The following is a 115,343-nucleotide window of genomic DNA, read 5'->3' as shown; positions in this document are numbered from 1 at the left end:
CAGGCAACCGGGAACTCCGCCAGAATATTGACCTTCGGCACGACGACTTCGAAGCCCTGGTCCTCATACTGTTTGCGAATATTGTTCACTTCCGATTCAAAGGTAATCAGCACATCGCCGAGTCCACGTTCAACGAAGGTGGTGGTCGCGCCGCGACCGCCGGTATCAAACACCTCGACGTTTTTCAGGAACTGGGTCATGAACTGTTCGGTTTTCGCTTTATCACCGCCGTCGGCTTTATCTGCGGCTCCCCATGCCGCCAGATAGGTATAGCGCGCGTTGCCGGACGTTTTCGGATTCGGGAAAATCAGCTTCACGTCCGGGCGCACCAGATCGCTCCACTCATGAATATTCTTCGGGTTCCCCTTACGCACCAGGAACGCCATGGTGGAGTAGAACGGCGAGCTGTTGTTCGGCAGACGGCTTTGCCAGTCGGCGGGAATCAGATTGCCTTTGTCATGCAGGATCTGTACATCTGTCACCTGGTTATAGGTCACCACATCGGCTTTTAAGCCCTGCAATATAGCAAGCGCCTGTTTAGACGAGCCGGCATGAGATTGTTTGATAGTCAGCTTATCGCCGCCGTTATCTTTCGCCCACTGCTGTTCAAACGGCGGATTAAGGGCAGCAAACAGCTCACGGGAGACATCATAAGAGCTGTTCAGCAGCTCAGTCGCCTGCGCCTGCGCAACCAGCAGCATCGAAGCAGCCAGTGCCAGATATCCTTTGTTCAGTGATTTAACTGCCATTGCGCACCCTTATCAATTTGATGATTTTCTGCTGATCATCATATTTATAACGGCGATGAAAGGAGTAACGGTTTTATATACCGTTTGGCGATTTGGAAGTCGAAAAGAGAATAAGCAGTTGGCAAAGCTTTGCCGAAAGCGACTCACCCCGCTCCTTTCCCGTCCGGGAGAGGCTCAGGGTGAGGGGAAAGGTTACAACGCCTGAATACGATCCAGCGACGGAGCGAAGTAGTAGCCGCCGGTCACCGGTTTGGTAAAGCGCAGCATGGCGTCGCGTTTACCATCGGTATCGCCAAACATGCTCAGCAGCTGCTGTTCAATGTTGTGGATACGCGCGCAGTAAGCGCAGAAATAGAGGCCGTGTGTGCCGCTGGCGGTACCGTAAGGCAGGCTCTGACGTACAATCTTCAGCCCTTTGCCGTCTTCTTTTAAGTCGACGCGGCTCAGGTGCGAGGTTGCCGGGCGGTCGTCGCCATCAATCTCTTCGTTGGCTTCTTTGGTGCGGCCAATCATCATTTCCTGATCCGGCACGCTCATGCGATTCAACTGCCTGAGGTTATGCTCCCAGCGCTGAACGAACACATAGCTGCCGCCGGCATCCACGCCATCTTTGATAATCGCCACGTCACGACGAGTCTCAAGACCGGCCGGGTTTTCCGTGCCGTCGACGAAACCGCTCAGGTCGCGCTCGTCAATCCAGCGGAAACCGTGAACCTCTTCTTGCACTTCAATCACATCGCCAAAGGCCGCCACGGCAGCCTGGGCAACGGAGAAATTCACCTCATGACGCGCGGAGAGGATATGAATCAGGACATCGTACTGGGTGGATGGCGCCAGACCCTTGCCGTATACCGGGAAATCTTTAAGCTCTTCGGCACCGACACCGCCGCTCAGCTGGCGCCAGACGTTATTGCCAAAAGCCACCACGGCGCCCAGCTGCGCATCCGGAAATTGCGTTTGAAAGGTCGCTAATTTATCAATAAAGACTTTGCTGGCTTCGCGCAGGGCGTTGACGTCCCCTTTGACATTGGCTTCAATCCAAATCGCCGCACGGCAATGTTCCGGCAAAATGCCGCTCTGAACCTGAGACATCGCTCCTCCTGAAATGATACAACCACAACACTGTGGCACTTTTATCGCGCTATTGTACCCGTTTTTTCCCTGTGCCGTGTCCCTTCAGATCAAATTAGCCGCGCCAGATAATTTTGCTGATTTTCCAGTTTTTCAGCGTGTCGTCGGAAGGCATCAGCTCTTCCGGACCATTCCAGTGGCCGGTAAAGGCGTAGCTGATATGCTGACTGCCGTCCGCCTTGCACTCCACCACGGTGCCATTATCGCTTGCGCCTTTCTGACAATGGCCAAAGGCTTTGCTGTACAGCTCGCTAAACGGAGTGCCAACCTGAACGCCGCGCTCCGTTTTAATCTCGCTATCCCGCACTTCGATACGGTTGATGGTTCCCCCGTCGCCGTTAATGGTCATCGCGACTTTGTCATCTTTCAGCGCCTCAAAGTAGCGCACGATATTACCGTTGGCCGCTTTCATGCCGCTGCGCAGGCGATAACTCCCGCCAAGCGCATCGCTGATGGCCTGTTCATTGAGCGGCGTTGCCGCCGTCAGTTTACCCACGCCCTGCTCGGTCACTTCCATTGAGGAACCAAACCAGTTCCACGGATAGGCTGCTGACCAGTTAACCGCACTCATCGTGGAGCAGCCGGTTAATGCCAGCGGTAGCGCGCAGAGAAGTAAACGTAGCGATTTCATGACACGATCCTTTCTTGTTTATTTGACGCCTGTTGGAGTGCAGGATCGGCAAAAAGTGCCGTTAAACCCGATCTTCCTGAAAACAGGCTTTGAGCCGACGGCTGGCTAACAGCCACCAGAAGGCATAGAGATCGGCGACCAGCAGGCCGATAGTCAGCATCGATGGCGACTCGCCGCTCAGCCATAGCAGCGGTTGCCAGAGCAGCAGCAGCGTCTGAGAAAGCACCAGCAGCCAGCGCATTAGCGGCCAGAGACGGGGAAAACGCTGCCGCTGCCCGCTGACGATAAACGCCGCTACCGCCGGAATACCCGGCAATAACCCCAGCCAGAAATTATTGTGATCGGGATAGAACAGGTTCAGTAACACATCGCCCTGTTGACGGGAGGCCCCCGCCATAATGAACAGCACCCAGGTCCGCGCCTGCAGCAGCAGGACGCACCAGAACAGAAACGGCAGCCTGAGCCGACCGTGGGCATCAAAATCAGAGGGGATAAACTCAGTATTCTTCATCTTCAATCAAACGTTTACCCAGACTCAGGACATCGGCATATTCGTAACCAAGTCGTTCATACATCCCCTGCACCACCTCATTATCATCGCGAACCATGATGTTAATTTTCGGGCAGCCGCGAGCAATGAGTTTTTTTTCCAGCCGGTTCAGCAGCGCATTGGCGATACCGCGACCGCGGTATTCCGGATGCACGCCCAGGTAGTAGGCGGAACCGCGATGACCGTCATAGCCGCCCATCACCGTGCCAACCACCTCGCCATTCACTTCCGCGACCAGAAACAGGCTGACATCGTGGTTAACCTTACGCTCAATGTCCATTTCCGGGTCATTCCACGGGCGCAGAAGCTCGCAGCGCTCCCACAGCGTAATCACTTCTTCGAAATCTTGCTGGCGAAAAACGCGTATCTCCATGGTATTCCCCATTTTTCAGGCTTAAAAACAGCGATTATGGCGCGATTTCAGCGGATAGCCAATATCAGGCGAAATGAAGTGGAAAAAATGGCATAATACGCACTGTCATGTATTGAAATGAAAAGTAAAACAATTCTTATTTTGAATGGTCGTAACGAGAAACGCGATACGATATAACACCAGGTACCACTTGTTTGCAATTCAGGCCGAATGAGCACTTTTAAACCCTTAAAAATACTTGCTTCGCGCCGCCAGGTGCTGAAAGCAGGACTGGCTGCCATGACCCTTTCCGGGGTTTCATCGCAGGTCATCGCAAAAGAACAACCGCTGACGACGTCCAATGGCCACAGTAAACCGGCGGCGAAAAAGGCGGGCGCAAAACGTATCGTTATGCTCGACCCGGGTCATGGCGGTATTGATACCGGCGCTATCGGTCACAACGGTTCCAAAGAGAAACACGTCGTACTGGCGATTGCTAAAAACGTCCGCAGCATCCTGCGCAGCAACGGCATCGATGCGCGCCTGACGCGTTCCGGCGATACCTTTATCCCGCTGTACGACCGCGTGGAAATTGCCCACCAGCACGGCGCCGATCTCTTTATGTCGATTCACGCCGACGGCTTTACCAATCCCAGCGCCGCTGGCGCGTCGGTATTTGCCCTCTCCAACCGCGGCGCGAGTAGCGCCATGGCGAAATACCTCTCCGACCGCGAAAACCGCGCCGATGAGGTCGCCGGTAAAAAAGCGACGGCGAAGGACCATCTTTTGCAGCAGGTGCTGTTTGACCTGGTGCAGACCGATACCATTAAAAACAGCCTGACGCTGGGCTCGCATGTCCTGAAAAATATTAAGCCGGTGCATAAGCTGCATAGCCGTAACACTGAACAGGCCGCCTTCGTGGTATTGAAGTCGCCGTCAATCCCGTCCGTACTGGTTGAGACCTCATTTATCACCAACCCGGGCGAAGAAAAACTGTTAGGCACCACCGCGTTCCGGCAAAAGATCGCCAGCGCGATCGCTTCCGGCATTATCAGCTACTTCCACTGGTTCGATAACCAGAAGGCCCACTCAAAGAGACGTAAATGAAGCCCGACGCGCAGCAGGTAAAACGCTATCTCCTCCAGCTCCAGGAGACCATTTGCCAGACACTGAGCGCCGTTGACGGCGCGGAATTTGTCGAAGACAGCTGGCAGCGCGAAGGCGGTGGCGGCGGTCGCAGCCGGGTTCTGCGCAATGGCGGCGTGTTTGAGCAGGCGGGCGTGAACTTCTCCCACGTTCACGGCGACGCCATGCCGGCTTCGGCAACGGCGCATCGCCCGGAACTGGCCGGCCGTAGCTTTGAGGCGATGGGCGTTTCTCTGGTGGTGCATCCGTGGAATCCCTATGTGCCGACCAGCCATGCCAACGTGCGTTTTTTCATTGCTGAAAAACCCGGCGCAGAGCCGGTGTGGTGGTTCGGTGGCGGGTTTGACCTGACGCCGTTCTACGGCTTTGAGGAGGATGCGATTCACTGGCATCGCACGGCTCGCGATCTGTGCCAGCCCTTCGGCGAAGAGGTGTACCCGCGCTATAAAAAATGGTGCGATGACTACTTTCACCTTAAACATCGCCACGAGCAGCGCGGAATTGGCGGCCTGTTTTTTGACGATTTGAATACCCCGGATTTTGACCACGCCTTCGCCTTTATGCAGGCGGTGGGTAACGGCTATACGGATGCCTTTCTGCCGATAGTTGAGCGGCGCAAAGCCATGCCATATGGCGAGCGCGAGCGGAATTTTCAGCTCTATCGCCGCGGCCGCTACGTGGAGTTCAATCTGGTGTGGGATCGCGGAACGCTGTTTGGCCTGCAGACCGGCGGGCGCACGGAGTCGATTCTGATGTCGATGCCGCCGCTGGTGCGCTGGGAGTATGACTACCAGCCGGAAGAAGGCAGCCCGGAGGCTGCCCTGAGTGAGTTTATCCAGGTCCGCGAGTGGATTTAAGCCGGGCGGCGCTTCCGCTTGCCCGGCCTACGTTATCCCGCAGAGCGGGCTTGCCCGACTCACGTTATCCTGCTGCTGGCTCACGCAATCCTGCTGCCGGCCCGCACGATCCTGTAGGTCGGGTTAGCGTAGCGCCACCCGACAAATCTCCTACAGCGGCTGAGTCTGCGCCTCGACCACCGCCAGGTTTAATGCCGGGCGGCGCTTTCGCTTGCCCGGCCTACGTTATCCCGCAGAGCGGGCTTGCCCGGCTCACGTTATCCTGCTGCCCGGCCCGCACTATCCTGCTGCTGGCACGCACTATCCTGTAGGTCGGGTTAGCGTAGCGCCACCCGACAAATCTCCTACAGCGGCTGAGTCTGCGCCTCAACCACCGCCAGGTTTAATGCCGGGCGGCGCTTTCGCTTGCCCGGGTCACGTTATCCCGCAAAACGGGCTTGCCCGGCTCACGTTATCCTGCTGCAGGCCCGCACGATCCTGTAGGTCGGGTTAGCGCAGCGCCACCCGACAAATCTCCTACAGCGGCTGAGTCTGCGCCTCAACCACTGCCAGCGCGACCATATTGACGATGCGGCGCACGGAAGCGATCGGCGTCAGAATATGTACCGGCTTCGCCACTCCCATCAGCACCGGTCCGACGGTCACCCCTTCCGAACTGGAGACGCGCAGCAGGTTATAGCTAATGCGCGCGGCCTCCATATTCGGCATCACCAGAATGTTGGCCGAGCCTTTCAGCGGGCTGTCCGGCATTCGCTCATGGCGAATACTTTCTACCAGCGCCGCATCGCCGTGCATTTCACCATCGATCATCAGATCCGGCGCCAGCGCTTTTACGCGCTCCAGCGCTTCGCGCATTTTACTGGCTGACGGGCAGTCAGAAGAGCCGAAGTTGGAGTGCGACAGCAGCGCCACGCGCGGCTCAATACCAAAACGACGCACGCTTTCCGCCGCCATCAGCGTGATTTCCGCCAGCTGCTCCGGCGTTGGATCGTTATTGACGTAGGTATCGGCGATAAAGGTGTTGCCGCTTGGCAGCAGCAGCGCATTCATAGCCCCTGCGGTACTAACGCCGTCACGGTAGCCGAACAGCGGTTGAATGACCCCATAATGCTCATGGTAGTCGCCGATGGTACCGCAGATCATGGCATCCGCCTCGCCACGGTGCACCATGATTGCGCCAATGACCGTCGTATTGGCAATCACCGCTCTCTGCGCCTGTTCCTGAGTCACGCCCCGGCGTTTCATGAGCTGGTAATACTCGCCCCAGTACTCTTTAAAGCGCGGATCGGATTCATTATTGACGATCTCAAAATCCACACCGGCTTTGATCTGCAGCCCCAGCTTCTGGAGGCGCATTTCAATCACGCTCGGACGGCCGATCAGAATCGGTTTTGCCAGCCCCAGCGACACCAGCTCCTGGGTTGCGTGCAGAACGCGCGTCTCTTCGCCTTCCGCCAGCACCACGCGCTTAGGTTCTTTGCGCGCCTGCGAGAAAATCGGCTTCATGAACAGGTTGGTTTTGTAGACAAACTCACTGAGCTTCTCAATATAGGCGTCAAAGTCGGCAATCGGACGCGTGGCTACGCCGGAGTCCATCGCTGCTTTGGCGACCGCCGGGGCGATCTTGACGATCAGCCGCGGATCGAACGGTTTCGGAATGATATATTCCGCGCCAAAGCTCAGATCCTGATCGCCGTAGGCAGAGGCGACCACTTCGCTCTGCTCGGCATGCGCCAGTTCAGCTATCGCGTGGACCGCAGCCAGCTTCATCTCTTCGTTAATCGCCGTAGCGCCAACGTCCAGCGCCCCGCGGAAAATGAACGGGAAGCACAGCACGTTGTTGACCTGGTTCGGGTAGTCAGAGCGCCCGGTGCAGATGATGGCATCTTCGCGGACCTGCTTCGCCAGCGGCGGCAGAATCTCCGGTTCCGGGTTAGCCAGCGCGAGGATCAGCGGCGCGCGGGCCATTTTTTTCACCATCTCCGGCGTCAGCACTTTCGGGCCTGAACAGCCGAGGAAAATATCCGCCCCGTCAATCACATCGTCCAGCGTGCGTTTGCCGTCATCTTCTACCGCGTAGGCTGCCTTGGTCTCTGCCATATGGGGCTCACGGTCTTTATAGATAACGCCTTTGGAGTCGCAGACCACGATATTGTGTTTCTGCATCCCCAGCGCCACCAGCAAATTCATACAGGCAATCGCCGCCGCGCCCGCGCCGGATACCACCATCCGAACGTCGGAAAGATTTTTCTCCACCACTCGCAGGCCGTTAATAATCGCCGCGGTGCTGATAATGGCCGTGCCGTGCTGATCGTCATGGAACACCGGAATGTTCATGCGCTCGCGCAGCTTTTGCTCGATGTAGAAACACTCTGGCGCTTTGATGTCTTCGAGGTTGATGCCGCCGAAGGTGGGCTCCAGCGCCGCCACAACATTGATAAATTTATCCGGGTCCAGCTCATCGACTTCGATATCGAACACATCAATCCCGGCGAATTTTTTAAACAAAACGCCCTTGCCTTCCATCACCGGCTTACCGGCTAGCGCACCGATATTGCCCAGCCCCAGCACCGCGGTACCGTTGGAGACAACGGCTACCAGGTTGCCACGGGCGGTATATTTGTAGGCGGCCAGCGGATCTTTCTCAATTTCCAGACAAGGTGCCGCCACGCCTGGCGAGTAGGCCAGCGCCAGATCGCGCTGGGTGGCCAGAGGCTTGGTAGGGACAACCTGAATTTTCCCGGGGACGGGAAACTCATGGAAATCGAGGGCGCTTTGTTTCAACTGCTCATCCATTTTATTGTTCCTTTCACGTATCGGTCGTAGGGGGTGTGCGTAATGACTATCCTGGTGCCCACCCTAAGGTGGCGCATAGTATCTCGCCTGACGGCTTTTCAAACTTTGAACACCGCCAAACTCTCGCCATCGCAATGGTATATTTGTTATCGATTTATAATATTTATGTAACCTGATTGCGAAAGCAACAAAAGTCCCGTCTGCTATGCTTTTTAGTTATCCACCCCATCAACGCCTCGACCGACAAGCAACAAAAACTCATGCAACATCTTGTTTCAGGAGTCCATTATGTCCCGAAGAGAACTTGCCAACGCCATTCGCGCCCTGAGCATGGACGCCGTACAGAAAGCCAACTCCGGCCACCCCGGCGCCCCAATGGGGATGGCGGATATCGCCGAAGTCCTGTGGAATGATTTTCTTAAACACAATCCCGTGAATCCGCACTGGTACGACCGTGACCGCTTTGTACTCTCTAACGGTCATGCGTCGATGCTGCTGTATAGCCTGCTGCATCTGACCGGCTACGATCTGCCGCTGGCCGAATTGAAAAACTTTCGCCAGCTCCATTCGAAAACGCCCGGCCACCCGGAGCACGGCTATACTCCCGGCGTCGAGACTACCACCGGCCCGCTTGGTCAGGGGCTGGCTAACGCCGTCGGCATGGCGATTGCCGAACGCACCCTGGCGGCGCAGTTTAACCGTCCCGGCCATGACATTGTCGATCACTATACCTGGGTGTTTATGGGCGATGGCTGTCTGATGGAGGGGATTTCCCACGAAGCCAGCTCGCTGGCGGGGACGCTGGGGCTCGGCAAGCTGATCGGTTTCTACGACCATAACGGCATCTCAATCGATGGTAAAACCGACGGCTGGTTCACCGACGATACCGCCGCGCGCTTTCGGGCCTATCACTGGCACGTGATTGGCGATATTGACGGCCACGACCCGCAGGCAGTGAAACAGGCGATTCTCGAGGCGCAAAGCGTCACGGATAAACCTTCGCTGATCATCTGCCGCACCGTGATCGGCTTTGGTTCACCGAATAAAGCCGGTTCGGAAGAGTCCCACGGCGCAGCGCTGGGGGAAAAAGAGGTCGCCTTGACCCGCGAGAAGCTAGGCTGGAAATATCCGCCGTTCGAGATCCCCAAAGAGATTTATCAGCAATGGGACGCCCGGCCGCGCGGCGAGCAGGCAGAACAGAGGTGGAATCAGCGGTTCGCCGCTTATCAGCAGCAGTATCCTGACCTGGCGGCGGAACTGAAACGCAGAATGGACGGCGCGCTGCCGGAGAACTGGGGCGATGCGGCGCACGATTACATCGCGCAACTGCAGGCCGAACCGGCGAAAATTGCCAGCCGTAAAGCGTCGCAAAATGCCCTGAACGCCTATGGCCCGCTTCTGCCGGAGCTGCTGGGCGGATCGGCGGATCTGGCGCCGAGCAACCTCACCATCTGGTCCGGTTCAACATCCATTAAAGAGGACGTCGCGGGCAACTATATTCATTATGGCGTGCGCGAGTTCGGCATGACGGCGATCGGCAACGGCATTGCCCTGCACGGCGGTTTTATCCCCTATACGTCCACCTTCCTGATGTTTGTCGAATATGCGCGTAACGCGGCGCGCATGGCGGCGCTGATGAAGGCCAGACAGATAATGGTCTATACCCATGACTCGATTGGGCTAGGGGAAGATGGCCCCACTCATCAGGCGGTCGAACAGCTGGCCAGCCTGCGGCTGACGCCGAACTTCAGTACCTGGCGCCCCTGCGATCAGGTCGAAACGGCGGTCGCGTGGCAGGCGGCGATTGAACGACAAACCGGTCCCACCGCGCTGATTCTGTCGCGGCAAAATCTGGCGCAAATGGCGCGGACGCCGCAACAGGTGCAGGACATTGCCCGCGGCGGCTACGTGCTGAAAGATGCGGGGGGTAAACCGGATTTAATCCTGATAGCCACCGGTTCCGAAGTGGAGATAACCGTGCTGGCGGCGGAAAAACTGCTCGCCAAAGGGGTTAACGTGCGGGTTGTCTCTCTGCCCTCAACCGATGTTTTCGATGCGCAAGATGAGGCATATCGGGAGTCGGTTCTTCCGGCTAACGTCAGCGCCAGAATTGCCGTTGAGGCCGGTATCGCCGACTACTGGTATAAATATGTCGGGCTGAAGGGCGCCATCGTGGGCATGAGAAGCTACGGTGAATCGGCGCCAGCGGATAAACTCTTCCCGTTCTTTGGCTTCACCGCCGAGCATATCGTCAGTCTTGCGGATGAAATATGTAACGGGTAACCCATAGCGTGGGCCAGGCATCTGGCCCCTGCCAGTTATCGCACTGCGGCTGCTGCGCATAGCGAACCAGGCTAAACCGCTGGCCATCATAGCGCCAGCGGGTCTGAACCCCGCAATCGCCGGGGCCGCGCCCTTTATCCAGCGTCACCAGCTCATGACGTCGCTCATCAATACTGGCATTAATCAGTTCAATATCACGCTCCGCATTGCCCGGCGGCTGGAAGGGCAGCGTCAGACGGACCGGACGGGCCACATACGGCTGCTGGCGCGACACCAGCCAGGCCAGCCAGATGGTGTTGTACGCCCCGGCTTCGCAGCTGACCATCAGTAATACCTTCTCATCCGTCAACGCGGTAAGGCGAATCTCGCGGCGGAGAGGGTCCAGCGAACAGGCGCTGTTGTTCATCCGCTCGTTGCCGTAATCCATCAGGTCATTAAGCTCCTCCCGACTGAGCGGCGATGGCGAAAAGTCGACCTTGCCAACCGCCCGCAGCGCAGGTGCCGGCGGCACGCTAAGCGGCGGCCCTTCGCCCTTCCCCACCCAGGCGGTTTCGCTGCCGACACGCTTTTGATGGCTATCGATAAACAGCAACGCGGCCTTCAGCCCTTGCAGAGAAACACTTTGCAGACCGTTAACCAGGGTTATCGCCCGCCCTTCCTGCACCTGCTGGAGAAAAGCATCGATCGTCACGCTATCCCCGGTGTTGATCAGCTTATCCGCAACCTGCCAGTGTTTATCGGTCAACGCCAGCGGTTTACCGTCAAGCAGAAGACGAGGCGCAATCGGCGCCAGAGCGGCAACCGGATTACCGATACCGCCCAGCTCAATGCGCAGGCTGGCATCGGTAACGGCGCCGGCGCTGCGGCTGAGGGTCATCACCAGCCCATGATGCAGACCAACGTTGCGGGCGACGCAGAAATTCTGATTATTGCAGGTGACCAGCCAGTCACCGAATAGCTGTTGCACCGGCGCCGCCCACGCTCGCGACGTCGGTAGCAAACCGCAAAACAGAAAAAAAAGAACCCGATAAAGCATGCGCGGCACAACCCCAGAGAAGAACGCTCAGAACAGCGGTCATCTTCACCAGCGGCAGCACGTTACTCAATCAGATTTATCAGATAACCCCGCCATCAGTCCCGATGTTTGCAGGTATTGCAGCAGGATCACCGCCTTTCCATCGCGTATCTCGCCGTTGGCAACCATCTGCAACGCCTGGTTGAAAGGCAGCTCCAGCACATCGATATCTTCATCTTCAACGCCGCCGCCGCGCGTTTTACGCTGCGCATCGCTGTACTCGGCGATAAAGAAGTGAACAATTTCGGTCACCCCGCCGGGAGACATATACAGCTCGAACAGCTTATGCGCATCGCCCACTTCGTATCCGGTCTCTTCGATGGCCTCTTTGCGGATACAGGCTTCGGGCTCGTCGTTATCCAACAACCCGGCGCAGGTTTCAATCAGCATTCCGTCCTCGTTACCGTTGACCCAGGTGGCGACACGAAACTGACGGACCAACACGACGGTTTGCTTACGGCGGTTATACAACAGCACCGTAGCGCCGTTGCCGCGATCGTACACCTCGCGCTTATGACGGACCACGCTGCCGTCGCTACGCGTCAGCTCGTAGGTCATATTGCGCAGAATAAAGTAGTTTTCAGAGAGGAGTTTATCTTTGATAACGTTGATGTTGAGTGACATACGGCCCCGCAGCGTGGAATGACGCTGTCATACTACGCTGCGCAGCCGGGTTTGTCGTTAGTGAAGCAGCGCCGATTTTACGCCGAGATAATCCATAATCCCCTGCGCCGCATGACGACCTTCGGCCATCGCCGTCACCACCAGATCGGCGCCGCGCACGGCATCTCCGCCGGCAAAAATTTTGTCGTGCGTGGTCTGATAGCGGTAGCGGCTCTCGACGCTGGCCTTAATCCGCCCCCGGCTATCGAGCTGTACGCCGACGGACTCCAGCCACGGCATCCCGTGGGGATGGAATCCAAAAGCCATGATCACCGCATCGGCCGGCATCACGAACTCGCTGCCCGGCAGCGGCGATGGGCTGCGACGCCCCTGCGCATCCGGTTCGCCCAGTTGGGTGCGCAGAAACCGTACGCCGTTAACCCGGCCGTCGCTATCCCGCTCCAGCGTCACCGGCTGAACGTTAAATTCGAACTCCGCCCCCTCTTCACGCGCGTTTTTCACCTCTTTTTTCGACCCCGGCATATTGGCCTCATCGCGACGATAGGCGCAGGTCACCTTTTTCGCCCCGTGACGTAGCGCGGTGCGCACGCAATCCATCGCCGTATCGCCGCCCCCCAGCACCACGACATTCAGTCCGCGGGTATTGATGTATGGCTCTTCCGGTTTCTCGCTCAGCCCCATAACCTGCTTAGTATTGGCAATCAGGAACGGCAGCGCGTCATAAACGCCCGGGGCCTCTTCATTCGGCAGCCCCGCTTTCATCGAACGATAGGTTCCGGCGCCGATAAATACCGCGTCGTACCCGGCCAGCAAGGTGGTTAACGCCACGTCCTTGCCCACTTCACACTCCAGTTCAAAGCGGATACCCATTTCAGTAAAAATCTCCCGGCGCCGGGCCAGCAGCGACTTTTCCAGCTTGAAGGCCGGAATGCCGAAAGTCAGCAACCCGCCAATTTCCGGATGACGGTCAAAGACCACCGGCTGCACGCCGTTTCGGATCAACCGGTCAGCGCAGGCCAGCCCCGCAGGCCCGGCGCCGATAATGGCGACTTTTTTTCCGCTGTCGACAACCCGGGAGAGATCCGGCCGCCAGCCTTGCGCCAGCGCCTGGTCGGAGATATAGCGCTCGATGTTGCCGATGGTCACCGCGCCATGTTCATCACGCAGCGTACAGGCCCCTTCACACAGGCGATCCTGCGGGCAAACGCGGCCGGTTATCTCCGGCAGGCAGTTGGTCTGATGGGACAGCGCCACGGCGGCGTCGATATCCCCCGCTTGTACCCGTTCAATCCACTGGGGAATATGGTTATGCAGCGGACAGGTCCATTCGCAGATACTGTGTTCACCGCACTGCAGGCAGCGCGCCGAAGCCTGCTGCGCCTGTCCGGCGTTAAAGGGCTGAACTATCTCGGCAAAATCCCTCTTACGGACCGCTGCGGCCCGTTTATCCGCCTCGTTGCGCGATGGCGTTGCCGCCATCTGGCTGACTTTGGTGACAGCTTCCGCTAATGGCATATCGACTGGATGCGCATGCCACGGCTGCGCATCCAGCCGCGCCGTACTCAGGCGCCGCTGTCTGGCCATCGCGGAAAGGGTCGCTTCCGTCGCCAGCTGCAGCGCCTGCGCCGGACAGTGTTGCACGCAGGATGGCCCGCCTTCACGGCCGCTGCACAGATCGCATTTATGCGCGCTGGCTTTCACTTTCCCCGACTCCGCCGGTAACAGCACGATCGTCATGACACCAAACGGACAGGCCACCATGCAGGATTTACAGCCGATGCACTTTTCCTCGTCAACCTGCACGCTGTCATTTATCTGGTGAATGGCATCATTCGGGCAACTACGGGCGCAGGGGGCGCTTTCACAATGGCGACATGTTATTGCGTTACGTTTTTGCTCGTGCTTCATCACGGTTATGCGCGGTAAGAAGCGCTGCGGGGTCAGGACGTGCTGTTCGCCGTTGTGCGCCATCACGCAGGCCACTTCGCAGGCTTTGCAGCCGATGCATTTGCGACTATCGCTGATAATAAAGTGGTTCATGGTATCCTTCGGTCTTCGGTTAATAACCCCTCGATTCGCATGACTATTTATTACCCGACAAAATGGGGCAGGAACAATGTTCATTTGCCCGGAATATTATTTTTCTCGCGATAACCCGTTTTGGATCAAATTCTTTGACTTAAATGAAATTGCGTTTTATTTAACGAAGCAAGCAGAAAAAAGTCTGACCATGACAAGCAGACTCGGGGTATGTTGGGGTTTTGCGCAGAGAGTCGGAAAGTTATTTACAGTGTCGCTAAAGCCACACGATAAATTACACTATCTCCTTAATTTCTCCACGTTTGTCGGTGGAGTTGCCTATAGAGTGTCACAGACTGTGCGGTAATAAAAATGTACACAATGAGGTCTCAATTCTGATGGCGAATTTTTTTATCGATCGCCCCATTTTCGCGTGGGTTCTGGCGATCCTGCTCTGTCTGACCGGCACGCTCGCAATCTTGTCACTTCCCGTTGAGCAGTATCCCGATCTTGCGCCACCTAACGTGCGTATTACCGCCAATTATCCGGGGGCCTCCGCGCAAACGCTGGAAAACACCGTCACCCAGGTTATCGAACAAAACATGACCGGCCTCGATAACCTGATGTATATGTCTTCCCAGAGCAGCTCTTCGGGTCAGGCGTCGATTACGCTGACCTTTACCGCCGGAACGGACCCCAACGAAGCCATGCAGCAGGTACAAAACCAGCTGCAATCGGCAATGAAAAAACTGCCCCAGGATGTGCAAAATCAGGGGGTGACGGTACGTAAAACCGGTGATACCAACATTCTGACTATCGCGTTCGTCTCGACTGACGGCAGCATGGATAAGCAGGATATCGCCGACTATGTGGCCAGTAATGTTCAGGAGCCGCTCAGCCGCGTTAACGGAGTTGGCGACATTACGGCCTACGGCTCGCAATACTCAATGCGCATCTGGCTGGATCCAGCCAAACTCACCAGCGTACAGATGACGGCAAAAGATGTCACCGACGCCATCAAATCGCAGAACGCACAGATTGCGGTCGGCCAGCTTGGCGGGACGCCGTCGGTTAATAATCAGTCGCTCAATGCCACCATTAACGCCCAGTCGCTGCTGCAAACGCCGCAGCAGTTCCGCGATATTACGCTGCGGGTTAATCCGGACGGTTCGCTGGTGACGCTCGGCGATGTGGCGAAAGTCGAGCTGGGCGCGGAAAGCTACGATTACCTCAGCCGCTACAACCGCAACCCGGCCTCCGGCCTGGGCGTGCAACTGGCCTCCGGGGCAAACGAAATGCAGACCGCGGAGCTGGTGCTCAATCGTCTGAATGAGCTGTCGCAGTATTTTCCGCACGGCCTTGAATATAAAATTGCCTACGAAACCACCTCCTTCGTCAAGGCCTCTATCCATGACGTGGTGAAAACGTTGCTGGAAGCTATCGCGCTGGTTTTCCTGGTGATGTACCTGTTCCTGCAAAATATCCGCGCAACGCTCATCCCAACTATTGCCGTACCGGTGGTTCTGATGGGGACCTTCGCCATCCTGTTTGCCTGCGGCTACAGTATCAACACCCTGACGATGTTCGCGATGGTGCTGGCGATAGGCCTGCTGGTGGATGACGCTATCGTGGTGGTCGAGAACGTTGAGCGCATCATGAGCGAAGAGGGTCTTTCGCCGCGTGAAGCGACACGAAAATCCATGGGCCAGATTCAGGGGGCGCTGGTCGGGATCGCCATGGTGCTGTCGGCGGTCTTTATCCCGATGGCCTTCTTCGGCGGCACAACCGGCGCCATTTATCGCCAGTTTTCTATTACCATCGTCTCGGCGATGGTGCTGTCGGTACTCGTGGCCATGATCCTCACCCCGGCACTGTGCGCCACCTTGCTAAAACCGATGAAGAAGGGCGAGGAGCACGGGAAAAAAGGCTTCTTTGGCTGGTTTAACCGTATGTTCAACCGTAACGCCAGCCGCTACGAAACCGCGGTGGGCAAAATTCTTCACCGTTCGCTGCGCTGGATAGCGATCTACGCGCTGCTGTTGGGCGGAATGGTCTTTATGTTCTTACGCCTCCCGACTTCGTTTCTGCCTCAGGAAGACCGCGGCATGTTTCTGACCTCCGTGCAATTGCCGAGCGGCGCAACGCAACAGCAGACCTTAAAAGTCGTGCAAAAAGTTGAGGACTATTTCTTTAGCCACGAACAGGCCAACGTTGCTTCGATTTTCGCTACCGTAGGTTCTGGTCCGGGAGGCAACGGTCAGAACGTCGCGCGCATGTTTATCCGCCTGAAAGACTGGGATGAACGCGATGCGAAAACCGGCACCTCATTTGCGATCATTGAACGCGCGACAAAAGCCTTTAACAACATTAACGAGGCGCGCGTCTTCGCCACTAACCCACCGGCAATCAGCGGGCTGGGCAGTTCCGCCGGTTTTGATATGGAGCTTGAAGACCACGCCGGCAACGGGCACGCGGCACTCATGGCAGCCCGCGACACGCTGCTCGATCTGGCGGCGAAAGATGAGCGGCTGACCCGGGTACGCCATAATGGCCTTGACGACAGCCCGCAACTGCAGATCGATATCGATCAGCGAAAAGCCCAGGCGCTGGGCGTTGCCATTGATGATATCAACAACACCTTGCAGACCGCCTGGGGCTCAAGCTACGTAAACGATTTTATGGACCGCGGTCGGGTAAAGAAAGTCTACGTGCAGTCCGCCGCCCCTTACCGCATGCTGCCTGACGATATTAATCAGTGGTACGTGCGCAATAGCAGCGGCACGATGGTGCCCTTCTCGGCATTTGCCACCTCGCGCTGGCAAACCGGTTCCCCGCGCCTGGAACGCTATAACGGCTACTCGGCGGTGGAAATCATCGGTGAAGCGGCTCCGGGCATCAGTACCGGTACCGCGATGGCTATCATGGAAGATCTGACCAGACAGTTGCCCAACGGCTTTGGGCTCGACTGGACGGCCATGTCCTACCAGGAACGGCTGTCCGGCGCGCAGGCCCCGGCGCTGTACGCCATTTCGCTGCTGGTGGTGTTCTTGTGTCTGGCAGCGCTGTACGAGAGCTGGTCTATCCCCTTCTCGGTCATGCTGGTGGTGCCGCTGGGCGTTATCGGCGCCCTGCTGGCTACCTGGATGCGCGGCCTTGAAAACGACGTGTACTTCCAGGTTGGTCTGCTGACGGTCATCGGCCTGTCGGCGAAAAACGCCATTTTGATCGTTGAGTTTGCGAATGAGCTCAACGAGAAAGGGGAAGATTTACTCGCCGCCACGCTGTCGGCCTGTCGCCAGCGTCTGCGTCCGATCCTGATGACGTCGCTGGCCTTTATTTTTGGGGTCCTGCCGATGGCGACCAGCACCGGCGCCGGTTCTGGTAGTCAGCATGCCGTCGGCACCGGGGTGATGGGCGGGATGATTTCCGCCACCATTCTGGCTATTTTCTTCGTTCCGCTATTCTTCGTACTAGTACGTCGACGCTTTCCGCAAAAAGAGCGCCCGCAATAACCCGGCCGGGCCCTGAGCGCCCCGTTGCTTGCCCGCGAAATAACAAAAAGGCGACCGTAATAGTCGCCTTTTTTATCTGCTTACAGCAGTCGGGCTATTATTTTAGCCGTTCTGTTGCTCTGCTCACATTGAGGATTTTATCTACGCAGCATACCTTCAATAAAATCTTTCCAGTTCCCTAGTTCATGTTCAATCATAATAGCCTCTCTTATTATTATGGGTAATTTTATGCAAATCGGTTTGGGAAAGGAAGCACGTTAAGGTTATCGCTGCGATTGCTGATAACCTCGTCTACGCTACCATCTCTCGGATTTGCTGCTACTATGAGCCTGAGAATGTTAATTTAATGTGATGCATAGCAACATTTCGCAATATCAAGCCTGTTTTCAGAAAAATTCTACTACCGATATCCTGTTCCTTTACCCCCCGCCAGCAGGTGATTTACCGGTTATCGTTAGCCGTCTGGTTAATATTCGCGCAATGCCTATATCGAGGGTAAAAAGGGATATTTATTCACGCGATTGACGTATTATTTTATACCGCCCTGTGTATTCGGAAATTTCTGAGTTAAGCGCTTAAATCAACGAAAAAGAAAAGGTTTCATTATGCTGACGATGTACGGAATCAAAAACTGCGACACCATTAAAAAGGCCCGCCGCTGGCTGGAGGCGAATCAGATTGCCTATCAATTCCATGATTATCGTGCCGATGGCCTGGATCGCGAGTTGTTAAACACCTTTATCGCCGAACTGGGCTGGGAAGCCCTGCTCAACACCCGCGGCACAACCTGGCGCAAACTGGATGAAACCGTGCGTGCCGGTATCAATAACGCCGATGCTGCCGCCGGGTTGATGCTGGAAATGCCGGCAATTATCAAACGCCCATTGCTCTGTGCGCCCGGGCAGCCTATGCTGCTGGGTTTCAGTGAACTCACTTATAAGAAGCTTGTTAACGAGGTATAGTCTATGTCTTGCCCGGTCATTGAGCTGGCTCAGCAGCTTATTCGCCGCCCTTCCCTCAGCCCCGATGATGCGGGATGTCAGGCGTTAATGATTGAACGCCTGCGTGCGATTGGTTTTACCGTCGAACCGATGGATTTCGGCGATACCCAAAACTTCTGGGCCTGGCGCGGACGCGGTGAAACGCTGGCCTTTGCCGGCCATACCGATGTTGTTCCGGCCGGCGATGCCGACCGTTGGATTAACCCGCCCTTCGAACCTACTATTCGCGACGGCATGCTGTTCGGCCGCGGCGCGGCAGATATGAAAGGCTCGCTGGCAGCCATGGTGGTTGCCGCCGAGCGCTTTGTCGCCCAGTATCCGAACCATAAAGGTCGTCTGGCCTTTTTGATCACCTCTGATGAAGAGGCCAGCGCGCACAACGGCACGGTGAAAGTCGTCGAAGCGCTAATGGCCCGTAACGAACGTCTGGACTACTGTCTGGTCGGCGAGCCGTCAAGCACCGAAGTCGTCGGCGACGTGGTCAAAAACGGTCGTCGTGGCTCACTCACCTGCAACCTGACCATTCACGGCGTGCAGGGCCATGTCGCTTACCCGCATCTCGCCGATAACCCGGTGCACCGCGCGGCCCCTATGCTGACGGAGCTGGTGGGGATCGAGTGGGATAAAGGCAATGAATTTTTCCCTCCCACCAGCATGCAGATAGCCAACGTACAGGCGGGTACCGGGAGCAATAACGTGATCCCCGGCGACATGTATGTTCAGTTCAACTTCCGCTTTAGCACCGAACTGACCGACGAAATGATCAAAGCCCGCGTCGTCGAGCTGCTGGATAAATATCAGCTGCGCTATACCCTGGACTGGTGGTTGTCTGGCCAGCCGTTTCTCACCAGCCGTGGCAAACTGGTCGAAGCGGTGGTGAATGCCATTGAGCACTATAATGAGATCAAACCCCAGCTGCTGACCAACGGCGGCACCTCTGACGGCCGCTTTATCGCCCGCATGGGTGCGCAGGTGGTCGAGCTGGGTCCGGTGAATGCGACAATTCACAAAATCAATGAATGTGTTAACGCCGCCGATCTGCAGCTGCTGGCGCGGATGTATCAACGCATCATGGAACAACTGGTCGCCTGACGACCTCGACCTGAAAAGAGGAAGCGCACATGGAATGGCTAATCAACCACTGGTGGATTCTGGTGCTGGTATTTTTGGTGGGCGTCATGATTAACGTGATTAAGGATCTTAATCGCGTTGACCACAAAAAGTTTCTCGCCAATAAGCCGGAGCTGCCGCCCCATCGCGATTGTAACGATAAGTGGGACGATGACGACGACTGGCCGAAGCACGACCAGCCGAAGAAGTAAGACCCCAGTCAATCCCACACCTCCGGGAGTCCCCCGGATAGCGGCGTGATACGCCTTATCCGGGGAGTAGGTTCACGAGATAATATTCGATTAGAGCAATTCGATAATATCGTCGTCTTTCGGCGTACTGCCGCTTAACGCCTCGTCAAAATAGTGCTTCGGCACGGTATAGCGCAGACGTTCAAGGGCAAACTGTATGCTGCTATCGTCAATCGCATGCCCCAGATCCTCGACGATATCCAGCGTCACATCGCCGCCAGCCTGCTGGAGCGCCTCCTGGGCCGAAACCGCCCACGCTAGATCGATAACGCGATCTTCGCCGCCGTGGATCAGATGGATGGTCGTGGCGGTGGTCGCCGACTGCGGAAGCGTCGCATACCGTCCATTAAAGGCGATAACCCGCGATGCCAGTCCCGGCTCGGCTTTGATGCTCTCCAGAGACATAATCGCCCCCTGCGAGAAACCAATCAGCGCCGTCGCCCGCGGGCCGACGCCGCTCTGTTTTTGCCAGTAGCGAACGGTCTCAATAAAAGTCGGCATAATGGCATCAATCCGCGACTGACGATTTTCTTCCGTCACCCCCTGAACCGAGAACCACTGGCGGCCCGGCGGCGGGCCGCAAGGCTCGGCGCCACCGATGCTGACGATCAGCGCATCCGGGAACTGCGGCGCAAACAGACTGCCGATTTGCCCCATTGCAACCGGGTTATCGCCGACGCCATGAAACAGCAACAGCAGCTGTTGGGCAGGTGTCGCAGGGCTTTGCACAATAAAATGGTCGTGTTTCATGGCTGTCTCCTTAGTTTACGTGGGCAGTTTACGCCGCGCGCGGAATATGACCATGACATTTAACTGAATGAGTTAGTTAAAAAAATTGCAGTTGCCCGACCTGCTGGCGCAGCCTCTGCGCCCGCGATGCATCCAGGTCCAGCAGCGCCAGTCCCGCTTCTTCGCGCAGCCTGACCAACAGCGCTTTGCGTCCGGACAGACCCAGCCCGGTACAAATCTCCGCTTCATCCTGGCGCTGCAGACGGGCGCGAAGTGCCGGAAGCGGCAGCCCGGTGTGTAACAGTAGCCGATTCAGGCTGCCAACCACCGCCGGCAGCGGGCGATGGGCAAACGCGAAGCCCGCCACATCCAGCCAGTCGTCTTCCGTAAGCATAGCTGCTGGCGCCTCCGGCCGCGGAAATAACGCTTCCCGCCACTCCCGCAGCCAGAACTCATCGCGCGCCAGGCGCTGCGACTCCCGCAGCACCAGTTCGTGCCCCGCAGAGCTTAACGGATAAAGCGCCATCGCCGTGTAGCACCCGCTGCTTGCCTCGCGATGGGTCCCTAAACGTACCAGCGTAAAACCGCAGCGCTGCCAGAAGCGCCCTAACTCCGGCGTATAGCCAAAGCTGACCGAAAGATAATCGAGGCCGTCGCTTTGCGCGACCGCCCGGGCGACCAGAGCCTGACCAAGCCCCTCGCGCTGGCGGGCCGGGTGCACGGCGATACGGGTGACTCGCTGCGCCAGTAGCGTGGGCGCCAGCGGGCTTCCGCCGTGGGCGGCCAGCGACTGCGCCACCAGATTGCCGCGCGGGCGGCGAAAGCCGGCCCATACCGCCCGGCTCAGGGCGGGATCAAGCCCCCCCTCGTCCACCCGCCATAGCGCCCCGGCCACGCCGTTTTCCGTGCGGGCGCAGGTAAAATGCTGACCCGGCGCATCCATCATCCGCCGCAAATCCAGCGGCGATGTGCGGTAATGCGCGCCGGAGAGCAGTTGATACATAGCCTCGGCGAGCCCGGCATGTTGCCGCCAGCTGTCCTGCTCCACCGCCGCAAACGCGACCTCTCCCGATGGAGTATGGGCAAAAGCTTCGTCGCCAAACAGCAGCAATTCGCTGACCAGCGCTTCCAGCGGGCACCCCGGAGCCCAGCGAACGGGCGTGACCAGATTAAACTGGCGCAAGTGGGGAAAGCTGGCGCAAAATTTGAGCAAAAAGCCGCGCCCGGTGCCTTCATAGCCCTGTACGGTCGTGGTCAGTAAGGTGCGAGGAAAACGGGCGACCAGCTGGCGAAGCAGCGGCGCGGGAATGGCTGCCGCTTCATCGACGACCAGCCATGATGCCTGAGCATTGCTGGCCAGCAATGCATCCGGCGCCATAAAGCGAAAAGCGTCTCCAGCGAACGTCGCCATCACCTCGGTTGCGCCGCGCGCCGGGGCAGTGACGATGGCATCGCCCGCCAGCTGACGAATCAACATTCCCGCCAGCGCGGATTTTCCCCGTCCGCGCTCGGCGGTGACCACGGCAATGCCTGCAGGGAGCGTGCTCAGACTGGCCAGAATAGCGGCCTGTCCGGCCTGAGGATGGCCGTCAGCCGGATGCCAGTGCGGTCGCGGCACGTCGTCCGGTAGCGTCAGCGGTTCATTCTGACGCCAGACGATCGCCTCACGGTTCGCGCAGACCCGCTGACAAAAACGGTGGACAAAATGGGGCGTCGGAATGGGCTCAGGCGCGTCGCTCCAGCGCAGAGAATCCGCATCTGGCCGCGTCGGCCAACAGGTGAAAGGCGGCGTCAGCAGGATAAGCCAGCTTCCCGCTTTCAACGTCCCGCTCAGCGCAGCAAAGGCCGCCGCGTCGAAGCCGCCGCGGGCATCAAAGAAGGCGTGGTGGTATTCACGCCCAAGCAGAGATTTGAGGGCCTCCGGCGAGATACAGGGTTCTTCCATGAGCTGCGGACCCACCCACAAACCATCGCCGGCCAGCCGTTTACGCAACAGTAGCGCCTGCTGCAGGCACCACGCATCGTCGCCGCTGAGCACCAGCAGGCGACGAATCCCCTCTTGCGCCATCTGCGCCGTCAGGCTAAGCAGTTTATCCATGGGCGAACGCGATCAGAGCGCGCGGCCAAAGGTGTTGCACTGCGCCGGATCGCCGCTGTCGAAACCGCGCTTGAACCAGGTGTAGCGCTGTTCAGAGGTGCCATGCGTGAAGCTGTCCGGAACCACGCGTCCCTGACTCCGCTGCTGCAGGCGATCGTCGCCGATGGCTTCTGCGGCATTGAGGGCTTCCTGCAGGTCGCCGGTCTCCAGCACATCCTGTTTCTGCATGTTATGGCCCCAGACCCCGGCAAAACAGTCGGCCTGCAGCTCCATTTTCACCGACAGGCGGTTCACTTCCGTCGGCGACGCATTCTGTTGCAACTGGCGTACTTTCGATTCGATCCCCAGCAGCTTTTGCACGTGGTGGCCGACTTCATGGGCGATAACATAGCCCTGAGCAAAATCGCCATCCGCCCCGAGCTTATTCTTCATTTCGTCATAGAAAGAGAGGTCAATATAGACAGTGCTGTCCGCCGGGCAGTAGAACGGTCCCATGACCGATTGCCCGGTTCCACAGCCGGTCCGCGTAGCGCCGCGATAAAGCACCAGCTTCGGCTGCGGATATTGACGCCCCATCTTTTCAAAAATGGGTCCCCAGGTATCTTCGGTTGTCGCCAGAATAACCGAGGTAAACTTGGCGGCTTCATTGTCTTTCGGGCTGACCGAACGCTGGGTCGTCGTTTGCTGCTGGCCGATCGGTTCTCCCGTCAGCATGCCGGTCAAATCCACGCCGTAATAGCCCGCAACCAGCACGATAATCAGCAGGACGATCCCGCCCTTGCCGCTGGGAAGACGGAAACCACCGCCACCGCCGCCCAGAGGCGAGCCGGAATCATTACGTCGATCTTCTACATTGTCGCTTTCGCGACGTCCTTGCCAGCGCATAGGCACCTCAATCCATCAAGTTCTCGAATATGAGAGATCGTAGGCGCTTAAGAGGAGAATTACCACAGGAAACAACAACAAGAGCGCCAGAAGACGGGATCGTCCTCTGGCGAAGGGAGAGTTAGTCCAGCTTAACACCCAGGCGATGGGCGACTTCTTCATAGGCTTCAATCAGGCCACCCAAGCTCTGACGGAAACGGTCTTTGTCCATTTTGTCGAGGGTATTTTTATCCCACAGACGGCTGCCATCTGGCGAGAACTCATCGCCCAGCACCACTTCGCCCTTGAACAGACCAAACTCCAGCTTGAAGTCGACCAGGATCAGGCCAGCGTCATCAAACAGTTTTTTCAATACGTCGTTGGCTTTGAAAGTCAGTTCCTGCATGCGCGCCAGGTTTTTTTTGCTTACCCAGCCAAAAGTCTCACAGTAAGACTCGTTGACCATCGGATCGTGCATCGCATCATTTTTCAGGAACAGGTCAAACAGCGGCGGATTGAGTTCAATGCCTTCTTCAATACCCAGACGTTTAACCAGAGAACCGGCGGCGCGGTTACGGACCACACACTCCACCGGAACCATCTCCAGCTTTTTCACCAGACATTCGGTATCGGAGAGCAGCGCTTCCATCTGAGTCGGGATGCCAGCTTCTTGCAGTTTGCTCATAATGAAATGGTTAAATTTGTTGTTCACCATGCCTTTACGATCGAACTGCTCAATGCGTGCGCCATCCCCTGCTGAAGTATCGTTACGGAATTCGAGGACCAGCAGATCCGGATTCTCCGTGCTGTAAACGGTTTTCGCTTTACCACGATACAACTCAGCTTGCTTTTTCATCTTTCACCACTCCAGTGATATTAAGTCAAAAAATACGTTTCCGCCCGTACACGAAATCATTCAAAGCGCATCGCGGCGGCGGCTAAGCGAATCCTCAGGAGCTTACATAAGTAAGTGACTGGGATGAACGAAGGCAGCCAACAAAGAGACAATTTGAAGGATGATGTGTATACGCACACGTTTGCGTCACTATACATTAAAAAGGGCCGGATTGCTCCAGCCCTGTTTATTACTTACTGAATGCGGCCTGGAATACGGCTACCAGGGCGTCATTCTGCGACTGCGTCAACGTATGACCTTTCGGGTCGATGAACTGCAGACTGCTGCGGTTATCGAGGTCGCCGACCTGCAGTTTGTAATCACCTGAAACCAGCTGCGGATCGCTGGCGCCCAGCGCCTGCCAGCTGCTGTCAGACAGCGGCTTGTAGGTCAGCGCCATGCTGCCTTGCGAGCGGGTGCTATCCGTTACCTTCATGCCCACTTTTTCCAGTGCGCCCGGCAGACGTTGCCACACCAGGTTGAACGGTGCGCGAACAACCAGCATGGGCAGACCCGTATCGTCGGCAGCGCTCTGCACATCGAAGGTCGCGCCGGCATTTTTCTGCGCCGCGTTCTGCGCGCTGGTGGCGTTCATATCCAGACCTTCGGAAATGACGTTCAGCATCGACGTACTATAGCGTTGCAGAGAAGCCGGATCGGATACCGGTTTCCCGGCCTGCTCAAGGTTCACCAGCTTCACAATAACCGCCTGCTGATAACCCTGCGGTTTCACTGAGATTTGATAGCGACCCCGATACTGCTGGTCTTCATCGAGGCGATTCCACTCAACCCAGTCGGTATTCAGCGTCTGGCTGGCATCGTCGCGTTTGGTGATGACATAGTTCTTAGACTGTACGATGCTGGCGACCTGCGCCCACAGCGAACCGCTACGACCATTCTCGACCATCAGCGTGGCGGTATCACCGTTAAACTGAGTACGAGCGCCGCTCACCAGTGCCAGAGGCTGAGCCGGGGGACGGATGTCCAGAGCTTTGCCCACTGCGCCTGCGCTGGTCGCAACCGGAATATTAAAATCCCCAACCTGAACCGGCAGAATCATGCCCGCAGGCGCGTGCAGTTCACTGAGCGGCGTAGCTTGCAGATAAGTCTCATCGCCTCCCACCTGACGTTTGTAGCGTGAGTCGGAACTACAGGCCGCGAGAAGCAGGACCAGTGAAACACCCGCAACCTTCGTCAGGCGCGACTTCTGTACTGAGTAAGCCATCAAATCTCCCTAAACTTTACAGCAAACCGGCATGCTTCAGCGCTGCGGTAACGGCCTGAGTACCCTGTTCGGTAATCGGCGTCATCGGCAGACGCAGCGTATCGGTTGCCACAAGACCCAACGCCTTACATGCCCATTTCACGGGGATCGGGTTGGGTTCGACAAATAATTTTGTATGCAATGGCATCAGACGTTGGTTAATTGCGCGAGCTTGCGCAAATTGGCCTTCCGCAGCCAGTCGGCACATATCCGCCATTTCGCGAGCCGCCACGTTCGCCGTTACGGAAATCACGCCCTGACCACCGAGCTGCATAAAGTCCATTCCGGTGGCATCATCGCCGCTCAACAGAATAAAGTCATCTGAAACCAGCTCTTTGATCTGATGAACACGACTTAAGTTCCCCGTCGCTTCCTTAATACCAATAATATTTTTTACTTCCGCCAGGCGACCGACGGTTTCCGGCAGCATGTCGCAACCGGTACGGGACGGCACATTATACAGAATTTGCGGCAGGTCGGTGTGTTCGGCGATGGCTTTAAAGTGTTGGAACAGCCCTTCCTGGGTCGGACGATTGTAATAAGGAGTGACCGTCAGGCAGCCGACAACGCCGCTGTTGTTAAAACGTTTGGTCAGGCTAATCGCCTCTGCGGTTGCATTTGCACCAGTACCAGCGATGACCGGGATACGCCCGTCAGCCAGTTCAAGCGTCATCATCACGACAGCGCCATGTTCTTCATGGCTTAAGGTCGCAGATTCTCCGGTAGTCCCTACCGAAACGATCGCCGAGGTTCCGCTGGCGACATGGTAATCAATCAGTTTTTTCAGGCTTGACCGGCAGACATTACCGTTTTCATCCATCGGCGTGACAAGCGCTACAATACTTCCCGTGAACATGGGCCATCCTCAGAGCTGAAGTGCGACAAGATTCTCAATGTTACGTTTGGTGCCGCAATAAAAGCAAGAGACCCGAGGCCATCAGGGATGTTGTATGCCGGTTTTTTTTATGCTTTCCTAATGTTACCTCACCTTTTTGAAGGAAGAACAGGTTTGACCGCCTCATTACAACACTATCTGGTTATTACCGCTTTGGGCGCTGACCGTCCCGGCATCGTGAACACTATCACCCGCCACGTCAGCAGCTGCGGCTGTAATATCGAAGACAGCCGGCTGGCCATGCTTGGTGACGAGTTTACGTTTATCATGCTGCTTTCAGGTTCATGGAACGCGATTACGCTTATCGAATCGACCCTACCGCTGAAAGGAGCTGAGCTGGATTTGCTGATCGTGATGAAGCGGACGACCGCACGACCTCCTCAATCCATGCCAAACACCGTCTGGGTCCAGGTTGAGGTACCGGACTCGCCGCACATTATCGAGCGTTTCACTGCCCTGTTTGACGCGTGGAATATGAACATCGCCGAACTGGTTTCTCGTACCCAGCTCAGCGGTGATGACGATTCAGCGCAGTTGTTTATTCAGATAACCGCACACAGCCCGGCCACACAAAATGCATCAAATATCGAACAAGCGTTCAAAGCCCTATGTACAGAACTGAACGCACAAGGCAGTATTAACATCGTTAATTATTCACAACATGATGAACAGGATGGAGTTTGAGTAATGAATCCACTGAAAGCCGGTGATATTGCACCGAAATTTAGCTTACCGGACCAGGACGGCGAGGAAGTAAATTTGACCGACTTCCAGGGACAGCGTGTTCTGGTTTATTTTTACCCGAAAGCCATGACCCCGGGTTGTACCGTTCAGGCCTGCGGCCTGCGCGATAATATGGATGACTTAAAAAAAGCGGGTGTTGAGGTCCTGGGTATCAGTACCGATAAACCGGAAAAACTCTCCCGTTTCGCCGAAAAAGAGTTGCTGAACTTCACGCTGCTGTCGGATGAAAACCACCAGGTGTGTGAGCAGTTTGGCGTCTGGGGCGAAAAATCGTTTATGGGGAAAACCTACGACGGTATTCACCGCATTAGCTTCCTGATCGATAGCAACGGCAAAGTCGAACACGTATTTGATAACTTTAAAACCAGCAATCACCACGATGTGGTGCTGAACTGGTTGAAAGAAAACGGCTAACGCACGACCTGACGCAGGACGCCGGGTCGTGATTCACTGACCCGGCGTCCGTTTTCATTTCCGCATTTCCAGCCACGGACTATTTCTCGTCTTCCACCGCCAGGCCATCCGGCCACGCGTGCACCACCGCTTTGATAAGGGTTGCCAGCGGAATCGCAAAAAAGACGCCCCAGAATCCCCACAGCCCGCCAAAGATTACCACCGACAGAATAATCACCAGCGGATGCAGGTTGACGGCTTCGGAAAACAGCACCGGTACCAGCAGGTTACCGTCCAGCCCCTGAATAATCAGGTACACCGCAAACAGACTCCAGAACTCCGTGCCTGCGCCAAACTGGAACAGCGCCACGCCGACGACCGGAATGGTCACCACGAAGGCGCCGATGTACGGAATCAGCACCGAGAACCCGACCAGCACCGCCAGCAGCAGCGAATAGTTGAGATCAAACAGGATAAAGCCAATCCACGTTGCCACGCCGACGACAATCATCTCCAGCACCTTACCGCGGATATAGTTGGTGATCTGCTGGTTCATCTCTTTCCATACCTGCCCCGCCAGCCCGCGGTTGCGCGGCAGCACGCGGCGCACGGCATTCAGCATCTGCTCTTTGTCTTTTAGCAGAAAGAACACCATCAGCGGCACCAGCACCAGATAGACCGCCAGAGTCAGTAAACCGACCAGTGAAGCCAGAGAGTATTTGACCACCGAATCGCCGACGGTGAGCACGCGGTTGCGCATATTATCCGCCATGGCGTCGAGAATACCGGCGTCCATCAGCGCCGGGTAACGGCGCGGAACCGTGGCGGCAAAATCGGAAAGCTTATTGAGCATGCCAGGCATATCGCGAATCAGATAGATGCCCTGCTGCCAGGCGACGGGCATCACCACAAACGCCATCAGCAACAACACGCCGACGAACAGAATCAGCACTAACGAAGTTGCCCAGGTTCGCGAAAGCCCTACGCGCTCCAGCCTGACAGTCGGCCATTCCAGCAGATAAGCCAGCACGATGGCGACCAGCAGTGGCGCCAGCAGGCCGCTGAAAAAGAACATGATCCCGAACCCGGCCAGCAGAATAACCAGCAGCGCTATCGCTTCCGGATCGCTAAACCGACGACGGTACCACTGCATTAACATCTCAAGCATAAAACCCTTCCCTGAAGCGCTTAGCGGCAAAAAAACCGAGGGAATTGTATCTAAATGTCACCGGAAAGACTTCGCTTTTATTAGCAAAGCCACAAACATTCCCCCTGGCGTGAATATCATATTTTCAATAGCCTCAACGCCAGCTAAACTCGCATGACGCGCGGAAATGGAACATTACGCCGCCCAACCGGTCAAACTGGCACACCCACATTACAGGACAGAGGTTATGTTCAGGCAGTTAAAGAAAACGCTGGTGGCAACCGTCATAGCGTCGCTGACGCTGGGTTCAATTTTGCCTGCTTTTGCTGACTCCGCAGATACCCTGCCCGATATGGGAACCTCTGCGGGAAGCACGCTCTCTATTGGCCAGGAAATGCAGATGGGGGACTACTATGTGCGTCAGCTACGCGGTAGCGCGCCGCTCATCAACGACCCTCTGCTGGTGCAATATATTAATGGATTAGGTATGCGTCTGGTCGCGCACGCTAACTCTGTTCGTACCCCTTTTCACTTTTATCTGATTAATAACGACCAGATTAACGCCTTTGCTTTCTTTGGCGGCAATGTCGTGCTGCACTCCGCTCTGTTCCGCTATTCCGATACCGAAAGCGAACTGGCGTCGGTCATGGCGCACGAAATCTCCCACGTGACGCAGCGCCACCTCGCGCGGGCGATGGAAGATCAAAAACGCAACGCCCCGCTGACCTGGGTCGGTGCGCTGGGCTCGATTCTGCTGGCGATGGCCAGCCCGCAGGCCGGTATGGCGGCGCTCACCGGTACCCTGGCGGGGACCCAGCAGGGGATGATCAGTTTTACCCGTCAAAACGAAGAAGAGGCTGACCGCATCGGGATTCAGGTGCTGCAGCGCTCCGGCTTTGATCCGCAGGCGATGCCGGCCTTTATGGGGAAACTGCTCGACGAGTCGCGCTACTCGACCCGTCCGCCGGAAATGCTGCTGACTCACCCCCTGCCGGAGAGTCGTCTGTCTGACGCCCGCAACCGCGCGAACCAGATGCGTCCTGTGGTTGTCCAGTCTTCCGCCGATTTTTACCTCGCCAAGGCCAGAACCCTGGGAATGTATAACTCCGGGGAAAATAAGCTTGGCGATGATCTGCTGAACGCGTGGGCGAAAGGCAATATCCGCGAACAGCACGCCTCCCAGTACGGGCGAGCGCTGCTGGCCATGGAAAGCAATAATTACGATCTGGCGCGCAAAACGCTGCAGCCTCTGCTGAGCGCCGATCCGCAGAACGCGTGGTATCTCGACCTGGCAACCGATATCGATCTCGGACAGAAGAAAACGGCCGATGCGATTAACCGCCTGAAAAATGCCCGCGAAATTCGCACCAACCCGGTTCTGCAGCTGAACCTTGCCAACGCATATTTACAGGGCGGGCAAGCGGCGGAAGCGGAGAAAATCCTCAACCGGTATACCTTTAGCTACAAAGATGACAGCAACGGTTGGGATCTGCTGGCGCAGGCTGAAGCCGCGCTCGGCCATCGTGACCAGGAGCTGGCGGCACGCGCAGAAGGTATGGCGCTGGTCGGCCAGCTCGATCAGGCGATTACTCTATTGAGCAGCGCCAGTTCGCAGGTGAAACTGGGCAGTTTGCAGCAGGCGCGCTACGACGCGCGTATCGACCAGCTGCGCCAGCTGCAGGAACGATTCCGCCCGTATCAAAAAATGTAAGGAGACGACATGTCCGACGCGGTAAAAATCTATCACAATCCCCGCTGCTCCAAGAGCCGCGACACCTTAAGCCTGTTGAAAGCTAACGGTATCGATCCTGACGTCGTACTCTATCTGGAGACGCCGCCGGATGCAGACACCCTGCGCCAGCTGTTGAAAATGCTCGGCATGGCCAGCGCCCGCGAACTGATGCGTCAGAAAGAGGAGCTGTATAAAACCCTGCAGCTCGCCGACCCGCAGCTTAGCGAGGACGCGCTGATTCAGGCCATCGTCGATAACCCGAAGCTGATGGAGCGCCCGATCGTCGTCAGCCATGGCCAGGCGCGGATCGGCCGACCGCCGGAGCAGGTTCTGGAAATCGTCAACTGATGCCGATGCGCCATCGCGGTTTGTCGTGATGGCGCAGCGAGTGACCTCTTCACGCGAGGGTCGCGGATTGGGGGCGATAGCAGAGATCCAGCCCGGCTAGAGTTTGAGGATCTCTTTGACGAAAGGAATGGTCAATTTACGCTGCGCGGTGATCGACGCATGATCGAGCTGATCGAGGGTCATAAACAGCGAGCGCATTTCACGATCTAACCGCTTGAGCAAGAAACGACAGACGTCTTCCGGCATCTCAAAACCCCGCAGGCGCGCGCGCAGCTGTAGCGCCTGCAGCTTATCTTCATCCGACAGCGGCTGTAGCTTGTAGATTTGCCCCCAGTCGAGGCGCGACGCCAGATCCGGCAACCCGAGATTCAGCTGGCGCGGCGGACAATCGCCGGTAATCAGCAAACGCGTTTTACCCGATTCGAGGATCCGGTTATAGAGGTTGAAAATGGCCATTTCCCACGGCTCGTCGCCGGCCACGCACTCGATATTGTCAATACAGACCAGCGAAAGCTGCTCCATCCCGTCGAGCACTTCCGGTACAAACCACGTACGCTTATCCAGTGGAACATAGCCCACCGCGTCGCCGCGCTGGGAAAGCTCCGCACAGGCGGCATGTAACAAGTGACTGCGCCCCGCCCCTTCGCGTGACCAGATATAGATGTATCCGCTATGTTCCTGCCGCAACACATTCTGTAAGGCAGCAAGAAGAGAAGGATTATCACCCGGCCAAAAACTTGCGAAAGTTTCATCATCGGGAAGATACAGTGGCAGAGAGAGCTGTGCCGGTGCGTTCAGATGGACCTCATCATAGGCTTACAGAAAAACGCGGAGAGTTTATCACGAAGTATGCCTTGAGAGAACCGGGCGGGATCGCCGCCCGGTTGTCGGATCAATGTTTTACTTCTGTACTGTCGGCCGCATCCAGCACAACCTCTTCCGGGCGCAGGACGCCGATCAGTTTGAAAATCAGGCTCAGGCCCACGCCGACAATTGTCGCCAGCGCCATGCCTTTCAGCTCCGCCGCGCCAATGTGTACTTTCGCGCCGCTGACGCCAATGATCAGGATCACGGAGGTCAGAATCAAATTCTGCGCCTTGTTGTAGTCCACTTTCGATTCGATCAGCACGCGAATCCCGGAGGCACCAATCACGCCGTACAGCAGCAGCGAAACGCCACCCATTACCGGCAGCGGGATTATCTGAATCGCCGCCGCCAGCTTGCCGACGCAGGAGAGCAGAATGGCGATAATCGCCGCCCCGCCGATAACCCAAGTGCTGTAGACGCGGGTGATCGCCATGACGCCGATATTCTCACCGTACGTGGTGTTGGGCGTCGAGCCAAAGAAGCCAGAGATCATCGTCGACAGGCCGTTAGCAAACATCGAACGATGCAGCCCCGGATCGCGGATCAGATCTTTTTTAACGATATTCGCCGTTACCACCAGGTGGCCGACGTGCTCGGCAATCACCACCAGCGCGGCGGGCAGAATGGTGAAAATCGCAAACCACTCAAAGCGCGGCGTGTAGAACGTCGGCAGGGCAAACCAGTGCGCCTCGGCAATCGGCGTGGTGTCGACAACGCCCATCACAAAGGAGAGCGCGTAGCCCACCAGCACGCCAATCAGAATCGGGATAATGGCGAGGAAACCGCGAAACAGCACCGAACCGAAGACCGTCACCGCCAGCGTCACCATCGAAATAATGATGGTTTTGCTATCCGGCGATTGCCCGTCGGCTGGTAGCAAACCGGCCATATTCGCCGCGACGCCCGCCAGTTCGAGACCGATAACCGCGACAATGGCCCCCATGGCCGCCGGCGGGAACATCACGTCCAGCCAGCCGGTGCCGGCTTTTTTGACAATAAAGGAGACGATGCAGAACAGAGCGCCGCACATAATGAAGCCACCCAGCGCCACTTCATACCCCAACGGCAGCAGCAGCAGAACCGGGGAGATAAACGCGAAGCTCGATCCGAGATAGGCCGGGATTTTGCCCTTACAGATGAAAAGGTACAGCAATGTCCCAATGCCGTTAAACAGCAGAACGGTAGCCGGGTTGATATGAAACAGAACGGGCACCAGAACCGTTGCGCCAAACATAGCGAACAGATGCTGCAAACTCAGTGGGATAGTCTGTAAAAGCGGCGGTCTTTCACTCACCCCGATTGCGCGGCGCGTCATAGCGTTTTCCTCTAAGAGTCGTTTATTAGTTGCTGTGAGTTTGTTTTATTCAAAAAAAAGCCGACTCTTAAAGTCGGCTTCTTATTATCGATGCAATCACTTGGTACCAAAAATCTTATCGCCGGCATCGCCGAGCCCCGGAATAATGTATCCGTGCTCGTTGAGGCCCTGGTCAATGGATGCGGTATACATCTCAACATCCGGATGCGCTTTCTCCAGCGCGGCAATCCCTTCCGGCGCCGCCACCAGAACCAGCACCTTAATGCTGGAACAGCCCGCTTTTTTCAGCAGGTCGATGGTGGCGATCATCGAACCACCGGTTGCCAGCATCGGGTCAACCACCAGCGCCATGCGCTCATCGATATTCGACACCAGCTTCTGGAAATAAGGCACCGGCGCCAGCGTCTCTTCGTCACGATAGATCCCCACCACGCTGATACGCGCGCTCGGTACGTGCTCCAGAACCCCTTCCATCATCCCCAGACCGGCGCGCAGAATCGGCACAACGGTGATTTTCTTCCCTTTGATCTGCTCGATTTCTACCGGGCCATTCCAGCCTTCGATGGTGACTTTCTCTGTCTCCAGATCGGCAGTGGCTTCATACGTCAGTAAGCTACCTACCTCAGAGGCAAGTTCACGGAAGCGTTTGGTGCTGATGTCGTGCTCACGCATCAGGCCCAGCTTGTGTTTGACGAGCGGGTGTTTCACTTCCACAATCTTCATTTTCTTTCTCCTCTGAGGGGCAGCCACAAAAAAAATCGCGGGATTATACCGCTTTTTTCCATTTGCGCCATAGCCGATATGTTTGACCGGGATCAACCAAAATGCTTTGCGCTGCCTGAGCCAGTATAAATCAAAATAAAAAAACCCCGCACGGGCGGGGTGGTACGAAGCCTGAGGGGCGTTTTACAACGTTTCGCCGTTGCTGCTGATAACCTGTTGATACCAGGAGAAGGAGCGCTTCCGGCTGCGATCCAGCCCTCCGTTGCCTTCATTATCTTTATCAACGTAGATAAAGCCGTAGCGTTTTTTCATTTCACCGGTACCGGCGGAAACGAGGTCGATACATCCCCATGGGGTATAGCCCATCAGGTCAACGCCGTCCTCAACCACCGCTTTTTTCATCTCGGCAATATGCGCGGAGAGATAATCGATACGGTAGCGATCGTCCACCGTGCCGTCAGCTTCGCGCACGTCGATGGCCCCAAAGCCATTCTCCACAATAAACAGCGGCAGCTGGTAATGATCCCAGAACCAGTTCAGAGAGTAGCGCAGGCCAACCGGGTCAATCTGCCAGCCCCAGTCTGACTTCTGCACGTACGGGTTGGAGACCAGGCTCTTCGTCTCGTCATAATCCAGCAGCGGATTATCATCGGTCGCTTTCGTCGCAAACGACATATAGTAGCTAAAGCCAATATAGTCGACGCAGCCTTCGGTCAGCGCCTGACGGTCTTCTTCAGTGATATCCAACTCGAAACCGCGACGCGCAAAGTAGTTCAGCAGATGCTGCGGGTACTTGCCACGGACGTGAACGTCGGTAAACCAGTAACGGCGATGCATGGCGTTCATTGCCATCATCACATCGTTCGGGGCGCAGGAGAACGGATAAATCGGACACATGGCAATCATGCAACCCACCTGCAGCGAGGGATTAATCTCGCGGGCGGCTTTTACCGCCAGGGCGCTGGCCACCAGCTCATAGTGCGCCGCCTGATACATCACCGGCTCGCGATCTTCATCCGGCAGATACTTCAGACCGGAGTTGGTGAACGGGGCAAAATCTTCGTGGAAGTTAGCCTGGTTATTGATCTCATTAAAGGTCATCCAGTACTTCACTTTGTGCTGATAGCGATCGAACACCACTTTCGCAAAGCGGACGAAGAAGTCGATCAGCTTACGGTTACGCCAGCCGCCATACCCGGTCACCAGATGGTAAGGCATCTCGAAGTGAGAGAGCGTAATCACCGGTTCAATACCGTACTTCAGGCATTCATCAAACAGGTCGTCATAGAACTGGAGCCCCGCTTCATTAGGCTCAGACTCATCACCCAGCGGGAAGATACGTGTCCAGGCAATCGAAGTGCGGAAGCATTTAAAACCCATTTCGGCAAACAGCTGAATGTCTTCTTTATAGCGGTGGTAAAAATCAATCGCCTCATGGTTGGGATAATTTTTCCCCGGCAGTACGCCATGGGTGATTTCACGCGGCACGCCGTGCGCGCCGGCGGTCATCACATCGGCCACGCTGACGCCTTTACCGCCTTCCTGCCAACCGCCTTCCAGCTGATGCGCCGCTACCGCGCCGCCCCACAGAAAACCTTCTTTAAATCCAGACATGTTCTCTTCCTTATGAGCAATCGCCGCTAAGCGATCGATTTTGCTGATTAAAATGGTAAACCGCCCCCAGCAAACCGGCATCGTTGCCGTGACTGACGGCGTCGAGATAGTCGGCGATACCGAACCAGGCAAGATGTTCACGCAACTTCGGCAAAAAGCCCGGTCGTTCGACAATGCCGCCGCCGATGAAAATGGCCTGCGGATCAAAAATGTTCACCAGGTTGTACAGACCGGTACCGAGACCGTTGAAAAAGTCAGCCACCAGCCGCTGGCAGACCGCGTCGCCCGCCTCGTAGCGATCGAAGATCTCTTCGCCGGTTACCGCTTCCGGCGATTTACCGACATGCCCGGCATAGCGGTGCCGCAAGACGCGCATCGTGCTGTTTTCATTCATTGAATAGCGGCGGACATCGCGAGCGCCTGGGCGTTCGGTCTGCATATAGCCAAATTCGCCCGCGCGAAAACGCGCGCCATGCACCAGCTGGTTGTGACAAAAAATCGCGCCGCCAATGCCGGTGCCGATCGTCAGAACCAGAAAGTCGCTCATGTCGGCCGCTTTACCCTGCCAGCGCTCGGCGAGCAGAACGCAGTTCGCATCGTTTTCGATGGCGACGGGTAGCCCGGTCTGTTGCTCCAGCCAGTGTTTAATCGCGAAATTATCGAACTTACGGATTGCGCCGCCCATTTCAATAAAGCCGGTGTGCGGGTTGACATAGCCTGGCGCGCCGATCGCCACACCTTCGCACTCCGGGTGAGCGGCAATCCATGCCAGCATCGCCTGTAGTATCTGGTCGCCGTCGCTGTCACTTATCGACTGCTTATCTTTTTTAAGCAGTTCGCCCGCAGCGGTGCTGACGCCCATTTTTAACGCCGTTCCGCCGATATCAAATGCGGCAATGTTCATCCCGTCTCTTCCCCCTGAATCCCCGCGGAATCTACCTTCGGCTCTCCTGAATAAAAAAAGAAACCGGTTTCATAGGCATGATGGCTATTCCCGATGTCTGAGGCAAGTACAAGAATGTACCCGGTTCCATTTTCGTGAACCGGTTCAAATTTGTTCATATCGCTGCCGATTCACGCCGACTGCAAAGCAGGCTCGCAAACGTTTGCTTTCCCTGTTAGAATTGCGCCGATTTTTCTTGCTACCGCAAATGTGTGGAGATTTCGCAGTGACCGATAAAACCTCTCTCAGCTATAAAGATGCCGGCGTAGATATTGATGCAGGCAACGCGCTCGTCGACCGTATCAAGGGTGTGGTGAAGAAAACCCGCCGCCCGGAAGTGATGGGTGGACTGGGCGGATTCGGCGCACTGTGCGCATTGCCGCAAAAATACCGCGAGCCGGTTCTGGTTTCCGGCACTGACGGCGTCGGCACCAAGCTGCGTCTGGCAATGGACCTGAAACGCCACGATACTATCGGTATTGACCTGGTGGCGATGTGCGTCAACGACCTGGTGGTCCAGGGTGCAGAACCCCTGTTTTTCCTCGACTATTATGCGACCGGTAAACTGGATGTCGATACGGCAGCCAGCGTGATCAGCGGCATCGCCGAAGGCTGCCTGCAGTCCGGGTGCGCGCTGGTTGGCGGCGAAACGGCGGAAATGCCGGGCATGTACCACGGCGAAGACTATGACGTCGCGGGCTTTTGCGTCGGCGTAGTAGAAAAATCAGAAATTATCGATGGCAGCAAAGTTGCCGATGGCGACGTGCTGGTCGCGCTGGCCTCCAGCGGCCCGCATTCCAACGGCTACTCGCTGGTGCGTAAAATTATCGAAGTCAGCGGCGTCGATCCGCAGACGACCGATCTGAACGGTTCGCCACTGGCCGACCATCTGCTGGCGCCGACCCGCATCTACGTTAAGTCGGTGCTGGACCTGATTGCTAACGTTGAAGTTCACGCGATCGCCCACCTGACCGGCGGCGGCTTCTGGGAAAACATTCCGCGCGTGCTGCCGGACAATACCCAGGCAGTCATCGACGAGTCCTCCTGGCAATGGCCGGAAGTCTTCAACTGGTTGCAGCAGGCCGGTAACGTCAGCAGCCATGAAATGTACCGTACCTTTAACTGCGGCGTCGGCATGGTTATCGCCCTGCCGGCAGACGTCGCTGACAGCGCTATGGCGCTGCTGAACGAGAAAGGTGAAAACGCGTGGAAAATCGGCTATATCAAAGCTTCTGATTCCGAACAGCGTGTGGTCATTGAATGAAAAACATAGTGGTGCTGATTTCCGGTAACGGAAGCAATTTGCAGGCGATAATTGATGCCTGCGGCCGAAAGCAGATTAACGGCACCCTGAGAGCGGTATTCAGCAATAAGGCCGACGCGTTCGGCCTTGAACGCGCGCGTGAGGCCGGTATTCCGGCCCATGCGTTGTCGGCCAGCCAGTTCGCCAATCGCGAAGCTTTCGATCGCGAACTGATGCATGAGATCGATGCTTATGCGCCGGATCTGGTGGTGCTGGCAGGCTACATGCGGATCCTTAGCCCGGCGTTTGTCGCCCATTATCAGGGGCGTCTGCTGAATATCCACCCGTCGCTGTTGCCAAAATACCCGGGGCTGCATACCCATCGCCAGGTACTGGAAAACGGTGATGAGGAGCACGGTACATCGGTGCATTTCGTCACCGATGAGCTCGACGGCGGTCCGGTAATTCTGCAGGCCAAGGTGCCGGTTTTTGCCGGGGATAGCGAAGACGAGATTACCGCTCGCGTGCAGACTCAGGAACATGCCATCTACCCGCTGGTGGTGAGCTGGTTTCTGGACGGCCGTCTGCGCATGGAAGGGAATGTGGCCTGGCTTGATAACGTCCCTCTGCCGCCACAGGGCCATGCGGCTGAAGAATAATCATCAGTGCCTCCGGCTCTCCGCCAGAGGCGTATTTTATCGATGCACCGCCTGCCGCTTTCCCCCTATGTTGTTCAAATCAGAGATGATTTTTGCCCCGTTTATATTCAGGAACAGCCTTGTTTTGTACACAAAACCGGCACTCGCTCGCCATCGTTTTTGTTCACAGCATATTGAAAGAAAACTGTCATACTTCTTTGACATAGTTGGACATTCAATGGCAAAGCTCGCCATAATGAAAAAGCAACATCAATCAACCGGAGTGTGAGTTGTAATGGGCCAGGAAAAGCTATATATCGAGAAAGAACTCAGCTGGTTGTCCTTTAACGAACGCGTACTTCAGGAAGCCGCGGATAAAAGTAACCCACTGATTGAGCGCATGCGCTTTTTGGGCATCTACTCCAACAACCTCGATGAATTTTATAAAGTGCGCTTCGCTGAACTTAAGCGCCGCATCATAATTAGCGAAGAACAAGGCAGTACCGCCCATTCTCGCCATTTGTTAGGCAAAATTCAGGCCCGCGTATTGAAGGCCGATCAGGAATTTGACAGCCTGTATAATGAGCTGCTGCTGGAAATGGCGCGTAATCAGATTTTCCTGATTAATGAACGCCAGCTATCCGTCAATCAGCAGTCCTGGCTGCGTAATTACTTTAAGACGTATCTTCGCCAGCACATTACGCCAATCCTGATTAATCGCGAAACGGATCTGGTGCAATTCCTGAAAGATGATTACACCTATCTGGCCGTTGAGATTATCCGCGGTGAAACCATCAATTATTCCCTGCTGGAAATTCCGTCAGATAAAGTTCCGCGTTTTGTTAACCTGCCGCCGGAAGCCCCACGCCGACGCAAGCCAATGATTCTTCTTGATAATATCCTACGCTATTGTCTGGATGATATCTTTAAAGGTTTCTTCGATTACGACGCGCTCAACGCTTATTCGATGAAGATGACCCGTGACGCTGAATATGATTTGGTGCACGAGATGGAATCAAGCCTGATGGAGCTCATGTCCTCCAGTCTGAAACAGCGTCTGACCGCAGAGCCCGTGCGTTTTGTCTATCAGCGCGATATGCCGGATGCGATGGTTGAAATGTTGCGTGATAAGCTCTCTATCTCCAACTATGACTCCATGCTGCCAGGCGGTCGCTACCACAATTTTAAAGACTTTATCGGCTTCCCGAATGTGGGCAAAGCCAATCTGGTCAACAAGCCAATGCCGCGCCTGCGTCACCTGTGGTTTGATAAATTCCGCAACGGATTTGACGCTATTCGCGAACGCGACGTGTTGCTTTACTATCCGTACCATACCTTTGAACACGTGCTGGAATTACTGCGTCAGGCCTCTTTCGACCCGAGCGTGCTGGCTATCAAAATCAATATCTACCGTGTAGCCAAAGATTCGCGCATTATTGACGCCATGATTCATGCCGCCCACAACGGTAAGAAAGTCACCGTCGTTGTGGAACTGCAGGCGCGTTTCGACGAAGAGGCCAACATTCACTGGGCCAAACGTCTGACCGAAGCGGGCGTACACGTTATCTTCTCGGCACCGGGGCTGAAAATTCACGCCAAGCTGTTCCTGATCTCGCGTAAAGAGGGTGAAGAAGTCGTCCGCTACGCGCATATCGGGACCGGTAACTTCAACGAAAAAACCGCCCGTCTGTACACCGACTATTCGCTGCTGACGGCAGATGCGCGTATCACCAATGAAGTGCGCCGCGTCTTTAACTTTATCGAAAACCCATACCGCCCGGTGAGCTTCGATTACCTGCTGGTTTCGCCGCAGAACTCGCGCCGCCTGCTGTATGAGATGATCGACAGAGAAATCGCCAACGCCCAGAATGGCCAGCCTTCCGGCATCACGCTGAAGCTGAATAACCTGGTCGATAAAGGCCTGGTGGACCGGCTGTATGCCGCATCTAGTTCCGGGGTTCCCGTTAACCTGTTGATTCGTGGTATGTGCTCTCTGATTCCTGGGCTGGAAGGGATCAGCGAAAACATTCGCGTCATCAGTATCGTCGACCGTTTCCTTGAGCACGATCGTGTCTATGTTTTCGAAAACGGCGGTGATAAACAGGTTTGGCTCTCCTCTGCTGACTGGATGACGCGCAATATTGACTACCGTATTGAGGTCGCCGTGCCGCTGCTGGATCCACGTTTAAAACAGCGCGTACTGGATATTTTTGATCTCTTATTCAACGATACGGTCAAAGCACGCTATCTTGATAAAGAACTGAGTAATCGCTATGTACCGCGCGGCAATCGCCGTAAAGTGCGTGCACAGCTGGCGATCTACGACTATCTCAAATCACTCGAACAACCCGACTAACCTATGCCAATAAACGAAAAAACCCCTCGTCCGCAGGAGTTCGCTGCGGTCGACCTTGGTTCAAACAGTTTTCATATGGTGATCGCCCGTGTCGTCGACGGAGCCATGCAGATCATCGGTCGCCTGAAACAGCGGGTTCACCTGGCCGATGGACTGGATGAAAATTCCGTGCTCAGCGAAGAGGCGATCGCCCGCGGGCTGAACTGCCTGTCGCTGTTTGCCGAACGCCTGCAGGGTTTTTCTCCCTCCAGCGTCTGCATCGTCGGGACACACACCTTACGCCAGGCCACCAACGCCGCGGAATTTCTTAAGCGCGCGGAACAGGTGATGCCCTATCCGATAGAGATAATCTCCGGTAACGAAGAAGCGCGGCTGATTTTTATGGGCGTCGAGCATACGCAGCCGGAACGGGGCCGTAAGCTGGTCATCGATATCGGCGGGGGGTCGACGGAGCTGGTGATCGGCGAGGATTTCGAACCGCGTCTGGTTGAGAGCCGTCGTATGGGCTGCGTCAGCTTCTCGCAGATCTATTTCCCTGGCGGCACCATCAATAAAGAGAATTTCCAGCGCGCGCGCCTGTCGGCCGTGCAGAAACTGGAAACGCTGGCGTGGCAGTTCCGCATCCAGGGCTGGAATGTGGCGCTGGGCGCATCCGGCACCATTAAAGCGGCACAGGAAGTGCTGATCGCCATGGGTGAGAAAGACGGTTTTATCACTCCGGAGCGCCTGGAAATGCTGGTGAGTGAAGTGTTGAAGTATAAAAACTTTGACGCGCTCAGCCTGCCGGGTCTGTCGGAAGAACGCAAAGCGGTGTTTGCTCCGGGTCTGGCTATCCTCTGCGGCGTTTTCGACGCTCTGGCGATCAAAGAGCTGCGCCTGTCCGATGGCGCGCTGCGCGAAGGCGTGCTGTATGAGATGGAAGGACGTTTTCGCCATCAGGATATTCGCAGCCGCACCGCGCAAAGCCTGGCAAACCAGTACAATATTGACCGCGAGCAGGCGCGTCGGGTGCTGGAAACCACGACCCATATGTTCGAACAGTGGCAGGAACAGAACCCCAAACTGGACAACCCGAACCTGTCGGCATTGCTGAAATGGGCGGTGATGCTCCACGAAGTGGGGCTGAATATTAACCACAGCGGAATGCACCGTCACTCAGCTTATATTCTACAAAACAGCGATTTGCCTGGCTTCAATCAGGAGCAGCAAATGCTGATGGCGACGCTGGTTCGCTATCATCGTAAAGCGATAAAACTGGACGATTTGCCCCGCTTTACGCTGTTTAAGAAAAAGCAGTTCCTGCCGCTCATTCAGCTTTTACGCCTGGGTATTTTGCTGAATAACCAGCGTCAGGCGACCACCACACCGCCAACGCTCAAGCTGAAGACCGAAGCCAGTCACTGGACGCTGGTCTTTCCGCACGACTGGTTCAGCCAAAATGCGCTGGTGCTGCTCGATCTGGAAAAAGAGCAGCAGTACTGGGAAGGCGTTCCTGACTGGCTGTTGAAAATCACCGAAGAAGGGCCGGACAGCAAAAATTAGTCCCGAGGCCGGGTTAACCTCACCCGGCCTGTTTTCTCCCCCGTTAGCTCGCTTTAGCAGTTGCCGCCGTCGCCAGAGACGCCAGTGGAACCGGCAGACCAATTTCATACCCCTGCAGATAATCAATCCCCAATGACAGCGCCGCCTGCCGAATCTCCGGCGTTTCCACGCACTCCGCCACCACCTGCATATTTTTCATCCGCGCCAGATGGCAAATCGATGCCACGACCTGATAATCAAGACTGCTGGAGTGCAGGTTGCGGATAAAGCTGCCGTCAATTTTCAGCAGATCGACATTCAGGCTTTTAAGACGGGCATAGCTGGCGTAGCCGGTACCAAAGTCATCGATAGCCACCCGACACCCCAGCGTCTGCAAATGCGCCAACGTTTGCCGGGCCTGTTCAGGATTGTTGAGCGCATGGTTTTCCGTTAACTCAAACAGTAACTGCCACGGTTCAACATGATACTGCGCCAGCAGCCGTTCCACTTCGCCGGGGAACGGGCTCCTGCTGACGGAGACCGGCGAAAGATTAACCGCCAGCCGCAGCCCGGGTAAAATTTTCCGCTGCTGGTTCATAAAGGCGAGCGTATGCTCCAGCACCCACAGGTCAATACGTGATGACAGGCCAAACTCGTGCGCCAACGGGAGGAACTTATCCGGGTAAATGATCTTCCCGTCATCTCCCGTCATTCGCAGCAGAACTTCATAATAGTTGTCACCGCGAATACCGACGATCGGTTGCGCCATCAGGCAAAAATGGTTTTGCTCCAGCGCCTGCTGGATCTGATTTATCATCACCACTTTATCCCGTAAGCCATGCTGGATATGTATAGCGCCGCGACGCTGCATATTTTCTGGCTGGCCGCTGGTCAGGGACATATCAGCAATATTATTCAGCTCGCCTAAAAGCAAATAGAGATGCTTCACCGGTGAGCGAACGCTGCAGTAACTTATCCCTACCGCAGGCTGCAGAGGCATTCCATCCCAGATAAAGCGAAACTGTCGGATACGTTCATCCAGTGCGGCAATACGCGGCTTATGGTTACTGCTGTTCAGACGGAGTACCAGATCGTGTCCGGCCAGATGATGAACGGCCTCGTCCGGCTGCAGTAAGTCGGCCAGGTGTTCAGCCAGCTTTTGCTTATATTGAATGCGCAGCATAACGCCATAATGGCGCCCCAGCAATTCCAGCTCCGGAATACGCAAAAAGCACAGCACCGACCACCTTGAACCGTCCAGCGACCGGGTCAACGCCCGTAAATTGGGCATATGAACAACCGGATCGAGAAAAGCCATCCGCCGTACCCTGGCATAAATCAGGCGCTGCTGGGTCGCCAGCATGGCCATACAGGCAATAACAAAAGAGAACACCAGATAGCTCGAAGAGGTAATGGCCAGCTGATTGTCATATCCCGGAGCAAAGGGCAAATAACGATAATGAAAGTGAATAATAATGATTAAAACCGGCGTCCAGATTATTGCGATACAGCGATAACCGAAGCGCATCGCCCCCCACAACATAACCGGCATAAGTAATGATAATGTATAGTTTGTGCTAAATATCGTACTCAGACCATTCAGTGGTATTAATAATAATACTAATAATATTAACAATGACAGCGACCATAAAACAAATTCACCCCATTTAATTTTGGGATCAACCTGTAATTTTGTCTGTGAGACAAAACTCCGCAGATAAAAGGGATTGCGTAGCATACGTATCAACAAATAGCACAGCGGAACCCCGGTAAGCCCCCCCACCATCAAGGCCTGAAACGTAATTAGTGAGCGCAAACTTAGCGGATCGATCCCGGTCAGTCCCGTCGTCCGCGGGTGCATGCCAAGATACTCGGCAACCTGAGAAAGCACGAGGAAAATGAGTGAGGGCAGCAGCATTTGCCAGAACAGACGATATGGCATCAGACTCACACTACCGTGGTAAACATGCTGTCGGCGCGGCACAAAAATCCGATAGCCGCCCCAGCATAATACGGCCGGGATAAGAAAGTGGAAAATGACCTCAATCGATTCCCACAGGTTCATTCCCCGGGCCACGGTGCACAGCAGACCAACAATAATGCCGGGCAACGCTGCCACATCAAAAAACAGCATAAGACTCTGGACCAGCGCCAACGGCAAGTAGTAAAGCGAAACTTCATTACCGTTCAGCTCCGCGTAAGTATTTGCGCCTCGTGCCAGAGGCAATAAAAGCAGGGGTAAGATCAGCGGAAGCGCCCACCATTTATCCCGATACTGTCTGTATTGTTTAATTATGTTCATTGATGCTCTACAGATAACCCAAATTCCCGCAGGGTATATTCAGGCAGGCATCCAACCCAACCATCTTAGCCGCATAAGGAATACTTACACGGAACAGGCAAGAGATTTTAGTTATCAGCACACACGGGCTGTTGATATAAATCAACAAACCCTTTAGCTATGATTAATAAAGCTTATTTTTTATGCGTCTGAATGAATGAAAGAAAAAAGATGTGAATGCGATAATTATCTTATATAACATTAAGTAATGTTTGAACGGCGGATTTTTCCATCCTCATCAATTGACCCTGCCGCATTCCTGTGCCTTAATACCCTTATCGCCCCGGTTGTGGGTATATCTCAAGGAACCTTTTGTGAGTCAGGCACCCAGTATGCGTAAACGACATCGATTTAACCGTCGCATGACCCGTATCGTACTGCTTATCAGCTTTATTTTCTTTTTTGGACGCTTTGTCTACTCTTCTATTGGCGCCTGGTATCATCATCAGGACAAGATCGAGTCCCAGCAATCGACGCTCCCGGTTGATACCACGCCGCGGGAATAAGCCAGCACATTACGGTGCCAGCCAGTACGGTACAACATTGCTTTAAACGGTAAACTGCACCTCCCGCAGCAGGCGCAGCATTTCGCCGATCCCTTTGCTGAGAATTTTATCCTGACGCATCACGACCCCCAACTGACGGTGGAGTACTGGCGTCAGCGATTGAACGCGTAACCCTTGCCGATCGTCATGATGCGCCACCGCCATACGTGGAACAATGCTGTATCCCAGCCCGGCACGCACCATGCGCTTGATGGCCTCAATGCTGCCCAACTGCATTATCGGCGAAATATCCCGCCCGCAAGCGCGAAACCAGCCATCAATCAGCTCCCGGGTTCCGCTCCCGGCCTCAAAAGCAATCAGCGGCAGCGCCTGCAGCACCTCCGGCGTCAGTTCCAGCGGCAGCGCATCCTGCCCACAGGCAAAAACAGACACAAACTCCTCCTCCACCAGCGGAGCTATTGCCAGACTGCGCCCATACGCCGGAAGGGTGACCAGTCCGAGATCGAGCCGGTTCTCCTCCACGGCGCGCACAATATCCACCGTATTTCCGGTCGTCACCCCGACCGTCAGCAGCGGATGCGCCTGCCGCAGCTGCTGTAAGACCGGCGGTAAGAGATGGATACAGGCCGTGGCCCCCGTTCCGAGCGTTATCGCGCCGCTGATTTCGCGATTAAACTCGCTCACCGACTGCACCGCCGCGCTGACCGCTCGCTCAATATTGTCACCGTGAGCCAGCAGGGCCATACCGGCCGCCGTCACTTTAATCCCTCGTCCGGTCCGCTCAATCAGCCGGGTCTGCAGAAACTGCTCCAGCTGACGGACCTGCAGACTGACCGCTGGCTGCGATAGCCCCAGGACATCCGCAGCAGCCGAGAAGCTCCCCCGCTGTACCACCAGCCGAAAAGTCGCCAGATTTCCCAGATTAAGCGTCGTCATCTCAAAGTTTCTCTTATAAGGGTCATAAACCAACGAGTCTGCCTGCACAATAGCGCGCAGGTTATGCTGCCGACAACTGCATAACAGACTGAGATACGATGAAAAATATGGAAAACAGACGCGCCGCGTCCAGCATGATGACGCTTGCCGCTGGATGTAATCAGCTGATTAACTGTGGAATTTCATTTTATATGCCAGGCACTTTTGCCCGGGCTATCGAGTACGACACCGGCTGGCCAGCGACGCAAATCTACCTCGGCCTGACGCTCGCCATGTTGATAATGGCGCTGCTCTCCCCGTTTGTCGCCCGCCTGCTGGCCCGATTTGGCGGCCAGCGAGTTGTGGTCAGCGGCACGCTGGCGATCGCCGCAGGATGTTTCATCATGGCGGCTGCACCTACCCTCTCCGGTTGGCTGGGCGCCTGGCTACTTACCGGTATCGGAATGCGTCTGGCGCTGTATGATACGCTGTTCGCCGCGCTGGTGAATCTGTACGGTCAGCAGGCAAGACGCACTATTTCCCGCGTGACGCTGGCTGGTGGCCTGGCTTCCGTTCTGTTCTGGCCACTGGGCGCATTTTTGCTGACGATGATGAGCTGGCGAGAGGCGTTGCTGGTTTATGGCCTGCTGGGCCTGTTCAGCGCGCTGCTGCTCTGGCGAATGCCGAATGCCAGGCGACCCGCGGCGATACGGCCAGAAGCGCACCGGCCCGCTTCCCACCAGCAGAGACACGTTGGTCTGCTGTATGCGGCGCTGATCGCGCTGGTGACATTTGTTTCTAACGGAACCTCCACCCACCTGCCGGAATTTATCGCCCACTACGGTCTGCCGGTGGCGGCGGGGATGCTTTGGGGCATTGGCCAGACTGGCGCCCGCTTTCTGGAGGTCGCCTCGGGTTCGGTGCTCACGCCGCTTCGCCTTACGCTGCTGACCACGTTGCTGATGCCGGTCTGTTTCGCCCTCGGCCTGAGCGGGCCTTATCTCCTCTGGGCAGCCGGCGGATTTGTGCTGGGCTATGGCGCCATCAATGGGTTAACGACGGTGTTTAAGGCCACGCTACCGCTAGAGCTTTTTGCCGCCGAGGAGTACGCCAGGCTCACCGGTATCCTGTTGATCCCCGCCCAGCTGCTGGCTGCCGCCTCGCCGTTTGCCTACGCGTGGTTAAATCAGCAATTTGGAGTTCAGGGGAGCTTAGGTTTTTCCGCTGCGCTGACGCTGGTGGTCGCCGCGCTGGCGCTGGCCATTGCCCGGGGCCAGCCCCGTCGGACACCCGAGGCGATGCCGGCAGCCATTGATTCCTGAGCTTCGTGGCGATACCTGCACGCTCCTTAGCGGGGAGGTATCGCCACGTTTTTCCGACAGACCATCGCGATAAAACGATCGCGGACGGCGTCCGCCATCTGAGGGTTCCAGGCAAGACCGACCTGCCATCGCGCGCCCTCCCCCGTCATGGTAATGAGCTTTATGCCTGCCGGCAGCAGATGACATGCGCCGGCAGGAAGCAGCGCAACACCATTTCCGCCGGCAACCAGCGCCAGCAGCGTATGAATATCATCAGCATCGGCCACGATATCAGCGGTAAGGTGGTTGATTTGCAGGAAAAGCGCCGTTTGCTCTGCCAACCCGCGCCCACGCTTTGGGTTAATTTGCAGCAGCGGGAACTGTCGGAGCACGGAGGCGATATCCGGGAACGCCTCCGTTGCGCCTGCGGGCACAGCAAGCACCAGGTTCTCTTCCATTAGCGCCTGCGCTTCCAGCGCGTCCGGAACTGGCATCCGCACAAACCCGGCATGCAGTTGCCCCTCCAGCAGCATTCGATACTGCTCGTGGGAAGCGATATCGTTGAGGGAGACGTCAACATCGGGAAACTGCTGACGAAAGGCTTTAACTTGCGTCGGGGCCATCTGGAAGGTTGAGATGCCGAACCCCAGCGCCAGTGTGCCGACGTTCCCGCGCCGGACCTGCTCCGTCCAGGCACAAAACTGGTCATGCTGCTCGACAAAATGACAGGCCTGAGAATAGATAGCCTCCCCCGCCGCAGTCAGCTGAGCGCCCTGCCGCCCCCGCTGAAAAAGGGTCATGCCCGTCATATGTTCCAGGGTCTGGATTTGTTTCGTCAACGCTGGTTGGGTCAAACAAAGCCGCTCCGCCGCCGCATGGTAGCGTCGCAGCTGGGCCAGAGTGACGAACGCCCGTATTAATCTGATGTCCATTCCCGTCCCTTATCAAACGCGGAGAAAGCGTGATTATACATCCGGTGTCTCTGCTGGCGTAATGAGCTCAGTTTTTCGCAACGAGAAGAGACCTATGAACAACGAACTCCAGGTGGCTACGGTACAGTTCTGCCACCGCGCTAATGATAAGTCCTATAACCTGGGCATTATGGAACGCTTTATTCATCAGGCAGCCGGCGAAGGGACCCGCATTCTGGCCTTTCCCGAAATGTGCATTACCGGCTACTGGCACGTTATCGATCTCAGTGCCGAGGAGGTAGGCTCGCTGGCCGAGCGCATTGACGACAGCCCTTCCCTGGCGAGAATTGCCCGCCTGGCGCAAAGTTATGAGATGGCGATTGGCGTAGGGCTGATTGAAAGAGCGAGTGACGATCGCCTGTATAACACCTACGTCGTTTGTATGCCGGATGGCCAGAGGCATATTCACCGCAAGCTGCACGCCTTTGAACATCCGGCGATAGACCAGGGGAATAGCTTCACCGTCTTCGATACGCCGTGGGGAGTGAAAGTTGGCGTTCTGATCTGCTGGGACAATAACCTGACGGAAAATGCTCGGGCTACCGCGCTGCTGGGCGCGGATATTCTGCTGGCTCCTCATCAAACCGGCGGCACCAACTCCCGCAGCCCGTTCGGTATGCAGCCCATCCCCGTAGCTCTTTGGGAGAAACGGTATCAGGATCCTGACACGCTGAAAGCCGCATTCCAGGGCCGTAACGGTCGGGAATGGTTGCTCCGCTGGCTGCCCTCAAGAGCGCATGATAACGGGATGTTTATCTTATTCAGCAATGGCGTCGGGCTGGACAACGGGGAGGTGCGTAGCGGAAATGCGATGATTATCGATCCCTATGGCCGCATTATTGCAGAGACCGATGCGTTTGAAGACACCCTGGTCTGCGCCACGCTGGATTTAAGCCTGCTGGCCATGTCCACAGGCCGACGCTGGATCCACGGCAGACGCCCCGACCTCTATGCGATCCTGAGCCAGAATCAGGGTTATGAACGCGATGCCCGCAGCGCGCGTTTCTCCACGGAAGTGCCGCAGTTCAGCGATAAAACTCAGCATTAATCCGGCGGCATAAACGAAAAAGCCCTCTGTAAAAACAGAGGGCTTCGTTTAACAACGCCGGGGAGTTATTCCCACTCGATCGTTGCCGGCGGCTTGCCGCTGATGTCATACACCACGCGGGAGATACCGTTCACTTCGTTGATGATGCGGTTGGAAACGCGGCCAAGGAAGTCATACGGCAGGTGCGCCCAGTGGGCGGTCATAAAGTCGATGGTTTCGACCGCACGCAGGGAGACCACCCAGTCGTACTTACGGCCATCGCCCATCACGCCGACAGAGCGGACCGGCAGGAACACGGTGAACGCCTGACTCACTTTGTTGTACAGATCGGCTTTATGCAGCTCTTCGATGAAGATAGCATCCGCACGACGCAGCAGGTCGCAGTACTCTTTCTTCACTTCGCCCAGTACGCGCACGCCAAGACCCGGTCCCGGGAACGGATGACGGTACAGCATGTCGTACGGCAGACCCAGCTCCAGACCAATCTTACGCACTTCGTCTTTAAACAGCTCACGCAGCGGTTCAACCAGCCCCATCTTCATCTCTTTCGGCAGGCCGCCGACGTTGTGGTGAGATTTGATGACGTGCGCTTTACCGGTTGCGGATGCAGCAGACTCGATCACGTCCGGGTAGATAGTCCCCTGCGCCAGCCATTTAACGTCTTCCAGCTTCAGCGCTTCTTCGTCGAACACTTCGACGAATACACGACCGATGATTTTACGTTTAGCTTCCGGATCGTTCTCGCCCGCCAGCGCGTCCAGGAAGCGTTTCTCGCCTTCCACGTGAACGATGTTCAGACCGAAGTGGTCACCGAACATGTCCATCACCTGCTGGGCTTCGTTCAGACGCAGCAGACCGTTGTCCACGAATACACAGGTCAGGTTTTTACCGATCGCGCGGTGCAGCAGCATCGCGGTCACGGAGGAGTCCACGCCGCCGGACAGGCCGAGGATCACTTTGTCATCGCCAACCTGCTGACGGATACGCTCAACGGCATCGTCGATGATTTTTGCCGGCGTCCACAGGGCTTCGCACTGGCAGATATCACGCACGAAGCGTTCCAGCATACGCATACCCTGACGGGTGTGGGTCACTTCCGGGTGGAACTGCACGCCGTAGAAGCGTTTTTCTTCGTTCGCCATAATGGCAAACGGGCAGCTTTCGGTGCTGGCAACGGTCACGAAGTCAGACGGGATCGCGGTGACTTTGTCGCCGTGGCTCATCCACACATCCAGCAGCGGTTTGCCTTCAGCGGTCAGGGAGTCTTCAATACCACGCACCAGCGCGCTATCGGTAACAACTTCAACCTGCGCATAGCCGAACTCGCGCTCATTAGAGCCTTCTACGTGGCCGCCCAACTGCATTGCCATGGTCTGCATGCCATAGCAAACGCCAAACACCGGTACACCGGCTTCGAAAACATACTGCGGCGCGCGCGGGCTGTTATGTTCAGTGGTGCTTTCCGGGCCGCCTGAAAGAATGATGCCGCTAGGATTGAACTCACGAATCTGAGCTTCCGTAACATCCCAGGCCCACAGCTCGCAATAAACCCCTAATTCACGTACGCGACGCGCAACCAACTGGGTGTACTGAGAACCGAAGTCCAGGATGAGAATGCGATGTTTATGAATGTTATCCGTCATTGACGTTTATTCCAGAGCAGTAGCGATTAAATAAAATCGCCCGGCGCATGACCGGGCGATGAAAATCAGGAGCCCATGCGGTAGTTCGGGGATTCCTTGGTGATCGTCACGTCGTGAACGTGGCTTTCCTGGATGCCCGCGCCGCTGATACGCACGAATTCCGCTTTAGTACGCAGGGTGTCGATGGTACCACAACCGGTCAGCCCCATGCAGGAGCGCAGGCCGCCCATCTGCTGATGGATGATCTCTTTCAGGCGGCCTTTATAAGCAACGCGGCCTTCGATACCTTCCGGCACCAGTTTGTCCGCGGCGTTGTCGCTCTGGAAGTAACGGTCGGAGGAGCCTTTGGACATCGCGCCCAGAGAACCCATACCACGATAGGATTTGTAAGAACGGCCCTGGTAGAGCTCGATTTCACCCGGGGACTCTTCGGTACCCGCCAGCATGGAACCGACCATCACCGCCGCCGCGCCGGCAGCGATCGCTTTGGCGATATCGCCGGAGAAACGGATACCGCCATCGGCGATAACCGGAATGCCGGTGCCTTCCAGCGCTTCCACCGCGTCAGAAACAGCGGTGATCTGCGGAACACCTACGCCGGTAACAATACGGGTAGTACAGATAGAACCCGGGCCGATACCTACTTTCACCGCGCTCACGCCCGCTTCCGCCAGGGCACGTGCGCCAGCGCCGGTCGCCACGTTGCCGCCGATGATTTGCAGGTCAGGATATTTAGCGCGGGTTTCACGAATGCGCTGCAGTACACCTTCGGAATGGCCGTGGGAGGAGTCGATCAGCAGCACGTCAACGCCTGCAGCAACCAGCGCATCAACGCGCTCTTCGTTGCCCGCGCCTGCGCCAACCGCGGCACCGACGCGCAGACGACCCTGCTCATCTTTACACGCATTCGGTTTACGTTCCGCTTTCTGGAAATCTTTAACGGTAATCATGCCGCGCAGATGGAAGCCAGCATCAACAACCAGCGCTTTTTCAACGCGTTTTTCATGCATTTTGGCAAACACTACTTCACGGGCTTCGCCTTCGCGTACGGTGACCAGACGCTCTTTCGGCGTCATATAAACGCTGACAGGCTGGTTCAGGTCGGTCACGAAGCGGACGTCGCGACCGGTGATGATACCGACCAGTTCGTTGTCTTCGGTCACTACCGGATAGCCAGCAAAGCCGTTACGCTCGGTCAGCACTTTTACTTCGCGCAGGGTGGTTGTAGGCAATACGGTCTGCGGGTCGGAAACCACGCCGGACTCATGTTTCTTCACGCGGCGAACTTCTTCCGCCTGGCGCTCGATGGACATGTTTTTGTGAATAAAGCCAATGCCACCTTCCTGTGCCAGGGCAATTGCCAGGCGCGCTTCTGTTACGGTATCCATGGCTGCGGAGAGCATAGGAATATTCAGACGAATGGTTTTCGTCAGCTGGGTGCTGAGATCGGCAGTATTCGGCAGAACGGTAGAATGAGCGGGAACGAGGAGGACGTCGTCAAACGTCAGAGCTTCTTTAGCGATACGTAGCATGGGCAATATCTCGACCAGGGTGGATAAATATTGCCGTGGCATTATACAGAGCGTAACCGATTGCATCTACCCTTTTTTGAAAATAATACTTGCGATTGTCTATCAGCAGGTTACTATCGACTGAATAACCTGCTGATTTAAAATTTGATCTTGCTCACATGTTGCCATCTCAATCCCCTGCAATTTTCACGGTCAGCCGCCTGAATCAGACGGTTCGCCTGCTGCTGGAACAGGAAATGGGCCAGGTCTGGATCAGCGGCGAGATCTCTAACTTCAGCCAGCCGTCTTCCGGCCACTGGTACTTCACCCTCAAAGACGATAACGCCCAGGTGCGCTGCGCGATGTTTCGCAACAGCAACCGGCGGGTCACTTTTCGTCCGCAGCACGGACAGCAGGTACTGGTGCGAGCCAATATCACGCTGTATGAACCGCGCGGCGACTACCAGATTATCGTCGAGAGCATGCAGCCTGCCGGCGAAGGGCTATTGCAGCAAAAATATGAACAGCTAAAAGCGCTGCTGGCGGCGGAAGGCCTTTTCGACCAGCAGCATAAGCAAGCGCTCCCCTCTCCTGCGCGCTGTGTGGGCGTCATCACGTCGAAAAGCGGCGCGGCGCTGCACGACATTTTGCAGGTGCTGAAAAGACGCGATCCGTCGCTGCCGGTGGTTATCTATCCCACGTCGGTTCAGGGCGACGACGCGCCGGGACAAATCGTTCGCGCCATAGAATTAGCCAACCTTCGCGAGGAGTGTGATGTGCTGATCGTGGGCCGCGGCGGCGGTTCGCTGGAAGATCTATGGAGCTTTAACGATGAGCGGGTAGCGCGGGCGATTTTTGCCAGCCGCATTCCGCTGGTCAGTGCCGTCGGCCATGAAACCGACGTCACCATCACCGATTTTGTCTCTGACCTGCGGGCGCCAACGCCTTCAGCCGCTGCGGAGATTGTCAGCCGCAATCAGCAGGAGCTGCTGCGCCAGCTGCAGTCCGGACAACAGCGTCTGGAGATGGCGATGGACTATTTTATCGCCAACCGCCACCGTCGTTTTACCCAGCTGTTCCATCGTCTTCAGCAACAGCATCCGCAGCTGCGGTTAGTGCGCCAGCAAACCGCGCTGGAAAGGCTACGGGAGCGGATGCGCCTTGCACTCGAAACGCAGATGAAACGCGCCGATCAGCGTCAACAGCGCGTCATTCAGCGCCTGAACCTGCAAAATCCGCAGCCGCGCATTCACCGCGCGCAGACGCGTATTCAGCAACTGGAATACCGGCTGGCGGAAAATATTCATACCCGTCTGAGCGAACAGCGCGAACGTTTCGGCAACGCGGTTACTCACCTGGAGGCCGTCAGCCCGCTGGCAACGCTGGCCCGCGGCTATAGCGTGACCTCAGCCAGCGATGGCAAAGTGCTGAAGCAAACCAGACAGGTGAAGGCCGGCGATCTGCTGACCACGCGTTTAAATGATGGCTGGGTCGAAAGCGAAGTCAAAACCATCACCGCGGTGAAAAAAACTCGCGCCCGTAAAAAAGCATAAATTTCCGTCGCGCACTATACTGCTGTCATACCCTTTTAAACGGTTTCATCCGGATAAAGGAGCGCGATATGCAATATTATCATTACCGCTGCGTTGTTCCCCCCTATATTCTGCGGCGCATTGTTGACCACGGTTCCACGACTCAGCAACGCTGCGCACAGCAAACGCTGACCCACGTACAGGCGCTAATGGCCCACGTTCCCGGCCAGCCCACAGCCGCGCATGTCTCCACTCCAGGCCAGCTGGAACGCGATATTTATGATGCGCAACAGACCCAGGATTTGCCCGGTACCCAGGTGCGATTTGAAGGTCAATTATCCAATGGCGATGTGGCCGTTGATGAAGCTTACGATTATCTGGGCATCACTCATGAATTTTTCTGGCGCACCTACCACCGCGACTCGCTGGACAACCGCGGTCTGAAGCTTATCGGCACAGTGCATTACGGCAGAGAGTACCAGAACGCATTCTGGAATGGTCAGCAAATGGTATTCGGCGACGGCGATGGCGAGATCTTTAATCGCTTTACAATAGCGATTGATGTTGTCGCCCACGAACTCAGCCACGGGGTAACCGAAAGCGAGGCCGGGCTTATCTATTTCGCCCAGTCGGGCGCATTGAACGAGTCGCTTTCCGACGTCTTCGGTTCTCTCGTGAAACAGTATCATCATAAGCAAACTGCGGATCGGGCGGACTGGATTATTGGCGCGGGGCTGTTAGCCAGGGGGATCCACGGTAAAGGGTTACGCTCAATGTCACACCCCGGTAGCGCCTATGACGATCCGCTGCTGGGGAAAGACCCGCAGCCTGCCCACATGAAAGATTTTGCCCACACCCGGCAGGATAACGGCGGCGTTCATCTGAATTCAGGTATACCTAATCACGCCTTCTATCTTGCTGCCAGCGCTCTGGGCGGGTTTGCCTGGGAAAAAGCCGGTTACGCCTGGTATGACACCGTCTGCGATCGCGCGCTGAAGCAGGATGCGGATTTTGCGGATTTCGCGCAGTTAACCATCACGCATGGCGAAAAACGCTCAGGCACCGCGACGGCGGCGGCCATCGAGCAGGCGTGGAAAACCGTGGGGGTGCTGTAAATGAAGGTACCGGAACTGGCTGATGATGCCGTCATCGAACTGGCGCGGGAAGGCGGCTTCGCGTTTATTCCTGGGTTAAGCGGAGAGCGCAGAATCACGTTGTCATCCCTGACGCAGGCGCAACGCCAGCGCATCGTGGATATTCTGCAGCAGTCATTTCCGTTCGGCTTGCCGCCCGGGCGAGCCAGTTCTCCAGGCCGCGGCGATCGGCGCTATTTTCGTATTCAGATTCTGCGGGCGCAGCACAATCAGGCGCAGTATACCGATATCATTGTGCTGATCCCGGAAGAGGACGCGCCGCCGTCGCTGGTTGAACTGTGGCAGAAAGGCGAAGGCTGCGTTGGCGATTAAGACGCCAGCGGCACAAACTCGACACGCTTTCTGGAAATCATCCCGTGGCCGTTCTGGCAGAAATAATCGACCGCGCCGCAGGCCTTCAGCACTTGCAGCGGCTTATGGCAATCCGGGCAGCGGGCTTCCAGCGTAAAGTCCATCTGACAACCTTCACAATGCGCACCGCTCTCCGTGCCGGAGAGTGTTTTACCGCAGACCGGGCAGTTGAGTTCCATTATTTTCTCCGGATATCTATGACGGGGATATTCTCCGCCGTTTTCATTGAGTGCAATACACAACAGGGTAAACAGCGACTGATTTTAAATAATTTCTAAATGCATAACATTAACAATATGCTTCGGTTGCGCAAAACGGTTCAGCAGTTAAATACCGACAATCATTGCTTAACGCTGTGCTCAGCATGCAGTCAGTGACTCGCCCTCAGCCCCGGTGGTTCCCCCATTACTCTCAGATAAGACGCCGGTTTAAATGTTCTGGCTGGCAATAAGAATGATTTTTTGTTCTTTTACAGTCCCTTTGCCACTTACTAAGATGCAACCACAATAGACCCGGCAATCACAAAGGAATGCGCGTGAAAGAATATCGCTTTTTAACAAGTCGCTGGTTTCATCCCGGCGCCATCGCGGCATCAGGGTTGACGCTTTTAGTCGCCATGACCACCTCCGCGTGGGCGGTGAACAATGTCAATGACAAACCCGTGGCTGGCGGCATACTGCATGTCGCATTGGGTAGCGATACGCCCACTATCGACCCGTCTACCACCGCCTATTCCGTCGCCGCGCTGGTGACGCGCAATGTGCTTGATTCACTGGTCGGGCAGGCTGAAGATAACCACTTTACGCCCTGGCTGGCGCAACGCTGGGAAGTCAGCAATGATAACAAGCTATACACTTTCCATTTGCGCAAAGATGTGACGTTTAGCGATGGCACCAGACTCGATGCTGCGGCGGTCAAATATAATTTCGACCGTATTCTGGATCCTAAAACCATCTCCCCTTATTCCAAATCGCTGCTCGGGCCGGTAGACAGTATTGAAACGCCGGATGACTCAACCGTCGTCATCCGTTATAAAACCGCCTTTGCGCCATTATTACAAGGACTCAGCCTCCCCTATCTGGGGATTCAGTCGCCGACCTATTTAAAAAATACGCTAAATACCAGCAATACCGTCGTCGGCTCCGGCCCTTTTATTCTGGATTCGTTCGTTAAGGGTAGCGGCAGCCGCCTGAGTAAACGTGCTGATTATCACTGGGGTCCAGGATATGCCACTCATCAGGGCCCGGCCTGGCTTGACGGCATTGAGTTTAAATATCTGCCGGAAACCGCTGTGCGTTTGGGGGCACTGAACAGCGGGCAGGTTCAAGCCATTGATGCTATTCCGCCGGTTAACTACGCTCAGGTGACGAAAAACACCAGGCTACAGGTCATCACGCGCGAAAACCCCGGGGTTAACCGGGTTCTGTATCTTAATATTGCGCAGGGACTGTTCAAAGACGTCAAGGTGCGCCAGGCTTTCCAGAGCTCAGTAAACAGCGAAGCGGCAGTACAAGCCACGTTCTTCGGTACAGTGAAACCGGCACATAATGTGCTGGGTCCCACCACGGTCGACTACGATCCGAGCGTTGCCGCCAGCTGGGGGTTCGATATCAATAAAGCTAACCGCCTGCTTGATGAAGCGGGCTGGAAGAGCAAAGACAGCCAGGGCTATCGCACGCGGGACGGTCATCGTCTCACCGTACGCTTTATCTACGTCCCCGGAAACGTCGAGTCGGCTGATGTGGCGCTGTTTCAGGCGGTACAGTATCAGGTGAAGCAAACCGGTTTCGACCTGCAGCTTGACCCGGTAGATGCGGGGATTTTTGCGAGCCGCACGGCCAGTAACGACTATGACATCGCCTCCAACTTCTTTGTCCGCCCTGAGCCGGATATTTTGCGGACCGTCTTTCATTCCTCTTTCATTCCTCCTCAGGGCAACAACCACGCCCGGGTGAATACGATCGACGATAAGCTGGAACGCGCCGTGGGCGCCGGCGAAGAGGAGCGCAAACGGCTGTACCATGAGATTCAGCATCAGGTCATCGACCAGGCCTATGTCGTCCCGTTGTATATTCCCGCTTTCCAGCTCGGTTTATCCCGAACTGTGCATGGCGTTAACTGGGCCACCAATGCCAAACCGAACTTCTATGATGCCTGGATTAGCCGTTAGTCTTAAGGGAGGCGCTAAGCGCCTTCTGACGATTGTCGCGGTGCTGTGGGGCGCCGCAACACTGACGTTTATCGCCGTGAAGCTCATCCCTGGCGATCCGGTGTCGATTATCATCGGCGGCGGGGATGCGGTTGTCGATCCGGCGTTTCGCGCGGAGTTAATCCGCAAATTTGGTCTCGATCAGCCACTGTGGGTTCAATATCTGCGTTACTGCGGCCAGGCGCTCAGCGGCGATCCCGGTATCAGCTATCAGTTTCGCCAACCGGTAGTGTCAGTGATAGGCGCCGCATTAAAACAAACTCTGCCCCTGGCGCTCAGCGCGCTGGTTCTGGCGTTGACGCTGGCCATCGTTAATGCGCTGGCGACGTCCGGTCGCCAGCACCGGCTACGCGGGCTGCTGTCCGGCGTGGAGCTGATCCTGCTCAGCACACCGGTATACTGGATAGGTATTCTGCTGCTCACTATCTTTAGCTTTAAGCTGCAATGGTTTCCGGTTACCGGCAACGAAGGCATTGCCTCATTGGTACTGCCTGCTCTCACCCTAAGCCTGCCGCTGACGGCCATATTCAGCCAGGTGCTGCGGGATGGTCTGGAAGAGGCGCTGGCGCAACCCTTCGCCTTGACGGTACGCACTCGCGGCGTCAGCGAAACCAGGTTACGCCTGCTGCATGCCTTACGCCACGGCGCGCTGGCCCTCTCGACGCTCACCGGGACATTACTGGCTGGCGTACTGGGGGGATCGATTCTGACAGAGACGGTGTTTGGGCGCGCCGGTATCGGCCAAATCACGCTTCTCGCTATCGAAAACCGCGACATGCCATTGGTTCTTGGGATAGTGATGTTTTCCGCTTTTCTGTTTGTCGTCATTAACCTGATCCTCGACGCGCTGTATTTGCTTATCGACCCGAGGCTAGGCGTCAAGGAGTCTACCGATGAGCAGTAATTCTCTGAAGCTACCGCAATGCCGACGGGCAGCTTATCGCAGCCCCTGGCTGACGCCGGGTACACTGCTTCCCGCGATGATCGTCGTGCTGCTGTTACTGGCGGTATTCTTCCCGGCGTTGTTGACGCCCCATGCGCCAAACGATATAGACTTCGCCGCGGTATTACAGCCTCCCAGCCTTGCGCACTGGTTTGGCACCGACCAACTCGGGCGCGATGTGTTTGCCCGCGTGGTGTATGGCACATCGCTGTCCTTGTCTATCGGCGTCGGTGCCACTCTGCTGGCCTGTGCGGGCGGTATTGTGCTTGGTACGGCCGCTGCGCTGGGGCCACGAATTTCACGCCAGCTGCTGGTACGTTTGCTGGATATTCTGCTCGCCTTTCCTGAGCTTCTGCTGGCATTACTGGCTATTGCCGTATTGGGCCGCGGCCCGGAAAATACGTTGTTTGCCGTCGGCCTGGCCGCTATTGCTGGCTATGCGCGCCTGGTACGCTCTCAGGTATTACAGGTCAAACTGTCCGGCTACGTCCAGCATGCTGTCACCCTGGGAGAATCCCCCCTGACGATCATCGTGCGCCATATTATTCCTAATACCATCCGTCCACTGTTGATTCTGGCGACTATTGGTATCGGACAGGCGGTACTCGCCGCCTCCGCCATGAGCTTTCTGGGTCTCGGGGTGACACCGCCCACCGCGGAATGGGGCGCGCTACTCTCCGAAGGCCGCAACTTTCTGGACAGCGCTCCCTGGGTCAGCCTTTTGCCAGCCAGCGTCATTGCGCTCTCCGTCATCTCCATCACGCTCCTCGGGCGTCGTTTGCAAACTCTTCTGGCCAAAGGCAGCCTGTAAATGGACTATCCATCCGCGCTTTCACCTCTGCTACGCGTAGAGGATCTGCACGTCAGCTTCCCGTCAAAGCAGGGCGTAACGGACGCCGTCAAATCGCTCTCTTTTACCGTCAACGCCGGAGAAATCCTGGCGCTGGTTGGCGAATCGGGTTCCGGCAAATCAGTCACCGCGCGAACGCTGGTCGGGCTACCGGGTACAGGGGCTCAGGTTCAGGCTCATGCCATCGAACTGCTGCGTCATGACGGTGGCGTTGATGATTTACTCACCCGCGACAGCAAAACCTGGCAGCGTATACGAGGGCGGGAGATAGGTTTTGTTCTGCAGGATGCCTTGACGTCGCTCGATCCCTTGCGCCGTATCGGGCAGGAGGTCGCCGAACCGATACTGACCCATCGCCTGTTGCCGCGTGTCAAGGTGGCGGAGCGGGTTCAGACGTTGCTGACTGACGTGGGTATTGCCGATGCAAAAAACCGGGCGGCGCAATATCCGCACCAGCTTTCCGGAGGATTGCGCCAGCGCGCGCTGATTGCCTCCGCGCTGGCAGCCGGTCCTCGCCTGTTAATTGCCGATGAACCGACCACGGCCCTCGACGCGACGGTACAAAAACAGGTGCTGAACATATTCAAAATGCTGGCCGAAGCCGGACACGGCATCCTGCTGATTACCCACGATTTGGCCGTCGTGGCCAATATTGCTGACCGCGTCGTTGTCATGCGCAACGGTAGCCAGATTGAACAAGGAACGACGCGAAACGTCTTGTTCGCACCGCAGCATCCCTATACCCGGCGGCTACTGGCCGCCGTACCCACCGCCGGCACACGGGGACACTGGCTTTCCGGTCAGGACCCGCTCGGCGCAACGCTTCTCCCTGAGCCGTCGACAGCGACAGACGACAGACAAGCGCCTGTGCTGAAGGTTAACGATGTTTCCGTCACCTTCGCTTTACCTGACGGTATGCCGTTACGCGCGGTGAATCGGGTTTCATTAGCGGTGGCCCGCGGTGAAACGTTGGGTATTGTGGGAGAGTCCGGCTCGGGGAAAACAACCCTCGGGAAAATAGTGCTCGCCCTGCAGAGTCCGGACGAGGGAGAGATCCAGCTACTGGGCTCCCCCTGGAGTAAGCTCCCCGAGCGCGAACGACGTCCTCGCAGAGCGCGGATTCAGACAATTGTGCAGGACCCGCTGGGTTCGTTCGATCCTCAGTACAGCGTTGAACAGCTGCTTGAGCAACCGCTGCGGCTACATTTTCGCCTCAGCGCCCGTCAGCGCCAGCAGCGAATCGAGGAGCTGCTCTCTCTGGTCGGACTGAGCCCCGATTTGCTGCCGCGCCGTCCAGTCTCTCTTTCCGGCGGCCAGCGGCAACGCGTATCTATCGCCCAGGCACTGGCAAGCGAGCCCGACCTGCTGGTATGCGACGAACCGGTATCAGCCCTGGACGTAACCACTCAGGCCCAGGTTCTGGATCTATTGAGCTCTTTGCAGCGCAGGCTGCATCTTTCGATGCTGTTTATCTCCCATGATTTGGGCGTGGTGCAGCATATGAGTCACCGGATCGCGGTGATGAAAGCCGGTGAAATTGTCGAAACCGGCACCGTCGAGCAGATATTTCAACAGGCACGTCATCCCTACACCCGATTATTACTGTCATCGGTGATACGTGAGCCTGTCGCCCCCCAGGAAGCCGTGTTCATAACAAAACGCCCCCGACCATCAAGGCCGAGGGCGGTTAAGATGTCAAAAACCCGCTATCCGGTGAAACGCAGTACCGCTCCACTTAAGTGAACGGCATTGCGGCAGATGCGGGCTTTGGTGTTTTCATGCGGGTAGATAGCTTATTTGCTTTTCTTGATGTGAAAAACAAATACCACACCAATGACATTGATTAATATGATTTTTATTTTAGTTATAAACTAATTGTGTACACCCTTGTGTACGTGATTTTGAATGGTGCTTCAACCTTCACGTAAAATACTATCCAGTTTCTGAGCATAGATCAGCAAATGCGTTGGAGACAAATGAGCGTACTTTTTAACCATCTCAATGCTTTCCCATCCTCCCATTTCCTGTAAGGCAGAAAGTGGAACGCCAGCTTGCACAAGCCAGCTTGCCCAAGTGAGCCGGAGGTCGTGAAAACGGAAATCCTCGATGCCCGCTTTTTTTAGCGCGGCGCGCCAGGCGTTATTGTCATCCACCCGCATTTTTCTAACTGCGGGCGTCAGCGTTCCATCCGGTCGATGTTTTGCCGTGGTGTGAACGAACACCCACTGGGAATGTTTTCCCGCCTGCCTTTCAAGGATATCGCAAGCACTTTGATTCAAAGCCACGCCAATTGCTTGACCAGACTTAGACTCTTCAGATGGAACCCATGCGACCCGACGAGAAATGTCAACCTGCTGCCACTTAAGATTAATGATATTTGAACGTCTAAGCCCTGTTGCAAGAGCAAATTCAACAACTGATTTTAATGGTTCACTACAAGCATTTATAAGTTTTTTGGCTTCGTAAGGTTTCAACCAACGTACGCGAGTATTCTTGACAGGATAAAGACGAATGTAAGGCATTTTTTCGAGCCATCTCCATTCAAGCCATGATTTGCGAAGTAGAGCCTTCATAAATGCAAGGTGCGTGTTCTTTGTCGCCATCGAGACGGCTTTTGGAACATACTTTGATGGGGCCAGTGCTGAGGCATTACAAGCCAGATACTTGGCTCTCCAGTTCTGTTCATACTTCTGATTAATCATTGAGTTAACAGCTTGGTAAATCATATCCACTGTTATTTCATCAAGGTATCTTGTCCCAAAGAATGCCTGCCAAAACATAATTCTTTTTTTGTCATCACATAACGTTTTTTTACCCGATTTCTCTTTCAGCCAGCGTATGCATGCCTTTTCAAAAGTCACACGTGGTATGTATCCAAGCCTTGATGAGCACCATGACTCGTACTTAACTTTGTCATACAACTCTGAAGCAAGTTTTTTATCGGTTGTCCCCATAGATTTGCGGACTCTCTTGCCTTCGTAATTTTTATAGTCAACGTACCAAATGTTGCCTCTTTGATAAAATGCCATATCCGCCTCGCGATGGTGTGCTGATCTCCTTCTGTAAGTTTGGTAAAAATTTCTCTATATACATGCAAAATGTGTTGGTTCGGTTGGTTCAGTTGCCTCAAAACGTAAAGACCATTGTTTTGTTTGAGTATTTTTCAAAAAATTGAACCAACACTACCCTATTTTGAACCAACATTTGGCGAGTTGAACCAACATTGTGGATTGGCTCCTCATTCCCATACTCTTTTTATCACGTAACCCATCACTGGTTCGCTAGCGCATCAGCCCAAAACTCATCTTCCATCCAGTTAGATGGTATTCCCATATGGGCCAGGGATACTTGAGAAAATCTCGACAGTAAATCTTTCAGCCTCAGCGCCCATGTTGATGAGGGGCTAATCGTATACAGTAAGCATTGTAAAGCAGCCAGTATAGGATAAAGCCTTTTCTCATATCGAATCTGACGATCGGAAAGTTGGGGGGTATTCTTTAACCAGCGAACTCTATCAGAATTTGGAATTTTGATGCTTAGGCCAAATTCTCTGTTCCAAAGCCGACTATGGTGGGCACAGTGATTTCTAATTGTATTGAAAGACTTCAACCACGACACGAGCAGTTCAGCATTACAGCCCAAGTTTGTCGCTATGACCTTTTGATCTGATACGCGGATCAAGCCTGCATAAAGGTGTGACAAGCTTCCCCATGTTAGCATTTCAACCATCATCCAGCATGGAGGAAGCCTTGGGCTGTCGTATTTGCAAATGTAATGCCTCAGAAAGGTTTCCTTTTGAAGGTTTGCTGTTATGGATGCCTTCTGCTCTGCTGACAGGCCTTTCCTTTTTTCCAGATGCCTCACATCATTTTCATATCGCTTCCGCTCGTCATCTAACTGCTTTTCTAAATCAGATAAAAGCCGCTTGTGACCATACTCTCTTTTAAAATGTGCTTCATCCAGATACCAGAATGGATTGTTGCCGTACGTAACTGCCATGTGATTACATAGGTTGGCACGGACAGCGACTTCAACACGCTCGATCGCATCCATAATTAAGAGGCGCAGCTCTCTATCAAACACATACAGCGCGAGAACATCATCAAAACTGATATTTGTTTTAAATGTATGCTTTTCATCACCAGGAATGCAAAATGGAATAGCGTAAGCTGACAGGCGATAATAGCTAATGAAAGAGAGATACCTTACCGCCCGGTCTTCATCAGGAACGTCCAATCCACGAGCTTTCCACTGCTCCAGATGTTCTTGCAGAGACATAGCGGGCTTACTAAAGGCTCCCATCCTAACCCTCAAATCTAGGACAAAAAAAACCCGCCAATTTGGGCATCGTTGAGAGGCCTGGCGGGTGTGTTAGACTAAATTTATCTTCTAGTGGAAAATTGTCAATAGTGACTATTGTGGTTCAGTACTAAAACAGTACCGTTCACAGTCACATTACACCACATGATGTTGATTCTATTTCATAAAACACAATCTATTGTGTTTATTGTTTTTATCTATCAATAACACTAACGATATACAAATAAATATACTATTAGCGCCCCCATTCAGGTCAAATCCTTCGAAACAGAGTGCAAACCACATAGTAAAAGTCAGATTTAAAATCAATAAGTTATCCACACAAATCATCGTATAACATCGTTATACAGTGGTATACTGTATAGACCGAAAATACTGATATGGCGGCCCCTCATGAGCAAATCCAATCTGGTAGCATTCCGCGTTCCGGCTGAATTGCATGGCGCATTTAATCAGGCTGTAGCGGCGGCGGGCGGTGACAAAACAGCGTGGCTGCTCGATGCCCTGCGCAGCAAACTGAACCAGCCGGAGAGCAACCCACAGCTGCGCATGCTTGAGCTGGTGGAGCGAATGGAAGTGGCGGCTGCTGCGCTGGCGGGTGGTAAGCAGGGGATTCCGCCGACCCTGTACAATGAAGCGGCTGTAATCGGGATTGTTGCTGACACTATCAGGGAAGGGTTCGACAATGGCCGCATTATCGCTGAGCGGCTCAATGAGGCCGGTTATCAGACTAAAGCGGGCAAGGCGTGGGATAAGGACATTTACAGCGCCTGGAAGCGTCAGGGGCGCAACGCTGAGAAGCTCTCAGCGGCGCTACGATAGGGACTCTGGTTTATCTGCGCGGCGCGGCGGGCTTCTTCCACTGGTAGGCTTGTGCGCTCAACCTGCGGCGGTGGCGCTCTTTATCGTGCCGTGATCATGGGGTAAGCGTTAGGGCAATCTTAGCGTGCTCATGGGGTAGCCTTTTTCGATGCCCGTTCAAATGACCGAATTGACGCCTCCGCTTTGTGTATCACCCTGGCAAACCCTTTAGCGTCTCTCGGTTCTTTCAACCGCCAATAAGCTGATTCAGTCTTTAGCAGTCGAGAGCGCTTTTTCTCGAAGGTATCCCATCTCATGCCGGGAGGCTTCGGAAACTTGAGCGGGCTATTTAGCAGGCTGCCCGCGGGTAGGTAATCATCCCCCCATAGATCATGCCTCTGCTTCCACACACTGCGCCGTAAGCGAGCGATCTCATCTTCACTCTGGCTGGCATAGTGAAGGCTCCAGCATTTACGACACCCTATATCCTTCCGGCCAATAAATAATTTCGCAACCCGGCCACCACAATGCGGGCAAATGTACCATCGCCGATAGCCAAAACCTGCCCGGGTGATCGTGATGCCAATAACCCGCATTACTCCGTTGATTGTCGCGCTGTAGCCACCGGAGACCATCGAGAAGTACACCCTTCCGCTCTCGGTATCACAAAAAATCTGTGTTTTTTGGCTCGAATCCACCAGCTTTCTTTGCATATCTGCCAGAAACTGGAGGTTAATCCGTGGTAGCGCAGAGGTGTAAACCCGCGTCTGCTCTCTCATTGACTCAGATCTCTGCTAAAAAAAATCCGCAAATGAATACGAAATTATATGAGTAGTGCACAATTGGTCACTGCGAATACGGCCTAATAATCGTCGCTAGAACCTTAACAATTGTTAACTACTCATTGGGTAAGCAACTGCTGCGCATGTATCGGTTTCGTTTTCTGAACAATCAGCGCTTTGACAACTCCCGTTGGAAAGCCGCCGCCATCTGCGGTTTAGCATCAGCAACACCCTGCTGTAGAAACTCTTTCCTGGCCCTGGGGAGGGTGAATTTCTGCGGGATGTTCGGATCTGCTACATAGATTGCGTAATTTGCTGAATATCCGATGCGTCCAGTGATGCGCGTCCCGTTAGTGATGACCTCTTTAAACTGCGAGTTAATCAGCGTGCTGGTATCAACTGGCGTATAGATTGCGGCTACGAGTCCGGCCTCATGCAAAGCGGCTGTCATTGCGCGAGGTAAGCGCCGCCCAGTAATGTCCCTCACCAGCGCATTCATGTTGCGCCGGATGTTGTTCATGCCCCTGCCTTTAATACCCATTTTTCACCTCTTATCTCTACCAGGTACGCGCAGCAAAAAGCTCCATTCTGCTGCGTACCTTTCTGCGTACAGCGTACCATCAGCGCGAACTTTACTGCGTATTGTCACCCTGGCTGGTGGCCTGCCGCTTTCTCTCCAGCCAGCGGCGGAATCCCTCTAATTGCCGGGCCTTACCCTCTGGCGTCTTTGCGCCGGTGCTCATGCCACCGTGTAACTTGCAGCGCCCAGAAGCGTAGAGCGCCGTCATTTTGCACGGTGTCCCTTTCCTCGTCGTCGCTCCGCACGTCATATCCCTGCAGGCGTCCGGGAAAGGTGTTCCGCCGCCGATATCATCAGCCCACGCACGGTATAGTTTTCGCTTTTCGTCGTTAGTCACGGGATCGCCTTTCGATGTCAACTTTTGTCACCCTCTCATGGGGTAGGTTGTTTACTGGCTGCGTTCACGCGAAAAAAAGTTCTTATTTCCGACGGGTGAAAATGCTCTTAAACTGGCAGTCCTGTAAAGCATGGGGGAGAGGGTTTACCTCCCCCCTTAGGGCACATTAAAAGGCACCCCTTGCCTGCCGTCTAAGCCCGTGCGCACCTGCGATCGCTGTGGACATTGGGCCGCCGGTATCCACGTCATTGAGAAATCCAGTAACTGTTACCACGTCACCTTGCTGGAAAGCGTCAGTGCCAGTAATGTTGTGCTGGTTGCCGGTGGTCTGGTCGATAAGGGTTATGTTGACCTGTATCGGTCGTTCAGTGCGGCTTTCCGCCTGGCTGGATGATGCTGAGGATGCCGGGAGATATTCTTTACCGGTTGACGCTCTCTTGATGCTCGGAGAGCCGCTTGTCACATCCTTGTTGCTGAATACCTTCCCGCCATCACCCGGTATCATGAAAAGGCCTTTGCTGGTCTGCATGAGTTCCGGAAGGTTTCCTTCGCCTACAGGGTAAATATTGCCGGATGATACCGGGCCGCCATTCTTACGGCCGCCAGCAATACCCATAGCCATAACACCGAGTAAAGCACCCAAGCCAATCTTAGCCGCAGTACCCATAGATGCTATCGATGCCATTAGCGCTGCAGGCGTCCATGCAGCAGTTGTTGTAGCGGCTGCGGCAGTAGAAACGCCAACCTGAGTAGCCACGGCAGCATTTTGAACCGCAGAAGTGGCGATAATGGCAGCCTGCTGAGTGGTAGCCCCCATAATGGCGTTTTTAGCCCACTCAACGCCCATCTGGACGAAGGAGTTAATCAGGCTATTCAGCACAGTGCTGGATAAAGATCGCATCGCCTCCTGAGCGCTCATACTCCCCGTTATCACACCGGTAAGGGCGTTAGAAGCATTCCCGGCCAGCGCATCAAACGATGCCGCCAGCGCTTCATTACTCAGGCTTTGATTGCGGTAGATCTCCCACTGCGCGGCGATTCGCTGCTGCTCATACTGTTTATTCGCCGCGTTCATCAGCTCGATGCCGCGCTGGGTTAGCTGGCCCTTCTGTGTCTCGAATTGCTGTATTAACGCGATTTGTTGGGCGTGCTGATTAGCCAGTTGTTGAACTGGGTCTATCTGTCCCTGCGCCTCCTGCGTCGGGCTCACGACCTGTTGTGCGCGGATTTTGGCGAGGTTTACCTGGTGCTGCTCCTCCAACTGCTCTGAGGCGCGGTTGTACTGCTCCTGTGAGATTATCAGCTCACCATTGGCGTTATTCTGGTCTTTCAGACTGTCGAGTGCCTTACGCTGGGCGGCATAGTCGGCGTTCTCCTTGCGCTCAGGAACCGCATTCTGTGCTTTCAGGGCAGCGGCCTTATCCCATGCCGCTGCTGCGTCTCTTTCAACCTGAGCGACCTGCTGGGGCGTTGGGTTAATTAGTTTTTGCTTCGCCGCCAGTATCGCCTGCTCGCGGGAGAGGTCGCTGGTGGAGTCAGCAGACAAAGCCGCCTTCTGCTGATAATCCTCAAGGATACGGGCATTCCGTTCTGCCTGAGTACCTGCTTGTTTTGCTGCCGAATTAGCTTCGCTCTGTGCGTTTCGCTCGTTTTTAGCGGCTTCGGCGTTGGCTTCCTGCTGCTTATATGTCTGGAGCTTAACCTGATAGTATTCTCTGAAAGCTTGCGTACCGGCTTTAAGCCCCTGCCGTTCAGCGTCACGCCATGCCTGCGCCTGCTGTTTGGCCTCTCCAGTCTGTTTAGTGATGAAAAGCTCCTGGCGGGCCTGCTGCAAGGCCTTAGCCTGGCTGTCGCTGAGGCTGATTGTAATGGCTCGTAGTTGCGCCAGCTTTGCCTCTGCTGTTACCGCACTGCTAGCCATATCTAACATCTTTCGGGAGTATATGGCTGTTTGCTCACTCCCTTTTTGCGTACTGCTTCCGTTGCTTAAAATGATATTATTTAGTGCTATTAGATCATCAGTGGCCGGCGCTGCCTTATTGCTAACCTCAGAGAGTTTTTTAGTGAATAGAAAAGCTTGATCGCTCGTCCATCCAAAACGCTCAGCTATCGCATCAACTGTACCTGCCATTGAAAGAGTTATTGTCTGAAAATCCGGGCCTTTAGACATGGCCTGCTGGACTGCTTGTCCATAATCGTCTGTTGTAACCCCGAGGTACTTCAGGTTTGCGTTGAACAATTTAATGCTAGGAGATGCGCCAGAAAATCCGGAGGTAATCCTGTCAGTCAACGTAATAAACTCAGTTGTCACATCTTTAATCTGTGATGGTAGCTTTGCCAGCGCATTGCTTACCTCTAACTCAGCCTGCTTTTTCATGGCTGTTGCGACAGAAAGGTTAATACGGGCCATTTCAGCATATTTATCTGATAGCGCCGCCACGCCATTACTCGATACCGTCATTACATCGTCGAGCGTTTTCGTGGCGTCCTGAAGCGCTTCCATCGCATCCTTACCCTTACCCAGAGACGCTACAAGCGTACCGGCCACCGCGGAACCAATAGCGATAACGGCACCGAGTACAGCGCCGCCGGGGCCAAAAGCACCGGCCAACTGAGAGCCCTGCTGCGCAAAGGCCACCAGCGCAGACTGCCCACCCTGAACCTGCACAACAAAATCCTGAACCTGATACCCGGCCTGCTGCATGGTGTTTTTCCAGTTGCCGTGGCTTTTGGCTCCGGTATCAACTCCCGTTTTCATGTCATAGAGTCGCCCGGTAAGCTCGCCGATTTTCTGCTTCTCTTCATCGGTGGCCTTCGAGCCCGCCCGGATCTGTGCAGCGAGGATTGCTGCGCTACGTGCGCCGTTTTCTTGGGCTTCGTCGAGAATTGCCAATTGGTTCCCCAGGTTCTCAAGGATAGCCTCTGCCCTAGTAAACTCAGCACCAGCGCCGCCGGCACTTGAACCAGCTTCCTGCATAGCCCGCGTGATGGCATTCACATTTGAGTTTAAGGTTTTGAGCGAGCTATCCATTGAGCGGGCGTAGCCAGCAAGTTCACTAAATGAGGTTCCGGCACTAGATGCGGACGAGCTCAAATTATCAAAGGCTTTACTGCCATTTTTCGAATCAGCCGAAAGAGCATCAAGAGTGCTCTGTACCTTGTCCATCCCCTTGAGGAACGGTAAGACATCAGCGTCAATTTCAATGTAATAATTACCAAAATTATTACTCATACGCACCTCAGTGTACTGTCGTGGAAGACTGTTTTTTTAAAGCCTTAGTCGTCATGAAGGTGATGACGTAAGCACCATGCTCAGTCAGCCGATACTCCGGGCCATCGAGAGAAATTAACCGCAGTAACATTTGATATGCTTCACGTTCAAATGTCGCCCCGTATTGGTTTTTGGCTGCTGAAACTGAGTTATCCACCAGCCCCGCGGCTAAAAGGTGCGTTTCAACATTGCCGCTGACGCCATCAACGGTAATAACATTATCTCCCGTTTCCCGGCGCAGATCGCGAATGTAGGTTTCAGCGATAGCCTCTGCCAGTCGTTGTAGTTGTTCCATTACGCCTCCATTTCTGTGCTTAAAGCGCGTTCCATCAACTGACGCGCGATAACGTGGATGGTGGGAGCAATGCCCAGCGGTGATTTCTTCCGTTCATTTTCCTGCAGCGTACGGAGTTTCTCGATCTGTTCCATGCTGAGAAGAACGGGTTTTACGGATGGTGTTGCCATTGCGTACCTCCTGATATTTATACAGTGATTATACTTGCAATTTTGTCAACACTCACACAATTCATTGCTCAAATTGAAATGATTATTTTATGGTCACGATCGATTTCTCTTGTTTTCAGGCGATAAAAAACCCCGTCTTAGCAGGGTTCTTTTGATTTTTAGTTATAAAATTTCGTTGTTACTTCACTTACAATTTTTCATTTCGAGGTTGAAAAGATCATCATATAACTTCTGTAGTTTACGGCTAGTCTCATTGTTGACCATAGCAAGCTCCGACTTTGACGCTTTTATAATTACATTATCAGCCTGTTTGTCGGTGAAAATATATTCTCCGCTAATTTTTCCTACATCTGTATAGCCAGATACTTTCCCGCATACCGCATTAAATCCGTCATGCCTATACACTTTTTCCTCACTAAAACGCAATCCCTTGTCGATGTTAAACTCGCTATCACATACCAACTTTGAGGCTCCAGCCTTGATGACGCCTGAACTTTCCATAAACTGCCATTTTTGGCACTCTCCAGGCTTGTACTTTTTTGCCAACTCTTTTTTTACGGACTCATGAGCATCATTGATTAGCTGAGAATCTGGAGTGTCGCCACATCCAGCAATAACCATCACCGATAAGAACAGTAGCCCTGTCAAATATTTCATCGTTTTATCCCTTCATCCCAGAGTAGAAAAGCATCCTATCACTGAAATACAGGCTCGAATGCGAATTACCCGCCAGGATGCCAAACTTTCTTCCCTTCATCCTGAACACCTCCCCGTTCGGCCTGCCGATCCCCATCCTGTCCTGCGTCCGAGTCGCCGACGCCTGCAGTCCACCGTAGTCGTCAGGTTTGGCCGGTGGGCACCTCACCTTCTGAAGACAATCATCCCGGCGCTGCCGCACCCAATCCCGATCGTCATCTTCCGTACAGCACCACATAACATCAATCAAGCGGGTGGCGGCCCGGCGATACAGCCCCTTAACTTCAAGTGCTTCTGCCTTGCTGTCGTTTACGATGTTACGATCCCCCTCAGAGCGGTATGCTGTCATCAAATGGCGGCGTCTGGTCATAGTCCTCATAGCCCGGCGGGGCCGGTTGCTGCTGCGCACGCCGTAGCGCGTCTGTTGCTTGCCCCTGCTGCCCCTGTCTGCCTCCGGGGCGGGCTGTTCTGGCGCTGATCACACTGTCGGCCAGTACCTGGTAACCCTGCTGGGTGCCGCCATCCTGGCCCGCCCACTGATTGATCTGCATATTGCCCACCACGCTGACGAGATCGCCTTTCTGGTGTTTGGCCAGCGCATCGGCCTGCTTCCCAAAGGCAATGACGCCCAGCCAGAAGGTAGCCTGCCCGTCCGCTGCGGCATTGCACGGCAGCGATACCGCCAGCCGGGCCATAGCCATGCTCGTACCTTTTCCCGTTGTCCGGGTCTCAGGGTCGGCCACCAGCCGCCCGTATGCTGAAATTTGTGCTGTCATGCTCACCTCTCTCTCGGTCAGTCTCTGTTTTTTTTCTGATAATAAACAGAAATAGTGTTGGTTCAGTTGGTTCAGTTGGTTCACTGCCCGCCAGCCCGCGCCGTTACTGGGTTTTCCTGAACCAACTTCAGCAATTTTGCGTTGGTTCAGCGGGGCATTCTGTTGGTTCACCGCCTGCCAGGGAAAAAACTCTACGCGCTGGCGTTGGTTCAAAACAGGCATTTGTTGGTTCAGTGTTGGTTCAGATTCATAATTAAAATGCTTATAAAACAGTAACCTTTAATTACTGAACCAACTGAACTGACTGAACCAACACCTTTTACTCGTATGTGAGAAATACTATTCCTCTGGCTGGTTGTAGTCCTCCGGCAGGTAGTTGAGGACGTAAACGTTGATCTGCCTCCCCTGGATACGTGGAGACTTGCGCTGATATCCGCGTCCGCTGCTCGGCGGCGTCAGCATTCCCGCTCTTTTCAGTACTTCGGCAAACTGCTTGTGATTAAAGCCCGCGGCGATTTCCTTCTCGAACGTTGCCGGGAACGTATAGAACGATATAGGGCTCTCGTCGTGTTCCCCCTGGTGCCGCCGGTAGCCGGCTAGTTCTTTTATTGGCAGGTCGGCCGGGCTGTAAGGAAACGGCGCAAACCGGCTCAGGCCGTAGGCGTTAAGAAACGCCTCCGTTTGCTCGATGATCTGCTGATGCTCTTTGTTGCCGGTGCCGAACTCCCGCAGCCAGGCGTTATAGCTGTGCTGTACCGCATCCCGGCAGGTCTGTGCATCCCAGCCGGTGATGCCGGCGCTCAGCAGCAACGCCGCCTCCAGAATAGCGAACCTGGCGGCTACGCGATGTACCTGCTCGCCGTAGTCTGCAGGTATCAGGCTGCGCCAGCGGGACTCACACCCCCGGACAGCTTCTGTAGCCTGCTGCTGGTGGTCGGCCAGCCACTTAATCCACTGCCGCCCAGCGGCGCCGTGGTGGTGCTGGTATGCCTCCTTCAGCGCATCCGCGTGCTGCTTGCCGTTCTGGTGCTCGTGGAAGTGAACCGCCTTACTCAGCGGGATATTCAGCAGCCGCACCAGCTGCCCGGCTTTGGTCCTGCGTCCGGCGCCCGCGATGAAGGTTTCCAAATCCATCTCGCCGGTGCTGATTGCCACGGTGCGCCAGCGCTTTAAGTCCCGGTTGCCGCCCTCCTTCGCACCCTGCAGCTTCCCAACCCCGTTAAAAAGCGCATAGGCAGACTGCGACACGCTTACCGGGTCGGATCCCTGGCCGACCTCATCCAGCGGCATCAGGCCGTCATTGTGTGCGGCGGCTTCGTTCGCCAGCCCCAGCGCCGTGCCGTACCACGTCAGGCGCAGTAAATCCGGGTTGCCATACAGGCTGCTGGCCACGTTCGCCGTGGTGGTCTTACCCGCGCTCGACTGCTCATAGAAGTGAATCCCGAAGCCATCGGCGCCCGCCAGGCCAATCAGTGGCGCCGCCAGCGCTGCGGCGGTCGCAGTCATCATGGAGTAGTTACCGGCTACCAGGTACGCCACGCTGCCGCGCCAGTCCTCAGCGGTGCCTTTGACGGTGTAGCCGGCCGCCGCCGAGCTGCGGCCGTTGAACAGCACCGGATGTTCCGGCGTTCCGATAACCTCGCCGTCCGGCATGATGTATGCCCCGCACTGCCAGCCCGTCGCGTGGGCAACGCGCCACAGCTCCCGCGCGCCGCTGCGCTGTAGCCAGTCGGCCAGGATCGCGCGCAGGCTGCTTTTGGTGGTGACGTTAATCCCGCCCGCCTTCAGGGTGCGCCAGCCTTCACGCTCGCCAATATCAGCCAGGGGGATTGCGGCCGTCGTCAGCGCGCTGACACCGAATGCCTGCCAGCGGATAATCAGGTACTGGTCTTTATCATCCCGGCCGGTGCCCACCACTTCCAGCGGCGAACACAGCCACGCTTCCTGGTTGATAACCTCCCCGCTGTCCTTGTCCACTTTCGGTGTTACCCAGAAAACGCCGTCTGCGCGGCTCTCAACATGCGGCTTAAGCGGGTCTTTCTCTGGCTGGCCGGACTTTCCGCCCTCAATGGCCTGTAACTGCGGTTTCACGCTGTCCCCCTGCGGTTGATACATCGAATGGTTAAAGGCTGCTGTAGCGGCTGCCAGCCCGTGCTGCTGGTGGTAGTCGTTCCAGTCGGCCTTATAGTCTGTCGGCGGCACGGACACATAACCATCCACGGATAAGGCCGCTTTCTCGGCACGCTCTGTGCCGGTGTTGGGCTTGTCGTCTAATCTGTCGTTATCGGCGGCAATGACGATCTGCGCCAGCGGGTACTTTCGGCGCATCACTTCCGCGACGGGCAGCAGGTTGCCCGCGTCTATTCCTGCTACTGTCAGAGCATCAGGGCAAATTAAGTGACACGTTAGAGCAGTAGCCAACCCCTCAGCAATTAACACGGTCTGCGGGTCATCTGGCGTGTTCACGGCGTGATATGCGCCGCGCTTTGCAGAGCCGGCCACCAGCCGCTTTACTCCTTCACGCGTAATGGTCTGCGCTGCCACGACTGCGCCAGCCTCATCTACCAGGGTCAGCAAAATTGAACCATCGGAAAGAATGGGGAAGGTGAAGCCGTCCAGCCCCTTACCAGTCAGATATTCAGATTCGCCCTGAGTGGCATTCTGACGCTTCTCATCGTACAGACGGGAAAACGTAGCCCGGCGCTGCTGTGCGTCACCTGCCGCCCGCTGCAGGCGCTCCTGCTCCAGTTGTGTACGCTCGGCTTCCAACTGCTCCCGCCTCTGGCTAGCGGTGGCTTCGTCCTGTACTGCTGCCCGGTAATCAATACCCAGCACATCAGCCGCCAGTCGCGCGGCCTCAGAGGTATCGCATTTGTTCACCTTTCGAATTAGGTCAAGGCCGTCACCGGCGCCGCACTGGTTGCAGATAAAGCTGCCGCGGCCGCCATCATCGAAACGGAAGCGATCCGAACCGCCGCAGGCCGGGCACGGGCCATGCCTCCGCGGTGAATCCGGCACATTGATATGCAGGCCAGCCAGCACCGAAGGCCAGCGGTCAGCGGCGGCATGAGTCACTTCGCGAATGAGGTCGATATTACGCATTCTCACCCCCGTGATTGCCTGCCACGGTTGCGCCCATATCGTTAACCATGCTTTGCCATATCTCACGACCGCGACCGGTCAGCCCGGCAGCGGTAACGCAGCGGCTAAGCAGCTCGATCCCTACGCTTTCCCACTGCGGGTAATGTTCTTTCAGCGCCTCCAGCGCGTAGCCGTCGATGAGGTCGCGGACGCCTTTCACGCCACCGACAATCTCCACGCGGACAGACTCGCCATCCACATCAATCATGAAGTAATCGCCATTGCTGGTGGCGGTGATATGGTCATACAGCGCCGCAGCATACTGGTTCGCCAGCGCATTCAGACGGAAGTTTTTAGTAATCATTAGGTCCCCTTAGTGCGCCACCGGCACTTCGGGAAGGCCGTTTTGTTCTATGCCATCAATAAAACCATCATGTAGCTCTGCCAGTATCTCGCGCCCGGCGGGCGTGAGTTCTCCGGCTTCCACATCCAGCATGGACTGATAAAACACAATGGCGTTTTCCGTACCCTGTTCAGTGCCGTAACGCTCGATAAGAGCACCCTCAATGTTGTTCGCCATCGCCAGCCGTTCAGCGAATGGATAAACCACAATTCCCGCTTTACCATTGGAGTAAATCGCTACCTGTGACGCGGAGCCGTCCGGTTCAGTAACCATGGTGGTGCCGTTCTCGCGCTTCATTTCAGAAACGAACGTCGCAGCAATCAGCCAGCGCCACATAGTGACGTTGTGTTGCGCGGTAAAGTCGAAATATCCGCAGTTTCCGCCCTCTGCTACGGCAAGGTGAATGTCATAACCCGCGCCGCTGGAGTCGTCATAATCGCCAGCGTCAAGACGGTTCACGGCGTCCTCATAGCCAATAAGCTGAACTGTTTCACGACCATCGTCACCAGAGTTGGTGATCCTCACCCCTTCAGGCGTAGGCTCAGCACGGAATAGTTCGGTATTTCCCGATATTTTCTGGAATGGATAAACATTGCTCACGACCTGCCCTCCTTAAATTCACGCATCGCATAATCATGTAACGCGCTGTCTGCCTCGCTCATGGCTTCCGGAACACCATTCAACAACGTGATGATTGAACCTAAGAGCCGCGGGAGGTCTGGGTCTGAATCTTTCGAGGTTCTTTCCAGCCACAGGGATAAAACGGCCTGCGCCTGCTCAACCTGGCAGGTCGCATCAATAAGCTGCAAATGGCTCATACGCTGGTCTCCGCATCAATTCGGGCTATATCGACAATCGCCAGGACTTTATCCAGCCAGCAATGCACGATGACTGCTTGCTCAACGTCGAGGTATGGGGATAAATCGGTCATAACGTGAGCCAGCCCATTGCGAGCCCGGGTCATACGCTCCGCTGTGCGTTCCGCCAGCGTAAAATCTTCCGGATAAGGTTGCTCACGGGATAGCATCGCCTCGGCCTCAAGCCCGGCAGGATGGCGGTATATAGCGTTTATATTCATTTGGCTGACCTCACCTTTGATTCCTTCCCGCAGTCAGAACGACATACACTCGCATTCGCTGCGGTATCGTTCAGCGCCAGCACCACCTCACCAACCGTACCCAGCATTGCGCCTATTTTGCGCATGTCTCCCTTTGCGGTTTCCTCGGTGTAGTTGTCATTGTCCGTGGCCCAGAACATCAGGCTGCCAATGGCACTAATGCCGAGCATCAAATCACTCACGGCCTCGTCTGCGCGGTTCTGAATGCTTTCCAGCTCATCAGCGGTGGCGCCTTTGCCAAACTCGTGGCGAACTAAATCGTTATACAGGCTCATGCGGCCACCTCCTGAACACGGGTAATGCGCACATGGCTGAGACCTTCACGATGCGCCTGAAGCACTGCGTGGGCCGTTGCTGTTTTGGTGTCGCTGGATATGAGCTGATAGCCGATACCAACCGTTAAACCGCGCTTATTAACGGCGTAGCCGGTGATGCGGAAATAGTTACGCATGAGCCACCTCCAGACGGATGCGACCAGCGAAAAAGCAGACGTGATCCCGAACCAGAGAACGGCGGGCTTCACGCTCAGAAGGTGCGGCGATATGGTGAATTTTTGCGGTAATTGTCGGCATATCGCGGCGAACAGCGGCGATAATCCAGATAAATTGCGGAATTTGGGTAGGGGTAGTAGCCAACATGTGGCAGCCTCCGATAACAGGGGATTAAACCCATCACCGGAAACGCCAATTTCACTGGTGATGGACTGGACAGGGTTGGCGTAACCGGCGTTATCGGAAACCGGCGCTTCCGAAGAAGCCCCCGCCCAGCCCACCATAATTCTGAGGCAAGTCCGGTATGAAACCGAACCGCTGAAAAAAGGGTGTACTGAGCTAACGACACAAAAAAAGACGCTTGGCGCGTCATGTGTCGCCGACAACTTTACCAGGACGCCAATCCCGGCACCAGATTTTGCTGGTGCGCTATAACCATAGACCGGGATACCTTCAGACCGCAAGCCCTTTTTGTCACGGTGCGGCAATTTATAGCTGGCGGTGTGATGGGCTCCACATCCACCGCCGGCGCCGGACACGCTATCTTCCAGATAGTCAGTTTCCGAACGTTTACCCACGCGCTTACTTGTCTCGAAATACACTTCAACAGAGCCACTATCAGTGGCCCACAGAATGACGGGTTTTGACAGGTTCCCACGGTGGCGCACCGCCTGCAGAGCGTTAACTTTTGCATACATCAGGCCAGCCAGAGAGAGGCTTTTACGCCGTGCACCGGTAATCATTGCTTCACCTCCGTGTACTCCTTCATGAAGCGCTCAATGGGCTGTACGCATGGGAACTGATAGCCCTCGCGATAGAACGTCACGCGGTTATGCGCTACAGCGGTCACGCTCACCGTCTGGCCCTGCGCGTCGCGATATGCGTGATTTGGCAGCGGTGTGCTGGTGGAGTTAGCCATTAATGAATCTCCAGCAGATCCGGCTGGTACTTACGCCACAGCTCGATTTCTTCAGCAGCAAGGCGGGCCTTCTCACTTTTGCACGACTGCAGGTCTTTACCGCGCTTACTGGCCTTCTTCGTGTAAATCTCTTTGCGGCGGGTATGGTCATTCAGGAATGCGAACGGCACTCCGTAGGAGCCGGTTTTGCGGATGGACGGGATAACGTCGCGGAATACCCAATTGCTGAAGCGGTGGGCGAACGTGCCGGGCGTGGAGGCTTTGCGGCTACGGGCAATCAGCTTATAGAAGCCGGACTCAGCCACTACCCCATGGTTAGGATTGCCCCGATTACCGTAGATTAAAGCTACAGTATTCTTTTCGTCGTCATCGAGAGATTTAAGAGCGTCGCGGGAATTGACGATATCGAGCGCAGCACAAATATCCTTAGCAATAAACCACGGCTCACCGTAAACATTCACAATGCGCACGGTATACGCTTCAAATTTAATAACTGAAATATCGCCCTCTTCGGCTTTGAATATCTCTTTCTGGCTGGCTACAGGCTGAGGGGAGGCCTCAGAATTGAATCTGATTTTTTCGATTTTCATTTTTTCGGCTCCGTTATGCGGCGGTGAAGTTGTCCGGGTAGAGGTTCAGAATGTCGGTAATATCCTGTTTAGTAAGCCCATGGTGTTGGTTGACTGCTGCCATGTGGTTCACAAACTGAATCACCTTCAGCACGTCACCACGGCACGCAAACCGGTAGCGCATGTGCGCCCCGATACCATCAGGATTTTTCTCTTCAAGGCGTTCAAGGCAGATATCAAGCTCACGCTCAAGCTCGCTCGCGTAGTTCCGGCCAGAGGAAAGCCGGCAATTGCGCAGAATATCGTTTTCTGTCCATCCACCAGCACCGCAGCGCAGCATGAAAGTGCGGGCGCGGTGTTTCTTCGGGGTGCGGCGTGGCGCTTGAATAGCGAGTGCTGGTGGCGTAACATCAGATCCGCGAGTATCTGAGTTAGCCGCCTGTAATGGGCGGTTTTCTTTTTTCATCAGACCACCACCCCGCGGCGTTCTGCCAGCCAGTTGTTAATCTCTACCGCATCAAAAGCGGTCACGTTATTGGTGAGTTTCACCGGGCGTGGCAACGTGCCGTTTTTAACCCATCGATCAATGGTTGGCATTGATACCCCTAACAACGCCGGCATGCGAAAGCGGCGGATATACCCAGTGGTAGGAATGGCTGATTGTGTCGTTTGACTTGGCATCATATGCTCATTAACTCCCTTGATAGCTGCTGAAGTTATGCGCAGTTTAGTGGCTATTTATCCAGATATTCCAGTGAAAATGGATTCTTTTGAAAGATCTACCATTTCCATTAAAAAACAGCATTTCCATTGAAAAAACACATTCCGATAATCTCTCGCATTCCTCCGAATAAACAGCACCTTGAGTTAACGCATAACCCATTGATTTATCAACTTTTTACATCTTTTCGCATGCGTTACTCTGTTTTGGTATGTTTTGTTATGTATTGATTTACATGTCTTTATTTGGCTGCAAATGACTCACTATGACGACTTATGGAGAGCACAGGACAACACAAAACGACACAGAACGACGCGCGTTGACACGAAATAAAGAATTGCGAACTGGCACGGGCTGGCACGGAAGGTAACAGCGGGAAACGACACGCTCTATAGCGATCTATAACGATTTTATCTCATGGTGGTTATAGTCAGGTGTAGCAAGGGGAGGTAGTTGATAACTGGCGCCACGCCATTAATGATCCCTTGAATCTGTTTAATGGCGTGGTTGATTTCTTAATCGAGGTTATGGATTGCTAACAAAGCCTGCTTTGCTTTTGCCGCAAAAGCAGCTCTGCTTATCCCTTTTTTTGAAATACCTTCACACTCTAATAAATCAAGCACATCCTTATAGATGGCCGTCACATTAGGCTTGCCAGAGTTAATATAGGAGGATGCTCCAGATTTTTTTACCAGCAACTGGATGATCACGCCCATCATCTTCATTGTTCCGTCTTCCTCATCCTGTTTGCGGTGCTGGCCTCGCCCGCTGCGATTCGTGTCTTTGATGTAGTTCACAAGATGCAAGCCACCCAAATTGCGGGCTTTTTCCTCCCAGCCTTTTGTTCCACGCAAATCGTCGATAGCCTCTGTAACTTTTTGCGTAATTATCTCGGGCGTACTTTCTTCAATAAATGGGAAAGCAGCTAAGAGAATATCCAGAGCGTTACAGGCCTCGTCAGTAGATATTTTTTTATCCCTGTGTACCTTTAGTGCTCTAGCTATTGCCCTTCTGGTGTGATCAACGTAATCAAAATGCTCTTCGGGAACGTCACTTATTCGAGTTAAGGGGTTCAACCCCGCAAGAGCCAGCGCCATCTCTTGCGGGGTTATTGAGACAGACACACAAAGCCTTTCGATAGGTGATTTTCTAAGGATATCTTTCATACTTTCCTTCGCTCTAAATCAAACGGCATTACGTTATAATCTCCCCCACTTTCCAGAGCCACCAGCAGATTCGCCCACTGCGCCAGCGCCGCTTTCCGCTCATCAAAGTACTGGTGACGGTTATAAATACCCTCTATACCCGGTATTTTATGGTTAAGGCAACGCTCGGCTATCACCGGGTCAATGCCTATCGCTGCCATCTGGGTGCGCATGGTTCGCCGCAGGTCATGGATACTGAACGGCTCAACGTCAGCCATTTCTTTCAGTACGGACGGCATGACCATATTCAGCGTGGCTCGGCTAACGTGAGCCGTTGTTCTGGCTCGCCTGGCTGGGATTAACCAGCGGCTATCACCGGCAAAAAGTCGAATCTCTTTAATCCATTCGATCACTGGCGCCGGCAGCGGGATATCGATGTCATCACCATTCTTTGCCCGCGAGCCAGGGAGATGCCAAACCTCGTTATCAAGGTCGAACTCCGACCATTCGGCGGCACAAAGCTCCATTTTGCGCACCCCAAGCGCCAGAATGATCTTGAAGGTCAGCTCATTTTCTCTGCTGATTCCACGCCCGCGGCGTAGAGCTTTGAAGAACACAACCAGCTCATCACGGCTTAACGCACGTTTGCGCCCCTGCTCTTTGCCGCCAGCGTCTTTAGCGCCAAATGATATGGCTGGGTTAACCTCTATCATTCCGCGTACCACAGCGTAATCAAACAGGCGTTTGAGCATGCGAAGTACATCATTAGCTACCGTGGGAGACCCTCGCTCTAACACATCCTGCAGGACGCTATCAATGTGCCGCGGGCGAACGTCCTCTACCTTCATCTTTCCGATGAGAGCAACGATATTCTTTTGCAGACTGCTGCGGAAAAGCTCCGGATGTTTGTACGTGGTCTCTATCTGGCGGGCGTAATACTCAGCGGCAAGCTCTGAAACGTGAATGGCGTTCTTCTCAGCCTCAATCTTCGCTATTGCCTCAGCCTTGCGCTCCTGCTTCTCTGCGGCTACGTCATACCCGAGCGCTACCCGTGCGGATAACTCTTTCGCTATATCTCGGGCTTTTGCCAGTGAGAAATCGGAATAAGAACCGATCATCATGGTACGGGCCTTTCCCGCCAGCTTATATCGATAGCGCCAAAAAGGAGTTTTATCCTCTTTTCGAAACCTCAGATAGAGGCCGTCACCGTCTGCTCGCCCCTCGAAGCGCTCCCCGCTCTTAATCCATGCGCGGATCTGCATGTCTGTAAGTTTTGGCATGTGCGAATACCTGAAAATCCTTACCGTGATCCATTGGGTACACCGCGAAATGTACCCAAATTGCTTAAAGGTATACCCAAAACTTTGTCTAATGATCATGGGTACACCTCTGTGTACACGACAATCATGCGCTTTGTTGCGTCTTTATGATAGCCCATGATAACAAAAAAGCCCGGCAGGTGCGGGCTTTGAAGGATTCATGTTGGTGGGTAAATTTTGCTGATAGCTTATTTGCTTTTCTTGATGTGTTTAATCAAGCGCTTACGCTTACGCATCTGGTTCGGCGTCAGGGTATTGCGTTTGTTGGCAAACGGGTTTTCCCCTTCTTTGAACTGGATACGAATCGGCGTACCCATTACGTCCAGCGACTTGCGGAAGTAGTTCATCAGGTAACGCTTATAGGAGTCCGGCAGGTCTTTGACCTGGTTACCGTGGATGACCACAATCGGCGGGTTATAACCACCGGCATGGGCATATTTCAGCTTCACGCGACGACCACGCACCAGCGGCGGCTGATGATCTTCTGCCGCCATGGTCATGATACGGGTCAGCATCGCCGTCCCGACGCGACGGGTCGCGCTGTCATACGCTTCGCGTACGGATTCGAACAGGTTACCTACGCCACTACCGTGCAGCGCGGAGATAAAATGGATGCGTGCAAAGTCAATGAATCCCAGACGGAAGTCCAGCGTCTCTTTAACCTGCTCTCTCACTTCCTGGCTCAGGCCATCCCACTTGTTGACCACAATCACCAGCGAGCGGCCGCTGTTGAGGATAAAACCGAGCAGAGAAAGATCCTGGTCGGAAATCCCTTCACGCGCATCGATAACCAGCATCACTACGTTGGCGTCTTCAATCGCCTGCAACGTTTTGATGACCGAGAATTTTTCGACCACGTCGGTAATTTTACCGCGCTTACGTACGCCCGCGGTGTCGATGAGCACGTATTCACGTTCGTCGCGCTGCATCGGAATATAGATGCTGTCGCGCGTGGTACCCGGCATGTCGTAGACCACCACGCGGTCTTCGCCCAGGATACGGTTGGTCAGCGTGGATTTACCGACGTTTGGACGGCCGACAATCGCCAGCTTAATCGGCAGATCTTGCGGATTGAAGTCATCTTCCGGCTCTTCAGCTTCTTCACCGTTCTGTTCCGCTTCAAACTGCTCCCAGTATGCCGCATCTTCATCGACTTCTTCTGACGGGTCGATCGCTTCGGCCCACGGCAGCAGAACGTGCTCCAGCAGGCTGGTCACGCCGCGACCGTGAGACGCAGCGATCGGATGGATATCTCCGAGGCCCAGCGACCAGAAGTCGGCAATCGCCTGATCGGCATCGATGCCGTCGGTTTTGTTCGCCACCAGGAAAGTCGGCTTTTCGCGCGAGCGCAGATGTTTGGCGATCGCGGTATCGGCAGGCATCAGCCCCGCGCGCGCATCGACCATAAACAGCACAACGTCCGCCTCTTCAATCGCCAGCAGCGACTGTTCAGCCATACGGGTTTCAACGCCGTCTTCTGTGCCATCGATACCGCCGGTATCGATACAGATAAATTCACGACCTTCAACTTCAGCACGACCGTACTTACGGTCACGAGTCAGCCCCGGAAAATCCGCGACCAACGCATCACGAGTGCGCGTCAAACGGTTGAAAAGCGTGGATTTTCCAACATTAGGGCGCCCGACAAGCGCGACCACAGGTATCATGTTAAATGCCTCTTACAAATTGCTATACAACGTCGATTTAACGACGTTTTTAAAAAAGTCAAAACGGCCCCTGTCTGCCAGGAGCCGTTTCTCAATTCGCACTATACCCGTTGTCTCTTAGTGAACTTCGCTGCCGGCCGCGTTGCCAGTCGTTGCGAAGAAACTCAAGAGCCGCGGGTAAGCCGCCACGACTAACGCGTAATTGAATACAGCGTGCCGTCGGTTGCCTGGATCAGCAGTCGACCATCGGCTACTACCGCGTCGGTACGGAAGCCGGAGCTATCCACTTTCTGCTGGGCCACAAAGTGACCATCTTCCGGGTTCACCCAGTGCATATAGCCTTCGCTATCACCGACCACCAGGTTGCCATTATACAACACCGGCGCGGTCAGCAGGCGATGCAGCAGATCGCTCTGCGTCCACAGCGTCACGCCACCTTCGGTGGAGAGCGCCAGGATGCGGTCATTCTGATCGACGAGGTAGATACGGTTGCCGTCAACGATAAAGTCATTCACGGAACCCAGCTCACGTTTCCACATGATCTGGCCGCTGCGCAGATCCAGCGCGGTCAGGTTGCCGTTATACGCCAGCGTGTATGCCACACCGTTGACGATAACCGGGGTCGTATCGACGTCATTCAGACGATCGATTTCCGTCGGTCCGGTCGCCTGGGAGATACGCTGCTGCCAGATAATCTGCCCTTGCTGCATCAACACGGCGCTCACGCGACCGTTATCACCGCCAACGATGGCTGCGCCATAGGCGGTCGCCGGGGCGGATTCACCGCGCAGAGACAGCGCCGGCATATCCAGGTTAACGGTCCACTTCACCGCCCCATCCGCTTCATTCAGCGCCTGCAGCTGACCGTTACTGGTGTGCACCAGAACCATGCCGTCGCTGACAACCGGACGAGAAATCGCTTCACCCGCAACGCGAGCCTGCCACGCCACGCTACCATCGCTGGTATTCAGGGCGAACAGCTGCGCTTTTTCGCTGCCGATATAGACATGGCCGCCGGAAACGGTGACGCCGCCAGAGAGCAGCGCAGGCGTGCGAGAGAACCAGCCGTCTTTTTCAGCCAGGTTAACCGACCACACCTCTTTGCCGTCGGCAGCGTTCAGCGCTTTGACGGTACCCTTACGATCGGCCGCATAGACGACGCCGTCGGCAAAAGCCGGATGCAGGTTAGAATAGAAATCGCCGATACCATCGCCAACAGAGGTACTCCAGGACGTGGACGGCGTAAACTGATTTTCCACCGTCGGCAGCGGTGACATTTTCACCACATCTTCTTCGCTGTTAAACAACGAACAACCGCTTAATAAGGTAACGGAAAGCAGCCCTGGCAAAAGTAATTTACGCAATTGCATCGAGTCCCTCTCAGATGGACAGATTATTTATTTTCATACGCATCATTTCGCTGAGCGCAGGTGAAGCATCGCTTTTCACACCCGCTTCCCAGGCCGCGCGAGCGCCTTGCTTATCGCCTTTGTTGAGCAGAATCTCACCACGGAGATCGGCGACAATAGCGACCCAGCCTTCACCTTTAATACCATCAAGGGTTTTCAGCGCTTCATCAGGTTTTTTCAGCTGTAGCTGCACACGCGCAAGACGCATATTGATAACCGACTTCAGGTTATCATCCGACGCGGCGGCCAGGCCCTGCTGAAGCTGCTTTTCGGCATTTTGCAGATCGTTGTTATCGACAAAACGCTGGGCCAGCTCCAGAGAAGCAAACGCGCCGTAGCTGTTTTTGCTATCGGCAGCAAATTTTTCCGCCGAGCTCAGCGCTTCCGGCGTGTTTGATTTGAGCGCGGAAATGGCGTTTTCATAGGCTAAAGAGGATTCTCTCGCCGTATCCTGCTGATGAGAACTCCAGTAGCGCCAGCCAACCAACGCGCCAATCCCTAAAATCACACCGACGGCCAGCGCCTTGCCATTTTCGGCAAAGAAACGCTTGAGCGCATCGACCTGATCGTTTTCGTTGTTATACGTTTCCACGCAGTCCTTCTCCTGACTAATGATTCCCGGGAGATTACCCCAGAAGTGCGCGCAAATGCGCAGCAACGCTATCCTGCGTTACGGTAGTTTGCTCACCTGAGCGTAAATCCTTCACTACCACGTTTCCGTCAGCAATTTCTGATTCACCGACCACCAGAGCAACGCGAGCGCCCCATTTATCCGCGCGGGCAAACTGTTTCTTAAAGTTGCCACCGCCGTGGTTGGTCATCAGCTTAGCGCCGGGCAGCTCATCGCGAACCCGCTCAGCCAGACGCATCGCTGCAGACTGGGTATCGGTTCCGGAAGCCACTAGGTATATATCGACAACAGGATCGGCTTTAAATTCCGGATTGACCGCCTGAACCAGTAAAACAAGACGTTCCAGCCCCATCGCGAAGCCTACGGCCGGCGTCGCACGCCCGCCCAGCTGCTCTACCAGACCATCATAACGACCACCGGCACAGACCGTTCCCTGGGAACCGAGGCTGCTGGTGACCCACTCAAACACGGTACGGTTATAATAATCCAGCCCGCGCACCAGACGCTGGTTGACGGTATAGCGAATACCGGCATCGTCCAGCAGGGCACACAGCCCGGCGAAATGCGCTTTGGAGTCTTCATCCAGATAGTCGCCCAGCGCAGGCGCGTCGTTGAGCAGCGCCTGCACTTCCGGGTTTTTGGAATCCAGGACGCGCAGCGGGTTGGTATACATGCGGCGTTTGCAGTCTTCGTCGAGCTTATCTTTAAACTGCTCAAGATAGGCGACCAGCGCATCGCGGTAGGTCGCGCGCGCTTCCAGCGAACCGATGGAGTTCAGCTCCAGCGCAACGTGGTCAGCGATACCCAGCTCACGCCACCAGCGGGCGGTCAGCATGATCAGCTCGGCATCGATATCCGGGCCCTGCAGGCCAAAGACTTCAACACCCATCTGATGGAACTGGCGATAGCGCCCTTTCTGCGGACGTTCGTGGCGGAACATCGGCCCGACGTACCACAGACGCTGTTCTTGATTGTACAGCAGACCATGTTCGATGCCGGCACGTACGCAGCCCGCCGTCCCTTCCGGACGCAGCGTCAGGCTGTCGCCATTGCGGTCCTCAAAGGTGTACATCTCTTTTTCAACCACGTCGGTCACTTCGCCGATCGCGCGTTTGAATAACGGGGTCTGCTCTACAATCGGCAAACGGATTTCGCTGTAACCGTAGCTGCCGAGCACCTGTTTCAGTGAGCCTTCAATGCGCTGCCAGAGAGCGGTCTCGCCCGGCAGATAATCGTTCATGCCACGGATGGCTTGAATGTTCTTTGCCACGTTTATTCTCTTTATCTATATACAAAAATGAACCCCGACGCCGCGCGTCTGCGGGTTCAATCATACACGGGAAGTGATACACCGCCCCGGATTATTTCTCTTCAACCTGCTGAACATTGATGCGACGCGCTTCATCAAGCATCGAGGCTTTAGCACGGATTCGCGCTTCCAGCTGATCGATCATATCGTCGTTGTCCAGCCTGTCTTTACGCACGCCATCTTCATAGAGGCCGCTTTTTTTATTGCCGCCGGTCACGCCAAGCGTCGAAACCAGCGCTTCGCCCGGACCGTTCACCACGCAGCCGATAATCGAAATGTCCATCGGCGTAATGATGTCTTCCAGACGCTGCTCCAGCGCGTTCACGGTGCCGATCACGTCGAACTCCTGACGCGAACAGGTCGGGCAAGCGATGAAGTTGATCCCGCGGGCGCGGATGCGCAGGGATTTCAGAATGTCGAAACCCACCTTGATCTCTTCCACCGGATCCGCCGCCAGGGAAACGCGCAGGGTATCGCCGATCCCTTCAGACAGCAGCAGCCCCAGACCGATCGCCGATTTCACCGCGCCGCTACGAGCGCCGCCGGCTTCAGTGATCCCAAGGTGCAGCGGCTGATCGATCTGCTTCGCCAGCAGGCGATAGGACTCGACGGCAAGAAACACATCCGACGCTTTTACGCTGACTTTGAACTGTTCGAAGTTGAGACGATCGAGATGATCGACATGGCGCATGGCGGATTCCAGCAGCGCCTGCGGCGTAGGTTCGCCGTATTTTTCCTGCAGATCTTTTTCCAGCGAACCGGCGTTAACGCCGATACGGATAGGAATATTTTTATCGCGGGCGCAATCAACCACCATGCGGATACGTTCTTCGTTACCGATGTTACCCGGGTTGATACGCAGACAGTCCACACCGTATTCCGCCACTTTCAGGGCGATACGGTAGTCAAAGTGGATATCGGCGACCAGCGGGACGTTGACCTGCTGCTTGATGAGCCTGAACGCTTCCGCCGCATCCATCGTCGGAACGGAGACGCGGACGATATCCGCGCCAACGCGCTCTAAGGCTTTGATTTGGTTTACCGTCGCAGCCACATCGGTGGTGCGAGTATTGGTCATCGACTGTACGGCGATGGGCGCGCCATCGCCAATCGGCACATTCCCAACGTAAATACGTTTTGATTTTCTACGTTGAATCGGAGCCTGGTTATGCATGAAAAATCTCCCGCGTTACCCGTCTGTTACTGCGCCGGTGATGTTTCGGCATTAAGGGTCAGACGCGCAACCTGGTTAGTTCTGATAAAACGACTTAAATCGACGGGTTTACCCAGATACTGAATCTGTACCGCTGCCGGCGCACCAATTTTCAGTTTATAAGGCGCCTGACCGCTCAGGTTCAGATTACCGCCTTTACGTTGCAAACCGCTGAACAGTTTCTTGCCGGTGGCATCGCTCACTTCCAGCCAGCAGTCGGCAGAGAAATTCAGGACCAAATCCTGGGCCGCAGCGGCCGTAGCGGCTGCGTTAGCCGGAGCGGTTGGCAGTGGAGAAGTCGGCGCAGCGGCAGCCGGCGCGCTATCCACATTCGCCTGAGATGGCGCCACAACGGCGTTATTATTAACCGGTGCCTGGGTAGAGGCCGTCGGTGCAGTTGTGGTATCAACCGGCGCACTGTTGGCGGTGCTGTCCGGCGCCGTGTTGCTGGCACCGGTATCCAACGGAATACTCTGGCTGCTGTCGCCCGCATTCAGCTCAGCGCTTGACTGGTCGGCCATCGAGGTAATCTCTTCCTGCTGGGCCTTATGGTCTTGCCACCACCAGGCGCCGCTGAGGCCAATGACCACAAACAGCACCAGCCAGGTGAAACTCATCAGCCAGCCGTCACGCTTTTTACGGCGTTTTCCCAGCGAGAAACTCTGCATCGGCGCGACTTTCGCCGCACGAATCGGGGCCTGTTTTGCCATCATTGGCAGCAGTTCATCTTCCGGAATGTGCACAAGGCGCGCATAGGAGCGGATGTAACCGCGCAGGAATGTTGAGGCCAGATCGGCAGGCGCCTTGTCGTCTTCAATATCACGAACCGTGGAAACTTTCAGGCATAAGCGCTCAGCCACCGCTTGCTGGCTGAGTCCGAGTTGTTCACGGGCATGACGTAGACGCGCGCCCGTCGTATTTGCTTGTTGATGGTCTTGAGTGGCTTCAGTGTTCATTCGACAACTACTGGTACGTGAATTTAAAGTTCAGCGCCGGTTAAACCCGCGCCGCGAAACATCTGCTAAACGTCATACGAAAAGTATAAGTCCGTATGACCCACTATCACAGATACTTATGAATATTGAATGCTAAGCGGTTGTAGTGCCGCTACATACTGCCTCAAAGTCGACAAAAACGCACCGTAATTATTGCCCGAATCCGCGTATTTCGCCTGGCGATTAGGCATAAATCCGCAGCGCATGCTTCATGCCATGCGCTGCGTCATTTATCAGACCGTCTTCACATCAATGGCTTCGCCCTGCATGCGTTTACGCAGCGTACGTTTGGTCCGGTCGATAACGTCGCCGGCCAGCTGCCCACAGGCGGCGTCAATGTCATCGCCGCGCGTTTTACGCACGATAGTGGTAAAGCCATATTCCATCAGCACCTTGGAGAAACGGTCGATACGGCTGTTGGAGCTGCGGCCATACGGCGCCCCCGGGAACGGGTTCCAGGGAATCAGGTTGATCTTGCACGGCGTATCTTTTAACAGCGCCGCCAGTTCATGGGCATGCTCGGTACCATCGTTGACGTGATCGAGCATGACGTACTCAATGGTGACGCGACCCTGGTTGGCGTTGGACTTCGAAATATAGCCGCGGACCGAATTCAGGAAGGTCTCAATGTTATATTTCTTGTTGATCGGCACGATTTCATCACGAATCGTATCGTTAGGCGCGTGCAGGGAAATCGCCAGCGCCACGTCTATCATATCGCCGAGCTTATCCAGCGCCGGGACCACGCCTGAAGTAGAAAGCGTCACACGACGTTTCGACAGGCCAAAACCGAAATCGTCCAGCATGATTTCCATCGCCGGGACGACGTTAGTCAGGTTCAGCAGCGGCTCGCCCATCCCCATCATCACCACGTTGGTGATCGGACGTTGACCGGTAATTTTGGCCGCACCGACGATTTTCGCCGCGCGCCATACCTGGCCGATAATTTCTGAAACCCGCAGATTGCGGTTAAAGCCCTGCTGCGCCGTCGAACAGAATTTACACTCTAATGCGCATCCTACCTGCGACGAAACGCACAGCGTCGCACGATCGTCTTCCGGAATATAAACCGTTTCCACGCGCTGATCGCCGACGGCAATCGCCCATTTAATGGTCCCGTCGCTGGAGCGCTGCTCCTCAACGACTTCCGGGGCGCGGATCTCCGCGACTTCCTTCAGCTTGTTGCGCAGCACCTTGTTGATATCGGTCATATCATCAAAGTTGTCGCTGCAATAGTGATACATCCATTTCATCACCTGATCGGCGCGGAAGGGTTTTTCACCCATGTTTTTGAAAAACTCGCGCATCTGCTGACGGTTCAGGTCCAGCAGGTTGATTTTGGCATCGTTGTTCGGCACCGTCAGAGCGGCGGTATCAGGTGTGACAATATGTTCAGACATAATCTATTCCGGCCTCGTTGTTACACGTTATGGCCCCAGGAGGGTTGAAAAAAAGAAACGCCCCTATGAACGAGTGCTCGTCCAGGGGCGCTGCATTGTACAAATTCTGCTGCATCAATACCACGTTTGCACGCGGCAATGATGAAAAAATCTGTTACTGCGTACTTAATCCTCTATGGCTTTTCGATTGTCGAAAAGACGAGGACCAGACTCTCCAAAGTATTTCAGGTCACGGCGAGGCGGCAAGTTCGCGCCCCCCGGGAACATAGATAGCTATGTGACCGGGGGGTGCGAATGACGCCAACAAAGCAGTGGCCTGAAAGACACAGGAGATTAGCGAGTGCGCGGGCAAACCTCGCCTTCTGCAAAGAAGAACGCGATTTCGCGAGCCGCAGACTCAACGGAATCGGAACCGTGGGTGCCGTTCTCGGTGAAGCTGTCGGCGTAGTCTGCGCGCAGAGTGCCTGCCAGCGCGTTGTCCGGGTTGGTTGCGCCCAGCAGGTCACGGTGACGCTGAACGGCGTTTTCGCCTTCCAGAACGGAGACCACGATCGGGCCGGAAGTCATGAACTCAACCAGGCCGTCGAAGAACGGGCGACCTTCGTGCTCAGCGTAGAAACCGCGAGCCTGTTCAACGGTCAGGTGCAGCATTTTGGTGCCGACGATTTTGAACCCTGCTGCTTCAAAGCGGGAAAAGATGCCGCCAATAACGTTTTTTGCCACCGCGTTTGGTTTGATGATGGAAAAAGTACGTTCAATAGCCATGATTACCTCTAATAAAATGTTCTGTTGTTGCGCATACGATCGTATGGCCTGGCGCGCATTATAATGAGCAACACCGGCGCTGCCTATGGATGAAGGTAACATTTTGTTAAAATAAGACGAGTTTTAGCAACACATAAAACAGGGGATTGGGCATTTCGCGCTATTGCAGCGTAAAATTCGCCGTCGCCACCTGGCCACTCTCGTCCATGACCACCAGTTGATAACTGTCGGGCCGCTCCAGCGGCAGCGTCGCACTGGCACCGGCGGCGGTCTGTGGTTCACCATTGAGAAACCACCAGCGCCGCCCTTCGCCACCGGTGGTCTGCAGCGCCAGCATGACCCGCGTCGTTCCCGGTAAACGTTTAATCACCGCCCCCTCACGCACGCCCGACAGCACCAGCGGTGCCACGTCCGTCGCCTGCGGCGGCGGGCAGTCCGGCGAAACCGGGCCTGAACGTGCAGCCCGCCGCTCCGCAGGGGGCAGCCAGGGCTCCAGCGGCAGCGGCCAGACATCGATTATCTTCCGCACGGCGCCGGGACAATCCGCCGCCACCCGCCGCCCCTGCCCATCTAACCAGACAGGGAAGCGAATACCGCGCCCCTCTTCCTGGCCCGGCAACAGCAGCGTCGGCGGCTGGCTGTCATCCAGCAGCCATGTCGCCAGTCGACGTCGGCAGTTACTATCGCCTGGCGCCAGATTCTGCCCGCCAGGCCAGCAGATCGTTGCCGCGCTGACCGTCTGCGGACGCGGGTCGGTAGGCAGACCGCCGCGCCCCGTGGCCGGGCGCGCCAGCAGCATATTATTGACCTGGTTCAGCAGAGGTACCGCGCTGGCAAAACCAAACTGCCCCACCACCGGAGTGCCGTCAGGCCGCCCGGTCCAGATGCCGATCAGGTAGCGGGCATTGACGCCAATGGCCCAGGCATCGCGATAGCCGTAGCTGGTGCCGGTTTTCCACGCCAGCGGAACCACCTGCACCAACGAAGCGTCCGATACCGGCTGGGCTTCGCCCGCCAGTATTCGCCGGATTATCCATGCCGCGCCCGGCGACAACAGCGGTCTTTCCACCAGCGGGGCGTCCGGCGTCATCCGCAATCGCGCGACCTTGCCATGACGGGCGAAGGCGCTGTATCCAGCCACGATATCTTCCAGCTTTGTCCCCGCCCCGCCGAGGATCAGCGACAGGTTGGGTTCCGCGCCGATCGGTAATATCAGCGGCAAACCGGCATTGCGTAAGGTGGCGGCGAAGCGCTTCGGCCCGTAGGCTTCAAGCACCTGAACCGCCGGAAGGTTCAGCGAACGCACCAGTGCTTCGCTGGCGCTGACCGGGCCATGAAAACCGCTGTCAAAATTTCCGGGACGGTAGTCGCTAAAACGGCGCGGCACATCCTGTAATAAAGAGGCCGGATGAATAAGCCCATCATCCAGCGCCATACCGTAGACAAACGGTTTTAAAACCGACCCCGGCGAACGAACCGCCGAGACCATATCGATATGCCCGAAGCGGCTATCGTCGGAAATATCCGCCGAACCGACCCAGCCCCGCACTTTCATATTGGTATGGTCGACGACCACCATCGCCAGCGAGCTACGCGGCGGCAGGCGCGATTTCCAGTTGAGCGCCAGATCTTCCAGCTGCCGCTGGAGCCCGGCATCGAGCGTCGTCACCACTTTCCCTTTGCGGCTGCTCGCCAGTATCCGCCGGGAAAAAAGCGGTGCCAGCTGCGGCATCTGTCGTGGAAACAACCATACCGGTTCTTCAATCGCTTCCTGTACCGCCTTAGCGGGCCAGACGCCCTGGCTGCGCATCCGCGCCAGGACTTTATCCCGCGCGGCCTGAGCCCGCTGCGGCCAGCGATCGGGACGTAAACGACTTGGCGCCTGCGGCAGCACGGCCAGCAGCGCCGCTTCGCCATAGCTGAGTTGCGCGGGGGGTTTGCCGAGATAGGCCCAGCTGGCAGCGCCAATCCCCTGCAGCGTCCCGCCAAAGGGAGCGCGGTTAAGATACAGCGTCAGGATCTCGCTTTTTGATAAATGCCATTCCAGCTGCAGCGCGCGCCAGAGCTGGCGCAGCTTGCCGCCGAAGGTGCGGGGATGAGGATCGAGCAGCCTCGCGACCTGCATGGTCAGGGTGCTGCCGCCGGAGATGACTCGCCCGGCGGTCAGGTCCTGCCAGGCCGCGCGAAAAACCGCAAACGGATTTACGCCCGGATGCCGCCAGAACCAGCGATCTTCATACTGGATCAGCGCCTGCAGATAGCGCGGCGACACATCATTGAGAGCGACCGGATAGCGCCAGACGCCCTGCTGATCGGCAAAGCGCCACAGCGGCGTGCCATCTTCCGCGACCACCACCCGGGCCGGTGCCACCTCCTGCAGCGGTAACGGCCACAGACGATCCGCCGCCAGCACCGCCAGCCATAGCATCACGATCAACGCCGCCAGCCAGCGCCAGCGGCGTTTTACCTGTCGCAACGCCCGCATTTACGGGGTAACAGTCAGCGGGCCGCTGGCCGCGCCGGTCGCCCGCCACTGCGGAATATACATCGACTCCACCTGCGGCTGCGGAACCTGATATGTTCCCGGCGTGACCGCGCGCGCCAGGTACACCAGCGTCACCGGCTGCCCTTCGTTAATCGCCACGGCGGCGACGAAGCGATCGTCACGGAACTCGATATGTTGAATATCCGCCTGCTGCATCTGGCTAAGCAGGTTCTGCACCGCGTCGCCGTTCTCCTGCAGGCTGGCGCTGCTGTTCGCCAGATTCTGGTTTTCCAGCTCCAGTCCCGCCGGCAGCAGGTCGACCACCAGCGCATCCGGAACGTTGCGTTTGGCGGTGACCTCCAGCTTCACCAGCACCAGCTCGCCGCTACGCAGCGAGGTCAGCGATTTCTGCTGACCGCGGGTGTCAAAGATTTGACGTTCAATACCCAGAACGTTCCCCGTGGCCTGCGGCGCAGCGAGCGGGTATCCGCTGCTGTCAAGACGCAGCCAGAGCGGTCGATCGCCGGTATTGCTGACCTGCAGGGAGGCCAGTTGTTCAGCGCTCAGGTTGCGGGTCTGCGCTTTATCCGCCGAGAGCGGCTGCGCCTGTAGCGACGTTTGCGCCTGCCAGTTGCCGGGTAAATCCTGTAATGTCCGGCCAGCCAGGAACAGCGCGTTAGTCTCCTGGGTTGAAAGCCAGCGCTGACCGTAGGCCTCTTCCGCGAGGTTGCTCAGTAAGGTGTTCTGCGCATCCGGCAGCAGTTGGTTCTCCTCCAGCAGGGCCAGCTTCAGCGCATCGTCGCGCAGCGCGCTACCATAATCGCCCAGCCAGCGATCCGTATCCTGACGCGGCGTGCTCATCGCCAGCGTCAACGCCTGCTCAGCGCGCGGCGCATCGCCCATCGCTTTGAGGGCGATACCCAGTTGCAGCAGAGGCAGGCCAGAACGCGCCTGCTCATGACGGCTCCAGATTTCGCGTAGGGCGCCAAGGGGCGCTTTTTGCTGACGGGCCAGCACCAGGGCCGCATAGGCCTGAGCGGCGAAACGGCTGGCCGCCGCGTCATCGCTGTAGCGAACGGTCATCAGCCCCGGTTCCTGCAGATAGCGCAGCAGACGCTGGTTACCGTTATTCATCGCCTGAGCCGGTACGCTATAGCCCTGCTCGCCTGCTCTCACGAGGAAATCCATGGCATAGGCGGTCAGCCAGTACTCTTCCGGCCCTTCTTTGTCCCACAGGGCGAATCCGCCATCGTCACGCTGCATATGCAGCAGTCGGGAAATACCGATGTCCACCGCCGCACGACGTTTTTCATCGCTGTCGCCGACGATACCCAATGCTTTGAGCTGCGCGGCATTGGTGTAAAGCGACGGGAACAGTCCGCTGGCGGTCTGCTCCAGGCAGCCATAAGGATAGGCTTTCAGGTCGCGAATGTAGCGGGCGAGATTTAGCGGCGGCTTCCCGCTGAAGACCAGTTGCCCCTGCAGCGTCGCCGGCGAGAAGCCCTGCGTTTGCCCGACAGGCGCCTGCCAGCTTTCCCCCGGTTGCAGCACCACGCCGTTATTCACGGTCTGCGCCGGGAAGGCCGGACGCACGCCAATTTTCCACTGTTTGCGCATCGGGGTGAAGGTCTCGCCCGGCAGGGTCACGCCGGTAATCGTGGCGTTCACCTGACCATCGCCGAAGCCATCGCGGGCACTCACCGGGACAAACAGCGTGCTGCGCGCGCCGGGCGCCAGCTGTAGCGGAGGAATGGCCGCGCCATCGAGCTGCAGCAAACCGCTGGCGCTCAGCGCGACATTCAGCGTTTGCGGCTTGTCGGTGAGATTACGCAGATCCAGCGCCAGCCGGGTTGCGTCGCCGCTGGCAAGGAAGCGCGGCGTATTCAGATCGGCAATCACCGGCGCGGCCACCACCACTTTCTCGTCGCTGCTGCCAAAATCATCGGCGGTCCACGCCTGCGCCATCACACGCAGTTCGCCGTTGAAATCGCCAATCGGCAGCGTCACCGCCCCTTCGCCACGCTCATCCAGTACCACCGGCTGCGCCTGCTGGGCAATAATCGTGACGTGGTTAACCGGCGGTTTTCCGCCGCGTTTGAGTTCGTCGCCGTCGCCGCCGAAACGCAGGCTGGCGAGACGCCCCTGCCCTTCAATCACCTGACCGTAGATATCATAAATATCCGCGCCGTAACGTTTCTGACCAAAGAAGGCATCCCACGGATCCGGAGTGGCGTAATCGGTGATGTTCAGCACCCCGCTGTCTACGGCGGAGAGCAGCACATTGACCTGTTTCGGCACTTCCCCCTGCGCCACGCTGGCTTTGATTTTCACCGTCAGCGGCTGATTCGGGCGCATTTTTTGTGGAGCATCCAGCGCCAGCGTCAGGCGCCGGTTTTCATCGCCCAGCGGCAGGTGCAGCAGGCCAACCGCCCGTTTCGGCGTCGCCGAGCGGGATTTATCTCCGGGGCGAATCACCAGGGTGCTGAGGTAGAGATCGTGACGGTTCCAGGTTTTATCGACCAGAATCGACAACTCCATGCCATTCGCCGGGACGTCAATTTCCTGCCACCACAGCGGCCCTTCGCTCGATTCTACCATCGCATAGCCTTTCCCCGCCGCCGGGGCGGCGATATGCAGTTTGATGGTGTCGCCGGGTTTATAGGCGGCTTTGTCCAGCTTCATGGTGACCCGATCCGGACGCGCTGCGCCTGTGCCATCGCTGTTATCCTGCCAGCTGTAGCCCGCCCAGAAGCGCACGCTGCTGATGACGTCATCGGGGCCTTTCACTTCCAGGCGGTAGGAGCCCCACTCCACCGGGAAACTCACTTTCGCCGTTTGCCCGGCCTGCAGATCCAGAGATTGTTCGCCTTCCTGCAGATCTTTTTGATCGAACTGCGACTGCCAGCCTTCGCTGTCAGACCAGTTCCAGTAGTAGTCGCGGCGCTCGCGAATCAGCCGCACCTGTAGCCCGGAGACCGCTTTTTTCTCGCCTTTGGCGTCGGCATAAACAATCTCAAACGCCGCGGTGCTGTTTTCATCCACCACCGGCTGTTTCACCGTTGTGTCGGTGCGATAGTCGTAGACCTCTTTGAGGGCAAACTCCGGGCGAATGCCTGGCAGCGTATCGGCAGGCCAGATCGGCTGCTGCACGGTGCGGGTAACCGGTCGGCCACCTGATTCCAGCAGGCTGGCCTGTAAAACCACCTGCAGCGGCGAATGGCTATCCTGCCACTGGCTGGCGGTGGTGACGTCGGCATGGCCTTTTTCATCCAGCGTCGTCTGGACCTCATCCAGGCTGCGGGAGAGGTTTTCTTCGGCAATATCACCAAACTGGAAGCCCGGCAGCGCCGCAACCGCATCGCGCAGCGGGCGCAGGAACAGTTTCCCCTGTAGCTGATTGCCGCTGGCCGGGGCGCCATACAGATAGGCGCCGACGACGCCGAAGTGCACATCGGCATCCGTGGCCAGCGGCGCGTTTTGCGGCGTCAGATTCAGCGCCATCCGCTCAGGCATAAAATCTTCAACGTGGAAATCCCACTCGCGCGGCTGATTGTCGCCGGTACTGGCGCGGATATGCCACATCCCGGTCGGTGCCCCGCTATCAAGCGGCCAGGTAAACTGATACAGACCATTGACCGGTTTGCTGACCAGCGAGCGGATCACCTGCCCGTCCGGCTGCACCACGTCGAATTTCACCGGCTGCTCGGCCAGCGGCTTGCCGTCGCCGTCACGAAGCAGCGCGTTAAGGATGACCGTTTCTCCCGGGCGATACAGATCGCGCGGACCGAACATAAAGAACTGCTTGCTGAATCCCGGAGCGCCGGCAATCGAGAACTCGGCCAGATCCAGGGCGGGAAGTTTGAGATCCAGCAGGGTGGTCTGCCCGTCTTTTCGCGCCAGCAGCAGCGCCGCGTCTTTATCATTAGTTTGCAGGGTAACGTGACCCTGGCCGTCGCTTTTCGCCTCGGCGAGGGTTTGCCCTTTCGCATTCAGCAACAGCACATCGATACCAGATTGCGCCGCACCGTCCTCCAGGCTCTGGGTAAAGACATCCAGCCGGTTGTGATAACGGTGCGCCGATACGCCGATATCGCTCAGCGTAAACAACGTCGCGGCGTTGCTATAGCTGTAGCGCCCCGCCTGGTTCATCACCGCAACGTAGACACCCGGCTGCTGCAACGGCTTAATATCGGCCAGCGGCAGCAGCAGTTTCTCCCGCGTATTGCGCGCCGGATTGAGATCGAAACGCCCGGTATAGACCAGATCGGCCATTTTCAACAGCTCGTCAGACTCCCAGTTACTCAATGAGTTACGGTATTCCCACTGGCTGACGAAAGCGGACAGCGACTCCGGCTTGATACGGAAAAAGTTGACGTCGACATTGTCGACGTTGAGCGCCATGACCGGCAGCCCGGCGATCACTTTGCCCGGCAGCAGCGAGCCGCGACTGGCGAAACCGACGCTCGGGGCAATATCGCGGGTGGTAATGGTTTTTTCAAAATGGCTATCGAAGGTCGCCGCGTTCAGCGCACTCAGCGTCGGGTCAACGGTGACAATCAGTTCGCGTTTCGGCTCAAGATGGCGTAGCCGCAGCGCTTTCAGATCCGGCGACAGTTCCCAGGCGCCATCCACCTTGCCGCTTTTTTTATCGACAAGATGCACGCTGCGTGAGAAATCCTGATCGGGATTAAGCGGTACAGAGAAGGTGAGCACCATCGCCGCCGCGCCGTCCAGCTGGAGTTCCGAGGCGTCCAGCAGCGTCAGCGCTTTACCTTTGCTTTTTTCCGCCAGTGCCGCCAGCTGCGCGCTGTCCGGTTTTGTCGCGCCGGTTTGCGCAGCGGAAGAGTCGGCTGGCGAGACGGCCTGCGGTTTACCGCTGTCATCGCATCCGCTGAGAGAGAGTGCCGTCAATAGCGCCAGCGACAGCGCCGCTAAACGAAATGGTTTCATCCTTTAACCCCTTGGCCAAAACAGCCAGTGCCTGTAGTGAACTCATTATTATGCGCTAACGCTGGAATTACCAACAGCCACCCTGCCAGAATCTGACTATCACTATTTTATCCTCCATGACCGCGTCGCAACTTCGTCCTCCATAACTTGTCAGGCACCGAGAAAACGTCGACAATTCATTGATTGATGAATAATAAAACGGAGTCTCCATGTCTACCTCGTTTTTCGTCGCCGCTGACTGGTTAGCGGAACATATTGATGACCCGGAAATTCAGATTATCGATGCGCGAATGGCGCCAGCAGGCCAGGAAGCCCTGCGCGATATGGATGCGGAATATCGCGCGGGCCATATTCCCAACGCCGTATTTTTCGATATTGAAGCGCTCTCCGACCACACCAGTCCGCTGCCGCACATGATGCCGCGAGCGGAAGCCTTCGCCGTCGCAATGCGCGAGCTGGGGGTCTGCAGCGATAAACATCTGGTGGTTTACGATGAAGGCAATCTCTTCTCCGCCCCGCGCGCCTGGTGGATGCTGCGCACCTTTGGCGTCGAAAATGTCTCGATTCTCGCCGGCGGCCTGGCCGGCTGGCAGCGCGATGAACTGCCACTCGAACAGGGCGTTGCCGATATTGCGGAAGGAGAATTTGACGGACGCTTCGATCCGCAGGTGATCAAACGGCTGACCGATGTGCTGCTGGTCAGCCATGAGGGATCGGCGCAGATCGTCGATGCGCGTCCGGCCGCGCGTTTTAATGGTCAGGCGGATGAACCGCGTCCGGGGCTACGTCGTGGCCATATTCCCGGCGCGCTTAACGTGCCGTGGAGCGATCTGGTGATTAACGGCGAACTGAAAACCGTGGATGAGCTGAATGAGATTTTCATTCGCCAGGGCGTGAATTTCGAGCGACCGATTATCGCCAGCTGCGGCTCCGGCGTCACGGCGGCGGTGGTGGTGCTGGCGTTGACCACGCTCGGCGTTAACGGCGTGTGCCTGTACGACGGCTCGTGGAGCGAATGGGGCGCCCGCACGGATTTGCCCATCGAACCGGCGCAGTAACCGTGAACATTCCCGGATTGCGGCGTACCGCCTTATCCGGGCTACACCAGGGCACTAAACCGTAGCCCGGGTAAGGCATAGCCGCTACCCGGGAAAGAGTTAAATAATGCGGTTCTGTTTAAAGTCGCGCAGGAAACTGCCCCAGCGCTTTTCATAAAATGGCGTGATATGGGCAATCATAAAATGGCTGATCCCCTTCTCGCCTTCCACCACCTGACAGATATCAATCGGCTCATCGCCAGGTAACGTATCGGTCGCCACGCTGCCGGTCGCCTGGATAACCTCTGCGATATCACCTTCGGCTTCAATACCGATCAGCAGGTTTGCCGGCGCATCAGCGCTATCTTTAATTGAGCAAAGAAACGCCCGCCTGACGGTCTTCAACGTTTTAAACAGCGTGGTCAACGAGTCAATCATCTGCGCCGGCGGCTCGGCGACTTCAGACAACAGCAGAGACTCGCCGCCTTCGAGCACGGTTTGCGTGCTGAGCGGGCTGCCCTCTTCCCCCAGCAGATGGCGGATCTCATTGGGCATAAACTCTTTACCGGTTGCCAGCTTTGCATTGAGGAACAGCGTTTCGCCGAGCGTCATCGCAAACAGCGTCCGTGCCGGCATCACCACAAACGATTGTTCATCTTCAACCGCCTGCTGCAGCGCTTCCAGAGAAGTGAAAAACGGAATCACCGAGGCGCCATCGTCTTTCTCCCAGTGCTGCAGATCGACGGCACTCTCTTCGACAATCGGCTCACCTTCCGCCGCCGCTCCCGGAACCCACACGGTGGATTCCAGCAGCGTACGGAAAAATGCCGGACGGTGACCTGGCTCGGTCGCCGCCTTTTCCAGCAGAGTTTCTAATTCATTTTTAGTTTCGGACATAGTTTGGCTACTTCACAATTGCCCGTCGGCGCTACGCTTGCGCGGGCCTACGGGTTCTGTAGGCCGGGTAAGCGTAGCGCCACCCGGCAAAAAAAGATTACTCGGCCGTCAGCAGATTCGCTATGGTACGCACGCCGAGGCCGGTAGCGCCAGCAGACCACTGCTCAACCGCCGCTTTACGATAGGTCGCCGAGCAGTCGATGTGCAGCCAGCCCTGATGATAATTTTCAACGAAATGCGACAGGAAACCGGCTGCGGTGCTGGCGCCAGCCGGATAGGCCGCGCTGCCGGTGTTGTTCAGTTCGGCGAAGTTAGACGGCAGTTGACCACGGTGGAACTCGGCCAGCGGCAGGCGCCAGAAGGCTTCGTTTTCTGCCTGCGCGCTCGCCAGCAGGCGGTTAGCCAGCGGGTCGTCAAAGCTGAACAGCGCATGGTAGTCGTTGCCGAGCGCGGTTTTCGCCGCCCCGGTCAGGGTGGCCGCATCGATGATCAGCTCAGGTTTCTGCGCCGAGGCGTCAATCAGGCCATCCGCCAGCACCAGGCGGCCTTCGGCATCGGTGTTCATGATTTCCACGGTCTTGCCATTGCGATAGCGAATAATGTCGCCCAGTTTAAAGGCGTTACCGCTGATCAGGTTGTCTGCACAGCACAGATACAGCTTCACGCGTTTGTTCAGGCCGCGGGTAATCGCGAACGCCAGCGCGCCGGTAACCGTTGCCGCGCCGCCCATATCGGATTTCATCGAATCCATAAACGCGCTTTGTTTGATGCTGTAGCCGCCGGAATCGAAGGTGATGCCTTTCCCGACCAGGCAAGCGTACACCGGGGCTTCTTTATCGCCGGTTGGGTTGTAATCCAGAGCCAGCAGCACCGGAGGACGCTCGGAGCCACGGCCAACGGTATGCAGGCCAAGATAGCCTTGCTCGCGCAGGTCTTCGCCTTTTGTAATACGGTAAGTCACGTTGTCGCAGGCGACGCTGCACAGCAGATCGACCGCGCGCTGAGCCAGCTGTTCCGGGCCAAGCTCTTCCGCCGGCGCGTTAATGGTATCCCGCACCCAGTCAATAATCGTCAGCCGATTGTCCAGCTCGCTTTTCTGCGCGTCGTCCAGCGCCGGCCATTCCACCTTGCGGCTGCCCTTCGGCCCTTTGTAGCCGGCCCAGAATGCCCACGCACGGTCGGTATCCCAGCCTTCGCCGCTCAGCGCGACGTGCTTGATCCCCATCCCGTCGACTTTACGCGCCGCGCGCTGAATCAAACCGAGGTCGTCTTTACCGTTCAGATGCAGGGTGATGCCGTCATTATTAATGCTGTAAGCCGCTTTTTCTCCCCAGCGCGCGTCGGCAGGTTGGGTCGTCAGCGTAATCTTCATGGCTTCGGTCATTTTATCTTTATCCTTATTTGGCAAAGGAGCCGCATTTGGCAAAAGGGCCGCCAAAAGGCAGCCCATATTATTTTTCCGCTGATTCACGCTGCAGGAGAAGGCGCTCAGCCGCTCATTCCCCGGACTCACAGATAACTGTGCGGCGGGAGTGAGCAACCACGACCCACGCATCTGCGGCGTGAAGCATGTTACGGAAATTATTCTGCTTCATCTAACCAGACTAGCAGAATCGCCTCCAGAATTTTTTCATTGGATGCGGTCGGATTGTCATCAAACTCTTCCAGCTCGCAAATCCACTGATGCATATCGGTGAAGCGCACGGTTTTCGGGTCGAGATCCGGGAAGGCGTCATACAGCGCTTCACCAATTTCACGACTATCGGTCCATTTCAGTCCCATATTAATGCTCGCGTGCGTGGTTGATAGTATAACGCGGGATCTCGACGACCAGATCATCGTGGGTCACGCGCGCCTGGCAGCTCAGACGGCTGTCGGGCTCCAGCCCCCAGGCCTTATCCAGCATATCATCTTCATCTTCGGTACTTTCGGCCAGCGAGTCAAAACCTTCACGCACGATGCAGTGGCAGGTGGTGCAGGCACAGGATTTTTCGCAGGCGTGTTCAATCTCAATGCCGCTGCGCAGAGCAGCATCCAGAATGGTCTCACCGATCTCAGCTTCCACAACTACGCCATCCGGGCACAGGTCCTGATGGGGCAGAAAAACAATCTTTGGCATATTAAACCTCGTCCACGGATTGGCCTTTCAGCGCAGTACGGACCGACTGGTCCATGCGGCGTGCGGCAAATTCCTGGGTTTGTGTGTCTGTATTTTTAATCGCATCTTTAATCGCGTCGGCGTCATCGCCTGCGGCAACCGCACGCAGCTGCGCCGTCGCTTCATCGATAGCCTGACGTTCTGCGGCGCTTAGCAGCGCGGCATCGGCGGCCAGCGCACTTTCCAGGCTCTCAAGAACGCGCGCGGCTTCGACTTTTTGCTCAGCCAGCATCCGCGCCTTGATATCCTGTTCGGCGTGACTCATCGAATCTTTAATCATGGTGGCGATTTCGCTGTCGGTCAGGCCGTAGGAGGGCTTGACCTGAATGGAGGCTTCGACGCCGGTCAATTTCTCCATCGCGGTAACGCTCAGCAGGCCATCGGCGTCGACCTGGAAGGTAACGCGAATGTGCGCTCCGCCCGCCGGTAGCGCCGGGATACCGCGCAGCGCAAAGCGCGCCAGCGAACGGCAATCCTGCACCAGTTCGCGCTCGCCCTGCATGACGTGGATAGACATCGCCGTCTGGCCATCTTTAAAGGTGGTGAACTCCTGCGCACGCGCCACCGGAATCGTGGTGTTGCGCGGGATCACTTTCTCCACCAGACCGCCCATCGTCTCCAGCCCTAAAGAGAGCGGAATAACATCGAGCAGCAGAAGTTCGCTATCCGGTTTGTTGCCCACCAGAATATCGGCCTGAATCGCGGCGCCAATAGCCACCACTTTGTCCGGATCGATGGTGGTCAGCGGCGTGCGGCCAAAGAACTCACCGACGCGCTCACGAACCAGCGGCACGCGGGTTGAACCGCCGACCATGACCACTTCCAGCACCTCTTGCGCCGCCACGCCCGCATCTTTCAGCGCGCGACGGCAGGCTAACAGCGTGCGTTTCACCAGCGGCGCAATCAGCTCATTAAACTGGTCACGGGTAATATCCCCCTGCCAGCCGCCGACGCTAACGCTGACGGAACCGGCATCGCTGAGGGCGATTTTCGCCGCGATCGCCGCATCCAGCAGTTCGCGCTGCAGGCGGTTGTCGCTACGATCGCTCAGCCCGGCCAGTTCGCGCAGATAATCCGCCAGCAGATGGTCAAAGTCATCGCCGCCCAGCGCGGAATCGCCGCCGGTCGCCAGCACCTCAAAGACGCCGCGGCTTAAGCGCAGCACCGAAATATCAAAGGTGCCGCCGCCAAGATCGTAAACCGCGATCACCCCTTCCTGGCCGGAATCGAGGCCGTAGGCAATGGCCGCGGCGGTCGGCTCGTTCAACAGGCGCAGTACGTGCAGACCGGCCAGTCGGGCGGCGTCTTTGGTGCCCTGGCGCTGGGCGTCGTCAAAGTAGGCCGGGACGGTAATCACCACACCGTCGAGTTCGCCGGACAGGGCTTCCGTTGCCCGGGCAGCCAGCGCCTTCAGGATGTCGGCGGAAACGCGCACCGGGTTGAGCAAACCGCCGGCGGTCTGAATCATCGGCAGACCATTTTCGCTGGCCTGCAGCTGGTAAGGCAAATGGGGGTAACGCGTCTGGATATCGGCCAGCGAGCGCCCCATCATCCGTTTTACGGAGCTGATGGTGTTAACCGGGTCGAGGGCCGCATTGTGTCGGGCGTCGTAGCCGACGCTCAGGCCAGATTCATGGTAGTTCACCACGGAAGGCAGCAGGTAGCGCCCCTGATGGTCGGGCAGAGTTTCGGCCTGACCGCTACGCACGGTAGCGACCAGCGAATTGGTGGTGCCCAGGTCAATCCCCGCCGCCAGACGACGCTGGTGCGGCGCGGCACTCAGACCAGGCTCACTAATTTGTAATAAGGCCATAATTGCTTCCGAAAATTAAAAATCGAGCAGCTTTTCTTCGAGTTGTTCTGCAACGCTCTGAAGTTTATCGAGAAAACGCAGTTTACGCACGGTATCCGCCGCCGCGTCCCACGTCTCGCTATTTAATTGTTCGACAACCTGCTGATGACGAACGTCGTACATCCCCTTCACGCGTTTAATAAATGCCGCCAGACGTTCTTCATCCTGCGATTTTTCAATCTCATCCAGCTCTTCGCGCAGCTCCAGCTGTTCCATCAGGAAGGCGGTATCGCGCACGGTGTGCTGCTCGCTGGCTAAGTCATAGCCGTGGAGCGAAAGGAGATATTCGGCGCGGGTCAGCGGGTGACGGAGCGTTTGCCACGCCTGATTGATCGTGGCGGATTGCTGCACGGAGGCGAGCTGTTCGGCCGCGCTCGCGCTGGCGAACTTGTCGGGATGATACTGGCGCTGCAAATCCTGGTACCGGACAGCCAGCTGTTCTTGCGAAAGGGTATAACTGACCGGTAACCCGAAGAGGGTGAAATAGTCCATAGTAACCTCAGGGTTAACGAGATAAAGCAAACCCCACTCACGGTTCACCGCGGTGGGGTCCTCTACCCGTGCATGCCGGGCCGCCTCTGCGTGGGCTGTCGTCGTTTACCCGCAGGACCGACTGCTGTCAGCCCCCGGGATTCACGCGTTTACCGCCCTGATGCGGCCTGAAACACGTCGGATAGTGGCGGGATTATACGTTAAAGCTTTCGCCGCAACCGCACTCATCTTTGACATTCGGGTTAGTGAATTTAAACCCTTCGTTCAGGCCTTCTTTGACGAAGTCCAGCTGAGTGCCGTCGAGGAACTGCAGGCTTTTGCCGTCGATCACTACCTTGACGCCTTTATCTTCAAACACGGTGTCTTCTGCCGCCGGCTCGTCAACAAATTCCAGCACGTAGGCCATACCTGAGCAGCCCGAAGTGCGGACACCCAGGCGCAGACCGAAGCCTTTGCCGCGGTTGGCCAGGAAGGAATTAACTCGCGACGCTGCGCTGTCGCTAAGAGTAATCGACATACAATAACCTCTTAATTATTTCGCTTCACGTTTGCTTTTATAATCCGCAATCGCGGCTTTAATCGCGTCTTCCGCCAGGATGGAGCAGTGAATTTTCACCGGCGGCAGTTCCAGTTCATCGGCAATATCGGTGTTCTTGATAGCCTGAGCTTCGTCCAGGGATTTCCCTTTCACCCATTCGGTAACCAGGGAGCTGGAGGCGATAGCAGAACCGCAACCATAGGTCTTGAAGCGCGCGTCTTCAATGATACCTTCATTGTTGACTTTAATCTGCAACTTCATCACGTCGCCGCACGCCGGTGCGCCAACCATGCCGCTGCCGACGCTGTCGTCGCTGTTGTCAAAAGAGCCGACGTTGCGCGGATTCTCGTAATGATCGATAACTTTTTCGCTGTATGCCATGATGAATTCTCCTTATACCCTACCGATTAATGATGTGACCATTCGATGCTGTTCAGATCCACGCCCTGCTTGAACATATCCCACAGCGGAGAAAGATCGCGCAGACGGCCGATGGATTTACGAACCAGATCAATGGTGTAGTCAATCTCTTCTTCGGTAGTGAATCGACCTAAAGAGAAACGGATAGAACTGTGTGCCAGTTCGTCAGTCATGCCCAGTGCGCGAAGCACATAGGACGGCTCAAGGCTTGCGGAGGTGCAAGCAGAACCGGAGGAAACGGCCAGGTCTTTCAGCGCCATAATCAGCGACTCGCCTTCAACATAGTTGAAGCTGACGTTGAGAATGTTCGGCGCGCCCTGCTCGAGGTCGCCGTTGAGGTAAACCTCTTCCATATCTTTTACGCCGTCCCACAGACGGTTACGCAGACCGCGCAGACGCGCCATCTCGGTTTCCATCTCTTCTTTGGCGATACGGTAAGCTTCACCCATACCGACGATCTGGTGGACTGGCAGGGTACCGGAACGCATGCCGCGCTCGTGACCGCCGCCGTGCATCTGCGCTTCAATGCGGATACGCGGTTTGCGACGAACGTACAGTGCGCCAATACCTTTAGGACCATAAATTTTGTGACCGGAGAAGGACATCAGGTCAACTTTCAGCTGGCTCAGATCGATAGGCAGTTTGCCCACGCTCTGGGTGGCATCAACGTGGTAAATGATGCCACGCGCGCGGCACAGTTCGCCGATGGTGGCGATATCCTGCACCACGCCGATTTCGTTGTTGACGTGCATGATGGAGACCAGGATGGTGTCGTCACGCATCGCGGCTTCCAGCTCTTTCAGATCGATAATCCCGTTGCGCTGCGGCGCCAGGTAGGTGACGTCGAAACCTTCACGCTCCAGCTGGCGACAGGTATCCAGAACCGCTTTGTGCTCGGTTTTGCTGGTGATAATGTGCTTGCCTTTTTTCTGATAAAAGTTGGCTGCACCTTTAATCGCCAGGTTGTCGGATTCCGTTGCACCGGAGGTAAAGACGATTTCACGCGGATCGGCGCCGACCAGTTCAGCAATCTGATTACGGGCGATATCAACCGCCTCTTCAGCCTGCCAACCGAAACGGTGTGAACGAGAGGCCGGGTTACCAAAGGTCCCGTCCAGGGTCAGGAACTGCATCATTTTCTCGGCAACACGCGGATCCACCGGCGTTGTTGCGGAGTAATCGAGGTAAATCGGTAATTTCATTGCTCTTTAACTCCGTACATCACTCAATGCAAGGAACCAGGCAACCGGCTTGATGTACGACCGGGGACACGGGATGTCGCAACATTCCGGCCTGATTCTGAAATCTCTTTTTTATCGTTTTACTCTGACCTTTTCAGCCTGCCGCAGCGATGCCGCAAGCTGAAACAGGATGAGTTACGCACGCAGCTTGACGTCAATGGCGTCCTGAGTGCGGGTATTGCGCTGGGATTCATGGCTATGCTGACGACCTGAAACATCGAGGATTTCCTGGTTATTCACCAGTTCACCCAGGGTGATATTGTTCAGGAAGCTGGTCAGACGTTCGCTCAGGTCACGCCACAGCGCGTGGGTCAGGCATTTATCGCCGCCCTGGCAGCCGCCTTTACCCTGACAACGGGTCGCGTCAACCGATTCGTCTACTGCGCTGATCACTTCGCCTACGGCGATGCTGCCCGCTTCTTTACCTAACAAATAACCGCCGCCTGGGCCACGTACGCTGGATACCAGACCATTTTTACGCAGACGGGAAAACAGCTGTTCCAGATAGGACAGCGAGATCCCCTGACGTTCAGAAATATCAGCCAACGGAACCGGGCCCGATTCAGAGTTGAGCGCAACGTCCAGCATCGCGGTCACAGCATAACGCCCTTTAGATGTCAGTCTCATGTCTTACTTAACCTCAAACTCGCCCCTGCCCGGGCTTTTTATTAATATGGGTATTGCATAGCAAGGGCAAGTCTGACATTCCCGAGTAATTTGGTCAACTATTTACTTGACTGTTTTAGTCAGGTATTTAACCATCCGTGCGGTCTCTATTTGCCCACGGCGCTGCGCTGCGCTACCGACAAAACCGCAGGCCCGTACAAGCGCCGCCGCCGGGCAGCAACGCACGCAATTACTCTTTATTGTTCTGCTCAATCGACGCCAGCATACCACGCAGGATATTCAGCTCCTGGCTTTCCGGGCGCGCGCGGGTAAACAGACGACGCAGTTTGTTCATCACCTGCCCCGGGTGGCTGGCGCGAATAAAACCGGTGGCCAGCAGGGTTTGCTCGAGGTGGCCGTAGAAACGTTCTAAATCATCAACCAGCGGATACGGCGTCTCTTCGTGCCCGACTGCCGGTTCTTCCTGTTCCTGGGTAGCCAGCCAGGCCATACGCACTTCGTAGGCGATAACCTGCACCGCCATCGCCAGGTTCAGCGAGCTGTATTCCGGGTTTGCGGCAATAGCCACATGATAGTGACATTTCTGCAGCTCATCGTTAGTCAGCCCAACGCGTTCGCGGCCAAAGACCAACGCAACCGGTGCGTGCTGCCCTTCCGCCACGCTCTTCAGACCGCACTCGCGCGGGTCAAGCATCGGCCACGGCAGAGTACGTGAACGAGCACTGGTTCCCACCACCAGGCTGCAGCCGGCCAGGGCTTCATCCAGGGTATCGACGATCTGCGCATTGCCAATCACGTCACTGGCGCCAGCGGCCAGCGCGATAGCCTGAGAATCCGGTTTAACCAGCGGGTTAACCAGCCACAGATTAGTTAACCCCATGGTTTTCATGGCCCGGGCAACGGAACCCATGTTTCCAGTATGTGATGTTTCTACCAGTACGATTCGAATATTTTGCAGCATTATGGTTCTTCGGCTAAAGATTATTCACGCATGCTATCATAAAACGAAGACATAGGCAGAATTCGCTGTTACTATATGCGCCGTTTTTTCCCGTTCTTTAACATCCAGTGAGAGAGACCGATGCATCCGATGCTGAACATCGCCGTGCGCGCAGCGCGCAAGGCGGGTAATTTAATTGCCAAGCACTACGAAACCCCAGACTCCGTAGAAACCAGCCAGAAAGGCAGCAATGATTTTGTGACCAACGTCGATAAAGCAGCTGAAGCGCTGATTATTGAAACCATTCGCAAATCTTACCCGCAGCACACCATCATCACCGAAGAAAGCGGTGAACACGCAGGTGAAGATCAGGATGTTCAATGGGTTATCGATCCACTGGATGGCACCACCAACTTCGTCAAACGTCTGCCCCACTTCTCTGTTTCCATCGCCGTACGCATCAAAGGCCGTACTGAAGTCGCGGTGGTTTACGATCCAATGCGTAACGAACTGTTCACGGCGACCCGTGGTCAGGGCGCACAGCTGAACGGCTACCGTCTGCGCGGCAGCAACGCCCGCGATCTCGATGGCACAATCCTGGCGACCGGCTTCCCGTTCAAAGCGAAACAGCACGCAACAGCGTACATGAATATTCTCGGTAAGCTGTTTACCGAGTGTGCTGATTTCCGTCGCACCGGTTCTGCCGCGCTGGATCTGGCTTACGTGGCCGCAGGCCGCGTTGACGGTTATTTTGAAATTGCGCTGAAACCGTGGGATTTTGCCGCAGGCGAGCTGATCGCTCGTGAAGCGGGCGCGCTGGTCTGCGATTTCACCGGCGGTCACAACTACCTGATGAGCGGCAACATCGTGGCGGGCAATCCGCGCGTTGTGAAAGCCATGCTGGCGAATATGCGTGACGAACTGAGTGAAGCGCTGAAGCGCTAATTCTTCTCCCCTCACCCCGGCACACGGGGTGAGGGTGCTCCTTAAAAGGGTCGTAAGCCCCCGCCGACAGGCGCCGCACTGCTCCACATCACCAGCGCCGCAACCAGTAAAATCACACCGCCGGCCAATGCCAGCGTCGCCCAGGCAACGTGTTGCCACAGCGGTGGCGACTTATTGCCGCTGAGCTTAACGGCCAGTTGCCGGAAACCATGAACCAGTAGCGCCAGCCCGCTAATGGTCAACGACGTGCCTGCCGCCATCGCCAGTGCGGCCGCCATTCCCCAGTTAAACACGCCAATCACTTTACTAAACAGCAGGACCATAATCGCCCCGGAACAGGGCCGCATCCCCATCGAGAGGATAATGACCAGCCGCGCGCGCCAGTCATCGCCGCTTTGGAGTTGTTCCGGTGCCGGCATATGCTGATGCCCGCATCCGCACTGGGCATGATGAACGTGGTGCGGCGTAAAGGCGGTAAATGTCGGTCGCCGCAGCGCGGCCCGCAGCTTTTTCAGCGCCCGCCAGCACAACAGCAGACCCAGCGCCCCCACCAGTAAATAGCTGCCTTTCTCCAGCCAGAAGCTACTGAGATGCAGCTGCCTGGCCGGCAGTTGCAGGAGGGTTAACACCACCACCACCAGCGCAATCGCCACAACGCCCTGCAGGAGCGAGGCCGCCAGGGTCAGCATGATACTGGATTTAAGTTTTGCCGGATGAGTTGCCAGCCAGGTGGTAATCACTATCTTGCCATGCCCTGGCCCCAGGGCGTGCAGCACGCCGTAGATAAAACTAAACGCCAGCAGCGAGAACCCCGCCGCAGAGGGGTTTTCCGCAACGGCTTTCAGCAGACGGCTCAGCTCAAGATTCAACGCCCGCTGCCAGATGGCGCTTTGCAGCAAGACCTGCGGCCAGGCCTGCCACAGCCAGATCCCCGCGGCTGTCGCCAGCAGCAAAAACAGCGCCAGCGGCCACATCTGGCGCAGGCGCGAAGTGCGTGCGGCGTGAGAGAAAATTACGGACATGTCAGCGTCACCTTCTGCGCAAAGTAGGTTCCCAGTTCCATATCTTCCGGCGGCGCGTCGGCCTTATCGAGAGACTGGGCAAAGGCCGCCATTTTTTCATTCGGTTCCGGCGTGACCACCTTGACCTTGCATGTCGTGCGCAACGCGGCGGGCAGCGTGACATCGCTCGCTTTGTCATAGTGCATATCGACATAATAGGTCGGATCAAATGTCGACAACGTTAGCGTCTGTCCGGCCAGCGGCTGAGGTTTTGCCAGCGGCAGCGTAAACGTCAGCACCGCCTGATGCCCATCGCGTTCAAGACCATAGCCATCAGGCCGATTATCAAACTTCACCCGCTGACCGTTATGCCAGAGCTCGCTGAAGTAATGCTGGCCGAGTACGTTGGCCATCACTTCCGCCGCCAGTTTTTTCCACACTTCATCCCCAGGCTTTGCCTGCCCCGCATCGTAGAGCAGGTCTGCCGAAGTGATTTCATCCATCGTCCAGCGCATTTTAAAACCGGTGAGCAGCCCGTTGTCCGCCACGACTTCCGTTTTCAGGCTAATGAAGCTATGCGGGTGCGCCAGCACACTAAATGATAAAACCATGAAAAATGCCGCACTGGTGCATTGTTTCACTCTCTTCATCCGTTCCTCACGCGAAAAATTCTGTGAACTTAGCCAGCAATCCTGACGTAAAGGCGCCGGACTGCCCTGTTCTCCATTTATCCATTAGCTATTCTTAGCAAAAACCCTAACTGGGCCCCACCAGATGATGACCGTCATTGAACCACCATCTGCGCTTTCCAGTCCACAGCGCCGTAGTCAGGTACTGCTGATGTTTTATCTCCCCGGGCAGCCGGTGACGCCAGAACGGCTTAGCCACATCAACCAGGTTGATGAGTCAACGGCCCGGCAGGATATCGCAGAGACCGCACGCGAAATTCAGCGTTACCACCGACTGACGCTTTCGTCGCAGGTGGACGGCAGCTACCGGATTGAAGGTGCCGTCATCGATCAACGTCTGTGCCTGCTGCACGGCCTGCGGCGAGCGCTGCGTTTATGTCCGCATTTTATTGCCCACCATTTTACACCGGCATTAAAAACGCAGCTTAAACTACAGGGCATTGCGCGAACGCTGTATGACGACACCAATCTGCGGGCGCTGGTCAACCGCTGCTCGCGGATGCTCAACCGGCAGTTTGACTGTCGGGATATTCATTTCCTGCGCCTGTATCTGCAATATTGCCTGCTGCAACACCATCTTGGGCTCACGCCGGATTTTACCCAGGAGCAGCAGCGCTGGACGCAGCAAGCGGCGGAGTTCGCGCTCGCCCAGGAGATCGTTCGCCACTGGCAACGCCGGGTCGCCAGCACACCGCACGCCGGCGAACAGCTGTTCCTGACGCTGCTCTTTATGTTGTTAAAAACGCCCGATCCCATCCGCGACAGCCATCGCCAGGACCGGCGGCTGCACCTGGCCATCGACCGCTTAATTCATCGCTTCCAGGATCTGGCAGGACGGCCATTCAGCGATGACCAGGGACTGAGCGATCAGCTTTATATTCATCTGTCGCAGGCGCTCAACCGCAGCGTTTTCGCTATCGGTATTGATAACGCGCTGCCGGAAGAGATTAGCCGCCTCTACCCGCGTCTGATGCGCACCACCCAGGCCGCGTTGAGCGAGTTTGAAGCGACGTATGAGATAGCCTTTAATCAGGACGAGGTAGGACTGATTGCGGTGATTTTCGGCGCATGGCTGATGCAGAAAAGCGATCTTCATGAGAAACAGGTCGTGCTGCTCACTCACGACAATCCTGTTCTGGAACAGGCGCTGGAACTTCAGCTGCGTGAACTGACGCTGCTGCCGCTCAATATCAAATACCAGAGCGTGCGGGATTTTGAGAAAGAAGGAGCGCCGAAAGGTGTGGCGCTGGTCGTCACGCCGTATGCCACCGCGCTACCGCTGTTTTCGCCGCCGCTGTTTCACGCTGAAGAGATGTTCAGCGTGAAACAGCGGCAGCATATTTGTAAAATGCTGGAGGATTAGGCAACCGCTTTTGGCCGCAGCACCAGTGCCGGGAGGGCCACCAGCGCCATCACCCAGAATACGCCCTGGTGCAGGTGCTGATAGAGGAAGCCAGCGAAAACCGTCATCACCGCGATACTGCCGCCCATCGCCACGGCGGAGTAGACCGCCTGCAGGCGTATCACTTCGCTGCCCTGGCGCGCGGAGATATAGCGCATCGCCGCCAGGTGGCAGACCGTAAAGGTGCCGCAGTGCAAAATCTGGGTGACGATAAGCCACGGTAATGCCGTGGTCGCGCCCATCAGCGTCCAGCGCAGCAGACCGCACACGGCCGAAAGCAGCAGCAGTTCCCGGGCGCTGAAGCGACTGAAGACTTTTTTGCTCAGCGCAAAGATAACCACTTCCGCCACCACGCCCAGTGACCATAAATAGCCCACGGCAGAGGCCGAGTAACCGGCTTCCTGCCAGTAAATCGCGCTGAAGCCGTAGTAGGCGGCGTGCGCCCCCTGGAGCAGACAGACGCAGGCGAGAAAGCGCCAGCTTTGCCGTATCAGCGACAGCCAGGCCGCAACCCCTGCCCCTTCCTGATGGCGAGACGCCCCTTGCGGCATCACCGAGGGTTTCAGCAGCATCCCCAGCAGCATAGAAGCGACGCCGAGGCTGAGCAGCAGCAGAATAGCGCGATAGTCAAACAGGCTGACCAGCTTACCGGTGAGCGCCGAACCGATGACAAACGCTACCGAGCCCCACAGGCGCACCCGCCCGTAGTCCATAGTTATCTGTTTTTGCCAGGTGTTGGCCAGCGCATCGGTCAGCGGCACCAACGGAGAGAAAAAGAGGTTGAACCCCACGATCACCACCGTCAGCCAGGCAACGTGGTTCCCGGCCCAAAAGGCCAGGGCAAACAACAGCGCCAGTAGCGCGAGGAGACGCAGGGCGGAAATCAGCCGCGCGGGATCGCTGACCCGCGGCGCGATCAGCAGGCTCCCCAGGAAACGGGCCACCAGCCCGGCACCCAACAACATACCGATGGTTTCCGGCGTTAAGCCTGTCCCTGCCAGCCAGACGCTCCAGAAAGGCAGGAAAATGCCGTAGCTGAAAAAATAGGTGAAGTAACTAAGCGCCAACCAGCGCGTGGAGTGCAAGACCATGATTCCCTCCCGAATGGAGGCGATAGTCTGGCGATAAAGCATAAAAGCCGCAAGACTAAGTTTACCTGCCCGTTCCCAGGCAGGTCGGACTTAAAGCGGACGAACTTTCAGCACCATTTTTTGCCGCAGGCTTTCACCGCCTGCCAGTACAGTTAGCTGGCCAAACCCCGGACGATGATGATCGTCAGGAGCGTGACTCATCGGCTCAAAACAAAAGAAATCAAACTTATAGCCTTTATCGAACATCGGATCGGAAACAAAAACAAAATAGCATGGCGCCGACGGCTCGGTGGTCATGGAGAGTTGGTACCCCAGTCCCGGTTGCCGGATAGTCGCGATGCCATCCCAACCGGAAAAACCATTATTCACCCAGCGTTCGGGTAGCGGCGCGGGCTGATTAAAATCCAGATCCTGCGGCAAACAATCCTGATGCTCTCCGGTGAGCCAGTGCTCTCTCTCCAGCCAGTAACCCGTGGTCCGCGCCTGCACCCGCGTTTCCTGTGACAGCGGCAGGTAGGGATGCCAGCCCAGGCCAAACGGCAGCGTGTCGCCATTATTCGTCACGCTCAACTCTACCTCAACGCCGCTTTCGCTTAGGGTAAAGCGCTGCTGCGCAGTGTAGTGATAGACTCCCTGCCGATGGACATACTCTAGCGCAAGTTGCGTGGGCGATTGTTCCACACAGCGCCAGCTATTCAACCAGCCGTCGCCGTGAAGATAGTGGCTATCCCACTCCACGTTTGGCGCCAGTCGCCGCTCACCAGCCGACGAGGAAAACTGATTACCGCTCACCCGATTGCCAAACGGCACCAGCGGAAAGCAAGAAGACTCAACCGCTACGCCGCTATTCAGGCCCGGGCGCAGCACCGGTATCATGTTCCCCTCATGCCGCCACCATAGTCCCTCGATCGCGCCGCCGCGCTCGGCAACCTGCAGCCGTAGCCGATCGTTATCCAGTGTAAAAAGCGTCATCATGGCTCCTTAATCGGGGAAATTAATCACCACTTTGCCGCATTTACCGCTGGCCATCAGCGCGTAGGCCTCTCCCGCCTGGGCAAGCGAAAAACGATGGGTAATCGCGCTATGTGGCCACAGCTTCCAGTCGGTGAGGTCGCGGGCGCATTTCTCCATATGGAACAAACTGGTCACCCAGGAACCAATAATACGCCGCTGGTGGTGCATCAGATCGGCACTAACCTCGAACTCAACCTTCCCGGTTTCGCCGATGTACACCACTCTTCCCCAATCCGCCGTAGACTGTAATGCCAGCAAACGCCCTGCGGCATTGCCAGAACAATCCAGCGCCACATCCGCTCCGCCGTGCGTCAGTTCGGCAATCAGTGCCGGAAGGTTCTCCGTTGTCGCCAGGAAGCCGTTATCCATTACCCCTAGTTGCTTTGCTGTCGCCAGGCGATCCGGCAGCATATCGACGCCAATAACGCGTTTTGCACCGCGTCCTTTCGCCAGCATCATTGCCATCATGCCAACGGGCCCTAACCCGACAACCAGAACATTGTCACTGCCGGAAACCTCACCGCGCAAAATGCCTTCATAGGCGGTTCCTACCCCACAGCTAATGAATGCGCCATCTTCATAGCTCAGCGCATCCGGCAGATGAATAAGGTCTTTTTCCTCCGCCAGTAGATATTCTGCATGGCCGCCATCGCGCTGCCAGCCATAGGCCGCTTTACCCTCTCCGGTACAG

Annotated in this window: 105 protein-coding genes and 1 pseudogene (2 of these 106 running past the window's edge); 29 read left to right on the top strand and 77 right to left on the bottom strand. The window is 56.0% G+C overall.

Going from position 1 to position 115,343, the window contains the following annotated elements; all coding sequences use genetic code 11:
- The 5 genes from Electrica_RS06635 to Electrica_RS06615 all read right to left on the bottom strand — a co-directional run.
- On the bottom strand, nt 1–749 hold the 5' portion of the coding sequence (locus tag Electrica_RS06635) for a sulfate ABC transporter substrate-binding protein (RefSeq protein WP_141964011.1). The gene continues 268 nt to the left of window position 1, outside the view; 749 of the gene's 1,017 nt are visible here — the first part of the coding sequence; the start codon lies at nt 747–749; the stop codon falls past the left edge of the window.
- Between the two features lie 192 nt (nt 750–941).
- A complete protein-coding gene (locus tag Electrica_RS06630) occupies nt 942–1,841 on the bottom strand; it encodes a Dyp-type peroxidase (RefSeq protein WP_100683234.1) in 900 nt (299 codons plus the stop codon).
- 94 nt (nt 1,842–1,935) lie between these two features.
- Nucleotides 1,936–2,511, bottom strand: coding sequence for an RpoE-regulated lipoprotein (locus Electrica_RS06625; protein ID WP_141964009.1), 576 nt, complete (start codon nt 2,509–2,511; stop codon nt 1,936–1,938).
- Nucleotides 2,512–2,572: 61 nt separating this feature from the next.
- A complete protein-coding gene (locus Electrica_RS06620; RefSeq protein WP_141964007.1) occupies nt 2,573–3,022 on the bottom strand; it encodes a DUF2919 domain-containing protein in 450 nt (149 codons plus the stop codon).
- The gene (locus tag Electrica_RS06615) at nt 3,009–3,434 is read right to left on the bottom strand and encodes a GNAT family acetyltransferase (RefSeq protein WP_100683238.1); all 426 of its coding nucleotides are present in this window, start codon (nt 3,432–3,434) and stop codon (nt 3,009–3,011) included. The genes Electrica_RS06620 and Electrica_RS06615 overlap by 14 nt, the downstream gene beginning before the upstream one ends.
- A 210-nt stretch (nt 3,435–3,644) precedes the next feature.
- Here Electrica_RS06615 and amiA point away from each other — a divergent pair, with 210 nt between their 5' ends.
- Both amiA and hemF read left to right on the top strand, forming a co-directional pair.
- Complete coding sequence (gene amiA / locus Electrica_RS06610) at nt 3,645–4,520, top strand: N-acetylmuramoyl-L-alanine amidase AmiA (RefSeq protein ID WP_100683240.1); 876 nt, start codon at nt 3,645–3,647, stop codon at nt 4,518–4,520.
- Nucleotides 4,517–5,416, top strand: a complete 900-nt coding sequence (gene hemF / locus Electrica_RS06605; RefSeq protein ID WP_141964005.1) for an oxygen-dependent coproporphyrinogen oxidase — start codon at nt 4,517–4,519, stop codon at nt 5,414–5,416. Before amiA ends, hemF begins: the two co-directional genes overlap by 4 nt.
- Before the next feature lie 516 nt (nt 5,417–5,932).
- On the opposite strand, the gene maeB is transcribed toward hemF, so the two are convergent.
- Nucleotides 5,933–8,212 (bottom strand): NADP-dependent oxaloacetate-decarboxylating malate dehydrogenase, encoded by a 2,280-nt coding sequence (maeB, locus tag Electrica_RS06600; protein WP_100683243.1) that lies wholly within the window; start codon nt 8,210–8,212, stop codon nt 5,933–5,935.
- 288 nt (nt 8,213–8,500) lie between these two features.
- Between maeB and tkt the strand changes: the two genes are divergently transcribed.
- Nucleotides 8,501–10,495 (top strand): transketolase, encoded by a 1,995-nt coding sequence (gene tkt, locus Electrica_RS06595; protein ID WP_141964003.1) that lies wholly within the window; start codon nt 8,501–8,503, stop codon nt 10,493–10,495.
- Here tkt and Electrica_RS06590 read toward each other — a convergent pair.
- The 3 genes from Electrica_RS06590 to aegA all read right to left on the bottom strand — a co-directional run bounded on the left by Electrica_RS06590 (nt 10,464) and on the right by aegA (nt 14,234).
- A complete protein-coding gene (locus tag Electrica_RS06590) occupies nt 10,464–11,531 on the bottom strand; it encodes a DUF1176 domain-containing protein (protein WP_141964001.1) in 1,068 nt (355 codons plus the stop codon). The genes tkt and Electrica_RS06590 overlap by 32 nt on opposite strands.
- A 66-nt stretch (nt 11,532–11,597) precedes the next feature.
- Complete coding sequence (nudK, locus tag Electrica_RS06585; RefSeq protein ID WP_100683247.1) at nt 11,598–12,194, bottom strand: GDP-mannose pyrophosphatase NudK; 597 nt, start codon at nt 12,192–12,194, stop codon at nt 11,598–11,600.
- 57 nt (nt 12,195–12,251) lie between these two features.
- Nucleotides 12,252–14,234: a formate-dependent uric acid utilization protein AegA gene (aegA, locus tag Electrica_RS06580; protein WP_141963999.1), complete on the bottom strand. Its 1,983-nt coding sequence runs from the start codon at nt 14,232–14,234 to the stop codon at nt 12,252–12,254.
- 377 nt (nt 14,235–14,611) lie between these two features.
- Here aegA and acrD point away from each other — a divergent pair, with 377 nt between their 5' ends.
- Complete coding sequence (gene acrD, locus Electrica_RS06575) at nt 14,612–17,725, top strand: multidrug efflux RND transporter permease AcrD (RefSeq protein WP_141963997.1); 3,114 nt, start codon at nt 14,612–14,614, stop codon at nt 17,723–17,725.
- Between the two features lie 137 nt (nt 17,726–17,862).
- On the opposite strand, the gene ypfM is transcribed toward acrD, so the two are convergent.
- A complete protein-coding gene (gene ypfM / locus Electrica_RS06570) occupies nt 17,863–17,922 on the bottom strand; it encodes a protein YpfM (RefSeq protein ID WP_100683384.1) in 60 nt (19 codons plus the stop codon).
- 408 nt (nt 17,923–18,330) lie between these two features.
- Between ypfM and Electrica_RS06565 the strand changes: the two genes are divergently transcribed.
- The 3 genes from Electrica_RS06565 to Electrica_RS06555 are packed head-to-tail and all read left to right on the top strand — an operon-like array spanning nt 18,331 to nt 20,048.
- A complete protein-coding gene (locus Electrica_RS06565) occupies nt 18,331–18,687 on the top strand; it encodes an ArsC family reductase (protein WP_131048798.1) in 357 nt (118 codons plus the stop codon).
- Between the two features lie 3 nt (nt 18,688–18,690).
- Complete coding sequence (gene dapE / locus Electrica_RS06560; protein WP_032695538.1) at nt 18,691–19,818, top strand: succinyl-diaminopimelate desuccinylase; 1,128 nt, start codon at nt 18,691–18,693, stop codon at nt 19,816–19,818.
- 29 nt (nt 19,819–19,847) lie between these two features.
- Nucleotides 19,848–20,048, top strand: a complete 201-nt coding sequence (locus Electrica_RS06555) for a YpfN family protein (RefSeq protein ID WP_004866145.1) — start codon at nt 19,848–19,850, stop codon at nt 20,046–20,048.
- A gap of 90 nt (nt 20,049–20,138) precedes the next feature.
- On the opposite strand, the gene ypfH is transcribed toward Electrica_RS06555, so the two are convergent.
- The 6 genes from ypfH to dapA all read right to left on the bottom strand — a co-directional run bounded on the left by ypfH (nt 20,139) and on the right by dapA (nt 26,793).
- Nucleotides 20,139–20,837 carry an esterase gene (gene ypfH / locus Electrica_RS06550; protein ID WP_100683268.1) on the bottom strand — a complete coding sequence of 233 codons (699 nt, stop codon included), beginning with the start codon at nt 20,835–20,837 and terminating at the stop codon, nt 20,139–20,141.
- Nucleotides 20,838–20,913: 76 nt separating this feature from the next.
- Nucleotides 20,914–22,914, bottom strand: coding sequence for a tRNA(Met) cytidine acetyltransferase TmcA (locus Electrica_RS06545; protein WP_141963995.1), 2,001 nt, complete (start codon nt 22,912–22,914; stop codon nt 20,914–20,916).
- 12 nt (nt 22,915–22,926) lie between these two features.
- Nucleotides 22,927–23,799: a KPN_02809 family neutral zinc metallopeptidase gene (ypfJ, locus tag Electrica_RS06540; RefSeq protein WP_100683271.1), complete on the bottom strand. Its 873-nt coding sequence runs from the start codon at nt 23,797–23,799 to the stop codon at nt 22,927–22,929.
- Nucleotides 23,800–23,920: 121 nt separating this feature from the next.
- Nucleotides 23,921–24,634, bottom strand: a complete 714-nt coding sequence (gene purC / locus Electrica_RS06535; RefSeq protein ID WP_100683273.1) for a phosphoribosylaminoimidazolesuccinocarboxamide synthase — start codon at nt 24,632–24,634, stop codon at nt 23,921–23,923.
- Nucleotides 24,635–24,863: 229 nt separating this feature from the next.
- On the bottom strand, nt 24,864–25,898 hold the full coding sequence (bamC, locus tag Electrica_RS06530; RefSeq protein WP_141963993.1) for an outer membrane protein assembly factor BamC: 1,035 nt from the start codon (nt 25,896–25,898) through the stop codon (nt 24,864–24,866).
- Between the two features lie 16 nt (nt 25,899–25,914).
- Entirely contained in the window at nt 25,915–26,793 is an 879-nt protein-coding gene (dapA, locus tag Electrica_RS06525; RefSeq protein ID WP_100683277.1) for a 4-hydroxy-tetrahydrodipicolinate synthase, read from the bottom strand.
- 153 nt (nt 26,794–26,946) lie between these two features.
- On the opposite strand from dapA, the gene Electrica_RS06520 reads away from it, so the two are divergent.
- Both Electrica_RS06520 and bcp read left to right on the top strand, forming a co-directional pair.
- The gene (locus tag Electrica_RS06520) at nt 26,947–27,516 is read left to right on the top strand and encodes a glycine cleavage system transcriptional repressor (RefSeq protein WP_165785351.1); all 570 of its coding nucleotides are present in this window, start codon (nt 26,947–26,949) and stop codon (nt 27,514–27,516) included.
- 3 nt (nt 27,517–27,519) lie between these two features.
- Complete coding sequence (bcp, locus tag Electrica_RS06515; protein ID WP_100683280.1) at nt 27,520–27,990, top strand: thioredoxin-dependent thiol peroxidase; 471 nt, start codon at nt 27,520–27,522, stop codon at nt 27,988–27,990.
- Nucleotides 27,991–28,069: 79 nt separating this feature from the next.
- Here the strand turns inward: bcp and Electrica_RS06510 are convergent, their stop codons facing one another.
- The gene (locus Electrica_RS06510) at nt 28,070–29,137 is read right to left on the bottom strand and encodes an AI-2E family transporter (RefSeq protein ID WP_100683281.1); all 1,068 of its coding nucleotides are present in this window, start codon (nt 29,135–29,137) and stop codon (nt 28,070–28,072) included.
- 226 nt (nt 29,138–29,363) lie between these two features.
- Between Electrica_RS06510 and bepA the strand changes: the two genes are divergently transcribed.
- Both bepA and arsC read left to right on the top strand, forming a co-directional pair.
- Entirely contained in the window at nt 29,364–30,827 is a 1,464-nt protein-coding gene (bepA, locus tag Electrica_RS06505) for a beta-barrel assembly-enhancing protease (RefSeq protein WP_141963991.1), read from the top strand.
- Nucleotides 30,828–30,836: 9 nt separating this feature from the next.
- On the top strand, nt 30,837–31,196 hold the full coding sequence (arsC, locus tag Electrica_RS06500; protein ID WP_131048794.1) for an arsenate reductase (glutaredoxin): 360 nt from the start codon (nt 30,837–30,839) through the stop codon (nt 31,194–31,196).
- A gap of 96 nt (nt 31,197–31,292) precedes the next feature.
- Here the strand turns inward: arsC and Electrica_RS06495 are convergent, their stop codons facing one another.
- The 5 genes from Electrica_RS06495 to bglK form a co-directional block, all read right to left on the bottom strand.
- The gene (locus Electrica_RS06495; protein ID WP_071824600.1) at nt 31,293–31,994 is read right to left on the bottom strand and encodes a DnaA inactivator Hda; all 702 of its coding nucleotides are present in this window, start codon (nt 31,992–31,994) and stop codon (nt 31,293–31,295) included.
- A 94-nt stretch (nt 31,995–32,088) separates the two neighbouring features.
- Entirely contained in the window at nt 32,089–33,378 is a 1,290-nt protein-coding gene (gene uraA / locus Electrica_RS06490; RefSeq protein WP_100683284.1) for a uracil permease, read from the bottom strand.
- A 96-nt stretch (nt 33,379–33,474) separates the two neighbouring features.
- Entirely contained in the window at nt 33,475–34,101 is a 627-nt protein-coding gene (gene upp / locus Electrica_RS06485) for a uracil phosphoribosyltransferase (RefSeq protein WP_100683285.1), read from the bottom strand.
- A gap of 183 nt (nt 34,102–34,284) precedes the next feature.
- A complete protein-coding gene (locus tag Electrica_RS06480) occupies nt 34,285–35,715 on the bottom strand; it encodes a 6-phospho-beta-glucosidase (RefSeq protein ID WP_141963989.1) in 1,431 nt (476 codons plus the stop codon).
- 10 nt (nt 35,716–35,725) lie between these two features.
- Nucleotides 35,726–36,619 (bottom strand): beta-glucoside kinase BglK, encoded by an 894-nt coding sequence (gene bglK / locus Electrica_RS06475; RefSeq protein WP_100683287.1) that lies wholly within the window; start codon nt 36,617–36,619, stop codon nt 35,726–35,728.
- 265 nt (nt 36,620–36,884) lie between these two features.
- Between bglK and purM the strand changes: the two genes are divergently transcribed.
- The 4 genes from purM (at nt 36,885) to ppx (ending at nt 42,437) form a co-directional block, all read left to right on the top strand.
- Complete coding sequence (gene purM, locus Electrica_RS06470) at nt 36,885–37,922, top strand: phosphoribosylformylglycinamidine cyclo-ligase (RefSeq protein ID WP_141963987.1); 1,038 nt, start codon at nt 36,885–36,887, stop codon at nt 37,920–37,922.
- Complete coding sequence (purN, locus tag Electrica_RS06465; protein ID WP_100683289.1) at nt 37,919–38,560, top strand: phosphoribosylglycinamide formyltransferase; 642 nt, start codon at nt 37,919–37,921, stop codon at nt 38,558–38,560. Before purM ends, purN begins: the two co-directional genes overlap by 4 nt.
- Before the next feature lie 274 nt (nt 38,561–38,834).
- A complete protein-coding gene (ppk1, locus tag Electrica_RS06460; protein ID WP_100683290.1) occupies nt 38,835–40,895 on the top strand; it encodes a polyphosphate kinase 1 in 2,061 nt (686 codons plus the stop codon).
- Between the two features lie 3 nt (nt 40,896–40,898).
- Entirely contained in the window at nt 40,899–42,437 is a 1,539-nt protein-coding gene (gene ppx / locus Electrica_RS06455) for an exopolyphosphatase (protein WP_100683291.1), read from the top strand.
- A 43-nt stretch (nt 42,438–42,480) separates the two neighbouring features.
- Here the strand turns inward: ppx and Electrica_RS06450 are convergent, their stop codons facing one another.
- A complete protein-coding gene (locus Electrica_RS06450; RefSeq protein WP_141963985.1) occupies nt 42,481–44,718 on the bottom strand; it encodes an EAL domain-containing protein in 2,238 nt (745 codons plus the stop codon).
- 371 nt (nt 44,719–45,089) lie between these two features.
- On the opposite strand from Electrica_RS06450, the gene Electrica_RS06445 reads away from it, so the two are divergent.
- Nucleotides 45,090–45,263: a YfgG family protein gene (locus Electrica_RS06445; RefSeq protein WP_032686514.1), complete on the top strand. Its 174-nt coding sequence runs from the start codon at nt 45,090–45,092 to the stop codon at nt 45,261–45,263.
- 42 nt (nt 45,264–45,305) lie between these two features.
- On the opposite strand, the pseudogene Electrica_RS06440 reads toward Electrica_RS06445, so the two are convergent.
- Nucleotides 45,306–46,225, bottom strand: a pseudogene (locus tag Electrica_RS06440) (LysR family transcriptional regulator).
- A gap of 72 nt (nt 46,226–46,297) precedes the next feature.
- On the opposite strand from Electrica_RS06440, the gene Electrica_RS06435 reads away from it, so the two are divergent.
- Nucleotides 46,298–47,500 carry an MFS transporter gene (locus Electrica_RS06435; protein ID WP_141963980.1) on the top strand — a complete coding sequence of 401 codons (1,203 nt, stop codon included), beginning with the start codon at nt 46,298–46,300 and terminating at the stop codon, nt 47,498–47,500.
- Nucleotides 47,501–47,526: 26 nt separating this feature from the next.
- Here Electrica_RS06435 and Electrica_RS06430 read toward each other — a convergent pair whose 3' ends face one another.
- Nucleotides 47,527–48,411: a LysR family transcriptional regulator gene (locus Electrica_RS06430; RefSeq protein WP_141963978.1), complete on the bottom strand. Its 885-nt coding sequence runs from the start codon at nt 48,409–48,411 to the stop codon at nt 47,527–47,529.
- Between the two features lie 94 nt (nt 48,412–48,505).
- Between Electrica_RS06430 and Electrica_RS06425 the strand changes: the two genes are divergently transcribed.
- The gene (locus Electrica_RS06425) at nt 48,506–49,498 is read left to right on the top strand and encodes a nitrilase family protein (RefSeq protein WP_141963976.1); all 993 of its coding nucleotides are present in this window, start codon (nt 48,506–48,508) and stop codon (nt 49,496–49,498) included.
- Between the two features lie 65 nt (nt 49,499–49,563).
- Here Electrica_RS06425 and guaA read toward each other — a convergent pair whose 3' ends face one another.
- Together guaA and guaB are read right to left on the bottom strand one after the other, a co-directional pair.
- Nucleotides 49,564–51,141, bottom strand: a complete 1,578-nt coding sequence (gene guaA / locus Electrica_RS06420; protein ID WP_100683297.1) for a glutamine-hydrolyzing GMP synthase — start codon at nt 51,139–51,141, stop codon at nt 49,564–49,566.
- A 65-nt stretch (nt 51,142–51,206) separates the two neighbouring features.
- Nucleotides 51,207–52,673, bottom strand: a complete 1,467-nt coding sequence (gene guaB / locus Electrica_RS06415; RefSeq protein WP_100683298.1) for an IMP dehydrogenase — start codon at nt 52,671–52,673, stop codon at nt 51,207–51,209.
- 158 nt (nt 52,674–52,831) lie between these two features.
- Here guaB and xseA point away from each other — a divergent pair, with 158 nt between their 5' ends.
- From xseA to Electrica_RS06400, 3 genes are all read left to right on the top strand, one after another.
- The gene (gene xseA / locus Electrica_RS06410; RefSeq protein ID WP_141963974.1) at nt 52,832–54,205 is read left to right on the top strand and encodes an exodeoxyribonuclease VII large subunit; all 1,374 of its coding nucleotides are present in this window, start codon (nt 52,832–52,834) and stop codon (nt 54,203–54,205) included.
- Between the two features lie 68 nt (nt 54,206–54,273).
- Complete coding sequence (locus tag Electrica_RS06405) at nt 54,274–55,299, top strand: M4 family metallopeptidase (protein WP_141963972.1); 1,026 nt, start codon at nt 54,274–54,276, stop codon at nt 55,297–55,299.
- Nucleotides 55,300–55,650 (top strand): protealysin inhibitor emfourin, encoded by a 351-nt coding sequence (locus Electrica_RS06400; RefSeq protein WP_100683301.1) that lies wholly within the window; start codon nt 55,300–55,302, stop codon nt 55,648–55,650.
- Here Electrica_RS06400 and Electrica_RS06395 read toward each other — a convergent pair.
- Entirely contained in the window at nt 55,647–55,868 is a 222-nt protein-coding gene (locus Electrica_RS06395; protein ID WP_100683302.1) for a zinc ribbon domain-containing protein, read from the bottom strand. The genes Electrica_RS06400 and Electrica_RS06395 overlap by 4 nt on opposite strands.
- A 437-nt stretch (nt 55,869–56,305) precedes the next feature.
- Here Electrica_RS06395 and Electrica_RS06390 point away from each other — a divergent pair, with 437 nt between their 5' ends.
- Genes Electrica_RS06390 through Electrica_RS06375 form a run of 4 tightly spaced genes read left to right on the top strand, consistent with a single transcriptional unit; the run spans nt 56,306 to nt 61,434 of the window.
- On the top strand, nt 56,306–57,859 hold the full coding sequence (locus Electrica_RS06390; RefSeq protein WP_228267418.1) for an ABC transporter substrate-binding protein: 1,554 nt from the start codon (nt 56,306–56,308) through the stop codon (nt 57,857–57,859).
- Entirely contained in the window at nt 57,837–58,802 is a 966-nt protein-coding gene (locus Electrica_RS06385; RefSeq protein WP_131048784.1) for an ABC transporter permease, read from the top strand. Before Electrica_RS06390 ends, Electrica_RS06385 begins: the two co-directional genes overlap by 23 nt.
- Nucleotides 58,792–59,652 (top strand): ABC transporter permease, encoded by an 861-nt coding sequence (locus Electrica_RS06380; RefSeq protein ID WP_141963967.1) that lies wholly within the window; start codon nt 58,792–58,794, stop codon nt 59,650–59,652. The genes Electrica_RS06385 and Electrica_RS06380 overlap by 11 nt, the downstream gene beginning before the upstream one ends.
- Complete coding sequence (locus Electrica_RS06375; RefSeq protein WP_141963965.1) at nt 59,653–61,434, top strand: dipeptide ABC transporter ATP-binding protein; 1,782 nt, start codon at nt 59,653–59,655, stop codon at nt 61,432–61,434.
- Between the two features lie 170 nt (nt 61,435–61,604).
- On the opposite strand, the gene Electrica_RS06370 is transcribed toward Electrica_RS06375, so the two are convergent.
- Together Electrica_RS06370 and Electrica_RS06365 are read right to left on the bottom strand one after the other, a co-directional pair.
- Nucleotides 61,605–62,720 (bottom strand): site-specific integrase, encoded by a 1,116-nt coding sequence (locus Electrica_RS06370; protein WP_141963963.1) that lies wholly within the window; start codon nt 62,718–62,720, stop codon nt 61,605–61,607.
- 241 nt (nt 62,721–62,961) lie between these two features.
- Entirely contained in the window at nt 62,962–63,969 is a 1,008-nt protein-coding gene (locus tag Electrica_RS06365; protein ID WP_208764238.1) for an Abi family protein, read from the bottom strand.
- 435 nt (nt 63,970–64,404) lie between these two features.
- On the opposite strand from Electrica_RS06365, the gene Electrica_RS06360 reads away from it, so the two are divergent.
- Entirely contained in the window at nt 64,405–64,833 is a 429-nt protein-coding gene (locus Electrica_RS06360; RefSeq protein ID WP_032752615.1) for a hypothetical protein, read from the top strand.
- Nucleotides 64,834–65,763: 930 nt separating this feature from the next.
- On the opposite strand, the gene Electrica_RS06350 is transcribed toward Electrica_RS06360, so the two are convergent.
- The 31 genes from Electrica_RS06350 to Electrica_RS06205 all read right to left on the bottom strand — a co-directional run bounded on the left by Electrica_RS06350 (nt 65,764) and on the right by Electrica_RS06205 (nt 98,308).
- Nucleotides 65,764–66,135 carry a hypothetical protein gene (locus Electrica_RS06350; protein ID WP_029602632.1) on the bottom strand — a complete coding sequence of 124 codons (372 nt, stop codon included), beginning with the start codon at nt 66,133–66,135 and terminating at the stop codon, nt 65,764–65,766.
- Between the two features lie 91 nt (nt 66,136–66,226).
- The gene (locus tag Electrica_RS29185; RefSeq protein WP_004213176.1) at nt 66,227–66,382 is read right to left on the bottom strand and encodes an HGGxSTG domain-containing protein; all 156 of its coding nucleotides are present in this window, start codon (nt 66,380–66,382) and stop codon (nt 66,227–66,229) included.
- A 295-nt stretch (nt 66,383–66,677) separates the two neighbouring features.
- Nucleotides 66,678–69,743 (bottom strand): phage tail length tape measure family protein, encoded by a 3,066-nt coding sequence (locus Electrica_RS06340; protein ID WP_141963957.1) that lies wholly within the window; start codon nt 69,741–69,743, stop codon nt 66,678–66,680.
- Nucleotides 69,744–69,750: 7 nt separating this feature from the next.
- Nucleotides 69,751–70,077 (bottom strand): hypothetical protein, encoded by a 327-nt coding sequence (locus tag Electrica_RS06335; RefSeq protein ID WP_004213174.1) that lies wholly within the window; start codon nt 70,075–70,077, stop codon nt 69,751–69,753.
- Nucleotides 70,077–70,247, bottom strand: a complete 171-nt coding sequence (locus tag Electrica_RS28385) for a hypothetical protein (RefSeq protein ID WP_004213173.1) — start codon at nt 70,245–70,247, stop codon at nt 70,077–70,079. Before Electrica_RS28385 ends, Electrica_RS06335 begins: the two co-directional genes overlap by 1 nt.
- 183 nt (nt 70,248–70,430) lie before the next feature.
- Nucleotides 70,431–70,904: a hypothetical protein gene (locus Electrica_RS06330; RefSeq protein ID WP_004213172.1), complete on the bottom strand. Its 474-nt coding sequence runs from the start codon at nt 70,902–70,904 to the stop codon at nt 70,431–70,433.
- Between the two features lie 4 nt (nt 70,905–70,908).
- Nucleotides 70,909–71,292 carry a PerC family transcriptional regulator gene (locus Electrica_RS06325; RefSeq protein WP_167686264.1) on the bottom strand — a complete coding sequence of 128 codons (384 nt, stop codon included), beginning with the start codon at nt 71,290–71,292 and terminating at the stop codon, nt 70,909–70,911.
- Nucleotides 71,273–71,719, bottom strand: coding sequence for a single-stranded DNA-binding protein (locus tag Electrica_RS06320; protein WP_142255852.1), 447 nt, complete (start codon nt 71,717–71,719; stop codon nt 71,273–71,275). Before Electrica_RS06320 ends, Electrica_RS06325 begins: the two co-directional genes overlap by 20 nt.
- 339 nt (nt 71,720–72,058) lie before the next feature.
- Complete coding sequence (locus Electrica_RS06315; RefSeq protein WP_141963955.1) at nt 72,059–74,821, bottom strand: TOPRIM and DUF927 domain-containing protein; 2,763 nt, start codon at nt 74,819–74,821, stop codon at nt 72,059–72,061.
- Nucleotides 74,814–75,164, bottom strand: coding sequence for a hypothetical protein (locus Electrica_RS06310; protein ID WP_064371072.1), 351 nt, complete (start codon nt 75,162–75,164; stop codon nt 74,814–74,816). Before Electrica_RS06310 ends, Electrica_RS06315 begins: the two co-directional genes overlap by 8 nt.
- A gap of 9 nt (nt 75,165–75,173) precedes the next feature.
- Complete coding sequence (locus Electrica_RS06305; protein WP_141963953.1) at nt 75,174–75,803, bottom strand: hypothetical protein; 630 nt, start codon at nt 75,801–75,803, stop codon at nt 75,174–75,176.
- Entirely contained in the window at nt 75,800–76,021 is a 222-nt protein-coding gene (locus Electrica_RS06300; RefSeq protein ID WP_029602623.1) for a hypothetical protein, read from the bottom strand. The genes Electrica_RS06305 and Electrica_RS06300 overlap by 4 nt, the downstream gene beginning before the upstream one ends.
- Complete coding sequence (locus tag Electrica_RS06295) at nt 76,018–76,281, bottom strand: nicotinic acetylcholine receptor subunit beta (protein ID WP_141963951.1); 264 nt, start codon at nt 76,279–76,281, stop codon at nt 76,018–76,020. The genes Electrica_RS06300 and Electrica_RS06295 overlap by 4 nt, the downstream gene beginning before the upstream one ends.
- Nucleotides 76,278–76,595, bottom strand: coding sequence for a ubiquinol-cytochrome C reductase (locus tag Electrica_RS06290; protein ID WP_141963949.1), 318 nt, complete (start codon nt 76,593–76,595; stop codon nt 76,278–76,280). The genes Electrica_RS06295 and Electrica_RS06290 overlap by 4 nt, the downstream gene beginning before the upstream one ends.
- Nucleotides 76,592–77,554 carry an ash family protein gene (locus Electrica_RS29430; protein WP_141963947.1) on the bottom strand — a complete coding sequence of 321 codons (963 nt, stop codon included), beginning with the start codon at nt 77,552–77,554 and terminating at the stop codon, nt 76,592–76,594. Before Electrica_RS29430 ends, Electrica_RS06290 begins: the two co-directional genes overlap by 4 nt.
- On the bottom strand, nt 77,551–77,730 hold the full coding sequence (locus Electrica_RS06280) for a DUF4222 domain-containing protein (protein ID WP_087825907.1): 180 nt from the start codon (nt 77,728–77,730) through the stop codon (nt 77,551–77,553). Before Electrica_RS06280 ends, Electrica_RS29430 begins: the two co-directional genes overlap by 4 nt.
- A complete protein-coding gene (locus Electrica_RS06275; RefSeq protein WP_141963945.1) occupies nt 77,730–78,320 on the bottom strand; it encodes a BRO-N domain-containing protein in 591 nt (196 codons plus the stop codon). Before Electrica_RS06275 ends, Electrica_RS06280 begins: the two co-directional genes overlap by 1 nt.
- 13 nt (nt 78,321–78,333) lie before the next feature.
- The gene (locus Electrica_RS06270; RefSeq protein ID WP_141963943.1) at nt 78,334–78,765 is read right to left on the bottom strand and encodes a hypothetical protein; all 432 of its coding nucleotides are present in this window, start codon (nt 78,763–78,765) and stop codon (nt 78,334–78,336) included.
- The gene (locus Electrica_RS06265) at nt 78,765–78,980 is read right to left on the bottom strand and encodes a helix-turn-helix transcriptional regulator (RefSeq protein WP_087808184.1); all 216 of its coding nucleotides are present in this window, start codon (nt 78,978–78,980) and stop codon (nt 78,765–78,767) included. The genes Electrica_RS06270 and Electrica_RS06265 overlap by 1 nt, the downstream gene beginning before the upstream one ends.
- 555 nt (nt 78,981–79,535) lie before the next feature.
- The gene (locus tag Electrica_RS06260) at nt 79,536–80,186 is read right to left on the bottom strand and encodes a hypothetical protein (protein WP_032421644.1); all 651 of its coding nucleotides are present in this window, start codon (nt 80,184–80,186) and stop codon (nt 79,536–79,538) included.
- Nucleotides 80,183–81,445, bottom strand: a complete 1,263-nt coding sequence (locus Electrica_RS06255; RefSeq protein ID WP_141963941.1) for a tyrosine-type recombinase/integrase — start codon at nt 81,443–81,445, stop codon at nt 80,183–80,185. The genes Electrica_RS06260 and Electrica_RS06255 overlap by 4 nt, the downstream gene beginning before the upstream one ends.
- Before the next feature lie 227 nt (nt 81,446–81,672).
- Nucleotides 81,673–83,151 carry a ribosome biogenesis GTPase Der gene (gene der / locus Electrica_RS06250; RefSeq protein WP_141963939.1) on the bottom strand — a complete coding sequence of 493 codons (1,479 nt, stop codon included), beginning with the start codon at nt 83,149–83,151 and terminating at the stop codon, nt 81,673–81,675.
- A gap of 191 nt (nt 83,152–83,342) precedes the next feature.
- Complete coding sequence (bamB, locus tag Electrica_RS06245; protein ID WP_131048781.1) at nt 83,343–84,521, bottom strand: outer membrane protein assembly factor BamB; 1,179 nt, start codon at nt 84,519–84,521, stop codon at nt 83,343–83,345.
- A gap of 10 nt (nt 84,522–84,531) precedes the next feature.
- Nucleotides 84,532–85,152 (bottom strand): YfgM family protein, encoded by a 621-nt coding sequence (locus tag Electrica_RS06240; RefSeq protein ID WP_100683309.1) that lies wholly within the window; start codon nt 85,150–85,152, stop codon nt 84,532–84,534.
- Nucleotides 85,153–85,186: 34 nt separating this feature from the next.
- Nucleotides 85,187–86,461 carry a histidine--tRNA ligase gene (gene hisS / locus Electrica_RS06235; protein ID WP_100683310.1) on the bottom strand — a complete coding sequence of 425 codons (1,275 nt, stop codon included), beginning with the start codon at nt 86,459–86,461 and terminating at the stop codon, nt 85,187–85,189.
- Between the two features lie 91 nt (nt 86,462–86,552).
- Entirely contained in the window at nt 86,553–87,674 is a 1,122-nt protein-coding gene (gene ispG / locus Electrica_RS06230; protein ID WP_100683311.1) for a flavodoxin-dependent (E)-4-hydroxy-3-methylbut-2-enyl-diphosphate synthase, read from the bottom strand.
- 26 nt (nt 87,675–87,700) lie between these two features.
- Nucleotides 87,701–88,669: a cytoskeleton protein RodZ gene (gene rodZ, locus Electrica_RS06225; RefSeq protein ID WP_141963937.1), complete on the bottom strand. Its 969-nt coding sequence runs from the start codon at nt 88,667–88,669 to the stop codon at nt 87,701–87,703.
- A 272-nt stretch (nt 88,670–88,941) separates the two neighbouring features.
- The gene (locus Electrica_RS06220) at nt 88,942–90,108 is read right to left on the bottom strand and encodes a bifunctional tRNA (adenosine(37)-C2)-methyltransferase TrmG/ribosomal RNA large subunit methyltransferase RlmN (protein ID WP_100683313.1); all 1,167 of its coding nucleotides are present in this window, start codon (nt 90,106–90,108) and stop codon (nt 88,942–88,944) included.
- 333 nt (nt 90,109–90,441) lie between these two features.
- Nucleotides 90,442–90,873 (bottom strand): nucleoside-diphosphate kinase, encoded by a 432-nt coding sequence (gene ndk / locus Electrica_RS06215; RefSeq protein ID WP_100683314.1) that lies wholly within the window; start codon nt 90,871–90,873, stop codon nt 90,442–90,444.
- A gap of 160 nt (nt 90,874–91,033) precedes the next feature.
- Complete coding sequence (gene pbpC, locus Electrica_RS06210; protein WP_141963935.1) at nt 91,034–93,358, bottom strand: peptidoglycan glycosyltransferase PbpC; 2,325 nt, start codon at nt 93,356–93,358, stop codon at nt 91,034–91,036.
- Nucleotides 93,359–98,308 (bottom strand): alpha-2-macroglobulin family protein, encoded by a 4,950-nt coding sequence (locus Electrica_RS06205; protein ID WP_141963933.1) that lies wholly within the window; start codon nt 98,306–98,308, stop codon nt 93,359–93,361.
- A gap of 209 nt (nt 98,309–98,517) precedes the next feature.
- Here Electrica_RS06205 and sseA point away from each other — a divergent pair, with 209 nt between their 5' ends.
- Nucleotides 98,518–99,366: a 3-mercaptopyruvate sulfurtransferase gene (gene sseA / locus Electrica_RS06200; protein WP_100683317.1), complete on the top strand. Its 849-nt coding sequence runs from the start codon at nt 98,518–98,520 to the stop codon at nt 99,364–99,366.
- Between the two features lie 99 nt (nt 99,367–99,465).
- On the opposite strand, the gene sseB is transcribed toward sseA, so the two are convergent.
- From sseB to trmJ, 11 genes are all read right to left on the bottom strand, one after another.
- The gene (gene sseB, locus Electrica_RS06195; RefSeq protein WP_141963931.1) at nt 99,466–100,242 is read right to left on the bottom strand and encodes an enhanced serine sensitivity protein SseB; all 777 of its coding nucleotides are present in this window, start codon (nt 100,240–100,242) and stop codon (nt 99,466–99,468) included.
- 97 nt (nt 100,243–100,339) lie between these two features.
- The gene (pepB, locus tag Electrica_RS06190) at nt 100,340–101,626 is read right to left on the bottom strand and encodes an aminopeptidase PepB (RefSeq protein WP_141963929.1); all 1,287 of its coding nucleotides are present in this window, start codon (nt 101,624–101,626) and stop codon (nt 100,340–100,342) included.
- A 197-nt stretch (nt 101,627–101,823) separates the two neighbouring features.
- The gene (iscX, locus tag Electrica_RS06185; RefSeq protein WP_100683320.1) at nt 101,824–102,024 is read right to left on the bottom strand and encodes a Fe-S cluster assembly protein IscX; all 201 of its coding nucleotides are present in this window, start codon (nt 102,022–102,024) and stop codon (nt 101,824–101,826) included.
- 1 nt (nt 102,025) lies between these two features.
- Nucleotides 102,026–102,361, bottom strand: coding sequence for an ISC system 2Fe-2S type ferredoxin (gene fdx, locus Electrica_RS06180; protein WP_004866372.1), 336 nt, complete (start codon nt 102,359–102,361; stop codon nt 102,026–102,028).
- A 1-nt stretch (nt 102,362) separates the two neighbouring features.
- Complete coding sequence (gene hscA / locus Electrica_RS06175; RefSeq protein ID WP_141963927.1) at nt 102,363–104,213, bottom strand: Fe-S protein assembly chaperone HscA; 1,851 nt, start codon at nt 104,211–104,213, stop codon at nt 102,363–102,365.
- Nucleotides 104,214–104,228: 15 nt separating this feature from the next.
- The gene (gene hscB, locus Electrica_RS06170) at nt 104,229–104,744 is read right to left on the bottom strand and encodes a co-chaperone HscB (RefSeq protein WP_032686491.1); all 516 of its coding nucleotides are present in this window, start codon (nt 104,742–104,744) and stop codon (nt 104,229–104,231) included.
- A 193-nt stretch (nt 104,745–104,937) separates the two neighbouring features.
- Nucleotides 104,938–105,261 carry an iron-sulfur cluster assembly protein IscA gene (gene iscA, locus Electrica_RS06165; protein WP_004866380.1) on the bottom strand — a complete coding sequence of 108 codons (324 nt, stop codon included), beginning with the start codon at nt 105,259–105,261 and terminating at the stop codon, nt 104,938–104,940.
- Nucleotides 105,262–105,276: 15 nt separating this feature from the next.
- Entirely contained in the window at nt 105,277–105,663 is a 387-nt protein-coding gene (gene iscU / locus Electrica_RS06160; RefSeq protein ID WP_004866383.1) for a Fe-S cluster assembly scaffold IscU, read from the bottom strand.
- 26 nt (nt 105,664–105,689) lie between these two features.
- Nucleotides 105,690–106,904: a cysteine desulfurase gene (iscS, locus tag Electrica_RS06155; protein ID WP_047663380.1), complete on the bottom strand. Its 1,215-nt coding sequence runs from the start codon at nt 106,902–106,904 to the stop codon at nt 105,690–105,692.
- Nucleotides 106,905–107,078: 174 nt separating this feature from the next.
- The gene (gene iscR, locus Electrica_RS06150; protein ID WP_041146727.1) at nt 107,079–107,570 is read right to left on the bottom strand and encodes a Fe-S cluster assembly transcriptional regulator IscR; all 492 of its coding nucleotides are present in this window, start codon (nt 107,568–107,570) and stop codon (nt 107,079–107,081) included.
- A gap of 229 nt (nt 107,571–107,799) precedes the next feature.
- The gene (gene trmJ, locus Electrica_RS06145; RefSeq protein ID WP_100683324.1) at nt 107,800–108,531 is read right to left on the bottom strand and encodes a tRNA (cytosine(32)/uridine(32)-2'-O)-methyltransferase TrmJ; all 732 of its coding nucleotides are present in this window, start codon (nt 108,529–108,531) and stop codon (nt 107,800–107,802) included.
- Nucleotides 108,532–108,651: 120 nt separating this feature from the next.
- On the opposite strand from trmJ, the gene suhB reads away from it, so the two are divergent.
- Entirely contained in the window at nt 108,652–109,455 is an 804-nt protein-coding gene (gene suhB / locus Electrica_RS06140) for an inositol-1-monophosphatase (protein ID WP_131048772.1), read from the top strand.
- Nucleotides 109,456–109,496: 41 nt separating this feature from the next.
- Here the strand turns inward: suhB and Electrica_RS06135 are convergent, their stop codons facing one another.
- Nucleotides 109,497–110,477: a nickel/cobalt transporter gene (locus tag Electrica_RS06135; RefSeq protein ID WP_141963925.1), complete on the bottom strand. Its 981-nt coding sequence runs from the start codon at nt 110,475–110,477 to the stop codon at nt 109,497–109,499.
- Nucleotides 110,468–111,106 (bottom strand): DUF1007 family protein, encoded by a 639-nt coding sequence (locus tag Electrica_RS06130; protein ID WP_100683327.1) that lies wholly within the window; start codon nt 111,104–111,106, stop codon nt 110,468–110,470. The genes Electrica_RS06135 and Electrica_RS06130 overlap by 10 nt, the downstream gene beginning before the upstream one ends.
- A 124-nt stretch (nt 111,107–111,230) precedes the next feature.
- On the opposite strand from Electrica_RS06130, the gene csiE reads away from it, so the two are divergent.
- A complete protein-coding gene (csiE, locus tag Electrica_RS06125; RefSeq protein ID WP_141963923.1) occupies nt 111,231–112,508 on the top strand; it encodes a stationary phase inducible protein CsiE in 1,278 nt (425 codons plus the stop codon).
- On the opposite strand, the gene Electrica_RS06120 is transcribed toward csiE, so the two are convergent.
- The 3 genes from Electrica_RS06120 to Electrica_RS06110 all read right to left on the bottom strand — a co-directional run.
- Nucleotides 112,505–113,638, bottom strand: a complete 1,134-nt coding sequence (locus tag Electrica_RS06120) for a 3-phenylpropionate MFS transporter (RefSeq protein ID WP_141963921.1) — start codon at nt 113,636–113,638, stop codon at nt 112,505–112,507. The two genes, csiE and Electrica_RS06120, sit on opposite strands and share 4 nt — an antisense overlap.
- 90 nt (nt 113,639–113,728) lie before the next feature.
- Nucleotides 113,729–114,610 (bottom strand): aldose 1-epimerase, encoded by an 882-nt coding sequence (locus Electrica_RS06115; protein ID WP_142255851.1) that lies wholly within the window; start codon nt 114,608–114,610, stop codon nt 113,729–113,731.
- 9 nt (nt 114,611–114,619) lie between these two features.
- Nucleotides 114,620–115,343, bottom strand: the 3' portion of a protein-coding gene (locus tag Electrica_RS06110; protein ID WP_131048766.1) for a zinc-dependent alcohol dehydrogenase family protein. The gene runs 338 nt beyond the window's last position; 724 of the gene's 1,062 nt are visible here — the last part of the coding sequence; its start codon lies beyond the right edge, outside the window; its stop codon occupies nt 114,620–114,622.

Origin of the sequence: Klebsiella electrica (assembly GCF_006711645.1) — a bacterium.
Classification (GTDB): domain Bacteria; phylum Pseudomonadota; class Gammaproteobacteria; order Enterobacterales; family Enterobacteriaceae; genus Klebsiella; species Klebsiella electrica.
Note: the sequence above shows the minus strand (reverse complement) of the source record. Positions and strands in the feature narration are given on the sequence as shown.

Coding starts and splice junctions, on each gene's coding strand:
- Electrica_RS06630 (WP_100683234.1), bottom strand. CDS start 1,841: ATGTCTCAGGTTCAGAGCGGCATTTTGCCGGAACATTGCCGTGCGGCG.
- Electrica_RS06625 (WP_141964009.1), bottom strand. CDS start 2,511: ATGAAATCGCTACGTTTACTTCTCTGCGCGCTACCGCTGGCATTAACC.
- Electrica_RS06620 (WP_141964007.1), bottom strand. CDS start 3,022: ATGAAGAATACTGAGTTTATCCCCTCTGATTTTGATGCCCACGGTCGG.
- Electrica_RS06615 (WP_100683238.1), bottom strand. CDS start 3,434: ATGGAGATACGCGTTTTTCGCCAGCAAGATTTCGAAGAAGTGATTACG.
- amiA (WP_100683240.1), top strand. CDS start 3,645: ATGAGCACTTTTAAACCCTTAAAAATACTTGCTTCGCGCCGCCAGGTG.
- hemF (WP_141964005.1), top strand. CDS start 4,517: ATGAAGCCCGACGCGCAGCAGGTAAAACGCTATCTCCTCCAGCTCCAG.
- maeB (WP_100683243.1), bottom strand. CDS start 8,212: ATGGATGAGCAGTTGAAACAAAGCGCCCTCGATTTCCATGAGTTTCCC.
- tkt (WP_141964003.1), top strand. CDS start 8,501: ATGTCCCGAAGAGAACTTGCCAACGCCATTCGCGCCCTGAGCATGGAC.
- Electrica_RS06590 (WP_141964001.1), bottom strand. CDS start 11,531: ATGCTTTATCGGGTTCTTTTTTTTCTGTTTTGCGGTTTGCTACCGACG.
- nudK (WP_100683247.1), bottom strand. CDS start 12,194: ATGTCACTCAACATCAACGTTATCAAAGATAAACTCCTCTCTGAAAAC.
- aegA (WP_141963999.1), bottom strand. CDS start 14,234: ATGAACCACTTTATTATCAGCGATAGTCGCAAATGCATCGGCTGCAAA.
- acrD (WP_141963997.1), top strand. CDS start 14,612: ATGGCGAATTTTTTTATCGATCGCCCCATTTTCGCGTGGGTTCTGGCG.
- Electrica_RS06565 (WP_131048798.1), top strand. CDS start 18,331: ATGCTGACGATGTACGGAATCAAAAACTGCGACACCATTAAAAAGGCC.
- dapE (WP_032695538.1), top strand. CDS start 18,691: ATGTCTTGCCCGGTCATTGAGCTGGCTCAGCAGCTTATTCGCCGCCCT.
- Electrica_RS06555 (WP_004866145.1), top strand. CDS start 19,848: ATGGAATGGCTAATCAACCACTGGTGGATTCTGGTGCTGGTATTTTTG.
- ypfH (WP_100683268.1), bottom strand. CDS start 20,837: ATGAAACACGACCATTTTATTGTGCAAAGCCCTGCGACACCTGCCCAA.
- Electrica_RS06545 (WP_141963995.1), bottom strand. CDS start 22,914: ATGGATAAACTGCTTAGCCTGACGGCGCAGATGGCGCAAGAGGGGATT.
- ypfJ (WP_100683271.1), bottom strand. CDS start 23,799: ATGCGCTGGCAAGGACGTCGCGAAAGCGACAATGTAGAAGATCGACGT.
- purC (WP_100683273.1), bottom strand. CDS start 24,634: ATGAAAAAGCAAGCTGAGTTGTATCGTGGTAAAGCGAAAACCGTTTAC.
- bamC (WP_141963993.1), bottom strand. CDS start 25,898: ATGGCTTACTCAGTACAGAAGTCGCGCCTGACGAAGGTTGCGGGTGTT.
- dapA (WP_100683277.1), bottom strand. CDS start 26,793: ATGTTCACGGGAAGTATTGTAGCGCTTGTCACGCCGATGGATGAAAAC.
- bcp (WP_100683280.1), top strand. CDS start 27,520: ATGAATCCACTGAAAGCCGGTGATATTGCACCGAAATTTAGCTTACCG.
- Electrica_RS06510 (WP_100683281.1), bottom strand. CDS start 29,137: ATGCTTGAGATGTTAATGCAGTGGTACCGTCGTCGGTTTAGCGATCCG.
- bepA (WP_141963991.1), top strand. CDS start 29,364: ATGTTCAGGCAGTTAAAGAAAACGCTGGTGGCAACCGTCATAGCGTCG.
- arsC (WP_131048794.1), top strand. CDS start 30,837: ATGTCCGACGCGGTAAAAATCTATCACAATCCCCGCTGCTCCAAGAGC.
- uraA (WP_100683284.1), bottom strand. CDS start 33,378: ATGACGCGCCGCGCAATCGGGGTGAGTGAAAGACCGCCGCTTTTACAG.
- upp (WP_100683285.1), bottom strand. CDS start 34,101: ATGAAGATTGTGGAAGTGAAACACCCGCTCGTCAAACACAAGCTGGGC.
- Electrica_RS06480 (WP_141963989.1), bottom strand. CDS start 35,715: ATGTCTGGATTTAAAGAAGGTTTTCTGTGGGGCGGCGCGGTAGCGGCG.
- bglK (WP_100683287.1), bottom strand. CDS start 36,619: ATGAACATTGCCGCATTTGATATCGGCGGAACGGCGTTAAAAATGGGC.
- purN (WP_100683289.1), top strand. CDS start 37,919: ATGAAAAACATAGTGGTGCTGATTTCCGGTAACGGAAGCAATTTGCAG.
- ppk1 (WP_100683290.1), top strand. CDS start 38,835: ATGGGCCAGGAAAAGCTATATATCGAGAAAGAACTCAGCTGGTTGTCC.
- ppx (WP_100683291.1), top strand. CDS start 40,899: ATGCCAATAAACGAAAAAACCCCTCGTCCGCAGGAGTTCGCTGCGGTC.
- Electrica_RS06450 (WP_141963985.1), bottom strand. CDS start 44,718: ATGAACATAATTAAACAATACAGACAGTATCGGGATAAATGGTGGGCG.
- Electrica_RS06445 (WP_032686514.1), top strand. CDS start 45,090: ATGCGTAAACGACATCGATTTAACCGTCGCATGACCCGTATCGTACTG.
- Electrica_RS06435 (WP_141963980.1), top strand. CDS start 46,298: ATGAAAAATATGGAAAACAGACGCGCCGCGTCCAGCATGATGACGCTT.
- Electrica_RS06430 (WP_141963978.1), bottom strand. CDS start 48,411: ATGGACATCAGATTAATACGGGCGTTCGTCACTCTGGCCCAGCTGCGA.
- Electrica_RS06425 (WP_141963976.1), top strand. CDS start 48,506: ATGAACAACGAACTCCAGGTGGCTACGGTACAGTTCTGCCACCGCGCT.
- guaA (WP_100683297.1), bottom strand. CDS start 51,141: ATGACGGATAACATTCATAAACATCGCATTCTCATCCTGGACTTCGGT.
- guaB (WP_100683298.1), bottom strand. CDS start 52,673: ATGCTACGTATCGCTAAAGAAGCTCTGACGTTTGACGACGTCCTCCTC.
- xseA (WP_141963974.1), top strand. CDS start 52,832: ATGTTGCCATCTCAATCCCCTGCAATTTTCACGGTCAGCCGCCTGAAT.
- Electrica_RS06405 (WP_141963972.1), top strand. CDS start 54,274: ATGCAATATTATCATTACCGCTGCGTTGTTCCCCCCTATATTCTGCGG.
- Electrica_RS06400 (WP_100683301.1), top strand. CDS start 55,300: ATGAAGGTACCGGAACTGGCTGATGATGCCGTCATCGAACTGGCGCGG.
- Electrica_RS06395 (WP_100683302.1), bottom strand. CDS start 55,868: ATGGAACTCAACTGCCCGGTCTGCGGTAAAACACTCTCCGGCACGGAG.
- Electrica_RS06390 (WP_228267418.1), top strand. CDS start 56,306: ATGACCACCTCCGCGTGGGCGGTGAACAATGTCAATGACAAACCCGTG.
- Electrica_RS06385 (WP_131048784.1), top strand. CDS start 57,837: ATGATGCCTGGATTAGCCGTTAGTCTTAAGGGAGGCGCTAAGCGCCTT.
- Electrica_RS06380 (WP_141963967.1), top strand. CDS start 58,792: ATGAGCAGTAATTCTCTGAAGCTACCGCAATGCCGACGGGCAGCTTAT.
- Electrica_RS06375 (WP_141963965.1), top strand. CDS start 59,653: ATGGACTATCCATCCGCGCTTTCACCTCTGCTACGCGTAGAGGATCTG.
- Electrica_RS06370 (WP_141963963.1), bottom strand. CDS start 62,720: ATGGCATTTTATCAAAGAGGCAACATTTGGTACGTTGACTATAAAAAT.
- Electrica_RS06365 (WP_208764238.1), bottom strand. CDS start 63,969: ATGTCTCTGCAAGAACATCTGGAGCAGTGGAAAGCTCGTGGATTGGAC.
- Electrica_RS06360 (WP_032752615.1), top strand. CDS start 64,405: ATGAGCAAATCCAATCTGGTAGCATTCCGCGTTCCGGCTGAATTGCAT.
- Electrica_RS06350 (WP_029602632.1), bottom strand. CDS start 66,135: ATGGGTATTAAAGGCAGGGGCATGAACAACATCCGGCGCAACATGAAT.
- Electrica_RS29185 (WP_004213176.1), bottom strand. CDS start 66,382: ATGACGGCGCTCTACGCTTCTGGGCGCTGCAAGTTACACGGTGGCATG.
- Electrica_RS06340 (WP_141963957.1), bottom strand. CDS start 69,743: ATGAGTAATAATTTTGGTAATTATTACATTGAAATTGACGCTGATGTC.
- Electrica_RS06335 (WP_004213174.1), bottom strand. CDS start 70,077: ATGGAACAACTACAACGACTGGCAGAGGCTATCGCTGAAACCTACATT.
- Electrica_RS28385 (WP_004213173.1), bottom strand. CDS start 70,247: ATGGCAACACCATCCGTAAAACCCGTTCTTCTCAGCATGGAACAGATC.
- Electrica_RS06330 (WP_004213172.1), bottom strand. CDS start 70,904: ATGAAATATTTGACAGGGCTACTGTTCTTATCGGTGATGGTTATTGCT.
- Electrica_RS06325 (WP_167686264.1), bottom strand. CDS start 71,292: ATGACAGCATACCGCTCTGAGGGGGATCGTAACATCGTAAACGACAGC.
- Electrica_RS06320 (WP_142255852.1), bottom strand. CDS start 71,719: ATGACAGCACAAATTTCAGCATACGGGCGGCTGGTGGCCGACCCTGAG.
- Electrica_RS06315 (WP_141963955.1), bottom strand. CDS start 74,821: ATGCGTAATATCGACCTCATTCGCGAAGTGACTCATGCCGCCGCTGAC.
- Electrica_RS06310 (WP_064371072.1), bottom strand. CDS start 75,164: ATGATTACTAAAAACTTCCGTCTGAATGCGCTGGCGAACCAGTATGCT.
- Electrica_RS06300 (WP_029602623.1), bottom strand. CDS start 76,021: ATGAGCCATTTGCAGCTTATTGATGCGACCTGCCAGGTTGAGCAGGCG.
- Electrica_RS06295 (WP_141963951.1), bottom strand. CDS start 76,281: ATGAATATAAACGCTATATACCGCCATCCTGCCGGGCTTGAGGCCGAG.
- Electrica_RS06290 (WP_141963949.1), bottom strand. CDS start 76,595: ATGAGCCTGTATAACGATTTAGTTCGCCACGAGTTTGGCAAAGGCGCC.
- Electrica_RS29430 (WP_141963947.1), bottom strand. CDS start 77,554: ATGATTACCGGTGCACGGCGTAAAAGCCTCTCTCTGGCTGGCCTGATG.
- Electrica_RS06280 (WP_087825907.1), bottom strand. CDS start 77,730: ATGGCTAACTCCACCAGCACACCGCTGCCAAATCACGCATATCGCGAC.
- Electrica_RS06275 (WP_141963945.1), bottom strand. CDS start 78,320: ATGAAAATCGAAAAAATCAGATTCAATTCTGAGGCCTCCCCTCAGCCT.
- Electrica_RS06270 (WP_141963943.1), bottom strand. CDS start 78,765: ATGAAAAAAGAAAACCGCCCATTACAGGCGGCTAACTCAGATACTCGC.
- Electrica_RS06265 (WP_087808184.1), bottom strand. CDS start 78,980: ATGCCAAGTCAAACGACACAATCAGCCATTCCTACCACTGGGTATATC.
- Electrica_RS06260 (WP_032421644.1), bottom strand. CDS start 80,186: ATGAAAGATATCCTTAGAAAATCACCTATCGAAAGGCTTTGTGTGTCT.
- Electrica_RS06255 (WP_141963941.1), bottom strand. CDS start 81,445: ATGCCAAAACTTACAGACATGCAGATCCGCGCATGGATTAAGAGCGGG.
- der (WP_141963939.1), bottom strand. CDS start 83,151: ATGATACCTGTGGTCGCGCTTGTCGGGCGCCCTAATGTTGGAAAATCC.
- bamB (WP_131048781.1), bottom strand. CDS start 84,521: ATGCAATTGCGTAAATTACTTTTGCCAGGGCTGCTTTCCGTTACCTTA.
- ispG (WP_100683311.1), bottom strand. CDS start 87,674: ATGCATAACCAGGCTCCGATTCAACGTAGAAAATCAAAACGTATTTAC.
- rodZ (WP_141963937.1), bottom strand. CDS start 88,669: ATGAACACTGAAGCCACTCAAGACCATCAACAAGCAAATACGACGGGC.
- Electrica_RS06220 (WP_100683313.1), bottom strand. CDS start 90,108: ATGTCTGAACATATTGTCACACCTGATACCGCCGCTCTGACGGTGCCG.
- ndk (WP_100683314.1), bottom strand. CDS start 90,873: ATGGCTATTGAACGTACTTTTTCCATCATCAAACCAAACGCGGTGGCA.
- pbpC (WP_141963935.1), bottom strand. CDS start 93,358: ATGCGGGCGTTGCGACAGGTAAAACGCCGCTGGCGCTGGCTGGCGGCG.
- Electrica_RS06205 (WP_141963933.1), bottom strand. CDS start 98,308: ATGAAACCATTTCGTTTAGCGGCGCTGTCGCTGGCGCTATTGACGGCA.
- sseA (WP_100683317.1), top strand. CDS start 98,518: ATGTCTACCTCGTTTTTCGTCGCCGCTGACTGGTTAGCGGAACATATT.
- sseB (WP_141963931.1), bottom strand. CDS start 100,242: ATGTCCGAAACTAAAAATGAATTAGAAACTCTGCTGGAAAAGGCGGCG.
- pepB (WP_141963929.1), bottom strand. CDS start 101,626: ATGACCGAAGCCATGAAGATTACGCTGACGACCCAACCTGCCGACGCG.
- iscX (WP_100683320.1), bottom strand. CDS start 102,024: ATGGGACTGAAATGGACCGATAGTCGTGAAATTGGTGAAGCGCTGTAT.
- fdx (WP_004866372.1), bottom strand. CDS start 102,361: ATGCCAAAGATTGTTTTTCTGCCCCATCAGGACCTGTGCCCGGATGGC.
- hscA (WP_141963927.1), bottom strand. CDS start 104,213: ATGGCCTTATTACAAATTAGTGAGCCTGGTCTGAGTGCCGCGCCGCAC.
- hscB (WP_032686491.1), bottom strand. CDS start 104,744: ATGGACTATTTCACCCTCTTCGGGTTACCGGTCAGTTATACCCTTTCG.
- iscA (WP_004866380.1), bottom strand. CDS start 105,261: ATGTCGATTACTCTTAGCGACAGCGCAGCGTCGCGAGTTAATTCCTTC.
- iscU (WP_004866383.1), bottom strand. CDS start 105,663: ATGGCATACAGCGAAAAAGTTATCGATCATTACGAGAATCCGCGCAAC.
- iscS (WP_047663380.1), bottom strand. CDS start 106,904: ATGAAATTACCGATTTACCTCGATTACTCCGCAACAACGCCGGTGGAT.
- iscR (WP_041146727.1), bottom strand. CDS start 107,570: ATGAGACTGACATCTAAAGGGCGTTATGCTGTGACCGCGATGCTGGAC.
- trmJ (WP_100683324.1), bottom strand. CDS start 108,531: ATGCTGCAAAATATTCGAATCGTACTGGTAGAAACATCACATACTGGA.
- suhB (WP_131048772.1), top strand. CDS start 108,652: ATGCATCCGATGCTGAACATCGCCGTGCGCGCAGCGCGCAAGGCGGGT.
- Electrica_RS06135 (WP_141963925.1), bottom strand. CDS start 110,477: ATGTCCGTAATTTTCTCTCACGCCGCACGCACTTCGCGCCTGCGCCAG.
- Electrica_RS06130 (WP_100683327.1), bottom strand. CDS start 111,106: ATGAAGAGAGTGAAACAATGCACCAGTGCGGCATTTTTCATGGTTTTA.
- csiE (WP_141963923.1), top strand. CDS start 111,231: ATGATGACCGTCATTGAACCACCATCTGCGCTTTCCAGTCCACAGCGC.
- Electrica_RS06120 (WP_141963921.1), bottom strand. CDS start 113,638: ATGGTCTTGCACTCCACGCGCTGGTTGGCGCTTAGTTACTTCACCTAT.
- Electrica_RS06115 (WP_142255851.1), bottom strand. CDS start 114,610: ATGACGCTTTTTACACTGGATAACGATCGGCTACGGCTGCAGGTTGCC.